This is a genomic window from Vibrio sp. Vb1980 (genome assembly GCF_033338615.1).
Taxonomy (GTDB): domain Bacteria; phylum Pseudomonadota; class Gammaproteobacteria; order Enterobacterales; family Vibrionaceae; genus Vibrio; species Vibrio alginolyticus.
In genome coordinates, this window is record NZ_JAWOSZ010000007.1 from 57672 (window position 1) to 173014 (window position 115343).

The window sequence follows — 115343 nt, forward strand, 5'->3', positions numbered from 1 at the left end:
TTACCACAACCTAAATCAATGTCTCAACATCAGCGTTATCGCGCTAATTTTTCTATTTCATTGGCAATGAATCTAAGTGTGCTCATTAACTCAAGCAAGAACGATGGTAATGGATGGGTAGTTTTGTCGAGTGATATCAAACAAATTGATGAAATAATTGATAATCTCAGCACTTCAATTTGATGCTACCATTGCAGTACGGCATACAACTGCAAATATTTTCTGACTAACTGCTGTTTGTTCGAACGCCGTAAAGGATGCCCAAACTTAATGTAACAAGGGCTAATACCGAATCGAGTGTCCAAAGATTGCGTGAGTTGCGACTCGCTGGTGTACAGTGTGATTCCTTGTTCTGTGTATTCGTTGATCTGATCGGGTAGTTCACCCATCCACCAATGAAGCAATTCTCGGCTCGTTTTGCTGCGACTTATCCAATGATCGCAAACCAAAAAGAGTAGGTCATTAGGCTGTAAGGCATAACCATATTCACTCTGCCATTCCGTAATTGATGAGAGTAAGTTTTCCCGGCAAGATTTTCCGGCACTGACCATATGGTGACTCAGAACCCAGACAGTGCCAATGTCGGATGAAATTCGATAGTGATGGGGAAGGTCTGGAGAATCCAACACTTCGATTGGCTTTATCACGCAGTTGTATCCAAAGTGACGAAAAGTATGTTCCATCCTTCTTGAAAACGCGAGACCAAGATGATGCTCACTCATGCCTTGGTTATGCACCGCAGGGTAATGCTTTTCACACAGCTTAAGACAGTCGTCTTGAAAATCATTAACACTTTGAATAACTAGGTCGAGTAGCAAAGAATATCCCTTAATAATTACAAAACGAACTGCAAAAGGTTAGCATAGTCTTTTGAGAATAGACTAATTTACTTCGGCAACTTCTTGATCTAAACACCAAATTTCTCACAAATGACCGTGTCTAATCTTTAATAGAGCAACACGAAAGAAGCAGAAGTTGAACAAAAATTTGAAAGGGAAAAAATGATAAAGCTAGAACGCGCACAAAAAGAGGCGTTGGCCACCGCCATTCAAGATTACATGCAAGACGAGCTAGATGTTGAAATTGGCCAGTTCGATAGTGAGTTTCTAATTGATTTTATTACAGAAAAACTAGGGCCAATTTATTATAACAAGGGTGTTGAAGATGCTAAGTTACTGGTTGAACGCAGAATGTTAGAAGTTTCCGAAGAGCTGTATGAGATAGAACAAGAAGTTAAGCTGTAAGTTTCAGTTTTACAAACGATTTAAAGTTCCTTCAAAAAATTCGAACAACTTGATAGATACGGTACCATTGGCTGGATGTAAATGATGGTAAATAATCTGTTTCATATGACGTAAATAGGTTAATGTAGTGTTTCTTGCTCAGCATTAACTTAGGAATATATCTAGGAACTTGAGATGGATACACTGGTAAAGAATTACAACCTTACTGCACGCGTGATGCATTGGTTATCAGCGCTGTGCATTATTGGTCTATTTGCAGTGGGTTTGTGGATGGTCGACCTTAGCTATTACAGCGAATGGTATCGAACTGCGCCGCATTACCATCGCTCTGTCGGTATTTTACTCGCTATTTTAACTTTGGCACGCATCGTATGGAAACATGTGACGGCGTCACCAAAGGTAGAAGGCAAACGTTACGAAGTGCTTGCTGCTAAAGCAGCGCATGGTGTCATGTACCTACTATTGATCACCATCTTTGTTTCAGGTTACCTCATTTCAACGTCTGATGGACGCGGCATCGAAGTGTTTAATTGGTTCACCGTGCCAGGAGCGGGAGAGTTATTCCCAGGCCAATCAGATATTGCAGGTGAGATTCACTTCTATGCAGCTTGGGCAGTCATCCTGATTGCAGGCTTACATGCTATTGCTGCACTAAAACACCACTTTATCGATAAAGACAACACATTAAGAAAAATGTTAGGAGCTTCAAAATGAAAAAGTCACTTTTCGCTACAGGATTAGCTATCGCTATGGCACTGCCATTTGGTGCGCAAGCTGCAGATTATGTCATCGATACCAAAGGTGCTCACGCTTCAATCAACTTTAAAGTTAGCCACTTGGGTTACAGTTTCATCAAAGGTCGTTTCAATACATTTTCTGGTGACTTTTCTTTTGATGAAAACAACATTGCTGACTCAAAAGTAAATGTTGTTGTTGATACAACCAGCCTAGATTCAAACCATGCTGAACGTGACAAACACATTCGTAGTGGTGACTTCATCGATGCTGGTAAATACAGTGAAGCAACCTTTACGAGCACAAAAGTGGTTGATAAAGGCAATGGCAAACTAGATGTAACTGGTGATCTAACGCTACACGGTGTTACTAAGCCTATTACTATTGAGGCTGAATTCGTTGGCGCTGGCAGTGACCCATGGGGCGGCGAGCGCGCTGGTTTTGTTGGCAACACTCGCCTAGAGCTTGCTGACTTTGACATCCCAGTAATGGGTGCTTCAAGCTACGTCGATATGGAACTTCATATCGAAGGTATTAAGAAGTAATTAGTTCCTTTTAGATACACTAAAAGCGCTCTTCACTTGAAGAGCGCTTTTTTATTATCTTAATCACATCACTAACATCGATAAACCAGTCAGTGATAGCGATTGAAAGCCAATAGACGTTGTAAATGTTTAGCGAATTACGCTGTTTCTAACTCACTTTTTTCCACTAAGTTTAAACGCTCACCAAAAATCGGGCGTAGTGCTTTTAATACTTCAGTACGAGTAACCACCCCGACCATCTGCCCATTTTCAAGCACAGGAAGCACTTGTGGCTTACTTACTTTGATACTTTTAGCGCGTTCTTCGAGAGACAAAGACGTCAAGCGAGTGGCAATACCCATACTGCTCGCTGGGTACAACTGCTCTTTATCGATACATAGGAATTCCACAACATCAACGAGGCGATCATCAGCGTCAATTGCGACCACATCTCTGCTCATGATGTCGACGACTTTTTGGTCTTTCACCGGAATGTAGTCCTCACACCATAGTTCTACCATCACATCGTGAGCAGAGAAGAAGCCAACTAATCGATTTTGTACGTCTACAACAGGTGCGCTAGTTACGTTGTTATCAAGTAACACATCCAGCGCGGCTGCAATTGGCGTTTCTGCACGAATGGTGACTGGTTTTGGGTTCATAATGTCTTTAACAAAAGAGGCATTTTTCATGGTGAAATCCTTAACTGACGACAGTGTTGTAGTTGTAGTGATAGAAGAAATATTCGCTGCTTTTAGTTCTGGTCGGCGAAAAATACACCAGTTTGAAAGGCCAACTAATACCGCTCCGCCGACGATGTTGCCAAGCGTGACAGGAATTAAGTTAGCGGTAATAAAGTGGCTAATGTTTAGGTCTGTGTATTGTGACGCGGGCACACCGACAGATGCCCAAAAAGATTCAGGTGCAAAATTCGCGATAACAATACCAAGTGGAACCATAAACATGTTCGCAACACAGTGCTCAAAACCGCTGCTGACAAACATTGCCACAGGCAAAATTGTCATTGCTGCTTTTGTCATTGCATTTGCAGAACTAAATGTCAGCCAAATCGCTAGGCAGACCAACAGGTTACAGAGAATACCGAGTGCAAACGCTTGAATGAGAGTGTGGTGAAGTTTGTGTTGTGCGATGTTAAGCGCATTTAATCCCCATTGACCGCCATCCATCTGATAAAGACCAGCAGCAGTAACCAGCGCAAGTAGGAACATCGCACCAATAAAGTTACCAACGTAAACTTTGCCCCAGATCGAAAGCATCTTACCGAACGATATTTGCTTATTGGCCCAAGAAATACTGGATAGGACGGAGCTGGTAAATAATTCACCACCGCAGATCACTATGAGGATCAATCCCATGCTAAATGCGAGTCCACCAGCTAGGCGGCTCAAGCCCCAACCAGCGCCCGTACTACCGGTGGTCACCGTGATGTAAAACAAGAATGCTAACCCGATGAACGCGCCGGCCATAATGGCGAGGCTTAATGTCATACTGCTGGTTTTGTTTGCCTTACTTAACGCAAATTTTTCCGCTTCAACCATCATCTCTTTTGGAGAAAAATACTGGTGATTTTGAGAACTGGTCACCGCCATATTGACTCCTTAATTTGTAATCGCATAAAAAATCCTTGGTTATTAACTCAAAAATGAAATTGTTGTTTTTATTAAGAGCCTCAATGACTTCGGTTTCAAAACCATTGAGGCTTGCGGTGTTCCCGAACCGCGTACTCAGAATAGGGAGAGCGGTTAGTAAGGTAAAATTGATAATATTTAGAAACCTCATCAAATTAATTGATAACTTTACGGGGCTAGGTAAAATGAACTCTATTGCTTATTGGGGCATGCTTTAACAATTGTGGGAATTGGGAAATACCCACTAATAATGGAGGACACTTTGCGCTACTCACTTAAGCAATTAGCGGTTTTCGACGCAGTTGCAGATACCGGCAGTGTAAGCCAAGCCGCAGAAAAATTGGCTTTGACACAATCAGCGACGAGCATGTCGCTTGCGCAATTAGAGAAGATGCTTGGCAGGCCGTTGTTTGAGAGGCAAGGCAAGCAAATGGCGTTAACCCATTGGGGGATGTGGTTACGACCAAAAGCAAAACGCTTGCTACAAGATGCATTGCAGATTGAAATGGGCTTCTATGAGCAACATTTATTGAGTGGTGAGATTCGTATGGGAGCGAGTCAAACCCCAGCAGAGCACTTAGTTCCCGACCTTATCAGTATCATTGATAATGACTTTCCAGAAATGCGTATTTCTCTCGGTGTACAAAGTACAAAAGGGGTGATTGATGGGGTATTAGATTACAAGTATGACTTAGGGATTATTGAAGGGCGCTGTGATGATAACCGTTTACACCAAGAAGTATGGTGTCGTGATCATCTTACTGTTGTCGCAGCTTCTCATCATCCTTTTGCGCGTAATCAGTCTGTTAGCCTTGCGCAGTTAGAGCAAGCGAAGTGGGTACTAAGAGAGCATGGCTCTGGCACACGAAAAACATTTGATAGTTCTATTCACCACCTTATTGAAGATTTGGATGTGTGGCGCGAGTACGAACACGTTCCGGTGTTACGTAGTTTAGTTGCTAATGGTCAGTACCTTACTTGCTTACCGTATTTAGATGTAGAGCGATATATAGAAGCAGGTCACCTTGTGGCATTAAATGTACCTGAGTTAAAAATGGAAAGGACGCTTTCATTTATATGGCGTTCAGATATGGCAGAAAACCCATTAGTCGACTGCATTAAAAGAGAGGGGCTGCGAATGATGAAAGGGAAGCCTTCAGTTCTTTAAAGGTTGATTAAATATGCCTACGAGATGAGTTGGTTTATTCCCTAAATCTGTTGATTTATCGGTTGCGTCAAACTTTTAATGTAAATTGTGAAAATAATAATATCTTATTGTGATCAATATCACCGATAAGCTGAGCTGATGTATCTAACATGTGTCCTTGATTTCAATGTATGAAGGCAGTTATTGAACCATATAGGTACGATAATAGCCGAGTAGGTATGACTACCATGACGACACTTTTAGCTATTTCTATTACTACTGGAATTTTATCTGGCGTATGGGGTTGGATCGCCATCTCTTTAGGTTTGCTTTCTTGGGCTGGTTTTTTAGGTTGCACGAGCTACTTTGCAGCGCCAACGAGCGGATTGAAAGGACTAGGCATCAGCTTAATCACCAATATGACAGGCGTATTCTGGGCAATGGTAATTATTCACGGTTCCACTTACGTGGGGTTGGAAATTATTGGCTATGTGATTACCGCTATTGTGGCATTCTTCATGTGTATTCAAGCTAAACAGGCTTGGCTCGCGTACATCCCTGGTACTTTTATTGGTTCATGCGCAACATTTGCGGCTGACGGAAACTGGCAACTTGTCATTCCATCGTTGTTGCTAGGTGGTGTGTTTGGCTATCTAATGAAAGCGACAGGGCTATGGTTGCATACGAAATCAACCGCTACTTCTTCTTCGCTTGCTGAGCAAGCACAGTAGTGAACCCCCGATCTTATTGGTATCCACTGTGTATTGAGTTTTATCCCTCTCAATACCCTTAATCAAAATTAATGATGTTTGATACAAGCACACCAAATTGGTGTGCTTTTTTTGTATTACAAGACAATACGCTGAGTGTGAAATACGCCTAACTCATGTATTGCCGTTGGCCATGGTAACAACGCGTTTAAGTGTCCAGCGCAGAAGAACAGGAATACACTCCATGCCTTTCTCTTCACAATGAGAAACAATAGCCAAAGCTAAGTCCGGTTTTGCATGTTTTTTCAAAACACGATTTACGACTTTTTTAGCAGGGATAGGGTGGTCATGAGGAACTTTGATGATGTCCTTAAAGAAAAGTTCAAAACCATTGTTGTACAGAAAGTGCTCGATGTCTCGGTCGGGTAACTCCGTAAGTCGATGCCTTTCCTGATCATGGTCGAGCTGTGCTCGCACTGCATGCGCGTACTTTTTCCCTGCTGGGTCGCCATCAGTAACGACATGCCAATCAATACCAAACTCTTTTGCTACTTTGATGAGTGATTTTAGACCTGATTGAGCAAACTCAACGATTTGAACCCCTTCGGCAGCCAAGTCATACCCGCATTGACGAGCCAGTTCATGAAAAAGCCAAACTTCGGTTTCGCCCTCAACAAGTAACCAGCACCGCGCAAATAATGCTCCTGAACGATGAAAACGAATATGGAAACCAATTCGGCGCAACTCGTCTCGACCAAACTTTGTTGAGTTTAAACTCTTAGCGATGGTTCTGTCTGATAACCGAATTAAACGTCGGATTGAATACAGTGGAACAGAACCAAGTAACGTGCCACTGTTGGTGGTTAATATCTTTTGCATTGGCAACAATTGCAATAAGGACCACGCTCTCGCTAGATGAGTTGGATGCAGTCGACCTTCTGGATCTTCAATGATCAGTATTGGTCTCGCACAGCGCCTTAAATCGGTGGGACCCTTAGCTTGAAGATAGGCATTGAGTAACCCCATTAAAAGCAAGCGGCTTTGTTTGTCATTGGTTTCTTTCAAGAACTGACTCAAGCCTTTATCAGAGGAAGGGCTTGTATAGAAAAGACCATCACGAGGTTTACGTGGGTTGCCTTTACTGACACTTCTGAACGCGAAATAGTGTTCAACAAGCGTTTGCATTGAGTCGAGGCTACTACGAATCTCACCTTTATTCACATGGCCAGGCATAGCCAATAAGCGTCGACAGGTGTTGTTGATTCGTTTTTCAATCCGAGCATTTTTACCATCGCCGTTGACATGGTTTAAATCTGGGAAGCGTCGGGAGTCACGTAGTCGGATTACAGGATGAAGTGTCATTAACTCAATAGCGAGTTTCTCTGAGTGGTGAAGTTTTTTGGGTTTGCCGTTATGATCCAAAAACGCGTACTTTGTATTAATGCCGTGCTCATCGCGAGACGCACTAATACGATAGTAAATGACTTGCTCACCATCTTCGTTGGTGCACCATGTAGGCTTTATGCGTCTGTAGCGTCCCGCTTTTACTTCGTTTTTATCCTGTGCTTTAAAACAAACAATGATCTGTAAGTGTTGTGTTTGTGGATGAGAAATTGAGTAGTCAACGTGAAAATCTTTCAGTTTGAATTGATACAATGAGCCATTGGCAGGTAGTGCGATGGAAAGGGCATCGAGCAATGATGATTTGCCCCACGTGTTTTCACCGATAAGCGTGGTGAGTTCGTCAAAAGAGAGTGAAAGGCGTTTGATGCCTCTAAACCCGGAGATTTCGATGCGTTCTAGTCTCATCTCAATCCTCCTTGCAATTATTTGAATTATCGAGAGTTATTTTGCTACTCCTAAGCATATATGAATTCGGAATTTTTGAGTTAAGCTCAGTTCACAAAATTACGAGAGCCTCTTACTGAATAGAGACCGTTACAAGCGAGGCTTGCTTTCAAAGCTGGGGGACAGCATCGTGATCACTTAAACATGAAATCCTAAATCGCAGTTTCATAAAATTCATGATTCTGTCATGATTCACTTCTTATTATTATAAGGAATGAAAAAAGAGAAGATGAAGATGAATAACAATCATAAGCCAGTGAGAATCAAACTGGCACACATCAATGACACACATTCCTACTTTGAACCAACGTCATTACAGTTAAAGCTTAAGATAAACAATGAACTCACGCTAGAACCCTATGTCAGTGCTGGCGGCTTTTCTCGTATCGCAACCAGAGTCGAGCAGTTAAGAGATGATGCTCAGCGCCAAGGTCATGGGATGTTGTTCCTCCATGCCGGAGATTGCTTCCAAGGCACGCTGTATTTCTCACTATTTAAAGGCAAAGCCAATGCCGACTTATTGAACGCATTAAAGATTGATGCAATGGCGTTAGGTAACCATGAATTAGATATGGGGAATGAGCCAGTTGCATTGTTTTGCCAACGTACTCAGTTCCCATTGCTTGCTGGCAACTGGGATTTATCCAATGAATCACTTAAAAAACCTCACCGTATCAGTGATTGCAAGGATGTATATAGTTACCAACCGGATACACAGAGCGCTCAATACATTGTTAAAGAATTCCATGGTGAGCGGGTCGCGATTTTCGGATTATCCATAGATAAAATGAGCGACATCGCAAACCCTGATGCAGACACGCCTTTTCACTCAGCAATTGAAACCGCCAAGGCGACCGTAAAACAAATCCATTCATCAGGTATAAAAAATATTATTCTTCTGAGCCACTTAGGTTATGAAGGTGATTTAGAGTTAGCTGAGCAAGTTGCAGGTATTGGAATAATTGTTGGTGGACACAGCCACCGGTTGCAAGGTGATTTTTCATCAATAGGGTTAGGACAAGACGATCCCTACGGTATCAAAATTAATGATACCTATGTGGTGCAAGCGGGTTTCCATGCTTTGACAATGGGGCACTGTGTCATTGAGTTTGATGAACACGGTAAAGCAACGATGTTGAGTGGACAAAATGAACTGTTGCTGGGTCGACGTATTTTTTGGGACTCGACGCTAAACCAACAGCTCGACCAAGGTGTATTCGAAACCGCGTGCGACTTCATCCATGGTCAACCGAATGTCGTGGTTTGTAAGAAACACCCGGAAACTCAAGCGATCCTGAGCGATAAATATATTCCTCAGGTCAGGCAGTTACAGTCACAAGTCATTGCTAGTGTTGACACCAAAAAGCGTCATGTGAGAATTCCCGATGAATTTGGTGAGAGTGAGTTGGCTTCCTCCGTTGCCCGATCATTTCTGCACTGTTTAAACAAACGTGGATATAACGTTCAATTTGCAATTCATAATGCGGGTGGCGTGCGAACCTCTTTGAACCCTGGCAACATTACAGTGGCAGACATTGCCGGACGGCTGTTGCCTTTTGCCGTTCCTATCGGCTTTTACGATGTAAAAGGCAGCGCTATTCGCCGTGCACTTGAAGGCGCGATAAATAATGCACTCAACAATGGCGTAGAAGGCACTGGATCTGGCAGTTATCCGTACACTTACAATTTAAACTTCGAGTACCACGCAGATGCCCCAAAAGGTGAAAGAGTTCAATCATTAGTGATTTTTGATGGTAAACAATGGGTAGGTGTTCAAGATGATGTTTGGTATCGAGGGACTTCTTCTGCCTATACGATGAAAGGGAAAGAGGGGTACGACGCATTGCAGGAGATGAAAGGAGAAGGGCGTGTGACCAGTTTGTCCATGGCTGATTGTTTTATTGAACTCCTGACCGATGAGCCAAACTGTTTGAATCAAAGTCACAAACTTTACACAAAGCGACGTCGATAATAGATACTGGTATTCATTTTGCTGCTCTCCACTTACTACATGGGTTGATGAGGATGGCAGTATGTGGAATAAAGATTGGGCAGATACGGCAGTCGTGGTTGCCTGGATCGCAATTTGGTCAACACTGGTCTACTTTGTGCCTCTAAGCGGCTTTTGAATTGCTAAGAATGTGGATGTTACAAAAGGGAGCAGTAATGCTCCTTTTTTGTATCTATCTTCCCCGTTAGGGCTCTAACCAATGAAGAGTTTGTCTTGAGCCATTTGCTGCTTTTTGTCTGTTTACTAAAGTTCAGGTGGTTGAATCCATTTCTTTCTTTTTATAGTGCTTCCTGATTTTTGATAAGAATTTTATTTCGATAAGACAAGGTTTTTTTGTTGGAAAGCCTGACGCTCGGCGTTATTATGTCGACGTTTGGGGAGTAGTTAGCGCAAGTTTATTTATCGTCATCTCGTTAAGCATCAGCTTATCCGGTAAGTAAAGGTGTTACGTGGTTTATTCACATCAACACTTCAACGAGACCAACGCATTCATTGACTAGCAGCACATAATCGTTATGTGGCTGTTGGTTGTTATTGTCTGCGGAAGGTCACCAAACGAAGTCCTTCCGCCATGGGAGGAAATATGTCTCTTATCGAAAATACCACCCAATTGAGCCAATCGGTGCCTCTTCAAGAATCATTAGCGATGTATGGTGCTTTTGGTTTATTTACCCTTGTTCTTGTTACGCTTGATATCTATCAAACACGTGGTGGCGTTATCACGATGAAAAAAGCCATCGTTTGGAGTGTTTTTTGGTTCTTGCTTGCCTTTGTTTTTGCAGGTTCTATTTATTTATTCTGGGACTTTTACGCGCCACATAGCGCTTATACGAACGACCAAGCAACGATTTCATTCTTAACTGGTTACTTACTAGAGAAGTCGTTAAGCGTTGATAACTTGTTTGTGTTTGCCATCATCTTTGCACAATACAGTGTGCCGGAGCACTTGCGTCCGAGAGCATTGCTTTGGGGGGTGATAGGTGCGCTAGTTTTACGCGCTGTCATGATTGCGGTTGGTGCTCAGTTACTTTCACAGTATCACTGGGTATTGTACTTATTTGCTGCTTTCCTTATTTGGACGGGTGTTAAGCTAGCTCGCGACAAAGGCGAAGCAGAAGAGGTTAATCCATATCCGGAGCAGTTGATTCGAAAGGTATTGCCAGTTACAGATGACTACCAAGGAAATCACTTAATCTTAAAGCAAGCTGGTAAGTGGGTGGCAACACCGATGCTGATCGTTGTTGGTGTCATTGCAGTAATGGACGTTATGTTTGCGTTGGATTCTATACCAGCTATATTCGCGGTAACACGAGAGCCATTTTTAGTCTTAGCCGCGAACGTATTTGCATTACTGGGTTTGCGATCGCTGTACTTTGTTCTTCAAGCAATGTTAGACAAGTTTGTATACTTAAAACCAGCATTATCAGTAATCATGATGTTTATCGGGGTAAAAATGCTATTGGTTGGAACAGAATATGAGATTCCTACAACATGGTCTCTCACATTTTTAGTTGTTGTGATGACATCGGCAGTGGTGGCATCACTTCTAAAAAATAAAGCGAAGCGTCAAACTAGCGTTAATATTACTAATCAAAAAATATAAAGTAAGCACAAAAATCAAAAGAAACAACGAAAAATATTGTTAAATATATGTTGTGAGTTAAGGGGCGATTATGCAGGTAATGTTCAGTTATTCAATGTAATTACAGTAATTGTGATTATTTATGCCGTTATTATTCATTTGTATTTTTGAGTTTTGTAATGAGTTTGTTTTATTAGAAATTCTAATTTGAATGGGTAAAATTTGTCATTTCTTAAACAATAAGAAACTGACTAATATACAACCAACTAAACAGACTACTGCTTTTAAAGAGAGGCAATCATGGCACAAGCAATGCAAATGACAAATGTAGCTTTACCAACCTCTATGGATAAGAAAACCTACGCGGTTAACTTCAAAGGACTGATTGCTCACTTACTGGACATTCTATTTGTAGATAACACTGCGCCACGCAGTTACTACGCAGAAGACTTGTCAGCACATATTCAAAAAGACATCGGTATGTACCGTTAATATTGAAATAGTGTAAGAAATACCGGCCTATGAGCCGGTATTTTTTTATTTGTAAAACATGCCTACTCAACCTACGCCCTAGAAAAGAAACACTCTAGAGGAGGTAGACATGAGAGTAGATTAAGTGTTGTATAGAAAAACGGGGCACCATTGGTGCCCCGTTTTGACATGACTGAAGTGCGATATTACTTCTTGCGGCAGTATTCTGCGATCACGTACATCGACTGACCACCATTTGCCTTACCCGAAACTAGCTTTGGATCATCGCCAAGGCTAATGCCACGAATCACTGTACCTTGTTTGATTACTTGGTTAGTGCCTTTTACTGGTAGGTCTTTAATTACTGTTACATCGTCACCTTTCTTAAGTTCAGTGCCGTTACAGTCAACAGTTTTATCGTCAGCAGACATCCCTTTCATTGCCCAGTTCATTTGCTCTTCTTCCATGTACATCATGTCAAGAGCATCTTGAGCCCAGCTTTCTGTGTTTAGGCGAGTGAGTTGGCGCCATGCAGTCACTTGTACAGCAGGAACCTGGCTCCACATACTTTCGTTTAGACAACGCCAGTGGTTAATGTCTTTTGGCTCATCGATCTCACCCAGACACTTATCACAAACCATGATGGCAGTATCAACCGTCACATTACCGTGAGGTGGGACAGCGTATGCAGTTAGTTGAGATTCAGAAGAACACAGTTCACATTTTGACTCGCAGCGCGCAAGCAGAGTAGCTTCAATAGACATAAGGACTCACCTTAGTAATGTTATTTTGTGGCGGTATTATCCACTTTATCCTGAGAAATAAAAGGGTGTTAGCGAATTAAAGATTAGATTTTACAATACTCCAACCTGATTAAGGTGAAGATGTAAAATATTCGCTAAATAAATAATACGGAAGTATAAAAGACACTATTAATTGTTTTGGTTTATGAATTGGTTGTGTCAATTTCTACAACGATTACAAACCTAAAAGAGGTAAATGTAGAGAGAGGGTGGCTAGAACATAGCCCTCTAATTTACAGAGGGCCTGTCGTTAACGTTCGACAATCTGGACAATTTGCTCTTTTGAAATACTCATTTCTTTACCATCCATGTCTTCATACTCGTACATACCCGTTTCCTCGTTCAGGTCTGGTTTACCGTAAGAGGTAATAATTTTCCCTTCATTTGTCGACATCAGATATTGGCTACTTCCGCATGCAGCAAGAAGTAATACAGTGGCAATAACAGTCAATACGCGCATAGAGTTTTCCTTTTAAACAAGTGAGTTAGGCAAAGACATCGTTTTAACTATAGCAGAGGAAATATGAGTGGGTTTGAATACAATTGAAATGAAAAAGCCCAGTAGAAACTGGGCTTTGGTAGGAAGGGCGTTGCGATTACTTCAAAACAGAAGTGTTAGTGACACCTGTTAGTGCGTCATCCATTAAGAAGTCAGTGTTTTCCATCTGCATCTCTACATGATGATCAATATCAGACAGAGTGCCATTTGGCGAAGCAAAAGTACTGTGCGATGCAGTAGCATTAAACTGTACAAAGCTCGCAGTTGCATTCACATCAGTGTCCGTACTGTTCACAGTCTTCAACCCTAGCTTATTAGCAAGCGGTTCAGTACCCGCGAATGGTGCATTTGGAACGCTGTTTGGTACTGTGCTATCGCCATCCACTTCTGTCATAAAGAATGGTGTCGTTAGCGAACCAGATGCCACTAAATCTGAAGCGTTTGTGAACGGATCGACAGTGTCTAGTGTAGTCTGTGCTGCATAGATAAATTGTGAGAAACCTGCTTCTAGCGCTGCTACTTGAGCTTCCGTTGCCGCAGCCTCAAATGCTTCGTAACATGTTTTATCTTCTAGATCCGCACATGATGCATCAGCGTAAGTCGCATAGTCTTTAGATGCTGCATAAGCGAGGTTATGTTTGATCTGAGGGCCGTAATTGTCTGAACCCAGTAACAAATTACCAATTTGTCCACCAGAGTTCTGTACTGATGCAGAACTAAAGGTGTACAGCGCATCCGCAGAAGGGCTGCCCAATGTATTGTTTGCTGCTGCGACGGCAGATGTAGCTACAATACCGCCAAGTGAATGACCTAGCATTTTGACTTTTGAACCCGTCATTGGGTTGAAGCCTTGCAGAGGACCTCCAGCTAAAAGACCGCCTTGAGCAGATACTACCAAGCTAGCGCGCAAACCTAACACATCCAGAACACTTTGACGTAGGTTGTCACGCGCAACGGCTAAGTTGGAAAGATTTAGATAAGCCAGTACATTCGCATTTGCGGAACGTTGTTCATCTAAGCTGCGCGTACCATGAATAGGTAAGTCAATAGCGATAACTGCCACACCTGCTTTTACCATATTGAACGCGAACGCGTACGCATTCTCTTTCGCTGAGGTGATGCCGTGTTGATAAATCACAACGTCTGCCGCGACGCCAGATTTAGGTGTGAAGACCAGTACTTCGACATCTTCAACCGATTTCACTACGGGAACAGGCGAGTAGCGAGTAATAATACGCTCACTATCAAGCTGGGTACCATCGGTAAGAGTAAGCTTAGCTCCAACAAGTTTTAGCTGCTCTGTAGGATCTGTAACAAGCTTTGTCACATCAACAGGATCATTTGCAAAAACGCCTGTTGATAGCTGCTGAACCATATTTGCTTGCTCGTTCGGATCCGCTAATGCTGCGCTTAGCTTCGCTAGGCTTGGCATCGCAGATACCATTGGTTGCATGTTCCAGCTTGCGCCTTTTTCCAAGTAATGAGGCAGTCTTACCACACCTTGTGTCACGCTTACATCGGCACCTGATTGCATGTAAAGGCCTTTAATTGCCGTTTTAGCTGCTTCTAGATCGCTAATGTATTTACTAAAGTCATCGTCAGAGTCTAGCGCAGTGCTAAAGTCTTGGGTTTCACCGAGCGTTATTGTGTAGGCCGTTGATAAGTCTACTGAACCTTCGTTTGAGTCATTTTTGTAAACGGTATTTAGTGTGTTTGCGCCAGTAGAAAAACCAGTAGCGGTTACTCCTTTGACTGCCGCTAACGTATCACCTACAGACTGGGTACTGAACCATGAGGAGTAAACGATGTCGTTAGGATTAACTTGAGCTAGACCAAAAATGCCTTCAACCGCCTGAGTGACTGCTTGAACAGAAGCAAGGTCGCCAGTTTCATAAACGATTTCTTTCGATTTACCAGTCGCATAACTTGCTGATGTACCAATTGGCTCACCATTCACGTCAGTAACATCTTGTGTAACCGCAAAAATGTACTCGCTTGACTCATCAAGTGCAGCCAAGAACTGGATGTATAGAGAGTTACCTTTTGCTTGAACTACGTAGTCCTGATTCTGAACGAGTACCTCTTCGATTGGGTTAGATTTACCGTCCCACTCGGTTAAGCGTTGGTTAATCTTGATGACTTTAACACCAGACGGCAACATGCCCGTTGCAAAACCATCGCCGTTGAAGTTAAGAACGATTGGCATAGACGTTGACCATCCATCCATCGTATTCATCGAGGCTCTAGGGTTGGTTAAAGCATCATCGCCATCAGTTGGCAGACCAAGCGTACCATCGCTTGTGTCCATTAATAAGTAAGACGGTGCCGGTACATCTGCGTTCGCTCCTTGAAGCGTAAAACTGATGGATGTTTCGCGATCAAGCAATGCTTGGACTTCATCTTCAAATTGAACTTTGTCGGAAGTACCAGAGCTGGAGGTATCATCACCACAACCAGCAAGAAGGATTGCAGAACAAAGCATTGATAATTTAAACGTGTGTTTCATTGGTTTACTCCGTAATCCCATTATTTGAAGGTGTAGTTCATCTGTACCGCGCTGATGTAAGCAGTACCTTCTGAGTCAAACTTAATCTCTTCACCCAGAGCATTTGTCTCAGTGAAAGAGCCTGATTTACTCTTAACAAGTGCAAAGCCTGCATCGAAAGTTAAATTCTCACTCATTGCGTAAGTTAGGCCCGCGCTGTACCAAAAACGGTCACTGTCAGGGATACTCAATGTCGCTTCACCTGCTTGTTCGTCGTACGCAAAGCCTGCACGGAATGTCCAGTCTGTATTAAGTATGTAAGTTGCACCAACGGAGTAGCGATTGTTGTCTTCATATTTCTCAGGTTTAAAGAAACATACTCCGTCATTACATTCGTTACTGGTCGCTTTTAGTTCTTTAAATGTGCTCCAGTCGGTTTGTTGCCAGCCGTAATGTACAGCCCATTGTTCATTCAGTTGATGGAAAGCCGATAATTCGATAATTGAAGGGAGAGAGATTTTTAAACGGCCATCAACTTTTGGTGATGAAGCTCGACCAGAGTCGTAACTACTAAACTCACCGTCATCAAAATCTAGATCAACCTTAGAGCGGTAGCCAAAGCCAAAACGGTTGTTTTCATTTAGCTCAAATAAAGCGCCGACATTCCAACCCCAAGCGAAAGTTTCACCTTCCATGCCGACAAGGTTATCGGACTTATTACCACCTAAAATACCGGCAAGTGCGCCTTTGTGGCGAGTCAGCTCTGCTTCAGCGTATACTAGGTTGATACCACCACCGACACTGAAAGACTCGTTGATACGGTAAGCGACATTAGGGTTGATGTTTACTGAAAGTAGGGAAGTGTCACCCGCCATATCACCTGCGGAAATATCATTTGGATAGTCAGTAGCAACACCGTATGTTGTGAACATACCGATACCCCAAGCCCAGTTATCATTGATAGGGCTGATGTAATAACCTGCTGGCACGATCTGTAAAGGGGCGACATCTTTCGCGTGTTCATTGTTTACAGTGTCGTACACATCGACTTCAGGGTCGATGATAGATAACGCGCCCGAAAATTGAGCTTCTTTGAAAAGTGTCATTGCTGCAGGGTTACGAGCAAGGACGCTGGCATTATCTGCGACAGCCCCTTCACCTGAAAATGCTCGACCAAGACCAGATGCCGAATGTTCAGCTACCTGGAAGCCCGCTGAGTGGGCATTACACGCAAACAATATTGAAATTGTAAGCAGAGAGCAGTGCTTCTTGTTCATCCTTGACCCTCCTAGGGTGTCATAATGCTGGACCGAAGTCCTTGTAATTGTTGTGTGGTACTTACACCAATTGTTAATACGCGAAATACAACGGTGATGTAAATGTAATGTTAATTGTATGTTTAATAACTTGTCAAAGTTTGAGCGTATTTTGCGTTTTAAATATGATGCATAGGTCAAACGATGGCTTGTAAGGGCATGTATTATCGTTATATTTTTGAAGAGAATGGTACGACCAGAATTGTTTTGCGAGCTTTATAGTTAAATAACGATCAAATCAAGAGATAGCTCGCTTTGCTGTTTCTTCACTTCACAGGCATAATTCGCGCTCGCTATGTAGTTATTCAATAGACGCAATAGGAACCGCATTGGAATTACTGAATGTTGAATTTTTAGGTCGTTCGCTAAGGCTCGAAGGATCGATGGCTGGGTGGCAGCAGTTATATTGGGATAATACGTTGGTGTCTCAAATCGATGTCAGTGACAATACCGCAGAGACTTGTCTACACCAGTTTAAGCTCTCTGCGGGTGAGGAAATCCTGAACTGTCATTTAGAGTGTTCTTTAACATGGCAACCGTTTGAATTGAGTTACAAGGTCACAATTAACGGTGAGCTCGTCAACGAAGGTTGTCGAAATGAAAAAGACATCGAGCGCCAAGTGCCAGAAGTTACGCCACCATCCGAAAAGCGTTTAAGTGTAATAGGCCTCGTATCTCTTGGGATGAAAGCACTTAAAAGTGCGAAAGTTATTAAAGTGGCGTTAGCGTCTGCAAGTCTCGCTGCATATTCTTGGCTATTTTCCATCGAGTTCGCGCTAGCGTTGATCGCTTGTTTGGTTTTCCATGAATATGGTCACATTAGAGCGATGAAGTATTTTGGAATGAAGACCAAAGGAATCTATTTGATTCCATTCCTAGGTGGTTTGGCGCTAAGTGACGAAAAGATAAACACGCGCTGGCAGGATGTGGTTATCTCAATCATGGGACCATTTTTCGGTTTAGTACTTAGTATTGTTTTTACTTTGCTTTATTGGATGACTGGTGAGGTGATCTTCGCTGGGCTTGCTGTGTTTAACGCCTTGCTAAACCTATTTAATCTGCTGCCTATTTTACCATTAGATGGTGGCCATGTGCTCAAAAGTATTACCTTCTCAATGAATACTTGGGTCGGGTTAGTTGGCAGTATTGCGACCGCTTTATTAGGCATTTTTATCAGTTACTATTTCGGTCTGACGTTGCTAGGGTTTTTATTGTTAATGGGAATGTTGGAAGTGGTGATGGAATGGAGAGCTCGACATCAAAGCCATTTATTGCCATTAACCCGTTATGGGCAGCTATTCTCACTGGCTTGGTACTTGGTCTCTGTCGGAGGTTTTGTTTCTATCATCTGGTATTTTGCCACTCTCGGAGATAGTTTGTTAAGTTTGCCGCTACAGATATTGGGCACTTGATTAGAATCATTAAAAGCTCCCTAGGGAGCTTTTTTATTTGGCAAGCTTAAGTATAGTAGACGATAGTAGCAATGAATTAGCCACATCTTGGTGCTTTCGCGTTATACGCAGGCAGCTTATTTATGGTTGCTTGTAAATCTTTAATGCGCGTACTGTGCGATGGGTGGGTTGAGAAGAATTCAGGTGGTTGAGAACCACCTGATGCAGCACTCATATTTTTCCATAAATCGACACTTTGACGTGGGTCGAAACCTGCTTTTGCCATGAATTCCAGCCCGACAATATCAGCCTCGGATTCCTGAGTACGACCGTATGGCAAGATAACACCGTATTGAACACCGACACCAAGTGCCGCCATCGTCATTTGTTGATACTGTTTGTACTCGGAAGCTCCAATGGCAACGTTTGCTAGAGACAACCCGGCATTTGCTAACTGACTTTGTGAGAGACGTTCATTACTGTGGTCAGCGAGGACGTGAGCGACTTCGTGACCAATGACTGTTGCCAACTGATCTTGGTTTTTCGCGACATCTAAAAGCCCGGTATACACGCCGATCTTCCCACCTGGTAGAGCAAACGCATTGACTTGTTCACTATCAAAAACAACGACTTCCCAGTCTTTAAATCCAGATTGAGCGGGAATGGTGTCAGTGATGTGTTTGGCAACGCATTGAACGTAGGCATTCGTTTTGCGGTCTTTGCTGATTGGGATATCTTTCTTCATTTGTTCGAAAGATTTAGCGCCAAGCGATGACATTTCCTGATCTGAAAACATCAGGATCTGGTTGCGACCCGTCGGTGATGCGCTACACGCTGTTAAACCCGCGATAGTTAAAAGAGCAGAGGCTTTCATCCATACCTTCATAACAGGCTCCATTTAATTTTTTGTTTTGAAGCAATAGTATATACCCAAATAGTAACATGATGCATGGATCAAGTTATTCATCTGATTAATAAAGAAGGTGAGATGTTACGTCTTGAAGTTATGCCCAAGTAGCGTCTATGCTAGCTTCCTAGCACATCGTTACAACCTAACAAACCAGTTTGTGAAACTAAGAGTAAAACAATGAGTATATGGAAAAAGCCCGTAAGCATAGAGATTCTGAATGCCACGTCAAAAAATACCCTGATCGAGCACCTACAAATTAAATATACAGATTTCACTGACGACTCCCTTACAGCAACCATGCCCGTATGCAGCTTTACTCATCAACCTTTAGGAATGCTTCACGGTGGTGCATCAGTCGTGCTCGCAGAAACATTAGGCTCATTAGCTGCAAACTTCTCTGTCGATGAGGGCAGCTACTGCGTCGGTTTAGATATTAACGCGAACCATGTGCGAGCCATGCGAAGTGGTCATGTGATTGGTACGGCAAAACCGCTTCATCTGGGTATTTCAACGCAAGTGTGGCAAATCGATATCACTGATGAGCGAGGCCGTTTAGTGTGTACCAGTCGCTTGACCATCGCTGTGAAACAACACAAAACAAAGTCGGTATAAACTAAGATGGTGATTGAGTTTTCATTAGGAAAAATCATTGCAACCCAGCGTGAAATAGTGATTAAGCTCTCCGGTAGTGCAATGGTAACCTTGCAAGCGCAAACCGATGCAATTCAGTTGCTGGGTAGAGGAGCGAACGTTGTTTTATCTCATGGAGCAGAGTGCAAATGGTCTATCAAGCTGGACAACGAGGAACAACTGGCCGAACTTTCGCGAGAAATTGGTATCGATATTCAATAATTTATAGTGTGATGTTTGCACTTTTTGGTAAAAATGAGGAAACTTAGCTTATCGACAACAAGATAAGAATTTCCTCTTTATGAGTAGCCCTCGTTTACGTGTTCAGTTCGAAACACTGTTTGAAAAATTTTCCGGTCACGATACGGACGTTCAGCTCGAAGACATCACCGAAGCGTTGTTTTGTACACGTCGTAATGCTCGTATTGTTCTAAATAAACTTGAAGAAGAGGGCTGGATTGAGTGGCATCCGGCAGCGGGTCGAGGAAAACTTTCGAAACTCGTTTTTAAACGTAATCGAAGCGACGTCAGCGAAAACCTCGCCAGGCGTTATCTCGATGAAGGGAAAATCGGTCAGGCTCTAGATGCGCTTGATAACGATGCGGCACGATTAACGCAGGTTATCCAAGGTTATTTAGGGCTTCAGCATCGACAGGGCGAGCAGGTCGTGCGTTTGCCTTATTATCGACCATTGTCGATGTTAAACCCGCAGAAACCGATGCGGCGTTCTGAACAACACATCGCCAGACAAATTTTTAGCGGACTCACTCGCCTTGATGAAAATGAACAACTTCAACCAGATTTAGCCCACACGTGGGAAGCAATTTCTGATACACATTGGCGTTTTTATCTTCGTCGTGGAGTACGCTTTCATAACGGTGAACCGTTAACAACCAGTTGTGTTCTTGAAAGTGTGCTTGCGTTAAATAGCTTGAACTTGTTTTCTCACATAAAGCGGGTGTCTTCGCCACAAGAGTGGACCGTTGATATTGAGCTCGTCCGTCCTGATCGCTACCTGCCTCTGGCTCTGAGTGAGTCGCAAGCAAAAATTTTGCTACCGAGTGCTTTGCGTTCTGAAAGCTTCGATAGACAACCGATAGGGACAGGGCCGTTCCAAGTTAAAATGAATGATGATAAGCGTCTTATTTTGACTGCTTTTGATGGCTACTTTGGTTTTCGCCCTTTACTTGACCAAGTGGAGGTGTGGGTAATCGATGAAGCCTATTCTTCAATGGTTTATCCAAGCCTGTCAAAGCCGAAGATGGATAAACAAGGTTCATCCGATGAAGTCGAGCTGGACCCTGGCTGTACATTCCTATTACTAAACAAAAACACTGGGATTGCAAAAGATCCACGTTGGGCAGAGTTCCTCTCGCAAACCCTCAACAGTCACCAGATTTACGCGCATGTTCCACAAGATAAAGTGATGGAACTGGGAGTATTGCAAGCCTTTGGCCTTAAGCCCGGTTGGATTGATCTCAGGCCAGCGGAAGCGGGCAGCGTACCACAGGCTAATAAGGTAATTTCCGTAGCGTATCAGAAAAAGCATCCGATGTTTCCAGTAGTTGCCAAGGCCATCAAGACACTCTTAAAACCGCACGGTATAGAGGTTGAGTTTATTCGTTATGATTCTCAACCGCCCGCACCGGAGGAAGTGGATATCTGGATGAAAGCTATGGGCATTGCAACGAACCGAAATGACGCGTTGGCGGGCTGGCTCCTGGATTACAGTGATATTGAGAAGTTCAGTTCAGGTTACGATTTTAGTGAATGGGCTAAACTCGTCGATCAATGGCGTGCCGGCATGCACACAGACTTTCCTGCGCGTGAGCTAGGACGACAATTAGTAAAAAGCTGTCAGGTGATTCCTATGTTTCACTGCTGGCTAGGCGTGAATAAAGACCACAGCGGTGCGTTACAAAATGCAAAGTGTAATGCCTTAGGTTGGTTTGATTTTAATAATGTATGGGTCAAACCGGATATAGAAAGTAACCATGGCGAAACCGAATAAAAAACAACCGACGAAAACCGTCGATATCTTTTGCTCTAAATGTAAAACTCAACTATTTAAGTACCGTAAAGGCGGGAAAGGCGCACTGGTTAAATGCTTCAAAGAGCGCATTGTTGACGATTTCACACAAACCCCATGTATTTGCCCCGCTTGCGGACAAGAGTTTGCAAGAGACACTTTAGTAAGAGGAACCCCCGCTTACAAAATGATTGGCGGCAAAGTGACGATGAAATAATAAAGGGCTAGAAAATGAGTATGAAACATGACTATTGCATGGTTTTAAGTACAACCAGTAATGAAAAAAATCGAGATCAGATCATTAAAGGTTTGCTAGATGCTCAATTAGCCGCGTGTATTCAAACGATGCCTATTGAAAGTCACTATGTGTGGAAAGGGGAGATTTGTACTGACAACGAATGGTTGCTGGTGATCAAAACTCGTCGAGAACTTTATGAATTGGTGGAAGAGAAAATAGAAAACCTGCACGAATACGAGGTAGCTCAAATCGTACAGGTTCCAATTGTTGATGGGTTTAACCCTTATTTAGAATGGTTGAGAGAATCGACGTTGAGCCGACATTAAGAATAACGACAACACTGCACCAACGGTATCGCACAACATATCTTTCTGGGCGTCCCATATGTCACCTTGCGAGCCCAGAAAGGCAATTCCCTCATCGCCACCAGCCAACTCCGCATACCACCATTCGATAATCTCATAGCCAGCAGCAAGTGACATGATAGCAAACAAAGCAAACCAGCAAGAGAACGCTTTGTTGAACCGTTTTTTGTTTATCAAGTATTCAGCGATCGGATATGCGTAAAGGCCAATTGAAAAGTGCGCAACGCGATCAAAATTATTTCGCTCTGAACCAATCATGTCGTTAAACCAGTCAAACGGCACTTCGGAGAACGTATATTTCGCACCGATAGTGTGCAAACAGAGCCAGATGAACATTAAAAAGTAAGCCGTATTACTGAACTGATAGCGAATCGAAATCGCCCAAATAGCAACAAGAATACCAATCGCCGGGATAATCTCCGCAAACCAAACTGCGCGTGAGTTAGGTTCCAACGCAGAAAATAAAAACACGATGGCATAAAAAATCGTTAATCCTAAGAGTGTCGAGGTACTTTTCATAGAGTTATTTGATCCTTCAATTTATCTTACAGTGGGACTCCATAGATTGTGTTAATGATTGCACTTAATTGAACGGTGTGCAATTGATATTTTAATGGGTTTTTTGATCACTGAAAATGTTGATTTATTGGCAAACTGCTCAACATTAAAACGTTTGCGCGTGCACTTTTCATTAAAGTTTGATTTACAACATGCCCATCCATAGAATCCATGATTCAGTCTAATAAAAAAGAAGTAAAGCCATGAAACTGGAAACTGTCGATTATCTTGCTGACGATGCTGCTCAACAGTTCGTTACCTCTCTACGCGAAACGGGGTTCGGTGTGTTGAAAAACCACCCGATTCCACAAGAGCTTGTAGAGTCAATTTACAAAAACTGGCATGAGTTTTTCTGTTCAGAACAAAAGAATGATTTTCACTTTAACGTAGACACCCAAGATGGCTACTTCCCACCTTCTGTGTCTGAAGTGGCGAAAGGGCACAAAGTGAAAGACATCAAAGAGTACTTTCATGTTTACCCTTGGGGTCAGATCCCAGAGCAGCTTAAAGCTGAAATCTTAGAGTACTACGAGCGTGCCAATGCGTTTGCTCAAGAGCTATTAGGCTGGGTTGAAGCGTACGCACCTAAGGACGTTCAAGAGAAGTTCTCTATCGCGTTGTCAGAAATGATCAATAACAGTGACAAAACATTACTACGCGTGCTTCACTACCCACCGATGACAGGCGAAGAAGAGCCAGGCGCTATTCGTGCTGCTGCGCATGAAGACATTAACCTGTTAACGGTTTTGCCTGCTGCTAATGAACCTGGACTGCAAGTAAAGAGTAAAGAGGGTGATTGGATCGATGTACCATGTGACTTCGGGAACTTAATCATCAACATTGGTGATATGCTTCAAGAAGCGTCAGGTGGTTATTTCCCTTCAACGACTCACCGTGTAATCAACCCTACGGGTGGCCGTCAAGAAAAGTCACGTATCTCATTACCGTTGTTCCTGCATCCAAAGCCGGAAGTGGTGTTATCTGAGCGCTACACTGCACATAGCTACCTTATGGAACGTTTACGTGAGCTAGGGGTTATTTAACCTTTACGTGATCTCCTTACAAAGGCCGATGGTGAATGACTATCGGCCTTTTTGCATTTATGCTACAAAGTGGAAACTATGTTTTTTGTGCCGTGAATGGGGCCCTAAACTCGTGTCAGAGAGGATGAATGGAAGGACAACGTACTGTCAATAGTATTGAGCCTCATGCAATAGAAAATCCGCTGCTTTGGCCAATGTTAGAAATTCTGAGAAAACAGCCCTCTAATTGGAAAGTGCACACCTTGGCAAGCTCGTTGGGTGAACAAGGTTATATTTCAAAGCTGGACGACTCTCCCGATAAGGATTTATTCAAAAGAAACTTCCTGATCATGAATGCATTATATCAACTGCAAGACACTCTGTATCCGGATAGCTGGCTTCAAGTCGAAGCCATGGATATTCAGCTCATGTCTTCGATGGAAGCTTTGAGGCATAAGATCGATATTCATGATCCTTTGCGTGAGTATTACTTAGATTGGCGCAATTACGAAGCGGACGAAGATGAAGTGCGTCGACTGTTGAATGAATTTTGGACAACTTATCAAAAGTTCATCGGTGGTTCGTCAGTAGCCAGCGTAGATAAGACAAAGGCACTGTCACTATTTGAACTTAACACTGACGCTACGCCTGCGGAAATTAGAAAACAATGGCGAAAACTCGCGCTTCGTTGGCATCCTGATCGAGAAAATGGCGATGCAGAAAGATTTAGAGTTCTTTGTGAAGCGTGGAATGTACTGAGAAACGAATGATTCGCTAAGAATAAAGATAAAGGAAGGCAGCTAACTATAGCTGCCTTTTGATTGAACTGTCTCTGTCAGCGTATCAAAACTAGCATGATGACTTAAACTGAGATTTTCGCATGCGGTTGAGGGCAGCCATAACGTCTAGTGTGCGTGGTTTGGCTAAGTCGCCTTGCTTAGGAAGAGCGGCATGCCACTCACCAGACAGCATTTCTTCAATCTCCTTCGCCGGATGATTACACCAACCTGGAAGTTGAGCAATTTGGAACCATAACCAGCCAATTGTGTTGACTTCATCGGCTGACTCTATCTGTTCCAAAGCGCTAAGATCAGTAAACTCTTTACCAAATCGAAGTGACTCTTTGCCTTTCGCATTCACACGGAACTTGCCGTCAGTGAGAATATTCATCAACGCAACGCGGTTCAGTGCTCGAGGTGGGAAGGTCTGTAAACGTTCTTCTGACTCGTTATGGCGTTGAGTAGGGTGCTGAGCGATAACTTCTTTCGCTTTTTCAGTCACATCAACGGCTTGGTAGTCGTGCATTTGAATGACGGTATCGGCAACGTCTAAGTAGTCGCCCGACCCACCCATAACGATAATGGTAGAGATATCAAGATCATCTCGTAATTGACCAATGCGGTCGACGAGAGGAGTAATTGGCTCATCACCTTTTGCCACCAATGCCTGCATACGCTCATCTCTAATCATGAAGTTGGTAGCAGAAGTATCTTCATCAATCAATAATGTGCTTGCACCCGCTTCAATAGACTCTTGAAGCCAAGCGGCTTGCGACGTTGAGCCTGATGCGTCTTGAGTAGAAAAGTCCGCCGTATCTTTACCCATCGGTAAATGGTTGATGTAGTTTGACAGGTTCAAGTGGTGTACGCATCGGCCATCTTCGGCACGAATCTTCATAGCCTTGTTATCGGCAACAATGTATTCGCGACCATCTCCTGGAATATGATCGTAAATTGAACGCTCTATTGCATTTAATAAGGTAGATTTACCGTGGAAGCCACCACCTACAATCAGTGTGATACCTTTTGGAATTCCTAATCCTGTGACATGGCCCTTGTTTGGCGCATGTAAAGTGACTTGTAGAGATTCAGGGGCTTTAAACTCAACGGCTTCTTTCATTGGAAGGTCGCAATTACCTGCAATTCGAGGAAGAATACTGCCGTTTGCGACAAACGCGACTAAGTTATTGGCCTCTAACTGTTCTCGTAGGGCATCTTGGTCTTCAACAACTTGGCAGTGCTTAATTAAAGCGGCTTTGTCGAGTTCACGCTCTAAAGTTGCTCGACGGATAAACTTAGGCAGGTGGAAAGTCAGTATGTTGTTGGCTTTTTTCCCCAATACTGAACGACCTTCGGCTGGTAAGTTAACTCGAAAACGCAGTTCAATACCTTCTTCAGTAAACAACACCGCGGTGCTATCCAGTACAGTTTGGCCTGTCAGTGAAATTGATACTGAGTTTTCTTGTTTAGCAAACTGTTCAAAACTACGCGCAATAAAATCACGTGCAGCTCTTTGAAATGCAGGAGACTCGTCTCTTAGCCACTCAAGACCAGTCAAAGACCATGCGCGAGTCGCACGAAAACGTGACGCCGATGCATAAGGGTCACCCTGTACATGATCGATAAACAAAGTGAAATCAGTGAAGTCGTATTGACCTTTGATTTGCTGATAAGCTCGGTAGTTCTGCTTTTCAATTTTCTTAAGCGTGGCAGTCAACTGATCCATGAAGATATTGGCCTTTTAATAGAAGCGGGCGGCGATTATAGAAACCACCGCCCTCATAGTAAAGAGAATGCTTAGGAAGAGTAGGCGTATTGCCCGCCAGAAAGGCGCTGATTAAACAAACTTTGCTCAAATTCATTACAAGGCATAGGTTTACCATAAAGAAAACCTTGTCCGATATCACAACCCTCACCAATAAGAAACTGCTCTTGTTGGTGGGATTCAATGCCCTCGATCACTACTTGGAGTTCCAGTTTTTTTGCAATGTGTATGATTGAACAAATGATCTCGCGATCATCATCTGACTTTTCCATTTGCTGGACGAAGCTTTTATCAATTTTGATGGCATCAAACGGATATTTCTTTAAATAGCTGAACGAGGCATATCCTGTACCAAAATCATCAAGTGACAATGTCACACCTAGTTTGTGCAACTTATTTAACGTTGTGCGTGCTACTATTTCATCGGCAATTAGAGCGCTCTCGGTTACTTCGAGTTCGAGAAAGTGTGCTGGCAAATGGAAAGTGTCGAGTAGGTGTTGCACTTGTTCTGCAAAATTTACGTTTTGTAATTGAATGGGAGAAACGTTGACGGCAATTTTGAAGTTATCGATTAACTCAGACCATTGTTTCGCTTTGTCTATCGCGGTACGCAGAACAAAAGAGCCAACTTCAAAGATAAGCCCGTTTTGTTCGGCCATATGTATCAATGCTTCGTTGGAAACGTCGCCAAGTATTGGATGTCTCCAGCGAAGCAAGGCTTCTGCGCCAATCCATTTACGTGTTTTGGAGTCTACTTGAGGTTGAAAGTACAACACTAAATCGTCGTTACGCACTGCTTGTAAAAGGTAACTTTCCAGTTCATTGTGACTATTGAGATCCGCCGAATGATTTTCTCTAAAATAACTAAAAGGTTCGCCGGATTCTTTACATAGAAGCATCGCGTAACATGCATGTTGAAGGATACGCTTAGCATTGCTGCAATCTTTGTAAGCTTGAACTATACCGATATACGTGTGCAAATGTATTTCTGTTTTGTTGAAGACAAATCCATCTACGCTAATTTTAGTGATATCATCTAATAGTTGATTTAACCGAGCTTCAATATCCTCTCCCCAAATCAATAAAACCATGTCATTCGAACTTGGTCTACCAGTGATAAATCCGCTAGCACCGTGTCTGGTTAATCTGGAGTGAAATTCTTTTAAAATGTTGTCAAAGACCTCGAACCCGTGCCTGGTCTGAATACTGCGAGCGTTACTAAAACCAATGTTGATGACCACAAGCGATTGCTGATCACTATCAAGGGACTGTAAGGTGTATTGGACAATGTTCTCAAGTGCAGAACGATTTAGAAATCCAGTTCCCTGATCATGTGTTTTTTGGTAGCTCACTTGTTTTTCCGCGGCTTTACGGCGATCAATTTCTTGTGTTAAGGAGTAACTTAACTGGGCTAAATCCGTGGTACGATTTTCAATTCGACTCTTTAGCTCGGTGTTAAGTCGCTGAAGTTTATGTTGTTGGTACACAACTGAAAGCTGTGCTTCGATTGAATCTTTGAAAGTTTCAAGCAACTGACGGTAACTATCGTTGTACTCGTTTCTCTCAGAGTCAAGCATACAGATTGTTCCAAATGACTCCCCATTTGGCCAGAATAGCGGTAAGCCGCAATAAGAAATCATGCCTAGTTTGATGTCTGGGTTATTTTGCCATTCTTCATCTTCAAGCGCATTGGGGATTACAAGCTCGCCTTTCTGTTCTATAACTTGCTCGCAATACAAACCGTTACCAAGCTGCTCTGCATCGCCAGTACGATAAGGATTACCTAGAGTTTCGCTAGATGTATTTACTTCTATGCGATCCGGATGGATACGCATAATTAATGTGGTGGGTACGTGTGTTATTTGAGCCAGTAAGTTGACGATTTCTTGCCAACTTCTTCGCATAGACTCAGGGATTTCGTAGTCTAATGTTTGCAATCTCCCCATATAGGTCATCCTTTACGTGGTTTCACTTCCTGTGAATTAAAAATGCAGACTGCTCTATTTTGTTCTCGCTTTTTAATTAAGTATAGGGTGGCTAGGGCTCGAAACAAAAAAAAGTCCTGAAAAGTGTTCAGGACTAGGAATAGTTGTCACATATCTCATCCTTGAAACAGGTAACAAGTATCAAGGCTTAAGCGACATTAACGATTCAATAGAAATGTCTTGCGAATAGTCGACATCTTCAAAGTTAAAGCCATTGAGCTTCATAAACTCATCTTTAAAACCTTGGTAATCACCAATCTCTTTAAAGTTTTCAGCATTCATCTGTTCTAAAAGAGCGTGGACTTCTTGTTGAACTTGCGGTTCAAGTTCCAAGTCATCTATTCGAATCAAGCGTTCGCCGTCAACTGGCACTTTCTCTTGATCGTATAACTTCGTAGTAAACAGTCGCTGCATTTGTTCAATACAGCGTTCGTGAGTACCTTTTTCCTTCATCACTCGATAAAGCGCTAACAGGTAAGGGCTTAGAGCAGGGATGAATACACTGGCTTTCGTCACCAACGCCTTACACACGGTTGCGTAAGCACCGCCGTCAAAGTTGGCGAGTTTGAGGTTTAATGAATGACTGGTTTGGTGTAAATCGATTTTCGCTCGACCTAACGTACCATCGAGATAAATTGGGTGCGTAATGTCAGGGCCCATGTAAGAAAAGGCGATGGTTTTGCAGCCGTTTGCGATAGAGTCGTTATTGATGAGTGTGTCAATCCAGCTTTCCCAGTCTTCGCCGCCCATTACTTTAATGGTGGCATTGGCTTCCTCTTCTGTTGCAGGCGTTAAGGTGGTTTCTATCCACTTATCGTTCTCCAGCATGATAGAAGCGCCAGTGACAGGTTCACCAATAGGTTTAATGACACTGCGCCAAAACTCATCAGATTCAGGTTTAGGTCGAACACCGGTTGCCAAGCTATAGATGACTAAGTCAACTTCACCCTCAAAGTACGTTTCAATGGCTTCAATCACTTGATTGCGCACCGAACCAGAGAATGCATCGCCAACAATATTTATTGCGGTACGCCCGGCTTGATTTGCTTCTTGCTTAAAAAAGACGTTGTTATACCAACCCGCACTCCCAACCCCTTTCTCTGAAGGGCCACGCTCAAATGAGACGCCAATGGTATCGGCGTTAGCGCCACCGAACGTTAGGGCTATTCGTGCCGCTAGGCCGAAACCAGAGGAGGCACCAATAATCAAAACCCGTTTTGGGCCTTTTTTGATCTGTGGGGCGTGCTTTACGTATTCAATTTGCTCTTTAATAGATGCATGACACCCTTTGGGGTGCGCAGAGCGAGCAACAACACCTTGAATTAACGGTTCTATTCGCATGTTGTTATCTATCCTCGATGAGTGGAATTGAAAATAGATTAACGTAAAGTTACGTAAAACTTATTGAGCTAGACCATTAAAATTAGAGATGTTTAATTAATTCTTGAGCAACGAAATCAGCGATCCAAGGTTGTGCATCTGGTTTTGGGTGAAGGCCATCATCCATCATCCATTCTGGTTTGGTGACAACATGCTCTAAGAAGAATGGCATCAAGGCAACTTGTTGATGCTGTGCAAGCTTAGGGTAGATATCGTAAAACATATCGCTATAGCGCTTACCATAATTAGGCGGAACCCGAATTTGCATCATGACAACGTCCGCACCAGAATCTTTTATCATGGTAATCATTTTTGAAAGATTCGACGTAATAAGTTTAGGAGGGAAACCTCTTAGGCCATCGTTGGCACCTAACTCAATAAGTACCATGTCAGGGCTATGCTGAGTTAGCAACTGAGGTAACCGTGCTAAGCCATTGCCAGTGGTATCGCCAGAAATGCTGGCATTGATAACTGTTACATCTTGACCATGTTCTGACAACGCATCAGGGAGTAAGCTAGGCCAACTCTCTTCGATCGGCATCTGATAGCCTGCACTCAAGCTATCACCCAAGACAAGTAGCTTTTCGCTCGCATGTGCAGTAGCGGAAAAACAAAAAAATAGAACTAAGGAAAGTATACGAATCATGCAAACACCTGTACTTAATGCACCTATTGTTCAAGCCAATTTGGTTTCTAAACAAGTCTCTACTAATCAAGAACAATTAACAATCCTCAAAGACGTAAATGTTGACATCCGAAAAGGAGAAAAAATCGCCATCGTCGGAACTTCCGGTGCAGGTAAGTCAACATTGATGACGTTGCTAGCTGGTCTTGATACGCCGACATCAGGCGAAATTACTTTATTAGGTCATGAATTATCAAAACTGGACGATGAAGCACGTGCGAAAATTCGGGCTGACTCTTTAGGTTTCGTTTTCCAAAGTTTCTTGTTAATCCCGAGTTTGAGTGCATTACGTAATGTCACGCTTCCTTGTCTTTTACGTGGTGAAGCCGAAGATGAAGCAAGAGCAGCGGAATTATTAGCTGCTGTTGGATTGGAAAAACGTGTCGATCATCTACCAAGCCAGTTATCTGGTGGTGAACAACAGCGAGTTGCGCTAGCGCGTGCATTTATGACACAGCCTGAGCTGTTGTTCGCAGACGAGCCTACCGGCAATCTTGACCATCAAACCGCAGACAAAGTGATTGAGCTGCTATTCGATCTTAATGAACAGCACGGGACAACTCTGATTTTAGTAACACACGATGGTCATCTAGCAAGCCGATGTGACCGTATTTATCGTATGGAGGCGGGTGAGCTTAAGGAGGAGATGTAATGTCTGCAGTATCATCAAGTGAAGCAACATCCACAGAGCAAAACAGTACAACACAGCACTCGTCGAATAAAAGTTTGATACGCTGGAGTTTCGGCGAAATAAGGCAGGGGAACCTTTGGCCTATTAGCGTTGCTCTTATTCTCGTGATTGCGAGTATCTTTGCGCTTTCTGCATTAGCAGAACGAATGGAGCAGGTGATCGTCAAGCAAGGGAAGGACGCATTAACGGCAGATGCGGTGTTTGTGTCTGCTAATCCCATTCCGGACACGTTGTTAGCCTCGACTGAAAGCCTTGAACGTTCGACGATGACACGCTTTGCCACTATGGCATTTAGCGATAATGGTATGCAGCTTATTTCTGTAACGGCGGTGGATGATAATTACCCTTTAATGGGAGAGCTCGTTCTTGAAAACAATCCAGCCGGTCGCGTTAAAGAGAACCAACTCTGGCTTGATGAGCGGATTATGACTCAACTAAGCGTAAAGTCAGGTGACAGTGTCACGATAGGCGATGCCGAGTTTACTGTATCAGGCGCAGTATTGATGGAACCAGGCTTGAGCTTTAATCCATTTCAGCAAATGCCTTCTGCATACATTCATCAAAGTGACGTAGATAAAACAGGAGCAATTCAAGTTGGGAGCCGAGTTCAATACCGTCTGTTTTTACAAGCCGATGATAAAACACTAAAGAGCTTACAAGATGATACGCGGCTTTCTCCGAGCGATCGCTGGCGCACGCAAGATACTGCCAGTCGTAGTAATGAGGTTTTTGAACGCACGACGCAGTATCTGTCTTTGACCGTAGCGATTGTCATCATTATGGCGGCGACAACATTGGTTCTTACTTGTCAAAATTACGTGAACAGCCGGACACAAACTATTGCGATGTTGAAAAGTCTTGGTGCGAGCCGCCGATGGATTGAAAAGTGGTTATTTATTCAAGTCACAATCCTTCTCATTAGTGCCAGTGTCGTCGGTCTATTGTTAGGGAGCGGGCTGGAATATTTATTACGTATTCCACTCAAAGACTTATTACCCGACCCACTCCCTGGTTACGGTGTCACACCATTTTTGGTGGCATTTATCTCAGCAGTCTTGATTACGGTGCCTGCTCTCGGTATACCACTTTTAGGCTTGATTAAAACTCCCGCGTTAGAAGTGCTACAGCAGGGTAAAGCGCAACGTTCTTGGAAGCGAATGTTACTTGTTCTAGTGCCCGTTATTCCATTACTTTTACTGTATGCTGATAACACCTTAGTTTGGATCGTGCTCACTGGTATAGCGGTACTGTTTGTGGTACTCGCAGCAGTTAGCGTCATACTCACAAAACTGTTTGCACGTGTTTCAACCCATCCTGCAATGAAGCTTGCGTTGAGTCGTATCAACCGGACGCCAGTAACCAGCGGTCTACAGTTTGGTGCTTTGGCATTATCTTTGATGTTGCTGTCAATCATTTGGCTAGTGCGCAGCGATATTCTCGCTGATTGGGAGAGAACCTTACCTGCAGACGCGCCAAATGTGTTCGCTTTGAACATTGGTGATTATGAGCTCGATAACTACCTAGAAACCCTAGATAAAAATGGAGTTACGCGGTCACAAGCTTATCCAATAATTCGTGGACGACTAACAGAGATCAACGGTCAAAACGTCAAAGAGGTTGAGTACGAAGGAGAAGGTTCTGACGCGATACGTCGAGAGCTAAACCTGACATGGGGAGATAGCCTACCAGAATATAATGATGTGCTTTCGGGTGAATGGACAAACAAAGGGAGTGTATCTGTAGAAGCTGATGTAGCAAATGACTTAGGCATCAAACTCGGTGATACGCTGCGCTTTGTAATAAACAGCCAGAATTACGATGCAGTAGTAGATACCATCCGTTATGTCGAATGGCGTGACATGAAGCCTAACTTTTATTTTATTTTCTCATCTGACGTGATGGCTAATTTACCTGGTTCTTACCTCATCAGTTATAGGATTGAAGAAGGAAATGAAGCGTTGTTGACGTCAATGTCACGTGCTCACCCAACGGTCTCTGTTTTAGATATCCGAACTATGGGCGAGAAAATTCAGGCTTTGATTCAGCAAATCGTATCAGCAATCACCATCCTTGCTCTTTTAGGCGTTGTTGCTGGTCTGCTGCTCATCTTTACGCTACTGAGGTTAAGCTTGTCCCAACGTCAACAAGAGATTCGTTTGTATCGCACATTAGGTTCAAGTAAGAAACGGATCAACACAACCCTGTGGGCCGAGTACGGAATTATGGCGTTGATTGCTAGTGGTGTTGCGGTATTCGCTGCGGAAATTTGTGTGGCCGCAGTCATGACATATGGGTTCGATCTCAATGCACAAATTCACCCCGAATTGTGGATAGCTTTACCGCTTGCAACATTTGTTACGTTGGCACTTGTAGTGATGAGTTTGTTGAAAAGATTGTTAACGCCAGTAAACACTTAATCGCAGCGAGTGTTATCAAGTTTGGAACACTCCATGACACTTTTATTTTAGTTATCCACAAAAACAGTGGATAACTTTTGGGATAACTAAATGGTGTAAAAAGTGGGGTGTTTCTGCAGGCTTTGCGCCATGGGTCTTACAGTGAAATTCTTATTCACATAGACACAAAAAAGTGTCTTCTTAACCATGTCGTCAAGTACTTTTTCGCAAATTTTTTCTACTTTAATGCACTTTACAGGCGCTGTTGGATATTTCGCAAACCCATGAACTTTTTGTGATTTTAATCAAGTCCAAACACGAGTAGAATCCACCGTTAGTAAAGAATTTTCCTTATAAAATTTTTAGTGAAGCAATGAAGTCTGAGTTTCCAAGTTATAAAGATAAGCATATCGCTGTTGTTGGTGGCGGTGTAGCAGGTGCAACAGCAGCAATTCATTTTGCGGAGCTGGGTTTTAAAGTTTCCGTAATAGAGAAGGGCGTATCACTAGTAAATGGTCCACCCATTTGTCATTTGCATGCTGGTGGTAATTTATATCGAGAGATTTCCGAGCAACAATGCTTAGACTTGTTAGCACAATCTATTGATACTGTTCGCCTGTATCCGCTTTCACTGAATATTCGTCCGACAATCATCGCGGTTCCTCATTCCGATGGTGGAGACCCATCCACACTAATTCCGCGATTAGAGGTTGTGAAAAGTGCTTATCAGACGCTCGTTGATAAAGATGAGAATAATAAAGTGCTCGGCGAGCCAAGCGAATACTACAAACTGTATTCAAAAGCGGAGCTAGAAGCTCTCGCGCAACGTACTCAACCAAGTCATCCTACAAACTTCGATGAGTGGTGCATTCCTTTTGCTCAACATGCTGATCTTGAAGCGCTAAAGTATCCTGTTGTCGCAGTTCAAGAATATGGTTGGAGTGTTTTTCGCCTCGCTGCAATTGCCAACTTAACACTAGATACGCTTCCTAATGCTTCAGTCTTCACACAAGCAACGTTCAAGCAAGCCGATTGGATGGGGGAACACTGGCAACTTGGCTATGAACGTGAAGGTATCGATTACCTTATGACATGCGACTACTTGGTTAACGCGTGTGGCTTTGAAACAGGTTCAATTGACAACACAGTTGGTGCCAAGCGTGACAGGTTGGTGGAGTTTAAAGCCGCTTACGTTACGAGGTGGGCAGACTGTCAACAACAATGGCCAGAAGTTATTTTTCATGGCCCGCGTGGAACCGATAAAGGAATGGCTCAATTGACGCCTTATGGCGATGGTTACTTTCAACTTCATGGTATGACAAAAGGAATCACGCTGTTTGAAGATGGTTTAGTGGAGAGCACGAACTCATCTGCTCAACCTGAACTGCCTATGCCTTTACTCTCGAAGATCCGTAACGGCTGGAGAGAAGAAGTGTTAGAAGAGCGAACGAACAACGCCATCAAACACATGGCGCAGTTTATTCCCGACTATCACTCTGCTGTAAAAGGAGGAAAAGCATTATTTGGCGCTCAGCAAATTCCCGGAACAGATCCAGTACTCAGAGCGGCAGATGTGACTTTTGAAGATAACCACTACGCGAGAATAGAGGTGGTAAAAGCGTCATCGACACTACTCGCAGCGCAAAAAATGCTTCAATTCTGGTTTGACATCGATCCTAACCAAAATGTGGAAACACAGCATCCGGTCGCTGTAAAGTGGTCTGAACAAGAGGTCGAGCAGTACGCGATTAAACTCACTCAAGAGCGAGGCTATCCACAAGCTTTAGCAGTGCGTTATGGTATGCCTGCATAATCGGCTGTGTTTGGGCTCAGTGGTTGTATTAATACCCAAAAAACTGAGCCCATTGGCACCATACTTCTTGCAAGCCTAGTCTATCTCCTTTCACAAAATTGACTTTTTGTCCGGGTTTCGCCTGTGCCAGTCTAGGTAAGTCAATACGAGCTACGCAGCCAAATTTAGGATACCCGCCAATAGTCTGGTGATCGTTGAGCAGCACAATAGGGTTACCATCGCTAGGTACTTGAATTGAACCTAATGCAATTCCCTCTGATAGGACGCCTTCGTAAGGTGGACGAATGTTATTGCCCTCAAGACGGTAGCCCATGCGATTCGAATTGGGGGAGATGATGAATGCTTTGTTGTAAAATGCTTGGCGAGCGTCTTCATCAAAGTCCTCGTTCTGATAGCCTTCAATCACTCTCAACTTAATGGGTAAGTTGTAATCTGGCTTAAAGCGAAACGTCATTTGCCTTGGTTTACGTTTCGGTAAGTTATGAGGGACAAAGGGAAGAATATCGCCAGCTTTCAAAGCGCCACCATTTGAATCATAACCACCTAGAGATTCTCGCAAGACGGTCGATGCGCTTCCTAAGTGCTGAGCAACATTGAACCCACCTTTAACCGCTAGGTAGGAGCGAAGTCCATTCCTTGCGACTCCGAACTGAAGCTTCTGTCCTTTTTTCAACGTAAAGTCAGACCAATTTGAAATAGGTTCACCATCTATTTTTGCATTTAAATCACCGCCACATATAGCAAGGTGGCAGTTATGCAATGCAATAAAACAAGCGTTACCCAGAGTAATTTCAATCGCAACGCAATTGACTACGTTACCAAGCAAATGGTTGGCCCAACTGTAAGCATAGTCGTCGACCGGGCCACCTTGAGTCACACCGACATGCGCTAAGCCAAAACGACCAAAGTCTTGAACTAAAGAGAGCGGTCCTGGCTTTTCCACCAGTAATCCACCGTAACTCATAGTACGCCTCCTAAATCGATAAACTCTTGTTTTGAAATAGCATTAAAGGTGACCTTGTCGCCCACTTCAAACGGTATAAAAGGAGGAGAGTCGGAGAAGAGCGCAAGCGGGCTTTTACCAATAATGTTCCATCCGCCAGGACTATCTGATGGATAGACGGCCGTTTTAGAGTCTGCGATTCCTACACTTCCGGCCGGCACTTGAGTTCTTGGTGTGGCAAGCCTTGCCATGTGCAATTGAGTATCAACGTCAGAGAGAAATGCAAAGCCTGGAGCAAATCCAATTGCAGAAACCGCGTACTCGGTTTTCGTATGCAGGGTAATAAGATCGTCTAATGACAGACCTCGCTTTTGAAAACGAGATAGATCTAACGCGGTTTCTTCAGAGTAATATACAGGGATAGTAATGTGATTCGGCTGGGAAAGCTTAAGTGATTGAGTATCAAACTGGCTCACGATTTGTTGCAGCTCATTGACTAAGTTCTTTTCGTTGATTCGAAAAGGTAAGTAATCAATGAGAATAGTTTGATAGGAGGGGACAACGTTCATAACAATTGAAGCGAAAGTTTCTCTTATGCTGCGAGCAAGCTCTCCGACTGCATTTTCAGAAATACTCTCATCAAACTTAATGAAAATACTGCACTCGGAGATCAAAGAGATATTAAATTTCTCTTTATGCATTAATTTCCTCCAGCGTATAGGCTTTGGCGGATCTTTTGGATCAGCGCGATCGACTCTTCATTGTCACCATGAACACAAATTGTGTCGGCTTCCAATAATATGTAACCGCCTGAAGCGGTTTTGACACGCCCAGAGTCAGCTAAGGTCCGGACTTGCTCAAGTATCGCGTGCTCGCTTTTTAACACGGCATTGGGCTGTGTTCTAGGAGTCAGTAAGCCGTCATCTTGGTATAAACGATCTGCAAATGCTTCAAATAGCAAGGGAACATCATAATCGTCTGCGATTTCTAAGTATTTTTCGTTTTCCTGTGAAGCTAGGATCATTAACGGTACTTTGAACAGTGCTGCCGCCTTTACTATCGCTCTAAATATCGCATCACTTTTCATCATGTCGTTGTATAGAGCACCATGAGGCTTTATGTAACTGATGTCTGTGTATTGCGCCCGGCATAATGCTTGTAAAGCACCAACCTGATATATAACCATGTTCGTAATTTCATCACCCGTCATGCTTATGCTTCGTCTGCCAAAGCCTTGTAGGTCGGCGTAACCTGGGTGTGCGCCAATATCAACATCGTTGTCATTCGCTAGGGTGATAGTGTCGTGCATGACATTAGGGTCGGAGGCATGAAAACCACACGCGATGTTCGCCATATCAACATGGGGCATCACTTCTTCATCTGCGCCCATACTCCAAGAGCCAAAGCTCTCGCCCATATCACAGTTCAATGTAAGTTGCTGTTTATTCAATGTCATACGTTTTATTTCTACACAAGCAATGGGTTTACGATGCAGGAAAATGCATCTAGGTTCAGTGACTCACTTCATTCTTCTATCATGAAAACGAGGCTTTTTGAGCAGATAGGTGACGAAAAAGATCACGTTAGTCCATAAAGATGTTGCCGTTATTTGAGTTGATCCGAATTTTAAGGTATTTCGTTTCTTTTCCATCCAATTTTTGAGAATTTAAGGTTATTTTGCATTAGCATCGTGTTAATCTTGTCGCCCTTCATGGGTGATAGATTGCATAATGGTTCTTCTGTCATTTTTGTGGTTGTCTGCGACAGGAATATATATGTCATTACGAGCGAAGCTTATTTGGCCTCTTCTGGTCTTTTTAACGGCTATCTTTGTTATCTCAAAAGGTTACACCTCGTATACTGTATACCAATCGTCTAAGCATGAACTGGTCGAGCAGACAAGAAAGTTGATTAACAACGTTTCTTTCTCAATTAAAGATGCGCTGACGACAAAGGACAAGCAAAAAGCTCAAACTATTCTCGCCAACTTTTTAAACCAGCCAAATGTAACTCGGGTCAAACTTTATGACCAAGATGACCAACCATTCGCTGTTATGGAGATAAGTGGGGCACTGGCACCCGTTCCAAGTCAAACCGAAAGAAGTAGGTTGCACGCTCTAGGCTATGCCTTATCAACCAAATTTCTTTATGTTCTAGAGCCGATTATCCATGATGGCTATGTCATTGGTAGCATGAGAGTTACGCTTTCTCATCGCCCAATTGTAGAAGCCATACAATCTTTACTTCAAGATGGCGCTTTACTTCTTCTGTTTCTGATCGCTGGTGGCACTGTTTTTTACATAAGTATCGAGAGGCTTGTTCTCAGGCCCGTGATGGAACTCAACCGCGTAATAGAGAATGTGACACACGGACGAAACACGGAAAATCAAGCTCGCTATTACGCCAAGGATGAAATTGGAGACCTCGCGCGCTCTTTCAATCAAATGATGAATAGGTTAACAGTACGTGAGAAGCAGCGGCAACATTCGCTAGACACACTAGAACAAAAGCGCGCATTTTCAGAAGAGGTTATCGAATCTGTTCAGCATGCATTAGTTATTACCGACAATTCCGGACGTGTTATTCATTGTAATACGGCGACCCAGCAAATATTTCAAAAAAAATTAGATGAACTTAAATATGCCAATATTCGTGATCTAATTAAAACCAAAACACCGAATGAGCTGAGTCAGATCCTGAGTCGAGGCCTAGAGTGCGATGATATTCACCTCAAAAATGCAGATAACGAACAGCAGTTGAGCCTAACCAGTCGTCGCCTCTCGACACATGAATACTTACTGTTTTCGATTCAAGATATCACCGAAATTGAAGAAGCCATAAACCGGCAACGTGTTGCGGGGCGTGTTTTTGAAAGCAGCCAAGATGGTCTCATTGTTCTTAATCATCGCGGTGTCATTACGATGGCAAACCCTGCCGTCACTAAGTTAGTCGGCTTAGAGGTGGATCAGCTTATTGGGAAATCATTCATCCAAACGCTAAAGTGGCGCAAGTTACAGGAAATGATGCCTAGTATCATCGAGTCGATAGAAAATTATGGCGTTTGGCAAGGTGAAGTTATCGAGAAGAACCATATTGGTCAGTTTGTACCGATGTTTGCTCGAGTCAATCGTATCGTTAAGTGTGAAGACTATGGTTTCTATGATCTGGTTATTGTTCTTACCGACCTTTCCGGCGCAAAAGAGATGGAACGATTGGAGCATTTAGCTCATCACGATGCTTTAACGGGGTTAGCCAATCGATCTAAGTTCCATTTAGAGTTGGAACAACTAGTACAACGCTCTGGATACTTGCGTGACGAATTTGCAGTTTTTACCTCGATCTGGATGGATTTAAAGAAGTTAACGATACCTACGGTCATGATGCAGGTGATGAAGTTTTGAAAAAAGTTTCCGAGCGTCTAACATCTGCGACGAGACATAGTGATTTAATCGCAAGACTTTCTGGTGATGAATTTGTCATGTTGGTAAATCCCGCCAATCAAAAAGTGGTCACCCGAATAGCAGAACAGTTGCTCGAGAGCATATGTGCTCCAATTGAGTACAAAGGTCACTTACTCAAAGTTGGCGTTAGTATCGGCGTAAAATTAGTCGGCGTAAATGAGCGCGATGCTACTCGAGTTTTAAAAAGTGCGGATACGGCAATGTATCAAGCAAAAAAAGCCGGAAAAGGCCAAGCAATATTAATGGGATGCGAATTACAAGAGACAGTTTAAATCGTAACGTCAAAGCTTTAAACTAACCCAATTCGCGTCAGAAGGAATAATAAAATGAAAGTACTCGTTACGGGTGGTATGGGCTATATCGGTAGTCATACGTGTATTCAAATGATCGAAGTTGGCATGACGCCAGTGATTCTAGACAACCTGTACAACAGTAAATCTACGGTATTAGATCGAATTGAAAAGGTATGTGGTGTAAAGCCAACCTTCATTAAAGCCGATATCAGAGATAAATTGGCGATGGTAGAAGCACTAAAGTCGCACAATATTGAAGCTGTTATCCATTTTGCAGGTTTAAAGGCCGTCGGTGAGTCTGTAGCAAAACCTTTAGAGTATTACGACAACAACGTTAATGGCACTTTAGTATTGGTTGATGCAATGCGTGAAGCCGGAGTTAAATCGTTGGTATTTAGTTCATCAGCGACTGTATATGGTGATCCTGCATCTGTACCCATCACAGAGGACTTTCCAACTAGCGCAACTAATCCATATGGGCGCAGCAAATTAATGGTAGAAGAGTGTTTAACCGACTTCCAAAATGCGAACCCTGACTGGAGCATTACACTTCTTCGTTACTTTAACCCGGTAGGTTCACATCCAACAGGCGAGCTAGGTGAAGATCCTCAAGGTATTCCAAACAACTTAATGCCGTTTGTTTCTCAAGTTGCGGTAGGGCGCAGAGAGTTCCTTTCTGTGTTTGGTAGTGATTATCCGACCAAAGATGGCACAGGCGTACGTGATTATATTCATGTAATGGACTTATCCGATGGTCACGTTGCTGCATTAGAAAAAGTAGGTAGCAAAGCTGGCCTTCATATCTATAACCTCGGTACTGGTAACGGCTACAGTGTACTGGACATGGTGAAAGCATTTGAAGCCGCAAGTGGTAAAGATGTCCCATACCAACTTGTTGAGCGTCGTCCAGGTGATATTGCAGAGTGTTGGGCGGATCCATCAAAAGCGATGAATGAGTTAGGTTGGAAAGCAACTCGCACTCTAGAAGAAATGACTGGCGATACATGGCGCTGGCAGTCTACTAACCCTCAAGGTTATCCAGATGCCTAATCTTTAATTTACATAATAGTAACAAAAAGGCGCGTGATTGCGTCTTTTTTGATCCAAATCGGAAAAAATCGTAAATTACTGGTTAAAAGGTAGCAAGTATATATAGAGCTGTTAAACTATGCCCGACTCTTAATTTGGGTTATAAATTTTCTCATAGCTATTGGGGTAGTTCATGGAACTCGGTCTGATCATCACTTTCATCATTGCAGCAGCAGTAATGGTGAAAAAAGAGATGGCAAAACAGTAAACTTTCATTTTTCATACTTTTCTTTACATTTTTGAAATGAAAGCCATAAAAAAAGCCAGCATTACGCTGGCTTTTGTGTTTTTAAGGTTTAGAACTCGTATTTAACACTAATGTTATAATTACGCTCAGCTTGCGTTTTGTCTCGACTTAACTCAGTCTTACCGCGAACATCGTTCCAAAGATGGTATTCTTCATTCGTTAGATTCATAACACCAGCACGAATGGTTATATCTTTCATTGGTTTGTAGTACGCCGTTAAGTCAACGACTGTCGCAGACGGCAAAGCAACTTGGTCTTTGATTCCGCCTTTATCACCATCAGAGTTGATATCACTGTTCGATTTCTTAGCCGTGTAGTTTACTTTTAGGCTTGTCCCCCAAAGTGCATTTGGTGAATCGTAATTTACAGCAGCTACGGCATTCCATGGGTTTACACTGTTCAAAGGATTACCATCACCATCTTCACCTTCTGTGTATGCTGCAACAAAGCGAGTTGTCACGCCTGATGGAAGACCAGCAATGGCATGCCAATCAAGACGGTTAGAGAGCTCAACCCCTTTAATGTTTGCTTCACTAATATTGATATTTGTGAATTCAGTTAAACCACCATTGTTTGATGACGTTTGCTCAATAAAGTCACTATAATCACTGTAGTAGAACGCTACTTCAGTTGCCGACGCTGCAGTGTTATGACGGTAACCAAGCTCATAAGACAAACTCTTTTCAGATCCCAAATTTGGGTTAGGGCGGTTGGTATAGCCATGAGCCGGATTATCGTAGGTGTAGTAAAGCTCGTCGAACGATGGCGCTCGGAACCCTTGGCTCACTTGCGCGAAGATCGTGCCTGGTTGCGATATAGAGTAAGTTGCTCCTAAACGACCAGTTAATGCAGAGTCGCTAAACTTCTCGAATGACTCTTCAGAAGTATTTGAAGGATTAGTAGAGAAGTAATCGTAACGCACACCTGGAGTCAGAATTAGCTTGTCATTAAGAAGCGAAATTTCATCTTGCAAGAATAAACCAAAGCTTTCTTCTTTTGCATCCGGTGTGTAAACGTAAACAGTATCTGGCGTGCCAGGATCGGAATTAAACTCGCGATTGGTATTACTGATGTCACTATGTTTGTACGATATTCCGTAAACAATATAGTGATTTTGAATCTCTTTATCTAACTGAGTTTCGAATTCAAATTTGTCTTCAGTATATTCGTAATCTTTTTTCTGTTGGTTGTCACCACTAGGCGGTACGTAAGGTGGGTAACCAGGGCTAGCTTCGATAAAGCGATTAGAGACGCCGTTTTCTTCTTTACCAATCCATGTAAGCTTGGACGTGATCGTATCCGAGATAGCTGCATCTGCAAACCAAATGTGCTTGAGCCCAATGCGATTTTGCTTGGTTGTGTCTTCAGCGTTGAAGTTTTTGTAACTTTTATGTGCGATCTCTGAGTCAGTCTCGTTGTAAATAACTTCTCCCAAAAACTCCAAGCGATGAGCGTCATTCAATTGAGATTGAAGTTTTACCAATAGATCGTTTTTGTAATAATCTTGGTTGTCCACAGAATAGTTATCGTAAGGCGCCTTAGAGAAATTTTGTAGCTCTGCACCATCACGGCGTGTAAAGGCTACAAGTGCTTCTGTACTACCGAAACGCTTTGCTAAAGCTACATGCTCACTAAAAGAGTTATCTTCCGATGAATAAGAGAGTTTAGCTTGACCACCAAAGTCTTTGCCATCTTTGAGGAAATCCTTCGGATCTTTTGTTTCGAATGCGACAACACCGCCAATTGCATCACTACCATGTAGGCTAGAAGCTGCTCCTTTAACAATTTCGACACTCTTTAGCATATCGGGGTCGACAGTAACGGCACTAGAATTGATAAACGAATATGGTCCACCGCTGAATACACCTGGTTGAGATGCACCGTCTACTAAGATTTTAACTCGTTTACCTTCCATCCCGCGAATGTTAATACTTTGGACGCCTTGGCGTTGAGTGCCATTAACAGTAACACCTGGCGTATACTCGAATAGATCATTCAAGTCCTTTACCATGTTTTCTTCGATGTCTTTCTCTGATACAACAGCAACAGAAGCAGCAACAGTGTTTATGGTTTGGTTGGTACGGGTGGCCGACACAACGACTTCTTCAAACTTAGAAGCTTCTTCCGCATAAGCAGTATGGGAAAGGGCAACTAAAATGGAGGCTGACAAAATTGATTTTTTATACATTGGCTTCAATACCTTAGATCCATAATAGGTAACAACACGCGGATATTAATGGATCTAAATGGTAATTACTATCATTACCATTGTCATTTATTGATTTGTATTGAATCTTCTTCTTAGGCTATTAGCATTCCTAGTCTTTAGTTATCAATATGTTATATAATTTGTCGTTAGTTCTTGATAAGTTCATCCAAATACAACGAATGTGACAAATGTCACATTAAGAGAGGCCATGTGCAGAGTCCAATTACGTTAGAAGCACTCCATATTCTAGATGCTATTGATCGAAGAGGGAGTTTTGCTGCTGCTGCGAATGAGTTAGACAGAGCCCCGTCATCGCTGAGCTATCAAATCCAGAAACTCGAGCAAGATTTAGACATTATTATCTTCGATCGCTCTGGTCACAAAGCCCATTTTACTGAAGCAGGTAAGCTTATTCTTGAAAGAGGAAGAGCCATTTTACAAGCCAGTGAAAAGTTAGTGAACGATGCAACGTTATTGGCGAATGGTTGGGAACTGGATATTACCATTGCCTTTGATGGCATTATTCCTATATCCAATTTTTTCCCGATGGTTGATGCGTTGGCCGAGGTCAGCTCAACTCGAGTCAGGCTGCAAGAGGAGATTCTGGCTGGTAGCTGGGAGTCTTTGAATACGGGGAGAGCTGATTTACTGATTTGCCCATCACTGGATACGCTTCCTCAAGAAGTTAAGTCAGAAAAAATTGGTAAAATGAGTATGTATTGGGTAGCTTCCGCTGATCACTATGTTCACAAGCGTAGTGGTAAGTTTGATGAAGCAGCGCGAGAAAAGTATCGGATTATTGCTATTGCAGATACCGCACGTGAGCAACCCGCGCTCTCAATTAATATCATTCAAAAACAACCTCGCTTGACCGTCACCAACTTTACGGCAAAAGTAGAAGCGCTCACTGCAGGTTTAGGCATTGGTACATTACCAAGCCAAATTGCACAACCTCTTATTGATAGTGGTGTATTGAAACGAATCGAAGGCACTGAAGAACAGCCGATGGATATTATTTTGGCATGGCGCCGGAACACTATGGGTGAGGCAAAATCCTGGTGTATTCAGTACTTAAAAAAGAATTGGAAACTAAAGTAACAACGTAACTTTTACTTCTTAGATTCCCATTGATTATCGAATGTAAGAAGTAAAAGTCATCGCTAATGCTGCGCTTTTCAATTTAAAGGGAGCACCATATCTGCCGTACCGTCTGCAAACTGGACATCGATCTCAAACCCCAAGTTCTGAGCCAACATCAACATTCCTCTGTTTGTTGGCATGGTCATTCCAGACATTTGCTTTGTGCCTTTAATTTTGCAATAGCTGATTATTTTCTGCATCAGCACTTTGCCTAAACCTTTTCCTTTCAAATCTGAACGAACCAAAATAGCAAACTCAGCGTCACTATTGTCTGGTGTAATCAATGCGCGGGCTACCCCTATGATAGACGGTCCGTCAGTATTAAACGCTACCGCAACAAACGCCATTTCGCGGTCGTAGTCGATTTGAGTAAAGTTTGCCAAAGCCTCATGGTTGAACTCTCCAACTTCAGAAAAGAAACGCTTATAGAGATCTTCTTTCGATACGCTATTAATGAATTGAGCATGCAGCGGCTCATCCTCAGGCAAGATAGGGCGAAGCAGGATAGGTTGGCCATCTCGAAGCGTTACAGTTTCGACAAACTCTGCCGGGAAAGGGCGAATCGCTAGCCGTTTTTGGGCGTCTCCTTCGTATTTACACAGTGTGACATCTGCATCAAGGATGGTTAAATCGCTTCCGGACACTAGCACTGGATGGATATCCAGTTTTTGTATTTCTGGTAACTCAACTGCCATTTGGGAGATACGAACCAAGAACTTCGACAACTCAGTAATATCGAGCGCATCTTTGTGTTTCTGCAGGCGAATCTTTCCAGACTTTAGGGCAACAACGACAAGGTAGCGCGCAAGCGTCATGTTCAAAGGAGGAAGTGCAGCGACGGCATCTTGGGCGATATTCCACTCAGAGCCGCCTTGACCAAGCAAGATCACTGGTCCAAAGACTTTATCTACTGCAATACTAACCCGTAGCTCTTCAGCGCTGCCGAGCTTTGCCATCCCTTGTACCAACAGCCCATGTACATTGGCGGAAGGGTAACTGAGCTTTACGGTATCTAAAATGGATAGCGCTGCGTTGGAAACTTCTCGACTGTTTCTTAAATTTAGAGCGACACCGTGAACATCCGATTTATGAGGAATGTCTGGAGAACGTAATTTAACCGCAACAGGGTATCCAATATTTTCTGCCATATGAACAGCTTCAATGTCGTCAGATGCAATCCACGTAGGCAAAACGTTAAACCCGAACAGCTTAAATAATGGGCTGGTTTGATGCGTATCCAAGGTAACTGTGTTTTTATCCAGTAGTCGTTCGTTTACCCATTCTTTTGCTGAACTCACACTTCCAGAATGTAATGGCTCTGCCGTCGTTGGCGTTTCCATTAGTTGTTTCTGGTTTCGTCTGTATTCGACCAAGTGCATGTATGCTACAACCGAACTTTCAGGTGTTCTATAGGTTGGAATGCCTGCTTGAGTAAAGGCCAGTCGCGCTTCTCTCGACGTTTGTTCTCCTGACCAGTTGGTCAAGATATTAAAATGCTTATGCCGAGGGTGAGATTTGATGGCATTAATAACGACTTGAGCAGTTTCAAGAGGATCAGAAACAGCAGAAGGACTATGCATAATCAATATCGCATCTGCACAGTCGTTATTCATCAGCGCGTTAATGGTATCAATATAGCGTTTTTGGGTTGCGTCACCAGACAGATCAATTGGATTTCGAGCACGCCAGTTGGATGGAAGTACTGCTTGTAATTGCTCAATGGAAGCGTCATCAAGCGTTGCGAGTTGGCCACCACGTTCAATCAAAGTATCAACGGACATAACAGCAGGGCCGCCGCCATTGGTGATGATCGCTAAACGCTCTCCACGAAGTGGCACAGAATGCGTGAGTGTTTCTACCGCGGCAAAAAGCTCATGCGTATTGCTGACTCGTAACATACCAGTTCTGCGAATAGCAGAATCGTAAATTACGTCAAGTGTATCTCCGTCTTGCTGATCAAAAGTATTCATCTCTTTAGAGCGGCCCGCTTTTAGCACCAATATACGTCGGTTACGTGAAGCGGCGCGCGCAGCAGACATAAATCGGCGAGCGTCTTGGATATTATCAACATAAAGCAGAATAGCTTCAGTGTTTCCATCCATACTCAAATAGTCGAGCAAATCTGCAAAATCGATATCTTGTCCGCGCCCAATCGAAATGAACGAAGAAAAACCAATGTTCTTATCATTTGCCCAGTCTAAAACCGTGGTACAAACCGCCGCGGATTGTGAGATGAAAGCAATTTTTCCGGGTTTAGCTGCAACAGGGGAAAACGTGCAGTTAAAATTGTGCCAAGGAAGGATGATACCTAAGCTGTTTGGGCCTAAGACTCGAATGTTCAATGATGAGATATCTAAAGGATTAGGGTCATCAGAGATAACAATCGCAAACGGTGTGCCTCTCTCATCTAGCTCTTTAAGCAATTGCTCGTTACGTGAAACGTTCGTACACAAAATTGCAATATCTGGCGTATAGGGCAGGGAAGCTACATCAGGGTAAGCGATCACGCCAGATACGGCTTTATATCGCGGCGTTACTGGCATAATCGCGCCACCAAATCCACTTTGTAGAAGGTTGCGCATCACAACATGTCCTGCTCGCAATGCTTTTTGAGATGCCCCAATAACGGCCACAGAGTTGGGTTTAAAGAGTTTATGTAGTTTATTCATGCTGACTCCTGGCCGTTTGTAAGTCACGTTGGCTTCTCGGTTTCATATCAATCATAAACGAATAATTTACTGATAAAACATCTTCAGACCAGACATTGCAGAAAATGTGTACGATGCTTATGGAGTTTGTGTTATTCATCACATCAAAATCACAGATTATTGTATTTGATGCTTGATAAACGGCCCTGCTATCGGCATGATTTATCGTAATATTTATCCAGAGCATTTGTTACTTCATGAAAAAAATCGCAATCATCGGCTTGTCAGTTCTGCTTTCTGCTTGTGCATCTGAAACTTACATCACGGATGTGACCTCAGAAAGTTACCGAGAGGACTACAAATCAGATCGTATCTCTAAACCAATTATGGCGTCTGAAAACGCTGTAGTAGAAAAAGACGTACAACCAACTGTTGTGAAAATGACGGCAAAGCCTGAAGAAAAGAAAGTAGTCAAGCTAACGCCAAAAGAGCAGGCGAAGCCAGTTAAGATCGTACCACCAAGTAAAAAGCAAGCTGGCATTCAACGATTCGGCTATACCATTCAAGTCGCAGCCGTGGGTAGCCAAGCTAAAGTCGATCAGTTTGCAAATAAGCTGCCACAGAACGGTCAGCCAATTTGGGAAAACTACAAAGTTGTAAACGGTACTAAGTGGTTCTCAGTTTTATACGGAGACTACGCAACAAGCGCAGAAGCCAAGCAAGCGATTTCGACTTTGCCAGCTCAATTTCAGCAGTTAAGACCATTTGTTAAAAGCATTGATGCAATCAAAAACTCAGCTTACCCAACGCTTAACAAATTAAATTAACACATCAAATAAGGGAGCGAATAGCTCCCTTATTTATTTGCTCAAATCCTATTCGAACAACATTCCTCACATTAAAATTACTGTACGTCACACTTCAAAGGTTTATCATAATAAATAGTATCTTTTGTAGGTCACGGAAAGATGGATTCATGATTAAAAATATTCTTTTACTATGCGGCGGTGGCTCTTCTGAGCACGAGATTTCATTATTGTCTGCAAACTTTGTCGAACAACAACTAAATCTTATTGAAGACGTTCACGTTACACGCGTAGAAATAAAAAACGAAGGTTGGATGACCAACCAAGGTGAGTTGGTTTACTTGGATCTCAATACCAAGCAGTTGTGCTCAAGTGAATCTAATCAAACCATTGATTTCATCGTGCCTTGTATACATGGTTTTCCTGGCGAAACAGGCGACATTCAATCTCTGTTTGAAATCGCAGGTATTCCTTATCTTGGCTGCGGGCCAGAAGCGAGTAGCAATAGTTTCAATAAAATCACATCTAAGCTTTGGTACGACGCTATTGGCATACCCAATACGCCATACTTATTCTTAACGCGAAACGATGAAGAAGCTCACGTTCAAGCTCATAAAGCCTTTGAAAAGTGGGGAAAAGTTTTTGTTAAAGCCGCTCGCCAAGGTTCTTCCGTTGGCTGTTACAGTGTCATAGAAAAAGACAAGCTTTCTAATGCAGTAAATGATGCTTTTGGGTTTTCTGACCAAGTGTTGGTTGAGAAAGCAGTAAAACCTCGAGAACTTGAAGTTGCTGCATATGAGATGAATGGCCAACTACATATCACTAAGCCAGGCGAGGTCATCGCGCCTGATGGTGCTTTTTACTCGTACGATGAAAAGTACAGCAGTTCAAGTCACTCGCTCACAGAAGTTGAGGCGAAGAATCTAACTCAAATACAATTAGATTCCATCCAACACGCGTCAGAGACGGTATTTAAACAAATGAATCTTCGTCATTTATCTCGTATCGACTTTTTCCTAACGGAAGATGATGAGATTTACTTAAACGAAGTAAACACATTTCCAGGAATGACTCCGATCTCAATGTTCCCTAAAATGCTTCAAAACAACGGGCACAAATTTCATGAGTTCTTGGAAGATTGTATAAACAGTGCAAAGTGATTAACGTTATCGAGACGCGTTTTATGATACAAGTTGTTTTCTAGAGCAAGGATTATTCAAGCCGTATTTGAATATTGCTCAGTAGCAATTATGATTATATCAACGCATTAAACAGATGACTCAGTGGTATGGCGATTTCAAATTATAGAGGTTTTAACCTGCAGTCAGTCGGATCAGATGGCAGTGTTTGGAAGGTTAAAATCAAGAACCACGTTTTACAGGGCAGTTTGACGGCGGTAAAGAAAAGCATTGATTGGTGGTGTGACACCGCATCGATTATTGATCCCAAAGAGTTTGCTTCACTCGGACAAAGAGTGCAGCAAACTGGTGTTGCAAAATCAGAGGTCTTTAACGGCTATACTATTCAAAACGATACAGGCCAACCTAACTCTTGGTACTGTATGTTTAATGGTAAACTGATTAAGGGCAGTAAAGCCGCTATTCAACGCCATATCGAAGCTTATTTGGTTGCAAAGCAAAAAGCGATGCAAGCTCAACAACAAAAGAAACAATAGAATGACTCTGGTATATTCAACAGAAACCGGTCGAATTAAACCGGAAGAAGAAAAAGTATCTCGCCCTAAAGGCGATGGTGTTGTTCGGATTCAGCGCCAAACGAAAGGCCGTAAAGGTAAAGGCGTATGCATTGTTACAGGTTTAGACTTGGATGATGCACCTTTAAAGTTATTAGCGGCAGAACTCAAAAAAGTCTGTGGCTGTGGTGGCTCTGTAAAAGATGGCAATATCGAGATTCAAGGTGATGCTAGAGACAAGATCAAGGCACATCTTGAAAAGAAAGGCATGACAGTCAAGTTAGCCGGTGGCTAATTTAATATTTCCAGTAAACAAAAATGGCGTCTAAAGAAATAGACGCCATTTTTTATAAGTTGCTAATTGAAGAGCAAGCAATCGTAGATTGATAGATCGATATTAGCTATTTTATGGTAAATAACCATTATGTTTAATGCTCACAGTAAGGCCCTTAAATTTAAAATCTGCAGGGGAATAGGAGCATACTCAGACAACATTTAGCGTACAGCAATACGCAATTTAACATAATATAAATAATACGAACTTAAGAGTTAGAAGATTAGCATTGGTGAAGTCAGTTTAGTTACACCGTATTTGGCTGTTGCTGCTTTGCAAGCCTCATCAGCTGTCTTGTATGGACCGTGAACTTCGATTTCACCACAGCGACAACTTGATAATAACCAGTCATCTTGGGTTACGTTCAACACTGTACACGTTGGCTCTGCATCTTGCTCATTCAATATGAGTCAACATGGATACGCGTTTGCTTAACCCAAACGTGTAAGTACTAGATTATCTTTATAGGAACAAGGAATCTAACAGGTGTAAACTCGCTACTTTTCAATCTATACCTAGATCTTTCTTCATATGTTCACTCAACTCGTTAGTGGTTCTTACATTAATCTTATGTTTGCAATGATGGATTCTCAACTCTTCACCAAATAATTTTACTAGTGATTTGGTATACAAAGTACTAATATTATTTATAATTCTATACAATGTATCTTTCTGATAAACAGATCTTTTCGAATTTTGTATTGCAGTCTTCATATTTAAATATCCTCACACGTTTAACTTTATAATTTAAAGAATCAATTTCAACTTTTATTATTACTTTTTCCGATATGGAATGAGTCATTATCAATGATGCACAATCAACAATTAAATCACCCGAATCCAACTTAGTAATTTCGCGAGACAATTTTTTTTATTTTTAAATCTTTATTTCTATATTTAATCCGATTGAGTTAATTCCTTCAGGATATCGGTTTAACTTAATATCCAATATGGTTTTATTAAGATAGTAGTCTGCCATTATTTCATGGCGGCTTTTAAATATCATTGTCCCCCTCCGATGATGCAAGTTATACTTTCCCACCAGTTAAAAGACAACGTGACTCAGAGTTGCAAAAAGGTAACAATCATGGAATTGATGAACAATGAGCTGATCTGCTTTGCAGCCATTTGTAAACACCTCTCTCTTACAGAGGCATCAAAAGAACTTGGAAAGTCTAAAGCTCAAGTCAGCAGGCAGCTAGCAGCATTAGAAAAACAACTTGGCGTAACACTCGTCCACAGAACAACAAGGAAACTCGTTTTAACTGATCATGGCGAAAGCATTAGAGAGCTTGCTATCAAGACGTTAGAGAGTTTGCACGAGTTAAATTACAGAGCTAGCTCGTTGAGTGAATGCATTGATGGAAAGTTTAAAATCACAATGCCCAACTCTATAGCCTCTTCTATTTTTGGTTCTGTTCTTAAAGACTTAAAAGAACGATATCCAAAAGTTGATTTTGAAATATCGTCAAGTAACAATGTAGAAAATTTATTAGAAAGCAATGTAGATTTAGCGATTAGGCTTAATAATGTTATTGATGACACTCTTATTGCACATAAAATTGGTGATTATAGTGATGTTTTGATATCTAGGATAAGTAATACTAACAACAAAACACTATTAATCTACAAACATCATTCGAATAAGGAATCAATTAAAAATCAATATACTGATGTTATCGAAGTTGATAACACCTCTATTTTAATAAACTTTGTTTCTGAGGGAGTTGGGGTTGGTGTCATTCCAAACTATCTTGTTAAAAGTAATTATATAGACAAAAACATCCGAATATCGCAAACTTTTGATATAGAACGTTCCATGTATATTGCCTACCCTTATCAAAACCCTTTGCCAAGAAAGCTAGCTGAGATATCTACTTTTATTAGGTCTGAGTTATCACAAGTATTGAAGAGTGAGTCATTTTAGGGCGGTTGTTCAGATTTAGAATTTTGCGTTGTCTACTCAACTAGGCCTAACGCTAATCTTTGTAACATATTGTTTCGGCGGTATTTATTAACACCCCCATCTTTATGCTTGCTATCACAATGTGAGATGCTCTGCCGTCTTGTTATCAAGGTTTTGCGTGGAATAAATCACGTGGGGTAAACGATAGATTGACTTACATTAAAGTTTTCATCAAAAGCAACTTTATATAAAATTGATTTCATACCAATCTATGTGTATCTTCTACCCATATCCCCACAATAACCAAGGAGAATGCCATGGATAAGCTACTCGCGTCTGCATTAGAAATTAAGCAGCGAACTATGGTGACTGGCTTTTTTGCTAGAAATGGATTCAAAATCGCTATGACCGATTTTGATGATGTCACTTTTGAGCGAGAAGGCGTGCAAGTTAACGTACATTTTGATCTGCAGTCAAACGCGGAGTCTGCATCTGTTTTATCTCATGAGGCATCAATCATTCCTGGCTAAAAACTTTTATTATCACCGATACACCAAGCCGAACATAAACGTTCGGCTTGTTAGTGACAAAAAATGATGAGTGCGAACAAGAGTTGTCGATCACTCGTCTAAATAGACGATTAATAAATCAGCTTCAACTTCGTTCACAACCTTTGGTATCGATGAAAAAAAGCGACTCAATAAGTTGTGATGATGACCACAGACAACTAAATCTATCCCCTCTTTTTTGACGATTCCCGATAGTTTTATATGAAGATCGCCGATTACTACCATGGTCTCGTTTACTGGGTATAAGCATTTATCAGCGAGCTCTTGCAGCCTTCTTTCCAATTCTTGCTCTTCCTTCGCTTCCATGACTATGCGATCAACATCTACGTGAACAAATGAGAGTTTGCTGCTTGAGTTATCTGCTTGCATTATTGCTTTTTCGATAACGGCTTGGCTAGATTTAGATAAGTCGACAGCAACCAAAACGTGCTTGTAACCCATCATTCCTCCCTTGGTTAGTTTTTGTTCTCATATTAAGTCTAGTCCACATAGAGCGAACACAACATCAAAACTACTGCTACTCATCCAAAGATCAACGATGTTTTCCCAATTTCTTCTCTAATTATCGGACTATTTAACAGGAAGGACGTCAGGAAACGTTACGTTGTAATAGGCGTTACTGCTCTTGATTTCTACTACTCTTGAGGTTTCATATTACCCACTTCAACGTCGCCTAGTTTAGTAAAACTACTTTAGGTTAAGCGTGTTCAATATGTAACGCTCCGCTCAAATCCAGGAGACGTATTTCGGCTAAAAAAGCAGCTCAATAAGATGAACTTCGATTCATCTATTACATATGTCTGCGAGTGCTTACTGTTCTTATATCGCTTATTTAATAAGTCTAGTTTAATTACCGTTATAAGTTACGGTGTATCTTTTTTTCTTTTTTCAGCATAATCCTCTACCTGGGAACGAAGCCCTCACGCACTTTGTAATTAAATTACAAGATTAATCGCAACCAATATGGTCGGCAGATTAAATGCCCGAGGTAAAGAATTGATATTATTGAGTTTAATTTATGAGTTCTTTAAAAAACGCCTAATTACCTGTGCTACGAAAACTAAGGTTAACAAGATTGGGTAAAATTTTACTAACTCGCTATTTAGTCTTAAAGGCAATTGAACAAGATTAAAATCATATAGGTTTAGTAAATTGTAGTTACAGCGTAACTAGGGTGGTGTTTGGGAATGTAAAGGAATTGAAAATAGAAAGGCAAAAAAAACAGGGCGTATGCCCTGTCCATGAATTGATTAGTTTTGTTGCTGTTGTTTTTCTGCGTACTCAGAACGAATCCGTTCGGCAACAATTTTGATAGCTTCTGCAGTACTTGTGCCCTTCGCCATCAATTCTTGAATTCTCTCTACAGCTTGTTGTTGCTCTTGGTGAGATAGAGGGGGTAAATCGTCAAACATAAAAAGCTCCTCATTTTGAGGAGCTGACTATAACGATTCAATTAATAGGTAGCAAGGAAATTAATGGATGCACCCATAGCGTTCTCGTTTGTGTACTGAGCTGCGATATCCAATTCGAACAACTTAAGTGGAGACAACCCGATACCAGCAGTAATGGTTCCTTCGTCCTTACTTCGAGCTAAGTTCTTCATATACCCTGCTCGTAATGCCATTTGACGCAAAATATCAAATTCAATACCAGCTCGAATCATTTGCGTATTATCATCAAAGGATGAAAAACGTTTTTCTTCGTTAAGATCGTAGTCAACACTCATCGTAAAGTAATCGGCAACAATCCCTGCCCCAACGGTGTATACAGGACGCATGCTATATTCGTATGATTTTATCGTATCGCTGCCATATTGGAATGATTTTGTTTTAACGTCTCTTCCGATCAAATTTTTCGCTGAAATACCGAGACGATATGGGCCAAAGAACCAAAGTGCGCCTGCGTCTAAGTTAAACATCGTTTCCGCGGTCTCATTTTCACGTAAGTCTTTAGTATCAAAATTCTGAAAACTCGTGGCGTATGAGTATGTGTATATACGCTGAAGTTTAGGAGTAACACCAAAAGAAAGGTGTTGGTTCATGAAATTAGTGTATTTAGCAAGTGAAATACCAGCTTCAGCCACGCCAATAGAAACACCTTGTACATAGCTATCATCTAATGGATTAGTACCTGAGGTATCAACATTTGGTTGTACGAATGATTCAGTGTATAGCTTACCGTATGCAGTTGCAGATAAGAATTTGTTGGGGATACCAATGGCAACGACACCACCAAGATCAAAGTCTGTCTTTTTCCCATCGATAGCATCCATCGATTTTTTGATTTCATCGACGTCTGTCAATTTGCTGATGCGTTCGATTTCATCAACTAGATCATATTGATCATCGTAGCTGCCACCAAAACTTGGCACGATCATTCCTGCATCGTCATTTCGGCGATAAATCGCAGTAAGAGCGGGGTTGAAAAAAGGCGCAGTTAGATAAGTTGCTGATACGGTACCAACGCCCCCCATTGCATCACTACGAGCCTCTATCGCATAAGTAGCAGCAGAAGCAGCATTAGCGAAAAGAATAGTAGCAACAGAAGTGGCAAGAATTTTATATTTGTTTTTCATACTACACTTATGATTTTAGTTCGTCCTGAACCTTTATCGGCACAAGTAGTATTTCTTTAACTATTCTTCCTGGGAAAGATCATAGGTTCGGCTAATAGTTTGAGCCTGCTCAACAATTATATCGCCCTGCCAACGGCGACTATTGATACTTACCGCCAATACGTATCTATCGTTTGGGACACCCGCTAGCTCCAATGAATTTGGATAGTTAGACTCGTAAGTCTTTTTCCACATTTGCTCGTACTGGCCATCAATGTAGTCATACAAACCGACTTCAAGTTGCGGTAATGGACAATGGGGATTACGAAGTGCGCTCTTTTCTACTTTCCAATTCTCTTTAGATGTCCAACGAACATATTGAGAAGAGTTTGAATCTCCAAGTATTACCCAAGTTCGATACTCTTGTTTATCAGTAGAAACAACGGTTAAGTGATATAAACCAGCTTCAAGTTTACCTGTTAAGTTATAGCGTTTCGAGTAGCTACGCTCGTTGGCAAGTTCTGTCCCGCTCGGCTGTTGTTCATAGCTGAATGAACTGTCCGCGGATATAGAATCATCCACCCATCGATTAAATGAAATATTTTCGATGTCAGTTGTAGCTCTTAGCTTGATTACCAATCTAAATGTATCTCGCCCAGGGCTTTGAATAGTCTGACGAATAACGTTCACACCACTTATCCAATCAGGCAGCGTTACACCAGTGAGAGCCTTGCCACAGTTTTTAGATAGTGACTGACCAAGAAGATCATTAAGGTGAGGAGTCAAATCTTTACTTGGTTCCGTTTGCCAGAGTTCAACAAGAGAGTTGAACATACCCGCAAGATCATCTTCAAGTAAGTGTTGATGTGCCTGTGTTAAAGGCGTGTTAGTTTGAAACCAGTCCATTGCATGGACTGGTTTCACTAACGCTAATGAGAGAACTACAGGGAGTAGTATTTTCATTACGACTTATGCTTTCATCTTGTAGCCAACACCACGAAGTGTTTCAATTTCCAGTCCTGGCAGTTTTTGACGAAGCTGTAGTACATGTGTATCAACCGTACGTGTTGTCGGGAAGTGATTGTAACCCCAAACGTGGTCAAGTAGCTCATCACGAGTAAACACGCGACCTAAGTTTGACGCCAAAAAAAGCAGCAAATCAAACTCTGTTCGAGTAAGCGTAATTAGCTCGTCTTTATAAGTCACTTCACGAGTCGAGCGGTCAATCTCTAAGTCTTTTGTAATCACTTTATCAGCGTTGCTTTGTTCTGCTGAATCCGGTGCTCGTAGCTGTGCACGGATTCTCGCAAAAAGCTCCGCCTCAGCAAAAGGCTTTGTTAAGTAGTCGTTCGCGCCGGAATCAAGGCCTGCAACTTTATCTTTTACGGTAACAAGTGCCGTTAACAAGATAACTGGTACGTCTTTAATCTGTTTCCATTCTGGGAGACATTGTACAGAGTCACCATCAGGGAGTTGGCGATCGAGAATTACCAAGTCAGCTTTTTTCCATTGTGGCTCTACGTCTGCAATACGCTCCACATGTAAACACTCATATCCTGCTTGTTCCAGGCTTACTAACAGGCCGTCAGCCAAGTTTTTATCGTCCTCAACGAGAAGCAGAGTCTGTTTCACAAGGTATCTCCAATATAAAAGTTGTAGGTGGTCCCATTAAGGACATTTTTCCGCCCATGCGGCCTACCATAGATTCAACGATTGTTAATCCAAGTCCTAACCCGCTCTTACTTACGAACGGTTTCTTCAAATTTGCCCAATCTTTAGCCGTTAGGCCTCCTGCATCTCGGACTTGGAATACTATTTTTTCTTCACTAGTTGAGACATCCAATTCAACCGGTGCGACACCGTACTTAAGCGCATTACGAAGCAAGTTATCGATACAAGTTCCTAACCAGTACACATTAACTTTAGCAGCCACATCTTCATTGATGTTAAAAAGCACGGCACTATCAAATTCTTCTTCGATCTTAAATTCTAACCAATCTGCAACGGATGGTACCCAGTCTGTTGCAAGCATTTGGTTATCAGATTGCAAATAATCTTTACTCGCTTCTGCCAATTGACGCAGGCGGCGCGTATCTTCACACAATCTGCGGAATTCGTCATACACACTTTCAGGCAAATGCTCGAACTCTCGACGAAAGCCCTCAACCGTTAGTGACAGAGATGCAATCGGTGTTCTGAGCTCATGCGTTAAAATTTGCAACACGAGCATTCTACTACGTAGTTCTTCTCGCTTGCTATTCCAACGGTACACCGCCCAACCAATCACCAAAAGAATATTGGCGATTACCAGTATGATCATACTGATCCGCAAAACTTGCGAGTGATCTTCTACATCCCAACAAATATTACCTCGTTTAACAAAGCAACTTTTGCTTTGAGACGCTAGAGCGTATGACAGACCCGCATTCGCTACGTTCTCTTGCCAGATATCTTTCTCGAAAACAAAGTAACGGTCACCACGTCTTAACCAAAGTTCGTTACCTTCAATAAACATGCTCGCGCCTGCAATCAAAGCATTAATGGCGTCGTCATCCATGTTTTTCAAGCTTTCTAGCAACTCATCCCCTTCCTCGTTATCACGCTCTTTTATATGCATGTACTGAGATAGTTTGGGTTTGAGTTCTGGATACTTATCCACATAACGTGCCGCATACGTCCCACCACCAGGGTGAATGAGACCACTACGCGAGAACCAACGAGGTGTCAGCTGCGTCCCTTTACAAATCGCCCTTGTAAATACTAAAGGCTCAGTAATTAAAGGACTTAATGGTAATTTGCCACGACAAGTATTCGCCAAGCTGTAAAGCTGTTGGATATCTTTTAACGGATAGTCAGACGTTTGCGGCAGAAGCGAATCTGGCGCAAGTAACTTGGTAGGATAATTTGATTGCAGAATACGAATATCGTACGACTTAAGAGCTACTTCATAGTTAAATAGCTCTGTAAACGTATCTATTCTTTCTGGTAGTGAATCGGAAAATGCAGGTGCCGAAAAAAGCGGCAATACAGTTGCAAAACCGAGCAAAAACTTTTTAATCAAACTGTTACCGTCACTTGTTACATTAGCCAAAACTATACATCAATCTACAAGCAATTGACATCTGCTAACAGAAGGATTTGCATTACTATAACATTGAAACGGAACAAAAAAGGGCCAGCGATTGCTGACCCTGTATAGTTTTAAATCAAGAATGGTTAAAGTGCTTTAAAAATAGACTCAACACTTTCTTTCGCATCACCAAATAGCATTGATGTATTTTCTTTGAAGAACAGTGGGTTCTGTACTCCTGCGTAACCCGTATTCATTGAGCGCTTGAATACCACTACGTTTTTCGCGTTCCATACCTCCAATACGGGCATACCAGCGATTGGGCTGTTCGGATCTTCCAGTGCGGCTGGGTTGACCGTATCGTTAGCACCGATAACCAATACGGTATCGGTTTCTGCAAAGTCATCATTGATTTCATCCATTTCAAGAACGATATCATACGGTACTTTTGCTTCAGCGAGTAACACATTCATATGCCCCGGTAGACGACCCGCTACTGGGTGAATCCCAAAGCGAACTTCAATACCTTGTGAACGAAGTACATCAGTAATTTCATGAACAGGGTATTGTGCCTGAGCTACTGCCATGCCATATCCTGGAGTGATGATTACTGATTTTGAGTTCTTCAACATCTCTGCAACTTCTTCAGCCGTTGTTTCACGATATTCGCCCTGCTCTTCGTCACCTGAAATCACTATCTCTTGACCAAAACCACCGGCAATAACACTGATAAACGAACGGTTCATTGCTTTACACATGATGTAAGAAAGAATCGCACCTGATGAACCTACCAAAGCACCTGTTACAATCAATAGATCATTTGCTAGCATGAAACCTGCTGCCGCTGCTGCCCAACCTGAGTATGAGTTCAACATAGAGACAACAACTGGCATATCAGCACCACCGATTGAAGCGACTAAATGGTAGCCGAATGCGAACGCGATCAAAGTCATCACAATAAGAGCGAACATGCTGCCATCTGCTTTTACGAAGTAGATCATAAGAAGCGTAGAAATAACAACCGCTGCGAGGTTCATTTTGTGCTTATGAGGCAGGTTAAGTGGCGACGAAGAAATCACACCACGCAGCTTACCAAATGCGACAATTGAACCGGTGAAAGTTACGGCACCGATGAACACACCCAAGAATACTTCTACAAGGTGGATAACATGCTCAGCATGTGTTGCTGCTTCTGGCGCATCTAGGTAACTGTTGTAGCCAACTAAAACCGCAGCTAAACCTACAAAGCTGTGTAGAATCGCAACCAGTTCTGGCATCTCGGTCATTTCTACTTTCTTCGCATAGAAAATACCGATCGCACCACCTATCGCCATCGCGATAATGATCCAACCAAAACCTTGCGCATCTGGGCTAAAGATCGTCGCTATTAGCGCGATCGTCATACCAGCGATACCGTAGTAGTTACCATTACGAGCAGACTCTTGCTTTGAAAGCCCCGCCAAACTCATGATGAAAAATAATGCAGCAACAATGTAAGCTGCTTGTACTAATCCTGCAGACATTGTGACTCCTATTTATCTTTGCGGAACATTTCAAGCATACGCTTGGTGACGGTGAAACCACCGAAGATATTGATACTCGCGATCAATACGGCAATAAAAGATAGGAATGAAACGACGCCATTACCTTGTCCAATTTGCAGTAATGCACCAACGACAATAATGCCAGAGATAGCATTCGTTACTGACATTAGTGGAGTATGAAGTGCATGGGTAACATTCCATACTACGTAGTATCCGACAACACACGCTAGAACAAATACAGTAAAGTGAGAAAGAAACGCTGCCGGAGCAACCGATGCTACCCATGCAAAGGCTCCAACAGCCGCTGCCACACCAATAATTTTCTTCGTTGGAGACGTAGGTTCTTCTACTTTAGGCTCTGGCTTTACAGGCTGTTCTTGTTTCACTTGCGGCTGAGCTGAAACCTGAATTGGTGGCGCTGGCCAAGTAACTTCACCTGCTTTCACCACGGTAACGCCACGGATAACAACATCTTCAAAATCAATATTGATGTTGCCATCTTTCTCTTTACAAAGCAGTTTTAGAAGGTTGACAAGGTTTGTCGCGTAAAGCTGAGAAGATTGTGTTGGCAAACGACCAACCATGTCAGTGTAACCAACAATTTTTACGCCGTTATCCGTCATGATAACTTGGTCTTTCACTGTATATTCACAGTTACCGCCATTAGCAGCTGCCAAGTCGACAATTACACTGCCCGCTTTCATGCTGTCGACCATTTCTTTGGTGATCAACTTCGGCGCAGGTTTACCAGGGATGAGCGCGGTCGTAATAATGATGTCAACATCTTTAGCTTGCTCTGCGTATAACTCTGCCGCTTTTTTGTTGAAGTCATCAGACATTTCTTTTGCGTAGCCATCCCCAGAGCCTGACTCTTCTTGAAAGTCAACGGTTAGGAACTCAGCGCCCATCGATTCAACTTGCTCTTTTACTTCTGGGCGGACGTCAAACGCACGGACAATGGCACCTAAGCTACCTGCAGCACCGATAGCCGCCAAGCCAGCGACGCCAGCACCCGCAACCAATACTTTCGCTGGAGGTACTTTACCGGCAGCCGTAATTTGACCTGTAAAGAAACGACCAAACTCATGAGCTGCCTCAACCACTGCACGATAACCAGCGATATTAGCCATCGAAGATAGCGCGTCTAAGGCTTGTGCACGTGAGATACGAGGAACGGAATCCATGGCAAGAACGTTAATGTTCTTACTGGAAAGTTGTTCCATCAACTCAGCATTTTGAGCCGGCCAAATAAAGCTAACCAGTGTTGCTCCATCTTGCAGTAACGCAATTTCGTCAATGCCTTGCTCATCATCCACAATTGGCGCATTAACTTTTAAAATAAGGCCAGATGCCCAAACTTCTTCACTAGAAACGATTTTCGCACCAGCTGCTTCATAAGCGGCATCATCGAAACTCGCTAGCACCCCCGCTTGGGATTCAATCGCGACATCGAATCCCAATTTTATTAACTGCTCAACCGACTTCGGCGATGCAGCCACTCGCGATTCACCCGCGAGTATCTCTTTAGGTACACCGATTTGCAAAACGCATACTCCTTGTATACATATCAATAAATTAGTCCCAAAACAGAGCGTCGCTCTACTCTAATTCTTTTTTATTTCTATCTGTTTACCACGCAAGACAATTGCAAACGAAAGATGATGTTTGGGGACACCCATTTGCACAATAACACCTTGACTAACAGCCCTGTTATTATTCTGTTTGTATCGAACGCGTCTCATTACTTCAAGTGTTTTGTAATTTAAATACTAAATTTCATTACATATAACGCTAAGTAATGAATGATTGTCGCTCTGTGCACGAAAAATAACAACGCAACACCGTACTAGACTGAGGTCTAACCAGGTAACGATTAAATACTGACTTAACAGAGATTTAAGCGTTAAAAAGAAAGAGCCACTAGCATATACACTAACGGCTCTTTTTAAGATGACTGGAATCAAATTGCAGTAAATTGCTAGTCGAAGATTTTATCGCCCATTTGATCAATAAACATTTGAGATTTCTTCAACATAAGGTCATTGGCATCTTGCTCTGAGCCAAGCAAATCGGAGCGAATAAACCGATGTGTTTTCACTTCATCATTGTCATGCTTTTCTATTCGACCAGCGATGCGATATTGTCCGCCCTCTGAAAGGCTCTCTGGGTAAATAAGGAAACCTTTATATTCAACTGGTTCGATATTTTTGGCTTCAACCGTTTTCTCACTACCACCAAACAAACGCGAAAAAAATCCCACGATTCCTCCTTGGGTCAGCTCACTAGTCAACTGAGCGACTCTTACTTAATATTAACGTTAAGGATCGGTTTTTCATACCAATCCAACTCTTTGTCATCATCATAACTAGTATGGGAAAAAATTACAGGCACATCATACTCTCGGTTCTTACGCCTGTCTTCTTTCACCATTTCTGCGGCGTTTTTCACCGCTATATCCGCGCTTTGCTTAAACTGGCCTAATTTTTGTTCAGGAAGTGAAGACAAAAAATCAATATCATGACGGATATAGACAGGCTTGAGCTGGATAAGCGCAAGGCAAGCAATATCGGCTAACTGTTCGTTGTCATACTGTTCTAAAAATTCGGGCAAACTGAGAACCTGGCCTACTAAGGTTTCCATGTAATTGTGCACATCTGAGCTTATCTGCATCTGTAAATCTCCTTTTTCCTATGAAATGAGTATAGCAACGACTTGTTTATAACAACTTATTGATTGCTCTTAATTTAATCAATCTCTCTCTTTTTGCCGTAATGTCTTCCAAAATACTTGGGAAAAGGAACAAATAGACGTATTCTTGCTAGTTCTCAAAGTTCGAAATTCAATAACGGATAAATATCCATATTGATAAAACGATTTACCTAACCAATTATATAGTCAACTATTTTCAGGCAGTTTGTAATAGATGTCCTCATCGTCAATGACTTCATCAGGCTTCAGATTCTTATTCCCTTTTTTGCTACTGGGCATAGTGAGTTCGGGCATGGACAGCATTATTCAGATGACCCAGGCAAACTGGGGCATTGCCGCAAACTTGCCATACATACTATTAGGTTGTGCGCTACTCCTTTGTTATTCATTTAAGCAAGGCAGAGAGTCCATGGTGTGCTTGGCAATGTTGCTAGCCTATTTCGTGATACAGCACCGCCTACAAGTCCCGCTTCAAAGTGGTACCGCTTTACTTGAGCTAACCATTTTAGCCACGTTACTTCCTGTCTCGTTTCTTACGGTATTTTTGTTTAGTAAAGAAGGTTTTGACTCTAGAGCCATGTTGACTTACATCTTGATGTTAGCAATGTTCGTTCTTTGGTCTTATCTAACGCTAGCATATTACGTTGAAGGAGGGTTTGAACAATGGACAAGCGGTATTTTATTTATTGTACCTACGGTCTCTAAACTGCCTTTAATTCTTGTTTTATATTGCGTGGGTATTGTCTGTTTTCTTGGAATCCTTGTTTTAAAGAAGAATGAAATTATCCATGCGATGACCTACTCTGCCATGGTATTGGCGTCTGCGACGTTCATTTTCTTTGATGTGCAGTACATATCAAGCACCATGTTTACGCTAACAGGGCTGCTTATCATTATTTATGCCGCTTCCGCTAGCCATCAACTGGCTTTCACCGATAGCCTAACGCTGATTCCGAGCAGACGTGCACTTGATCTCGATCTAAAACACATGGGTAAGAAGTTCACGATCGCAATGCTTGATGTTGACCATTTTAAAAAGTTTAACGACACCTACGGTCACGATACTGGTGATGACGTTCTAAAAATGGTCGCTTCGCGCCTCACTAAAACCCCAGGCGGCGCAAAAGTTTATCGATTTGGCGGAGAAGAATTTACCATCGTTTTTAAAGGCAAATACGCTGACGAATGTAAGAACTTTTTGGAAGAAGCTCGCAAATCGATTGCAGAATACGAGATGATATTACGCGATGAAGAATCTCGCCCTGAGAACCATAAACAAGGACAAAAACGTCGTGGTAGCAACAGTTTGAAAAAAAAGTCGGTTTTTGTTACCGCAAGTTTCGGAGTTGCTGATAGCCGGAATGGGCAAGCTCCTCTGGACGTCATTAAATCAGCGGACGAAGCACTTTACAAAGCGAAAAAGGCCGGACGTAACTGCATAAAGCTTCGTTAGACCCTCACCAATCGTGAAAGTTAACAAGCTTGTCTGGGTTTACAACAAAACCGAACTTCCCCATCAGCATAATAACTGCACTCATCGTTGCCACTATCCCGATGTTATCTATCTAATCAAAGGTATAAGGTATACGCCCGATTGCGACATTCCGTTCGCACTGTTTGCCTATCTTACTTTGAGTGAGCTTTAAAATAACCACCAAAAAGTGACAACGCAACAAAAAGAGCGGCATTCATAAGGTTTTGTTTTTAAAAAGAATTAACTATAGTATGTGTGTTTCTTCCCAAAGACTTCGAGGTATATAGCGCTTTATCAACGGTTGCATACAAGTCTGATTGCACTTCTTTCCCTGTCGGTTGAAAAACAAAAACACCCTGTGACACCGTCACTCTATTTGACACACTAGAATACTCATGTGGGTAATCGAGAAAATACATAGCCTCTTGTATACGCTCGGCTTCTCTTTCTGCTGTTTGAGTGTCGGTACACCCTAGCAACACGACAAACTCTTCTCCACCATATCGACCTACATATTCCCCAGAGCGACAAAACGTCGCCTTTAGTTGATTCGCAATCGCTTGCAAGCAACGATCGCCTTCAATATGACCGTAATTATCATTAAACGGTTTAAAAAAATCGACGTCCAATAGAATCAAAGCCATTGGCATGTTGTGACGGCCATGCCATGCAACCATCGATTCCAACTTATGGTCGATATAACGGCGGTTATAGAGTTTGGTTAGGCCATCTTCATTCGCTTGTTGAGTCAAAAGTTGATTAACTTGCTCTAATTGAGCTGTCGCTTGTTTAAGCTCTCGTCTCATATGAGCAATACGCTGCATTGCGATAAGTTTAGAGTTCAGTACCAGTTTATCTACCGGCTTAATTAAATAATCATCACCGCCCGCATCTATGGCTTTAGCAATCATTTCTGGCTCTTCGTGACTACTCAAGAAAATAATTGGGATCCAATCCGGAAACGTTTCTCTTATATGAAGAGAGACTTCAAAACCGTTCATATCTGGCATTGATATATCGAGCAACACCAGTTCCGGATCAAAACTCTCGTAGGTATTTAACGCCTCTAGTCCACTACCTACGGCTTTTACAATATGTCCAAGTTGCTTTAGACGAATAGCCAACTGCATCCTGTCTAGCTGAACATCGTCAACCAGAAGGATTCGCATCGATGTCCCTGTCGGTTGCATAACGCGTTCCATTTTTAATTATGTCTTTATTAAACATATACCATACTCATAGAGTTGTTGCATTCGACTCATAATTAAGTGCTATATTTTTGTTTGAATATCACGGAATCCATTGCATAAAGCAGTTAGACTGGACGTTACCCTATCTAATCATGGCCTGTGAGCAGAAGTTCAACAAACTCATTCACTTTGGTCATCTTGTGGATTAATGGGTATAGCTATTTGATGCATTTGGTATTAATATTCCCGCCTTTTTGTAATGAGAGACACACCATGTCAGAAGCAACTAACAGCGAAAGCAAAAAAATCGATCTAGCCAGCATTTCTCCAGAGCTACGTAAAGTTATCGAATTTGACGAAGTTCCAGAGCAAATGTTCGAAATGGTTACCTCTATCCATGAAGTGTCTGAAGAAGCGGTACGTGAATCATGGGACGAAATGCCAGCAAGTGCACAGAACATTCTAGACAACTTTGAACAGTTTCATGCTCTAGTTTCTGTAGGCCAAGCATTCGCTGGTATTAATGTGATGGAAGAGTTTCCGACTCTTAATCTGCCAGAAAACATGACAGATGAAGATAAAGAAGAATACCGTGCTCAACTACTTGATAATGTGCTTCACAACTGTGTGAAAGACATGGTTAAGCAACTTAAGAAAGCACGTCGTGACCCACTTCTTAAGCGTGAATTCAAAGAAGTATTCGCGAAGTAATTCCGACATTCTTCTAGTAACAAAGGCCGCACTTTGCGGCCTTTTTTGATCATGAAGCGTAAATCAGTCTAAACGGTTAATGAGGCGCTAGTGCCATATCTTTTTGTGTCACACTGACACCTTTAATTTGTGCAAAAACACGGCTACCAACTTTTAGGTTGAGATCATCAAGGGCCCACGGTGTGATCGTTGCCCACAAATAACATTTCTCGTCTAGCTTGAGTGATACATTAATACTCTGCTTGTCATCGGCTGCGTTAAACGCCTCGATGGAATCGACAATAGCAGGCAAAATATTTCGAATCGACGTCGCCCTGGGTTGCTCGAGCGTGATAGAAACGTCGTTGGCACGCACTTGCAAGCGTATTGGCGTGTCTGGTGTTCCGTCGATCTTTTGCACCCACAGGAATACATTAGGTGCAAGGCTGATACAAGTCAGTGCATAACGTGCATGATGTTCAGCAATCCGGCCTTCAAATAAGCTGCTTTGATCTGAGAAAGATTGCCATGGACGCATAGCATGAGAAGCCCACACTTCCTCAAGCTTACCTGAACTCGAAATTTTACCTTGGTCAATAATTGCAAGGTGCTGAGCAAGCCTTAAAATTTCCTGGAGACTGTGTGTGACATAGATAATAGGGATATTTACCTTCTCCGACAACTCCTCAAGAAAAGGCATTACCTCACGCTTTCTTGGCATATCGAGTGAGGCAAGTGGCTCATCCATCAAAAGCAAATTGGGTTTAGATAGCAATGCGCGCGCAATCGCAACACGTTGCTTTTCACCACCAGAAAGTGATACCGGAAAGCGCTTTAGTAACGGTTTGATAGACAAGAGTTCGGTGACTGCATCAAAATACTCGTCATCTTTTTCTTTAACGCCATATAACAAATTGCCTTGAACCGAATAGTGAGGAAACAGACGTGAATCCTGAAACACATAACCAATACCACGCTTGTGCGTTGGTAGGTTGATTCCCTGTTCACTGTCAAACAAAACATGCTCACCAACCGCAACATACCCTTGCCTTGGAGTGACCAATCCGCTGATGATGTTAATCAACGTCGTTTTACCTGCACCAGATCGTCCAAACAAGGCACTAATTCCATTACAGGGTAACTTAAGTTTGATGTCGAAGTCAGTCTCACCAAGCATTTGTTTAAATTGGACTTTAATCGTCATTGCTTCGCACCCAATCTGCTTGCCGCTTTACGATTTAGCCATTCAGAGATCATTAATGTAGACAAGGCTAACGCGATAGAAATGATACACAGACGAGCCGCCTGCATTTCTGCACCTGGCGTTTCAATAAAGTTGTACATTGCCAGCGGAATCGTTTGGGTCTCACCCGGAATGTTAGAGACGAAACTGATCGTCGCCCCGAATTCGCCAAGACTACGAGCAAATGACAGCATCGTGCCCGTAATAATTCCGGGAATGGTCAGTGGTAACGTGATGGTGAGAAACACTTTTAAAGGAGAAGCGCCTAACGTAGAGGCTGCGTGCTCCAATTTAGGGTCGACGCTATCTAAGCTTAAGCGTACTGAACGAACCATCAAAGGCAAAGCCACGACAATACAAGCGACTACTGCCCCTTTCCAATTAAAGCTAAATACTACCCCTAAGTTTTCATAGAGCCACTTTCCAAGGACCCCTTGTCGTCCTAAAGAAATCAACAATAAATAGCCGATTACCACTGGCGGCAATACCAGTGGTAAATGAATTAAGCTATCGAGAATCGATTTACCAAAGAACGTTTTTCGAGAAAGTAGCCAAGCAAGAAAAACGCCGAGAGGAATCAGCCAAAGTACTGCGTACGCGCCTACTTTGAGGCTTAACATTAAGGCTTGGTATTCCAGTTCTGTCACGCTTCGTTCCTATAATTGAAGGCCGGTTTATTGCTGAAAGCCATATTGAGCAAAAACGCGTGCGGCTTCGTCCGATTTTAGGTATTGGAAGAACTGCTCCGACTCAGTAGAATCATTCACAATTGCAGCCGGGTACACAATAGCCGCATGCGTATCACTCGCAAATTCGCCGACAATTTTGACTTTATCAGTTAACTGAGCATCGGTTTTGTAGACCACACCTAAAGGCGCTTCTCCACGTTCAACCAACGCCAAAGCTAAGCGCACATTCTTTGCTGGTGCGACGTGAGTTTGAACCGCTTTCCATACACCCAGTGTAGTCAATGACTCTTTCGCGTACATACCAGCAGGTACTGACGTCGGATTGCCTAAAGCAAGACGATTTCCATGCAATGCCTTCTCCCATGCCTTTGCATCAGAAAAGTTAAATGAGGTTAATTCTGAAGACTGGGGAGCAATCAACACTAAGCTATTGCGCACTAGATTTGTGACATTGTCACGATAAATGACGTCTTTATCGACCAAATAATCCATCCATTTCGCGTTCGCAGAAATGAATACATCCGCTGGTGCGCCATTGATAATTTGTCGAGCGATAGAAGAAGAACCACCATAAACGGGAGTGATAGAAACGTCATACTTTTCTTCAAAGTTTTGCGCGATCTCGTTAATCGCATTCGTCATAGAAGAGGCTGCATACACTTTTAGGTTCGTTGCTGCGTTTGCTGAAAATGAAATGCTTAATACTGCCGCAAGGCAAGCATGCTGTTTCCATGCTTTCATAGAGATACTCCAATACAAGGCAAGCGAAAGAACAGGTTATTTGAATATAAAGTTCAATCAGTTAATGGGCTATTTAAACAAAAAATCAAGGCGCATATGTTGTTCTATCGCATCTGCGATGCGATTAATGCCTTGCTCCTTTAACTCTTCAAAGTCTTGTTGTTTGATTTGGGTTCCGTTTACCCATTCTAATACCAGGCTTAAGACATCTGCCTCGTCAAAGAACCCGTGAAGGTAGGTTCCCATGATTTGGCCACACTCGCTGAGCGCCCCCTCCGCTTCACCGGAACTGAATGTAAGAGGTTGCAGGCCCCGTACTTCACTTCGCCCTACGTGGATTTCATAACCCTTTACATTGGCTGTTTTGCCGTTAAGAGAAAGCTGTGCTTGTGTGTTTGTAAGCTGTTTGCTGTTAGTTAGCGTCGTAGTGATATCAAGCAAGCCAAGTCCTTCGCTTTGACCTGGTTGGCCTTCGACGCCGTTTGGATCATCAATCAAGTTTCCAAGCATCTGGTAGCCGCCACAGATACCAATCACTTTTCCACCAAGACGAATATGACGCAAGATATCTTTATCCCACCCCTGGCTTCTTAGATAATCCAGATCGTCTCTCACCGATTTGGTCCCAGGCAAAATAACCAGGTCGGCTTTATCTATTTTTTCGCCTTTACCTACATAACGTAGATTGATGTCTGGATTCAATCGCAGCACATCAAAATCAGTATGATTACTAATCCGGGTTAAAACAGGCACAACAACATTCAGTTTTACCTCAGAGTGCAACTCTTGCTGCGCAGTGATCGCGTCTTCTGCTTCTAAATTCAAACCATGAAGAAAAGGAAGTACACCAAGTACAGGTTTACCTGTTTTTTCTTCTAGCCAATCGAGGCCCGATTGCAATAAACGAATATCACCTCGAAAACGGTTGATAACAAATCCTTTTACTCGCGCTTGTTCAGATTCAGAAAGTAACGCAAGTGTTCCGTACAAATGTGCAAACACTCCACCACGATCAATATCAGCAACAATGATCACTGGTACATCAGCGGCCTCAGCAAAACCCATGTTTGCAATATCGCCTTCTCGTAAATTGATTTCAGCAGGACTCCCCGCGCCCTCGATAATGATCGAATCAAATTCTTGAGTCAGACGAGAGAAGGAATCTAACACCGTGTCCATCGCCACTTTCTTGTAATCATGAAAGCCAGCCGCATCCATATTGGAAATCGCCTTACCCTGCAAAATGATCTGAGCACCTGTATCACTGTTAGGTTTAATTAAAACCGGATTCATATGTACGGTTGGCTCAATATTACACGCCTGTGCCTGAACGGCCTGTGCTCGACCTATTTCACCGCCACCTTTGGTTACCGCACTATTTAGTGCCATGTTTTGTGGCTTAAATGGGGCAACATTTATCCCTTTTCGTGCTAATACACGGCATAAACCTGCCACAAGGACACTTTTTCCGGCATCCGAAGTGGTGCCTTGAACCATTAAAGATGGGATCGCTGATTTCATGAACATTTGTAAGGAATAGAGGAAGATGAACAATCATAACGTCATCGTCCCCACTTACTCAAGCAAATGAATAGAATATGAATGTTGAAATCATCATTGGTTCAAACAAGCCCTGTTTTAATGACCCCATCAAAACAAACCGATGAGGATGTAACATGAAAAAGAATACAATTATCGCAACAATCGCCGCCTTAGCTATTGCTCCTTCTATCGCGTTCGCGAAAGATAACGCTCAAAGCCAATCAAACTTGCAGTTTAACGGTCCTGTCACTGTGGAAAAATTGGATGCCTTGCTAAACGACTCCAATATGTTTACTGAAAAAGATGTGGTCGTTGAAGGTAACTTATTGCGTCAAGTTCGCGCGGATAAGTTTATCTTTAGCGATGGTTCCGGTGAAGTGATGGTCGAACTCGATGATGATATTCAGCTAAATACTCCGATTGATCACAAGACTAAAGTCCGCTTGTTTGGCGAATTTGAAGGCGGGAACAAACCAGAGATAGAAGTCGAACAACTCGTGGTCATGTAAAACAAAACCCCGATTGCTGTGCATATCAACATGATGTAGCGACGATTACAGCTAAATAGTGACGGCAAGCATTTAAAATGATAGCTTTATCAATCTTGGTCTGCTTTTTGCAGACCATTTTTTTGTTCATTTTAATCATCTTGCCCGGAGACACCATGCTAGGTAAAGCTCTAAAGGTTGCAGCCTTTGGTTTGTGTGCTATTTTGCCACTTTCCGCACATGCAAATAATTTCAACTACAACACGATGGAATTTCGCATGGGCACTAGCCCTGGTACATTTGGTGGCGAGTTCAATACCTACTTTACAGAGAATACCCATTTCATTGCTCGCGCAGACAGTGAATTCAGCGGAGACTGGGACATTGCTGGTGGTATAGGCTTTAATGGGCCAGCAGGCCAATTTGCAGATATTTATGGCCAAATGTTGGTACACAACATTAAAGAGAACGGCAGTGATAAAGTCGGCGACGAATGGCGCACGGAAGTGAATATTGGCACTCGTATTTGGTTTATGCAAAATGTTGAGCTACATGGCCGTATCGGCCAAATCATAGATAATGACGATTCGAACACCATTTACAATCTGGGCGCACGATTCCACTCTACTCAGCAACTATCGCTTGGTGCAGATTTCAAAAATAATGGTGTCTATGGCCAGCAAATTGTAATGTCTGCTCGTTTTGCATTTTAGTGGACATGACTATGACTACCAGGGCATCACAAGCAAGCATATGATTCAATAAAAATGGCCTCCAATTTTGGAGGCCATTTTTTGTTAATCACGAATTATTAGCTTGTAGCAGAAACTAGCTGTAATACATCAGTTTTTAGCGGTTTTTTTAGGTTTATCTTGCACATATTTTTTCGATACATCTACAACGGCGATATCTCTAAAAAAGCTTCGACCAAGCAAAATTGGAAACGTCATATGTCCGCGATCCGCTAACGTAAACTCTGTCTTTTCTTTGTGATCCCCAACGGTAATGTAGGCTTTTACCACCGCTCGTTTATCCACCTCTTCTGACGAAGACTGCTTAACTTTAGCCCAGCGCTCAACGGGTACTTTAAATTCTTTGGTGTCTTTGTCACCTAAATCTATCTTAAATTTAACCCAGTCTTTACCATCACGCTCAAACGGAACAATGTCAGTCGCACTAATTGATGATGTTGTCGCACCTGTATCGACTCTAGCCTTGAAAGTCTGGTCAATTTCAGGAACATAAACCCATTCTTCAGAACCAAGAATTAACATGCCATCGGGTGTTTTTGTGACCTTGACTGGCTTCTTAGGCTTTGGTTCCGGCTTTTTCTCAGGTTTCGCTTCTGGTTTGGGCTCCACCTCTGGCTTTGGATCTACATCAGGTTTCACTTCTGGCTCGACTTTAACGGGCTCTTCGACCTTTGGCGACTCTGGCTCAACAGGTTCCTGCGTCGTTTGAGTTGACGTACAAGCAATTAAACTGCCGCTCATCATAAGCGGCAGAATCAGTTTCCAGTTTTTCATCCACACTCCAATTAAGCTTGAGATACTTTCTTAATTGCGTCCGCTACGTATGGAATATGAGTTTCGGTAAGTCCGGCAATGTTAATTCGACCATCGCCAACACCATAAATGCCATAATCTTCACGCAGTTGCGCCATTTGGTTTCCACTAAAGCCTAGCACAGTAAACATGCCTTTGTGACCCTCAATGAAATCAAATTGATCTGTATTATGGTTGTTTCTCAACTCGTTACACAAACTTTGACGAAGGCTAACCAAACGATGTTGCATTTCACTCAATTCTTGCTTCCAAACGGAAGTGAGCTTGTCATCTTGCAGAATGGTCTTGACTAAAGCTGCACCATGGTCGGGTGGCATCGTGTAAGTCGAGCGAGCTAGAGTGAGGAGTTTACCTTTTGCATTGGTTACATCATGCATGTTCTTACCAACCACAATCGCTGCACCAGTTCGTTCACGGTACAAACCAAAGTTCTTCGAACATGAAGTAGTAATCAACATCTCTTCAACGTTATCTGCCATAAAACGAAGACCTTTTGCGTCTTCTTCTAGGCCATCACCGAAGCCTTGGTAGGCAATGTCCACAAATGGGATGAAACCGTTCTTCTGCGACAATTCTGTAATGGCTTGCCAAGCAGAGAAGTCAATATCCGCACCAGTTGGATTGTGGCAACAACCATGAAGAAGTACCACATCTGAAGGCCCAGCTTTCGCAAGATCATCCATCATTTTTGCGGTGTCTACTTGTTTCGTTTCCGAAGAGAAATAGTGGTAGAACTTAACTTTAAGGCCTGCTGCTTCCATTACTGGCTTGTGGTTTACGTAACTTGGGTTGGAAATCCAAACCGTCGTATCTGGCTGTGCGATCTTCATCAGATCACCGAGCATACGCAGCGCACCACTTGCACCTGGCGTTTGAATTGCTGCAACACGATCCATTGCAGACGTTCCCGTCAGCAGCAAATCGATCATGCTTTTATTAAATTCTTCGCAACCCGCAAGACCAACATAAGACTTGGTTTTTTGAGTTTCAACAACGACATCCTGCGCCATTTGAATGGCTTTCATAATCGGCGTTTCGCCTGCGCTGTTTTTGTATACGCCAATGCCAAGGTCAACCTTGTTTGGACGTTCATCGTTACGGTATGCAACGGATAGAGATAAAATAGGATCTAATACGGGAGTTGGGAGATTAGAAAACATGAAAGTCATAACCCTTTGAAATTCAAGTACCGAACCTCACGTTAACACCATCGCAAAAAATGACGAAATGATTTTTCACTTATTTCATCAATTAGAGAACAAAATTCTGGATTGCGGTGAGTTTTGTGCGCTCTATCGTTCAGAAAAAGAACGATTCACTCCTCGTCGTACCAATCCACTCTACCGTTTTTTCTAAACTCTCTTGGTGTCATGGTCGACCACGCTTTAAAACGTGTACTAAAGTTAGCGCTGGTCGGATATCCGACTATTTCTCCAATATGCTGAATTGGCCATTCTGTTGAACGAAGTAACCTAGCAGCATATTCCATGCGCATACGCGTTAAATGTGCCATTGGGCTTCGACCAAACTGCTTTTGAGTCAGTCGATGCAAATGAGGCTCCGAACATGGATATAGAGCCGCTACCTGCTCAACGCTCCAATCCTTATGGAGCTGACGTTGGACAAGGTCAAATACACGCCGAAGCCTCAATTGGCTGCGTGATATCGACTCTGAGGGCGGCATGTTTAACATCAGCTCTAACTGAGCCACACTATGCTCACCTACCGCACCACCATAATCGATTGGAAGGTGAATGCTGCGTAGTAGTGTTTGGATACATGCATACATCACTTCAGGTGTAGATGAAAGCTGATAGCGAACATCGCATTCTAATATCGGCCACTCTCTATCAGTAGCAAGAAAAAGCCACGCGATCTGCCAAGGTTCTTCTTCTATACCAAAACCGTTTTCAACACCTGCGGGTACTGTAATCAACGAGCCCGGTTCCAAATCGTATCGATAAGTCCCACTCTCTAGCCACCCTTTACCACGCACCGTATAGAGCAGCATGTGTTTCTTTTGGTTTTTACGATAAACAGAGAAGAAGTCACGACAAGTGGCAATGCCGCACTGCACAATGCCTCTCTCCTCAAGTGCTAATACTCGACTGTGATCAATAAACTCTTGATAAGTTTTTTCTGAAATCGCGTAGCGTTCTTGTTTATCTTCCATGATTTATTGGCTCACATGTGCGTTAGTAGAGAGTTTTACAAAGGTTTTGGATTCCTTTGAAAAATACACCGCCAAATCATGAGGATAAACTACTCGCATTAATCTTTAAGGAGAAATGCGATGCTCTTAACACGCGAATACATCGATAAAGCATTTTGGCAAAAGCTGATTACGATTGGCCTACCTGTTTCACTTCAGTCCATGCTTTTTGCTTTGCTCGGCGTCGTGGATATTTTCATGGTAAGCCTACTCGGAGAATCTGCAACGGCAGCAGTTGGAGTTGGAAATCGTATCTTTTTCTTCAACCTAGCGGTTGTCTCTGGCCTGTGCGGTGCAGTTACCGTACTTGCTTCTCAATACTACGGCTCAGGAAACCTAGCCGGAATTCGCAGAACGTTGGCGCAATCTTGGTTTATTTCCATTTTGGTGACGCTGCCGTTTATCGTTCTTTATGCGATTTTTGATGAAGAGATCGTCTCTTTTATGTCAGACGATCCTGAATACGTCACTTATGCACGTGATTATCTTGTGGTTACGGGCTTTAGCCTCATTGCTACGGCGATAGTAGTACCGATTGAAGCGGTATTGCGCTCCGTGGGCCAAACCAAACTGGCAACCAACGTTAGTATCTCCGCCATTGTCGTTAACGTCGCGCTTAATTATGTTTTGATTTTTGGTTTATTTGGTTTCCCTCAATGGGGCGTATTTGGTGCAGCCGTAGGTAGTTTTGTTTCTCGATTTTTCCAAACCGCCGTCTTGATTTATTTTTTCTACAAACGATATGCTTACCTAATTCCGACTAAGTTCGATTGGGTACAAGGCCGCTTAAAACAGTATCGAAAAAAGTACTTTAAGGTTTCTTTACCCATGTTGGTCCACGATGCGCTTTGGACTGGTGGATTGATCGTTTACAGCATCATCTATGGTCAATTGGGCGTTTCAGAACTGGCGATCATCTCATTCTTATCACCGATTGAAGGGGTACTGATTTCAACCTTTATGGGATTTGCGGTCGCTGCATCCGTTCTTCTTGGGAATGATATTGGTGCAAAACATTATGACCGAGTCGAGAAAACGGCGTGGTGGTATGTGTTAACCAGCGCAATCTTAGCCACCTTGCTGTTTTTCCTAGTGTGGTTGAGCTCGCCCATGATTCATCACCTATTGGTACTGAGCCCGTTAACCGATGCAGACATGGCACTTAACGTATGTTTAGTCATGGCGCTAGGTATGATTTTGAGGGTGTTTAACATGGTTGGGATTGGCGGCGTACTAAAGAGTGGCGCTGATATTCGCTATAGCATTTTCATCGACACGTTCGGTCAGTGGGCTATTGGCATCCCCCTTACTTATTACACAGGCATGGTGTTAGGGCTGCCTTTGCATTTTGTCTTGATGTCTCTGCTCGCGGAAGAGTTAGTGAAAGGCGTACTGACGACTTACCGTATTCAATCTAAACGTTGGATAAATAATATGGTTGAAGATGACCAATCGGTGACAGCGTAACCAAAAAGACATTAACGAACTCACACCAAAAGGGCTCACCCGTTATGCACGCGTGAGCCCTTTTTATGTGCGGAGAATGCTTGATTAGATGTCCGTAAAGCGATGAATGATTTGGTTTGAACTGCCACGCCATTCGAGATTGAGGTCTTTCTTGTCTTGTTCAAACTTACCATCAATCAAAACATCGATGTATTGCACCACTTCCCTTTGCGCGTTATTCAGTTCCGTCAGCGTGTAGCCAGTCCAAACCCAAATGTCTTTACCTGGGCACTCCTCTCTCACCCTTTTCACTATCTTCAAAATATGAGGCACATTAGCAGGGTGAAGCGGATCTCCACCCGACAACGACAAGCCACGGCGTTTGATACGCGTGTCGTTTAAGTCAGCGATGATTTTGTCTTCCGCTTCTTGCGTGAAAAGTACACCAGAATCCAAACGTTGCGTCGACTGGTTATAACACCCTCGGCACTGATGCACACAACCCGACACAAACAGCGTGCAGCGCGTACCCGGTCCGTTAACAACGTCAATTGGATAGTATTGGTGGTAATTCATAATGCGTCTCTGTGTTATCGCGAAAGAGAAAATCAACCTGTTTAAAGTTGATTTTCAAAGTGTTAAAACGAGTGGTAGTAAACCTTACAGGTGTTTAACTCGGCGCTTCACTTCTTCTTGCTTACCGAAGTTAAACGGGCGTGCATCTGGGCTGCCTAGGTAGCCACAAACTCGACGTGTTACTGATACTTTAGTTGAGTCATGGTTACCACAGCTTGGGCAAGTGAAGCCTTTACTTGTACAGTCAAACTCGCCGTTGTAGCCACACTCGTAGCACTCATCAATTGGCGTGTTTGTACCGTAGTAAGGCACTCGGGTGTAACTGTAGTCCCATACGTTTTCTAGTGCTTCAACGTTACGTTGCATGTTCGGGAACTCGCCGTAACAGATAAAGCCGCCGCTTGAGATTTCTGGGTAAGGCATCTCAAAGTCGATCTTGTCGTATGGGTTCACCTTCTTCTCAACATCTAGGTGGAAGCTGTTGGTGTAGTAACCTTTGTCTGTTACGCCTTCAATTACGCCGAACTCTTTCGCATCGATGCGGCAGAAACGGCTACATAGGTTTTCACTTGGCGTTGCATATAAGCTGAAGCCATAACCTGTTTCGTCAGCCCATTGATTCACAGCATCTTTTAGATGCTTGATGATCGCGACCGCTTTTTCACGCAAAACAGCGTCATCATAAACGTGCGCTTCTGTACCGAATAGCGCGTTAATTGTCTCGTGTACACCGATGTAACCAAGAGAAATAGACGCACGACCGTTCTTGAAGATATCTGCGATTGAGTCGTCTGCTTTCAAGCGAACACCACATGCGCCTTCCATGTATAGGATTGGGGCCACACGTGCTTTCACGTTTTCAAGGCGAGAGATACGTGTCTCTAGTGCTTTACGAGCAAGACGTAGGCGGTCATTTAGAAGCTCGTAGAATTTCTCTTCGCTTCCGTTTGCACGGATAGCGATACGAGGAAGGTTCAAGCTCACGACGCCAAGGTTGTTACGACCTTCGTGAATCAGCTCACCGTTTTCTTCGTAAGTACCAAGGAAGCTACGGCAACCCATTGGCGTTTTGAATGAACCGGTTACTTCCACTACTTTGTCGTAGTTAAGAATGTCTGGGTACATACGCTTAGACGCACACTCAAGCGCAAGTTGCTTGATGTCGTAGTTTGGATCTTCTGATTTGTGGTTCAAACCATCTTTGATGCCGAATACAAGTTTAGGGAATACCGCTGTTTTACGGTTCTTGCCTAGACCTGCAATACGATTCTTCAGAATCGATTTCTGGATAAGGCGTGATGCCCAGCTTGTACCAAGACCAAAACCAAACGTAACGAATGGTGTTTGACCGTTATGTAATATATACATCTATTCTCTCTAATATTTTAAACACACTACGAACTTGACTCCTTATATGTCAGTAACTTAAGGTGTAACAATACAAAAAAATGAGGATTGATACGCTCTCATGAAATTAAAGAACATCAGGTATGAAACACGTAAGCAGATTACCGTCGTTAATTCACGCGTAATCGAAACAACTTCTCATCATCTCTTCAGAGTTGACGATGACACTGAAATTGAGGAGTTCAGAGTCTACGAAGAGGAGATAGTTCGTCTAGCAGACACCACTAATAAAAAAAAGAACTTAAGTGCTAACTCAATCAATACGTACCGAATGCATGTGATTAAATTCATAGATTATCTCCATGAGGCTGGAGTTATGGGGTCTGATACTGCCCTCATACTGCATCGTGCACATAAGTTCGTTATGAGCTACCCAGCGTACATCCAAAAAGAATTGCCTCACAACGCTACTCATGAGATTGAGACGATAAGAGAGCTTATGGAGGGCTACCGCCCAAAACTTGGAAATAATTCAATTAACGTGCATTTAAACGCAATTGAGCACTATATCAAGATCTCCGAGCGTCATGGTAGATCAGCGCATACCAGACTCTGCCGTGCTATGGGAGTTTCACCATCAGAGTCCGAATATCAACCACTGTTTGAGCAGGTTTGGAATTCCACCGAGATAACTCAGGCACAAAAATTATATTGGCAGAATCATACCGCTATTGGGGCAATTCTGGGTGCGCACAATATACGTGGAGAAACGAATCAAGTATTTTCACGCCGTCCTTCCGATGATTCACCAGTTCGAGATAAGGTCGCCATAACACAGGAACAGATTGAACAGTTCCTCAATCAGGAATCCCTGTCAGATCGTGACCGTACCCTATTCGCTCTACTATTCGCGAGTGGGTTAAGAATCAGCGAGGCACTGCTGTTGCAGTTGGGACATATTGATTTCACACAGCGTAGGATTTTCCTGCCCCCAAAGATATCAAAACGAGGTCTAACCTCGGAGGAGAATAAATTGTGCTCAGGTTGGAAAGGTCGCAAAACCCGACACCATGAGGTGAACCTGTTTGGTGTGGCAGAAGAAATATTTTGGAAGTCACTCGATAAACTTCTGTTGACCATAACCACGGACTATAGTCACGATTTTTTGTTCACGTTTGACAAGGGCAAGAACAAGGGGCGACCATTTATCCTAACTCAGCGTGCCGATAAAAAACGTGGCCACTCAAATATCGTTACACGTTTCAAAAAAGCGCTAAGGGAGGTAGGTATCTCTGAGGATTTACTTCATGGGCCACATTTTGCTCGGCATGCACTAGTTTTCTACCTGCATTACGAGTGCCCTCGCTTAACTGAGGGTGGAGAGTTGCTATTTGGTTATAAAGCGGAGGACGTCAGTCGTCTGATAGGCCATGTCAGTTTCACAAGTACCGTAAATTACAAACGAGATAACTCAGAGAAGCTGAGTCAGGAGCATAAGTTATCTCGTGATATCACACGCCTAAACCTAACTGATCAACAAGCCATTCTATTGAAAGAAAAAAATAAACACCTAGCTGAAGCTAGAAGGATCGAAGGTATGTTAATGAGACTGGAGGCGCACAAACAATGATCTTTAACACAACTAACACCCTTTATTACCCTTCTGGTAAAGGCGATGCTGATACGCGTTGCACTGAAATTGCAATACAGCTAAAGGCGCAGGTCTCAGCATTCTTTTCTAGCGTAGGTGTTGACAAAAAGTTCTCTGTTCCAGAGATGGACGTGTTGAATCGTGGTTCAAACATTAGCATAGGCAAGGCTGACGTACGATGTGTCATATGTGAAATAGCAGAAAATATCTCGGATACAAAAACACTGCTTACTATCGCATCTCAAGCAGCTAGTGCTTCCAACTTTGCCACCAGAAAGAACAATGCAAGAAGACCTAACCATAAAGGTTATCATGGAGCGGTGAAGTTCATTAGGCAAACAGAGGAATTATTTGCTTCAGTAGGTATTAAGCCCGAGCAGATCAGTAAAAATGTTTACCAAACGGTAATCCTTTATTCCAGATTAATCCTGATCAAGTTGTGGAGAGAGGGATTGGTGGTGTTACCAGTCACTGCCGACCTTGAACTAGGTTCAAACAAGTTTGAAGAGTTTGCTCAGTTCAAATCAACTGGGCACCCCTCCAGACCTCCCATGTTTGGAGCGTCTGACTCGTACTGTAAGTCTCTGCAAAGTGAGTTTACACAACTAATTTGCGACATTCAGAATGCGCCACCATTAGAAGTACTCATCATAGAGCGTGACGGTGGGCAATGTTACGATAAAATGTCCAGTATCATCTATTGCAGCACTCTACATTCACCTGAAGACGTTAGCGTAAGCTCTTACGATGACGTAACTAAACTACTCTGTCTGTATGATATGTATGACATAAAGCGACCTGCTGATGCCATGCTGCTCAAAGAGCTGTCAAATGAAGTTGTTCCATTTAAGGCTCTGAAAAGCAGGCTAAAAGAGTTCAAGTTATATGCGACCAAACAAGGCTATCATAAAAAAGATACATTATCTGGTCACACACGCGCTCTAACCGTTGCCTACAAATCTGAGCTTCTTCAACTTCAAGCAGGCGGTAATTTCAATTATCAAGAGGTTGTGTATGAGCAAGACGAGGAATCTCTTTTCATGTTCTTCGCTGATAATGAATTCGCAGCCACACAAGAATTTTACAAGCGCGGTTTGATTGAAAGGCCCGACTTTTCTAGCTGGGATGACTATAAAGATAGCCACCTTAGCTCTCTTTCAAAAGCCGCTTTCTCCAACGCTCAGTGGGGCTGGAATGTAATTTACCAGTACTTGGGTTATGTATCTTGCTGGTGCGAATTATTCCCTGAGCAAGCAGAAACCGAGAATATTTATACTCCGACGACGTTTAAAGAGTTGGATAGAGAAACATTTGTCATTCGCTCACATTCTAATCAAGATATAGATACAGATCAGTGGCCTCGTACTCTCGGTGAGTTTTTGCTGCGCAAGTCCGTTTCAGTTGCTACATGGGTAAAAGCAGCTCTGAACTCTGTTGAAAATAATTATGCCTTTAACACAGAACATGTTAGCTCAACAGGCAAAACTCTATTGCCACACGAGTTCACCAACGCATGGCATAAATCTGAACGAGGGATAAAGCTCGGCACACTGAGCGAGTCTGTAAAAAAGGTATTTACACGAGATGAATACGCAGTCGTTTTGCAGGTCGCCTACGCTTTAGAAAAGTACGGTGCATACCTGCAAGAGCGGGTACTAGAAGGTTATGATTATGAACTGCTCGGTTTTAGGCCTGCTACTTCATACCATACTGATAACCAATACAGACTGATTGAAATAGGCGCAAAAATCGCAACTCCTGTTGGAATATTGAAATATCAACTACATAACTCTCCGCTAAACGGTGATGTAGTTGAGAACAAGCCAATTGCTAATGTATTCCACTGGGCAGTACCGTTGGAACATTACCATGACGTGATACGTGTGGGAGAGAACAATAGCAAAGCATTTAAACGAGCAATTTACTCTCATGATTGTGCAGGGTTTTCTCCAATAGTTTGGTACGTCGATGATGAACTCAAGCACTCCTATGTTCGAATGGATAAACCTTCGAAGATCATTGAGAACCCATTCTCGATGACTAATTTTGGAACCATAGAGACGAAGGTTACACAGTTAGTTGCACCATTGCTTGGGCCAATCAGGGGCATTATCGTCGCACTTGAACAGGGAATACGGCACAAACATATCCGCTACCTAGACAAACGTTATTTTGATCAGTTTGTAGAGGCGGGAAATGTGGACGGTATCGTTCAACTATTAGTCAGCACTGATAAAAGTCTACGTAAGCCATGGAAAGCGAGTTCTCACATCGACGTCATAACGATGCTCCGAGCAGAAAGGGACTTCCAAAATTTGAGATCAGATGTTGACCACCTCATTCCTTATAATGATACGGGTCTAGAAATCGATGTCCTATTTCGCAACGCATCAGGACAGCCGTTTTCAGAAACAGTGTGGGCTGATATTTGGAAGATATTCCTAGGCATTTCACAGAGTGTTATCAATTATTCTTTCAATGATGTGATAGAAGAATGTGAGTTTGTAAAAATGGTGCCTTTATCAGCTAAGGACTCTATGACATCACAGACAGCAGAGAGAATAATCACAGCTGATAGTGAGTTCGTTCTACGAGCTAGGGTTTCAGGCAAGAATCAAAAACTTGGGTTTGATGCTGAGGGGCATCGCGTAAAGTTATTGGCGCTACTATCTCCCCACTCGACTCGAACCACCTACGTCAGTCACAGAGTTGGCTACATACCCGTAGAGACTGTGAGTAAGAATATCGGTCACATGAAAGTGACTACAACCATCTATTACAACAAAGAGACAGAGGAAGATCGAGCACGCAAGGTCGGAGAATACCGCAGAGCTAACCTGATGTTAGTACGTGGTAACAAAAGTACTGATGAAATCACACCTATGCACACCAATGATGTTTCACAGGCTCAAGTTAAGGAATCGTTCAAACAACGTCCCAACGAAACAATGTGTATTTACGGTTTCACATCGATTCCAATTATCACCGTTGACGATGAGGGCAATGAAATCATTAATCCCACTGGCATGGATCTTGTTGCCTCCACCCCTATATCCATGATCGCATTTTCATCAACCCATATCTGTGTGCACAACATGGAATGCCCTTCAGAAATTATTGCTGAAAATGGTGGTTATCAGCGATGCGGTGTTTGTCGAATTAAAATCTGTCATATAGATAACCTGATTTCTATTTCACGCATGGTTCAGCGACTAGAGTTGGATTTGAAGAGTAACGTAACGTCCCTAATTAACCTAAACCGAAATAAGATTGGTGATGAGACTGTGCAGAAAGTTGAAGTCGCCCAACTCAAACGCGAACAATCTGTTTTGCAGAGTGAACTATTGGGTTGGCAAGCAGCTCTGCGTATTGTTGAACAAACGAGGATAAGGTTGTTGAACAAGAAGGATGCTAATAAATTTGTTGTTCCTGCACCACGCCTGCTATCAGAAACAATATCATGTGAGACGTTCAAAATGTCTTTGCCTGAGTTGTTACTCAACCACATGACTAGTGTGAGTGACGTACCTTCACTGAATAGCCCTGAAATTCAAAAAACTGTAGCCAGAATTGAGAGGAAAATCTTAAACGATTCTAAGAACGCTAGTGATGACATCATGAGGGAGGTTGAAGCCTGTTTCGTAAATGATTCTTTAGACCCTCGACATATCATGTCCCCGATCATGAGCATGTTGGACGCGAATATTATTACTAAACAGCAAATTCTGGAGGTGATTGAGAGTGACTTATCGGGCACTCCACCTCTAACGAGAAGCCCTTTACAAAACAATGTAATAAAGGCGTTATCTAATGGTTAAGAATAAAAGGACAGAATCCCTTAACGGGCGAATCGAGTTGGTTACTAAAACTCTAGATACATACATCGCAACTCCTAGCCTCAAGGCAGGTATTTCGAATATGGATCAGTTGGCAAAAAAATTGGAACGGGATACAGGGATTGGTTATTCCACTCTACTTAAAAGCGAGAACAAGGGGGGATACTACCGAGGATACCTTGAGACTGCCTTGTTAAAAATTGCGCCCAGTACGAGCAAACTGGACTCCTTAGCTCAACCTCAACCTAAAAACTGGGTACATCTAAAGGCTAGGTATGAGTCAAGAATTGGGCTTCTCAACGACGAGATAAAGAAGCTGCAAATTAACCTAAAACAGGCTGAACTTGCAATTTCTGATGCATCTAACTCACAACTGACACTGCACGATGCAACTGAGTTCAGACAAGCTGACATTAATGTCGAGAAACTATGCCGAGCGCTTGCTCGAATTCTTGATCACGAGGATGTGGGGTTAGACCTGATGCCAGATGGGCGTATTGAGTATTTTGGTGAAACCCTAGTGAGTTCTGAACAGGCTCAGCCATACCTAGCATGGCTAGAGCGCACTACACCCGCTCCACTGAAGGAATAGAGATAAACATGGAAATAGAACCTGTTAAATTGACACCTGAGCAGGAAAGCCTGCGGGGTACTGCCAAATCTGCTTTATATGTCGAATGCTATAAGCAGGTTATTAGTCAGATGCGCCAAAAAGGGATCAAGTTTCCGCGAGACGAACGTGGCACGAATGAACTAGGAATCAATGCTAGTGAATTGGCTAGATGGTGCGCGTTCAAGGATCGTGCAACACTGTACAAAAACTCGCTGATTAAGGAAGCACTTCCGAAAGATATACGCAACATTGGGGTTGAGAACTCTCAACCAAGATCAATAACGTACAAAAAGCGTGACGAATTAGTTGCGAGTCAGGCTAGCGATATAAACGAACAGGGTGCTCTAATCGTGACTCTCAATGCTCGAATACAAACACTGGAGCAACAGTTGAAAGAGAAAGAGGCAAAGCTCCATAGGTTGGAGCTGACCTTGGCCGCCTCAGAGCGATCTGTTGACGAACATATGAGGAATCACGCAGATCAGGTCAAGAATTCTATCCTAAGCGGAGGAAGAACATTTGATCGAGTTTAGATTGCTAGTTACAAGTGTGCGTAACTTACTAAATGCCTACATTGTTTATGGCAATTGCACTAAAAGAAACAAACGATTGTCTGTGTTCATTAGGAAAGAGCACACTTACAAGGAGCCGTGTGTAGCTGAGGTGTGGGTGTTTTCATGTGCAAGCCAAAAAGCGCTGATTAATTATCGCCCACAATATTCCGCAACGTCAGGTCGGTTAGTTTTAGACGCGTTTAATGATATCGAGAGTGATCTTAGGCTTTACGAGCGTGCATTACGTCAGTATGAGTTGCCGACCCTTACTAAAAAGCTATTCTTCACGCATCCAGAATTCCGAGGTATCGGATGTGGAGAGTCTCGTATTAGTAAAGCTATCGAAAGAGCTGGCTCGGCAAGGCAATTCCTGAATGTGCTAAGGAACGGCAATCTACCTGCCCTAGTCGATGCATTTGACAGCACTGAACGTGGGCTGGCGTTTCTAACAGCCTATCAGACGGTGCAGGCTGAATTTGAGTCTATTGAATTCATTGAAAAAGCTGGTTATGACAGACGCACTGCCCATAGACTGATGAGGTTATTGGGTCGCTCCGCAAAAAGTTTGTTAACCAGTAATCCTTATGCCCCTATCCGCATGGGAAGTCGCTTTAACAATGCATGGGGCGTTGCTGAACGACTAAGAAATACGAAGGAGATGAGTATTCCTGACGACTCTCCTGTCAGGTTGATTGGCGCAATTGACTACGTGGTGTATCGCGCACTCAAGCAAAATCACACGGCTATCAGTGAAGAAAAGTTTAGGGTGGCACTGTCATCGTTGATTGGTGAAAATTTGGTTGATGTTGCGATTGATACGGGTCTTTCGCTAATTGCCCTGTGCAGAACGAGTAGAGGTGACTATCAGGGTGTCGGCCTAGCGAACCTTGAGAGTATCGTCGAGAAATCAATGGCAACAAAAATAGTGTCTTCTAAGGACGCTAAGTCATCCAATGGACGAATCATCACCTTGATAAATGAGTTTGATGAATACTCATTTAAAATGAACGGGTTCAATCTTACCGAAGAACAGAAAAAGCTCGCCTTCAACGCGTTGACCAATGACCTTTCAATCGCTCAAGGGGAAGGAGGTACTGGTAAAAGTACCGCTATGGCATGTGTTAAGTACGTCTGTAACCGCCTAGACCGACCTGCATATTTTGTAGCGGTTGCGGGTATAGCAAAAAAACACGTCAATGACGAGCTTGAACGAATGTGTGTCATCCGAAAGTCATACACTAGCCTATTCGGTGATGGAGAGGACGAGATCTGTTGTTACACTGTCCGAGGACTAATTCGTCAAGTCGAACTAACCGTTGAACGTCCCAATATCAAGAATGCGATACAACTAAACGACAACCCGCTGATTGTGTTTGACGAATCCTCAATGCTTGATCTATCACTGGTAGTAGAGTTTGTATCCCTGTTTGACAAGCACTCTATGAAATACAGCATTTCAATGGTAGGAGACATTGCTCAAATCGCTCCTGTTGGCTTTGGTGTGGTTTGGCAGCACCTCGTAAGCCTAGGGAAACTAAAACCTGATACAGTGCCGTACAGCGAACTTAGAAGTGTCCACAGACAGGGAGCAGGCAATCCGATTAGAGATGTGGCGACGCTAGTACGAAACGTCGGCCACAATATGAAAGCTGAGTGGGATGACAGAACATGTGGATTTTCAAACGATCCACTGAGTGCCCTAACCGACCTGAGTTCATTTTCGGGTCAAGCTGGCGTCTACTACCTACAAGTTAATGATTCTCAGATAATTTCAAATGCGTATTCACTATCCAAAAAGTTGGGATTAGATAGATCACAGGTAATTACACCTTATTCCAATGCAGATAACCCCCTATCTACCATCAGCATTAACGACCACTTCATAACAAATGAACGAAACTGTAGTGGTTCTGAACCTTTATGGGGTTTTGCCAAGGGGGAGCGTGTTATTGTCACAAAGAACTTTGCACCACTTGACCTGTACAACGGTGATTTGGCAATTGTCACTGGTATTATCTACGAGCAAGAAGAGGCAGGTGAAGACATACAAAAGAAATTAGTCTGCAAGTTTGCTGAAAAGACAGTCTATATCGATGAAAGTGCATGTTTTGACACTGGGTTAGTACATTCTTACGGTATCACAATTCATAAAACTCAAGGCTCAGAGTTTGCCTACACTATCGTTCTCTTGCCTAGGTCTACCTCCACATCATTTGTGGAGAACAGCATGATTTATACTGCACTAACACGCTCAAAAACTGCCTCCATTTTTATTGGAGATATGAGAACATTATCAAAGGCAATCAACAGCAAACCCGCATACATGAGAATTTGTTCGGGGGTCAACCTTGACGCAGAGCTATCACAGTATGTTTCATCAGCCGCATAGCTAGACACATGTGATGACAGCCCCGCAGGGATAAGGGCGGAAAGAAAATCATGGGGTTGCGCTCCCCTGAAATCCGCCCGAGACCCAGCGAAGCTGGTTACAGAGTATAACTGGCAGGGATACGCGCTTGTGCCTCCTGCTAGACCCTAACATATCTAGAAGCACACTACTGTTAATACGCTAGTTAAGTGACGACGTTTCATCTACTACGGCCACTGAATTGGTAGTCGGCTATTACGCCCTAAAACGTGTATACACAAAAAGAGGCAACTGGTTCGCACCTCTGTGGCTTACAGTTCTACCATCATCTGGATTAGTCAGGGTGCAGTCTGGCACTTTGTAAATCACGGTTTAATCAGATCTAAAAGAATATTCTAACTGAGTGATGCCCCAAAATCATTTAAAGCTATCCCTCATCACACCTTGCTAACTCGTTACTTGCCCGAATTTTTATAATGAACCAATATGCTATTAGTTGGTTATCCGCTTAATTATTTTATCACTTTATTTGATGACAATTTACACCACGTGTTCAAGGTATTGATTATGGAATTACAGACAAGGCTAGTTTTTATCGATACAAGCGCTTTTGAAAAGAAAAACTATCAATTTGGGCAACACGCTCTTGGTCGTCTTCAAGAGCTAATTGAGGATGAGAAAATCCACTTGCTCATTACTGATGTGACAAGGAAAGAGATCGACTCCCATCTCAAACGCAAATCTGAAGAAGCAGCTTCTATGATAAAGAAGATGCAAAGAGATGCGATGTTCCTAAGAAACACCCCCGACCTTGATTGTCATGGCATCTTCACCAAGGTTAAAGATGATGATATTTATGCTGTTATCAGTGAAAAATTTGATGATTTCGTCGAAAACGGCTACGTCGAAACAATTGATGTAAGCACTGTTAACCCTCAAGTTGTATTTGATGCTTACTTCAACAACCTTCCTCCTTTTGGCAAAGAATCAAAAAAGCACGAGTTTCCTGATGCATTTGCGCTAGAAGCTATTAAACAGGTGAGCTTGGCTAGAGGATATTCAGCCTATATCGTTAGTGACGACGGCGATATGAAATCATTCTGTGAGAAAGAAGATAACTTCATTCATCTTGAAAACGTCGATGACCTAATTGACTTGATTGTTCGAAGCGACAAAGCGTACGAAGAACCAGCCAAATTTGCTGATGAAATATTCGAACAACTCCTAGAACAAATCAAAGCGGATGCCCTGCAAGCTCTCGAAGATGGCGAGTTCAACTATGAAAACGCAGATCCTTTCGATGAGATTATCAATTCTATAGAAATCAACTCGGTGAATGTTGGGAAGAAAAACTTACAGAATGTCGATGCCGAGTGGGCTGAATACGAAGTAGAATTTGAGGTGGTTGTTACGGCAGATTACCGATTCTCAGATTATGACCGTTCACCTTGGGATCCTGAAGACAAGCAATATGTATTCGTCTTGAGTAATGAGTCAACAGTAAAACACAAAGAAACATACACTGCCCACATAACACTTGCCTATACCGATGGATTAAAAGCTAACGCATACATTGAAGAGTTTTACTTCCAAGATACATATTTTGAGCTGACTGATGATGACTCCGAAGTCATTAGCTTCAAAGAACTAGATATCAACGGTGAATGACATGAAGCTATATGTAATAGGTAATGGCTTTGATGTTCATCATGGCCTTGACACTAGGTATACATCTTTTGGGCTTTATCTCAAAAATAACTACTGGGAAACTTATGAGCTATTGCTCGACTATTACGGGTTTGCTGACTTAGACCCAGATTTTCCAACAACAATGTCAGACCCTTTATGGTCTGAATTTGAAACGAGTATGTCACTGCTTGATAAAGATTCAGTTTTGGAAGCAAACATGGATGCAATGCCAAACTATTCTTCAGATGACTTTCGAGACAGAGACCGATACACGCTTGAAATTGAGATGGAGCGAATACTTGGCCTTCTAACCACTGAACTCTATAAAGCATTCAAAGAGTTCATTTTGGCTGTACAGTTTCCTCAGTTTGATCACAGCCGATCAGTAAACATTGATAGAGACGCTGTTTACCTCACATTCAACTACACAGATACGCTTTCTCAATACTACGCAATCCCCGATGAGAATGTGCTATTCATTCACGGGAAAGCCGATGAACATATTGATGAGTTAATTCTCGGTCATGGTGTTGATCCTGAAAATTTCAAAGAGAAACCAGCCGAACCACCATCAGGATTGAGTGATGAAGATTTAGAACGTTGGATGGAATATCAATCTGATCAATATGACTACTCATTCGAGCGTGGTAAGGATGCGATCAATCAGTATTTCTCAGCAACTTTCAAGGGAACAGACCAGATCATAAAAAACAATGAAGACTTCTTTGCAAAGCTCGGCAATATTGATGAAGTATATGTTCTCGGTCACTCATTAGCTGACGTAGATTTACCCTACTTCAAGAAGTTGGAGCAATCAGTCAGACCTGATGCTAAATGGGTTGTGACTTTTTATGACCCTGATGATGAGAAAGTACACGGTGACACTCTAACAGGACTTGGAATAGCCAACGTTGCAGTTGTCAGAATGGAACAGATCTAAGCAAAAGCCTGAAATATCATTAGCGATTGCGGTGGATTCTAACATTTTTTTACTAAATTTTGCTTATGCGAAGAATTCAATTTTGAACATCAACTCTAACTCGAAATTGTCCAGAGGTGTGCCAGCGCCGATCACGGCAAACACACCTTTGCCCCACTCCGTGTTTGCAACTAGGAAGAACTACTTCAAAGTTAGTAGCTCTAACGCCCTATTATATTAAGCAACTAAATTGATATCAGTCACATCCAATCTGAGATCATGCATAGTAAAATGAAGAGTCTCCTATTCGAGGTATATGCATGTTTAAGAGCGTAAAATCTATAAAAAACTTCGGTATTTTAAAGGATGTCAACACTAATGCTGGTCAACCTTTCTTTCAATTTAACTTATTCTATGGCTTTAATTATTCCGGAAAAACCACGCTTTCACGTGTTTTCCGAGCAATGCAGCTAGGTGAAATACCAGAAGGCTTCACTGGTGCATCTTTTGAAGTCGATTGTCACGAAGCAAGGTCTATCAAGAGTAACAACTTACAAAAAGTAGAAAACCTACGTGTTTTCAATTCAGATTACATCGCTGACAACGTTAATTTTGATGAATCAAGCGTAAGCCCTGTTTTGATCGTAGGTGAACGTAACATCGAACTAGAAACAGAACTTAAAGGATTGGAAGAGGCTATTCCTGCAAAGGAAGCTAAGCGAGATCAAAACACAGAATTCGCAGTAAGCAAAGAAAAAGAGAAAAATAATCGTTTAACTGAAGTAGGTCGAAACGTTGCGGTATTGAGTATTCTAGGTAGGTCTACATTCAACGCTTCAAGCGTAAGATCCATGCTTGCATCTTCTGAAGCTAGTCATGATCTAACACCAGAACAAATGAGCGCTTACATTGATACAGCAAGAGCCAGTGCTGTATCAAGCGTGCCTAAAGTTAAACTTAGCACCCCAGAAATGAAAGGTATTTTGGGTGACATTGAATCAATCATGGCGACTTCAGTAACACAGATAACTATTGCTGAGTTGGATGCAGATAAAAGCCTCAGAAGTTGGGTTGAAGAAGGGATAGAGCGTAACGCTGGACACACCACCTGCCAGTTCTGTCACAACACGATTAGTCAGGCAAGACTTGATGAGTTAAATGCTTATTTTTCGAAAGCGTACAAAGACCTTAGTCAAAGGATTGATGTTGCTATCGCTTCGGTTCAATCACAAGCATTCACATCAAGTATTCCAGATACCAGTCAACTTTACCCAGATCTACAGAAAGGTTTTGACAAATTAAGAAGCCAAATCCAGCCAATCGATGATTCTGTCGAAGAACTAAAAGCGTCACTGGTTAAGTTACTTACTGACAAGAAAGAGCACATGGCAGAGGTACTTCCATTTAATGCATCAGACTATCCTTTACCGCTAGTTACAGACTTGATGGAGCAGTTCAACGCACCAATAACAGCGCACAATGAGCGGGCTGCTAACCATTCCACTGAGCAGCGTCAGGCTATTGAAGCAATCAAACGTCACTATGTGTACCAAGAAACACAGAACTACGACCACTCGCAAGCACAGCTTGATATACAAGCGTTTAAAGATGCTGCTGTCATCGCACAAAACGAGATCAACGCTAATCAGGCACGTATTGATGCGATAAAGGCTGAACTTAATAACACTCAACAGGGAGCGCATAGTCTAAACGACAACTTGCGACAGTACTTCGGTAAGACTGATATAGAGATTAAGCCTGTAAATGGCACGTATAAGTTCATGCGTGAAGATAGAGAGGCAAAGCACTTATCTGATGGTGAACGTACTGCAATAGCATTTGCGTACTTCATTACACAATTAGAAGATGATTCCTTAAATGGCATCAAACCTATCGTGTATTTGGATGACCCGATCTGTAGCCTTGATTCAAACCACATTTATAACGTTCTTGGCATTATCAAAAGTAAGCTAGGTCATGAGCACGTAGAACAGCTTTTCATTTCTACGCATAACTTTGAGTTCTTCAACTTAGTAAAAACGTGGTTGTCCTATTTCAGTAGGACTAAGACGGGCACAGCAAAGCGAGCACAGTTCTTCTTAGTTAATCGTACAGGCGACCAATCTAAGATTGACCCATTGCCTAAGCTACTTAAAGACCACAGATCCGAGTATGCTTACTTGATCAGCAAGGTTAAAGAAGCTGTAGAACGACCAGAGAATTGTGACTCTATTGCAGTGCAGTCGTATGTGAGGAAGATACTGGAAGTGTACTTTTCGTTCCGTTTCAATTTGACTGAGTTCAGGGGTAACGGCAAAGACCAGATTGCACCTAATCTACTGAAAGACATTGAAGATGCGGAAGTTAAAGCAAATACGTTGTATGAGTACATGAATGAAAAATGCCATGCTAAGTCAATGGAACTAGGCGTTCAGTTCCCCGAAGCTGTGCAGCCGCAATTAACTAACGCATGGGAGATCATTACAAACGCCATAGAAACGAACGACAAGCCACACTATGACGCATATTATGCCTAACTCTAGAGAATCGCGTCATTTGTGTTCTTGTTAACAGTGAGATAAACGCATATCTCCTTCTCTGAACAAACGATTATCGCCTGATATAGTTAAAAATGGAGATGTGCGATATCTAGATATTATGGTAATTGATTCTCCCCTTTGACGCTCAATAGTCACGTTAACAAGCGTTTGTCCAAAGCTCGACAAACACACCTTTGCCCCAAACTGTGTTAGAACAGGTACTCATAAAAATTCTACAAGCACCTATTTGACTTAATTTCTTTGACTCATTTAATATAAAATAAAACGCATATTGCTATGGCAGCTATTCAGGTTCATACCACAATGGGTGCAACCAACATCAAAAAAGGAGGTTATCTTATGAGTAAAATTATTGTTGAAGTTGTGGAAAACCCTAATAAAGAGCATGGCTGTTGGGGAATTCAGGTAAGTCACGACGGTGGAGATTTGTTCTTCGATACTGGTTACATTTATGAAGGGAAAGGTGCAGCGCATAGGGCATTTTGTAAATTGTTAGATAACTTACCTCAGAAAGAGTCTTAGCCTGTTTCTGTTAAATATATTTGAGTGAACATAGGCTGATTGGGGTGGCAGCGGGAGGTTCAATACCTCTGGTGTCAGTTTTCCTCGTAGCCCTCGTAATCCTTGTGTGTATCAGAAGTTTCAGTCTATCAGTGCAAACTAACAATCAAGTGGAGGAATCGCCTATGAATAAAGTGAAAACAACAGCAATATTCTCAACCCTAGAAACAATATGGGCTATTGGGGTGAGCTGCACGGCAGGAGCCCTGTCACCCTATGTTTACTTACGTTTAAGAGAACTTAACTGCATTGGGATCAAATAAGTGTCTATCAAAAGTATTCTCAATGAAGCTATTGGGAAATTGGAACAAAGTAGTCACGATCGTCTTGTTGACTGTACATTGAGTGCTTCGATTATCAGTGATCATGAGCAATGTTGGTGCTCAAGTGGTCGTTTGTTCATAGATTGCCATAAAGATCGCAAACTAAAGCGAGAGCTTAACGAGCATGAGATTAGAAAGAAAGTAAGCGAGATATTCGATAGCAAGAAATACTGCTGTGCTCAATTTGATAAAGAAAACTGTGAATTACCAATCAAAAGAGCTCATACAATTCAAAAGGGAAATGTCCTTTCTAGTCTTGCTGAGAATGGTCATGTGGGGACGTTTTATCGAAATCTAAATGGTATAGAGAACACAAATAGGTTGAAAGCTGGTATCGAAAGAAAAGCATCAATCTTTTATGGCTTTTGTAGCTTTCATGATACCGAATTGTTTAAATGTATTGAGCTAAATGAGTTTTCTAAAACTAAAGAAAATTGTTGGGCTAGTTCATATCGTGCGGTGTGCCATGAGTACTACCAAAAGAAAGCCGCTATTGATGTTACTCACTGGCAAATAAAGCACTTGGACAGTGGGCTAGATGTTTATCATCAAGTCTTTCTTCAAGAGAGGCTGTATATTCACCAACTTAACGTTGAAAAAGGGTTCAGTGACATCTCGATAATTAAAGGTGCTTACGAGACTATCAAAAAAGACAGTCAATACGAAGGGCTAGTTTCTTACGTAATTGAGTATGATGCCCCTCTCACAATTGCAGTGTGCGCCAGCATTTCACCATACTTTGATCTTAATGGAATAAAAATTCAAAATACAGGCAACGCAAACGAAAGTTTTCAGCATTTTTCTCTTTCTACGGTGACATTAAACGGTAAAGCGGCTTACGTCGTAAGCCATTTAAAGCAACATGAGGTTATCGGTAAGTACTTGGAAGAAGTATTCTCAATGCCTCTCGCCAATATAAACGATTGGTTAACAACCTGTATATTTGCATACACCGAAAATAATTACTTTCGTTTATCTTGGTGGGGTTCGTTAGACGAAACAACGAAAACAAAGATATATGGTTTGTTTTTATCAGAAAACTACACGAAGACCATAAATTATGACGACTTAGTTAGTCGGTCTATACCTAGCGATCTTGTTTCAGTAGAGCGGATCTAATAATGTTTTGGGTTTTAATTTAACGTGAAGTCTTTTTTCGAAAACAGCAATTTTCTTGATCAAATGGTACTACGCCCGTTGTCCCATATTCGCCCCTATTGGGAATTAAGTTGGTACTCAGCGAGTGAAGAGTACAAACCTGAGTCAGATAGCTTTGCTTATGAACTTAATATGCTGATTGAAGAAATGGGAGAATGCTGTATCCCCGATCACTATCATGACAATGAGGATATTGTTGTCAAAAAAACTAGGGATTTTGAAAACTCTCATATCTACAAGCAGGGTCGGATTTGGATCGGCAGAAGCTATCAAATTTTATTGCAAGATGGTGGTTTCCATGATGAAAATGCGAGGAACCTAGTTTTAGCAGCGGCGGGGCGTGTAGAAGCTGCAAGACGTTTTGGTCAAGACCATTTTGATGATATGGAAGAAGCTCATCAGAGAATATTAGCGATTATTATGGCTTTAATTCTCTATCACCGTTACACGTAGTTGAGCAGCGAATATGATAGGCATTTTGCCTATCATATTGGGCTTTATCGCTATACCTGAGGTAATCCATTAAATGCTAAATTAGCAAAGTCGCTGACGCGTTTTGTCCAGAGATGTGCCAAAGCCGTTCACTGCAAGAACATCCTTACCCTGTTATGAGTTAGATGGCTCATCTACGGAGTTTTTATCTAACTGCTGCTCTAAGATGTTTTTTATTTTTGAAAGCTCTACGTACCCTACGTCGCCACAAAAACCGTTCATCTCTGTTTTTACTAGATGCAATAATATTTGCACCTGCTCATCTGTTAGTTTCAGTTCCATGTTGACTCCTCGCTGTACCAATAGTGTTGCGCATAAATTTAACAATTCTCGATTTCGTATAATAGTGAAATGTTTTAACCTAGCTCAGAGTTGTCCATTTCTGAGTTGGCGGTAGTCTTATTGGTTTACATAAAAGCATTTAATACAGCAACTTAGCACCTACGTTCACAAATAACACTCTAAAGGTCAGTCTCTACAACGATATGTCTATATCAATGAAGTAATCCATGTACGATCTTACCTACATTTACGAAAACACTACAGCGTTCAGCGAACCATAGATGGACTGAAATTAGCATGCACTATCACTTGATGATCAGAGTTTGCATTAAAGTAGCATGCAGATCAGAATTTGTAGTACTTGTTGGATATAGGGAATGGAATTAGATTTAAATAGCAAACGCGTAAATGTACATTCCGATTTAGTGGTTACAAAAATCATTTAATACAAACACTTAGAATTTTCGTTCACGAAAACACTATAGTTTGCCCTCTAGGGCATATTCCCAGCGAACATCGGACAAACTGAAATTAGCATTAAAGCGGCATCCTGATCGGGATTTGCATTAAACCAGATCAGGATTTGCATTAAACCAGATCAGGATTTGCATTTTACTGAGCTGAGGGAACTGAATTAGATATATCAAATGCATAAATGTCCAATGGTGTACTAGATCGAACAGAAGCTGCACATTGTGTCCAATTACAGGTTATGGCATATTGTACGACCTGTAAGTCGTCTTCTCGGAAGTGTCAGAGCGTGTATGAGTCACTACATCTTAAATCAAATCCTTTGGGCCAACTATCTCATTGCCTTAACTTAAGGAGATGCCATTGAGAATTCTATACCTCGATCTACATGCGCTCCTGTATTCAATTGACTACTTGAACAAACATGAAGATGTGTTTGATTCGTTTAAGTCGCAAAAACCATTTTGCTCAACAAACACCTTTCTACTAAATGTTGAACCCGATAGGTTAGGAGCCCAAAAACTAGCCGCCGCCGCATTCGAAGCTGGCCTTCTCCTATATCCAACTGGCAATAATTACACTAGAGATTTGCTTGTTAAGCACAATGTATTCCCTGATCTCCAATTAGCACCATATGTGGATGTAACGTCGAATGTGAGACCGGATGATCATGATCCAGTCAGAAGCATGTTTGCCCACGCTAATGCACTGGAAGCTGAGTGGTTTGTATGCGGAGATATTGCATCTGATGAACGATTTAAGTCATTTCCGAATCGTTATCTAGTGAGTCAGTTTGATGAAGGAGTCAGTAATGAGCTGATATCACAGATACTTGCTACTAAGGCTTGTTGACATACGTTTAGAGTACTTGTGTTAACAGATGAACAAGAAATGAAATGCCGAATGCTGGGAATCGCCAAACTCCCAGCTCAGCCCCTTGCGATGCGGCAACATCTTTAGGGTTAGTGACACGGTTATTGTAGCCCTTTAATATTAGGTATATTTCTATTACCTATCAAGTACTTCTTGAGCTTTGTCTTGCTGCGCTTTTGTATTTTCGAGATTATCAGACAATGTTTTAACGTTTTGATGAGTTGCTATCCGTTCTGCAATGATGTAATCCATGTACGATCTTACCTACGTTCACAAAAACACTCCCTCCTTCAGCGAACCATGGACGAACTGAAATTAGCATTGCCTGTAGAACTTAGGGAACGGAATTAGATATATATCAAACACGCAAATGTCCAGAGACGGACCTACACGATAAGTCCAAGCATATTTTTGCCCTATTACGTACTGACACCATTTCAGGATTCGGAACTCTATAGAGTGAACCTATGTATGATCTGATTCGAACTTCCACGCCATAGTAATTCAGGATCGTACTTATCTTGCTCAAACTTACCATCAATTAGAACATCTATATGCTCTACTATGGATCTTTGATCTGAAGACAGTTCATCTATGGTATAACCAGTCCACATCCAAATATCTTTATCAGGACATTCCTCTTTCACTCTAACCACCAGTTTATATATGCTCGCTGTGTTTGCAGGGTGTAGAGGGTCACCACCTGATAGTGATAATCCGCGCCTCTTAATGCGCGTATCTTTAAGGTCTTTGATTATCTGGTCTTCCATCTCTTGGGTAAATGGGTGACCAGAATTAGGATTTAACGTTGATTTGTTGTAGCAGCCTCGGCAGTTATGTTCGCACCCTGCAACAAACAGGGTGCAACGTGTACCTTCACCATTAACAACATCAACTTGCTGATATTTATGGTAATTCATTAGTCTCTACATGTGTTTAACACGTCGAATAACTTCTTCTTGCTTACCCGAGTTGAATGGTCGAGCGTCAGGAGAACCCAAGTATCCACAAACACGACGTGTAACTGATACTTTTTTAGGATCATGGTTTCCACATTTCGGACAAGTGAAGCCTTTGCTCGTACACTCGAACTCACCTGCAAAACCACACTCGTAACACTCATCAATTGGAGTGTTTGTGCCGTAATAAGGAACTCGGTCGTAGCTGTAGTCCCATACATTCTCTAGAGCTTCGATATTGCGCTGCATGTTAGGGAACTCGCCGTAACAGATGAAGCCACCACTCGCTAGTTCAGGGTATGGCATCTCGAAATCGATCTTGTCGTATGGATTAACTTTCTTCTGCACATCAAGGTGGAAGCTGTTCGTGTAGTAACCTTTGTCCGTAACGCTATCTAGTACACCGAACTCTTTAGTATCTAGTGAGCAGAATCGAGTACACAAGTTTTCAGAAGGCGTGCTGTATAAGCTGTAGCCCCAGCCACTTTGCTCTTTCCAGTCATCAACTTTGTTCTTCAGGAACTTAACGATCTCGATACCTTTCTGGCGCAGAACTTCGTTATCGAAGACATGCTCACCATCTTTGGCATATAGTGCGTTGATAGTCTCGTGAATACCGATATAGCCCATCGAGATAGAGGCACGGCCATTCTTGAAGATGTCTAGTACTTCATCATCTGGGTTTAGGCGAACACCTAGAGCACCTTCGGTGTATAGAATCGGTGCAACGCGAGCTTTCACACCACGAAGTCGATCAATACGTGTCTCTAGTGCACGGCGAACAAGTTCAGTACGCTCTTCCAAGATTTCGTAGAACTTAGCCTCGTCACCATTAGCCTCGATAGCGATACGTGGTAGGTTAAGGCTCACTACGCCAAGGTTATTACGTCCTTCATGAACTTCATTGCCATTCTCATCTACGTAACGACCTAGGAAACTACGACAGCCCATTGGGGCCTTAAATGAGCCAGTAACTTCTACAACTTTGTCGTAGTTCAGAATGTCTGGATACATGCGTTTTGAAGCACACTCTAGAGCAAGTTCCTTAATATCGTAGTTTGGATCTTCTTTCTTAAGGTTGATGCCATCTTTGATTGTGAACAACAGTTTAGGGAAAACCGCAGTCTTCTTGTTTTTACCTAATCCCTTTATTCTATTCTGGAAAATAGACTTTTGAATGAGTTTAGATTCCCAGCTTGTCCCTAGACCAAGGTTCACACTCAAGAACGGGGTCTGCCCATTACTTGAGAAAAGCGTATTGATCTCGTACTCAAGAGATTGGAATGCATCATAGACCTCTTTCTCTGTAAGTTTACGCGCATAAGCCTCAGGGTTCGGCACATCCCACTCTTTTGCCGTAGCAAGGTGCTTCTCATGACTTACTGTAACGTAAGGTGCTAGTACCTCATCTAGTCGGTTCAATGTAGTGCCACCATAAGTATGGCTAGCTACTTGCGCTACTATTTGGGCAGTAACAGCTGTAGCTGTTTGGATTGACTTAGGTGTGTCGATTTCTGCATTACCCATGCGGAAACCGTTCTTCAGCATGTTCTCTAGATCTACAATCATGCAGTTGAACATCGGGAAGAATGGAGAGTAATCCAGATCATGATAATGGATTTCACCATTCTCATGTGCTTGAACGATGTCACGCGGTAGCATGTGGTGCTTTGCGTAGTGCTTAGAGATGATACCAGCAAGAAGATCTCGCTGTGTCGGAATAACCTTGCTGTCCTTATTTGCATTTTCATTCAGTAGGTCAGCGTTGCTTTGCTCTACCAAACCAGAAATTTCAGCACTTAATGCACTTGCTTTTTCACGTTGTATATCACGGTCATGGCGATACTCAATGTAAGCACGAGCCACATCTTCATCGACATGCATTAGTTCTTTTTCTACTAGAGACTGGATCTCACAAATCTCAATCTCGGTTCTGCCATTCATCTTCTCGCATACGTTAGCGGCAACAATATCGCCAAGTTCGCGCTTAGGGCAGTTGATGCTTTCTGCTGCTGATTGAACAGCATTCTTAATTAGTTGAGCGTTAAAGGTTGCTTTTGCACCGTCACGTTTAACCACAACTGCTGATTCGTGTTGCTTCATAATCATGTTCATTTCTCCTTATAGTTTTAGTTTTTAAGCTGCAATTTGAAAGGCTTGTTTTTGAAGGTTTTGCTTTTTCGCAAACTCACGAGAGCACTCTCGTGAAAAAATAACCAATTCAGCTAGGTGAAATGAATTCTGTATTGCCATTGAACCCGCTAGTTTAGAGGCTTGTAGTGCAAGTGAGAAGTATCCTTGAGAGAAGTAGTACGCACACACACATAGAAGTTTCATAAAGTTCTTTACTACATAATGCCCATTCGCCGTGTGTAGCGTGTTTACCTCGTACTCTAGAGATTGGAACGCGTCGTAACACTCTTTCTCAGTGCGTGCTTTTGCGAACTCTTCTGGCTCAGCAATGTTCCACTCTTTTGCGATCTCTAGGTGTTTCTCGTAGCTTGTGATTACGTACGGTTCTAGAACCTCATCAATACGGTTGATGGTTGTACCGCCGTAAATGTGGCTCGCGACTTGAGCAATGATTTGCGCGGTTACCGCTGTTGCAGTCGAAATTGATTTTGGCGTATCAATCTCAGCGTTACCCATTTTAAAACCATGCGTCAGCATGCCTTTAAGATCGATAAGCATACAGTTAAACATTGGGAAGAACGGTGCGTAGTCTAAATCGTGGTAGTGAATGTCACCCACTTCGTGCGCTTGAACCACATCGCGAGGAAGAATGTGCGTCTTCGCATAGTGTTTCGCTACGATACCAGCCAACAAGTCACGTTGAGTCGGAATTACTTTGCCGTCTTTGTTCGCGTTCTCGTTGATTAGATCCAGATTACTTTCTTCAATCAAACCTTCGATTTCGCGAGTTAGTGAACTTTGCTTCTCACGAGCGATGTCGCGATCGTGGCGATATTCAATGTAAGAACGCGCTAGGGCTTTGTAAGGACCTTGCATGAGTTCATTTTCGACTAAGTCTTGAATCTCATGGATGTGAACTTCATCGTGTTCTCTTAACTGTAACTCGACAGCAAGAGCCACATTAAGAGCATAAATAGCGACATCTTTATCTTTGTTTTCCGCTGCTGCTTCAACTGCTGCTTGGATACGATCCCTGTTGAACGGAGCTCTTGATCCGTCGCGTTTGATTACGATTGGTTTCACCTTGTTCTCCTTACCCGAGCATACTCACAGAGTTATCCACAAACACACTATATGGGGTTATTTTTTATTCTAGCAACACAATATATTGTGGCGTATTTAACGAGAAGCACCACTCGAAAACATTGATTTTGATCAATAAAGATTGGCTAGCGAACAAGAAGAAATCGATCTTATTGGCGTTGATCTCAGTTGCGAAGAAAACCATGAAAATTGCAAAATTGGTACTAAATCTACTTGCTATTTTTGGAGGTCTTGTAGGATAAAGGATGGAAAGGAATACGCTAAAAGATAGGAGTGCAACAGGCCAAAATGCGATCACTTTTTGTTACGTTAATATTACTTTTTAGTTCTCTTTCATTTGCTCAAAACTCCATCAATCTAACCAGTTGGAACATAGAATGGTTATCTATAGATGGTGGAAAAGTGTCGAGAACACCACAAGATTTTGAAAAACTGACCCACTATGTGGATAAAACACAAGCCGACATTCTTGCTTTTCAAGAAGTCGAAAGCGTCGCTGCAATGCAAAAAGCTGTTGGCAATGACTTCACTATCTATCTTTCCGATCGTTCAAACGCCTCCAACCGACACCTTCAGTTTAACGACACCAACCAATACACAGGCTTTGCCGTGCGCAATGGCGTAAGCGTATTAGACAAGCCAGACTTCTCTATCACACGAGGCAACAGCAAGCTGCGCTTCGCGAGCTACCTTGTTTTAAATCCAAACCAAGAAAACGAGACTCACCTACTCTCTGTACATCTGAAAGCGGGTTGCAGTGGCGCGTATCGTAATAACCGCGATTGTAAGATAGTGAAACAACAAGGACAGGCACTAGCTAAGTGGATAAAGGCGCGCGAGGACAACAAACAACATTATGTCGTGCTTGGCGACTTTAACCACAACTTGGGTTATCAAGGAGATTGGTTGTGGGACGTGATATCGGACAATACTAGTGCAAAGCTAGTTACTAAAGAGACTAAAGCGGAATGTAAAGTGCGTTCTAATCGTAATCCGAATAAAACCCACCAATTCCGCTCGGTGATAGACCACATTATTGTGAGTGGTGATTTAAAGGCGTCGTCTGGTGTTCAAACCGTTTTCAAAACACAAGATGTACTCGACTATAAACTGAGTGACCATTGCCCGGTTTCTACGACACTCACTTTTTAGCGTTTAAGTACTATTTTTAACGTTGAAGTACTTTCTTTATTGACGAACCACTCTTTTAGCGGTGAATGACCCAGCCAACATTGCCACTATAAAGAGCAGAACTTGTGTGTTGCCAGTGAAAAGGCTGGCAACCGCAGGACCAGGACACACACCCAGTAACCCCCAACCAATACCAAACAGTACAGCACCACCGACTAACTTTTTGTCTATCGCTTTAGAAGTTGGGCATACAATCTCATCACCAAACACAGATTCGCTTCTTGGCTTTATTAATAAAAGATAAGCTGGAACGAACACCGCAAGTGCTCCGCCCATAACGAAAGCTAAGCTTGGGTCCCATGAACCGGTAATATCAAGAAAGCCAATCACTTTTGCCGGTTCAGCCATACCAGAGACCACCATACCAATACCAAAGAGCACACCAGAAAATGCAACAACGGACATTTGCTTAATACTTTTCATTACATGAGTTTTCATAACGGCACTATTCCTCACGATACTAGCAAGACGGTTAACATGGCTGTGGCCATAAAAGTACACGTCGCGACCACAGAACGGATTGAGGAACGCCCTATCCCACAAATGCCATGACCACTAGTACAACCATTGCCGATACGCGTACCGACACCGACTAACAAGCCAGCAACGATAACTAAAACAACAGAGCCGCTGTACTGTTCTGGTACATGCCCGCCAAGAACATAAACAGCAAACACGCCACCTAATACCATCGCAATTAAAAAAACAATTCGCCAAACGCGGTCTGCGCTCTCAACGGCACCGTTTAAGATCCCACTGATCCCAGCAGTCTTGCCAGTAAATAGCATCAGTGTTATCGCTGATACGCCAACTATTATGCCGCCCAACAGCGACATCCAAGGAACTTCAAACATAGCAACCGCCAAACTAATTACTTACAGAAAACTTGCTTAAATGCCTCAACCAGCGGACCAACTCTTTCATCAGAAATTGAATAAAATACCTGCTGAGAAACTTTTCTAGCTTTAATAATGTCGTGCTTTCTCAATACGGTGAGATGTTGTGAAAAAGCAGATTGGCTTAATGATGAACCTTCAAACAGTTCACCGACCCCTTTCTCGCCTTCAATCAGCTTACACATCACGATTAGGCGCTCTGGATGAGCCATAATTTTAAGCAGCTCACTCGCTTCGGTCGCACTTTGTAGCATACTGTCGCCCATTCTTATGCCTCTTCATTACTACATTACATTTCATTAGATATTACTAATTAATATTATTAAGTCAATGCTAATGTAGATTAAATAACATTAGACTCAGCTAATTTATTTAAGTAAGGTGTAGGCGTTTTCGATCATTCAGCAGGAGAAATCCATGAGCAAAATCGTGATTATTGGTGGGGTTGCTGGAGGTGCATCTGCAGCAGCTCGCGCTCGTCGTCTTAGTGAAGACGCAGAAATCATTATGTTTGAACGCGGTCCATTTGTGTCATTTGCAAACTGTGGCTTGCCCTATCACATTGGTGGCGATATCCAAGAGCGCAGCAAACTGCTTCTTCAAACGCCTGAGAGCTTTTTAGCGCGTTTCAATGTTGATGTCCGTGTGATGAACGAAGTGGTTTCTATTAACCGTCAAGACAAAACGGTTACGGTTAACAATTTGCTTGATGGCTCGGAATACCAAGAGAGCTACGACTTTCTTCTACTCAGCCCTGGCGCAGGTCCAGTTGTGCCGCCTATTCCGAGTATTGATAACCCGTTAACGCACTCGCTGCGCAATATTCCAGATATGGATCGCATCATTAAAACGATCGAAACCAACAAAGTTGAACACGCTACGGTCGTTGGTGGTGGTTTTATCGGTTTGGAAATGATGGAAGCCTTCCACCAGCTAGGCATAAAAACCACATTAGTTGAAATGGCGGATCAAGTGATGACGCCAGTTGACCGTGAAATGGCTGGCTTCGCACATGCTGAAATTCGTGAGAAAGGCATCGACCTTAAACTTGGCGTCGCACTTGAGTCGGTGAAATTCGTACCTAACGAGCACGTGGCAAGTTTCGACTCTGGTGAGAGCGAAAAACACCAACATCTAGAAGGTGAATTGGAATTAACACTAAACAATGGTGAAAGACTCACCACCGATATTTTGATTATGGCAATTGGTGTTCGCCCCGAGACCAAATTAGCAAAAGAAGCTGGCTTAGAAATCGGCGCTCTTGGTGGTATTTATATCAATGAATACATGCAAACCAGCGATCCTTCGATCTACGCTGTCGGCGACGCGGTAGAAGAGAAAGACTTTGTGACTGGCGAGCAAACTCTAGTGCCACTTGCGGGCCCGGCAAACCGTCAAGGCCGAATGGCAGCAGACAACATGCTTGGCCGCCAAGAAACTTACCAAGGTACGCAAGGCACGGCGATCTGTAAGATTTTTGATTTAGCCGTCGCTTCTACTGGTAAAAACGAGAAACAGCTGAAACGTGAAAACATCGCTTATGAAAAAGTGTATGTGCATACAGCAAGTCACGCGAGTTACTACCCAGGTGCAGAAACCGTGTCATTCAAAATGCTGTTTGATCCAGTAACAGGTAAAATATTAGGTGCGCAAGCAGTAGGTAAAGACGGTGTTGATAAACGTATCGACGTAATGGCAGTTGCTCAGCGTGCTGGTATGACGGTAGAGCAACTGCAACACCTCGAGCTAACTTACGCGCCACCTTATGGCTCTGCTAAAGATGTAATTAACCAAGCGGCGTTTGTGGCAAATAACATCATCAAAGGTGACGCGATTGCGATTCATTATGATGAAATGGATTCACTGACAGAAGACCAACTGTTACTTGATGTTCGTAATCCTGGTGAATTGGAGTCCGTTGGTTATCTTGAAGGTGCAATTAATATTCCTGTCGATCAACTACGTCGTCGCATGCACGAACTTCCTAAAGACAAAGAGATCGTGATTTACTGTCAAGTTGGGTTACGTGGTAACGTAGCATACCGTCAGCTGGTCAACAATGGTTACAAAGCCCGCAACTTGATTGGTGGATACAGAACTCTCAAATTTGCTCGCTTATAACTTGATAATAAAAAGAGAAAACCACGTGCTTGGTTTTCTCTTTTTTTGCAGGAAAGAAAGCGTAGATCATTCACCTTCAATTGCCAAACGGACTGCTGCTTGAGCATGGATAGAAGTGGTATCGAGTAGTGTAACATCGGTGTGACTTTGGTTTACAAGTAAGGCAATTTCAGTACACCCGAGAATCACAGCTTCAGCTCCCTGCTCTTTTAGTTTTTCAATAATTTGCAAGTATATCGTCCTTGACTCCTCTTTGATTTCACCTTGGCATAACTCTTTATAAATAATGTTATGTACTTTAGAGCGGTCGTCTTGATCGGGAATTATGACATCAAGCCCATAACGGTCGGAAAGCCTTCCTTTATAAAAGTCTTGCTCCATTGTGAATTGAGTACCAAGGAGTCCGACCTTTTGAACCCCTTTCTCACGAAGTAACTCAGCAGTCGCGTCTGCGATATGTAGTATGGGGATATTAATACTGGCTTCAATTTGAGGCGCAACTTTGTGCATTGTGTTAGTACAAATAAGAATGAAGTCAGCGCCCCCTTTTTCTATTGAAGATGCAGCATCAGATAGAATGCTTGCCGTTTCTTCCCATTTACCTTGATGTTGAAGTTTCTCTATCTCCGAAAAATTCACGCTATACATACAAATTTTTGCGGAATTTAGGCCGCCTAACGCCTCTTTGACTCCTTCGTTGATCAATTTGTAATAACTAAGCGTCGACTCCCAGCTCATACCACCTAGAAGACCGATAGTTTTCATATAACTCTCCAATCGTTATACACCACCGTGCCAGGGGTGTTTTTACAAAAAAAAATCAGCCACTTAAATAAGCAGCATTCAAGCGTCTTCACTATTGAGCATTGGGTAACACGAAAATAAAATCATTCCCACAAGGACCGCTACGCGATTCTCATATATCCTCGCAATATCGTTACTGCATTTCCAGAAAGCTTAACGTGCTCAGTGCTTAACAACTCTGTATGGACGACCCCACTTCTCTTGGAGGCTTGGAAGCCTTTCAGTTGCTTTTTGTTGAGCTCTTTAGCCCAGTAAACACATAAAGCGCAATGTGCAGAGCCTGTAACTGGGTCCTCATTAACACCTACCCAAGGCGCGAAGTATCGAGAGACAAAATCGGCGTCAGTGCTTGATTGAGCAGTGATGACGACGCCACGGCCTTTTTGTTTAAGCAGCGCACCAAAATCAGGGTCGAGCTGTTCAAGCACAAATTCATTATTAATGACGATCAACTGCTTATTATCAAACTGACCGTAGGCGGCTACATTGGCGGCATCTAGCCCCAAGCCATGAAGTAAGTCTTTGTTAATACTCGCTCTCATATCTAAAGTTGGAGCAGGAAACACCAAATGAATTTCTTCATGATCGAGTTGTGCAGTTAAAACCCCGGATAGCGTAACGAACTCAATCGTATCTCCAGTATTATATAACCCCTGCTCTTTCAGAACGTGCGCCGTTGCAAGTGTGCCGTGTCCACACAAAGCAACTTCCGTCCTCGGTGTAAACCAACGAAGTTGCATTGTACTGAGTGACAGAAATGCCGTTTCAGATAACGACATCTCGGCCGCGATGGCCAACATCGTTTCCTCATCAAGGCTTGACTCTGTGATACAAACACCCGCGGGATTACCTTTGAAAACCTCTGATGTAAACGAGTCAACCTGAAAAATTTTAACTTCCACGAAATATCCTTAAGTTCTATCAAACACGTAATTCTGTATCACGTGATTTTTAATATCTGTTTGAGCGAAAAAACCTATGAAATTTTCTACCAACCTTATAGGTCTTGTTGGAAGCGCTAACAAACAGGAGAATGTAGTTAATTATGCAAAACGTAAAAAGCCATCATCAATGTGACTCAATTGGATATCTTATCGGAGTTTTCGGCGTTTCTTTAGTTCTAATATGGATTGGTATTTATAAATTCACACCTACAGAGGCCAAGCTTATACAACCGCTCGTTGAAAATCATTTTCTGATGAGTTGGTTGTATGATGTGATGTCAGTTCAAACCGTATCAAACATCATTGGCGCAACAGAAATCATTGTCGCTATTGGATTAATCGTTGGCCTTAAAAACACACGAGTCGCTTATTTTTCTGGCATAGCCGCCGCAATTATTTTTCTTGCGACACTCAGCTTTCTAATTACGACACCGAATACATGGAAAGTGTCTGATGGGGTTTTGGTGACAAACTTCTTTTTAGTAAAAGATATTCTATTTTTAGCCATTGCGATTAGCGTCATCGAACGAAACAACCCAAACAGAGAATAACTCTAAATAGTTCGAAATCTTGTTTTTCCAGAACGTAGCCTGAAAGGTGCAAACGACTTACAAGTCGAATGGTTCTGTCAATAACTCTAAACAAAGACTCTTAAATTTAGAATGTTTAAGAGTCTTTGCCTTCTAATGATGCGAAACAACATCCTAGCGTAAAGTGAAAAGAAAAGCCTTTTACTCTACTGCTAAGGTTTATTGATACTTTGCCGAAGTAATGAACTCACCGAATGTCTCGCACCATACAACAACCGTATTGTATTCAGAAATTGAAGTGCTTTGAGGAACCTCAACAACGAAGTTATCGAACGTTTTGACATCACCAATTAAGCTCATTTCAGATTTAAGGTCATTAAACTCTTGTTCCGTTTCGACAAACTTAGGAGATAGATAGAGTTTATAGTCTGGTCCGGGAGCGAGTTTTCCTACCAACGTAATGACTTCAGAACTCAAATGAATTTCTCCCTCTCCCCAATGAAAAGCATCGCTACCTTTGAGTTCCCTCTTAAACGCTGCGCTGTATTCTGCGCCTTGCTTACTCTTAGCAACTTGCTCATCGGTCGGCGCAGGTGGTGCAATAAGGATCGGTAAAGTATAGATACCTATCGCAATGCCAATAGAAACTGCCACTAAGTGACTGATTGTTAATTTAATTATATTTTTCAAGGTCATAAGCATCTTCTTATTAGTTTTACTACTTGAATTTAGATTCAAATCGGCCTTATCTGTCTATTATCGAGCAGCATAATGTCATTAACATTATACACAAGCTATGCGCACTAAATGCAGACTGAGCGCAATTAAAAACGGCTGATAATTAATATCAGCCGTTTGCTTATCGGAAATGTCGTTGTGCCGGTTTGGTCACTATTCCGCTTCCACCAAAGCGATCTTATCGGATATCGATTTTTCCAATTTTATCGCAATAAACTTAGAGGTTGGCGTAAACGTTCTATCCCCATAACTGTCCAAAGGAACTAATGGGTTTGTTTCTGGATAGTAAGCCGCCGCCTGACCTGCTGGTACATCGTAGGCAACAAGCGTAAATCCGCTTACGCGACGCTCTACGCCATCTTCCCATAATGACACCATGTCCACTTTGTCGCCCGGTTCAAAACCGAGTTTACGAATATCCGCTTCATTGATAAACAGCACTTCGCGCATACCAAATACTCCACGATAACGGTCATTCAAGCCGTAAAGTGTCGTATTGTATTGGTCGTGTGAGCGCATGGTTTGCAAAATCAAATCTGGCTTTTGGCCTTTTTCGAGTATCGCTTCGCTGATCAACTGCTTCGGCAACTCGCTAGAGCTGAACTGCGCTTTGCCGCTTGGTGTGTTCCATCGACGCTCAGCAGCTGGGTTTACCAAGTGGAATCCACCCGGGTGTTTAAGCTTATGGTTAAAGTCGGTAAAGCCCGGAATCGTGTCGGCAATCAAATCGCGAATACGGTCGTAATCTTCAATCGCCCACAACCAATCAATTGGTTTTGCCCCCAGTGTCGCATTGGCAATACCGGCAATAATCGCTGGTTCTGAACGCAAATGCTCCGAACGCGGTTTTAGCTGACCAAATGAGATATGTACCATGCTGAAGGTATCTTCAACCGTCACGCCTTGTGGGCCAGTCGCTTGCAGATCAATCTCAGTACGGCCTAAGCATGGAAGGATAAGCGCATCTTTACCTGTGACAAGGTGAGAACGATTTAACTTCGTCGAAATATGTACGGTTAAATTACAGTTTCGCATCGCGTTGTGCGTACGTTCTGTGTCTGGCGTTGCTTGTGCAAAGTTACCGCCCAAACCGATAAATACTTTCGCTTGCCCTTCTTCCATCGCTTTAATGGCTTGCACAGTGTTGTGGCCTTCACCACGCGGGACGTCAAAGTTAAATCGACTTTCAATGCGATCCAACAACAGATCTGAAGGTTTTTCATCAATGCCCATCGTACGGTCGCCCTGAACGTTACTGTGACCACGCACTGGTGAAAGCCCCGCTCCCGACTTACCAACGTTACCTCGTAACATTTGCACGTTTGCGACTTCTTTAATGGTTGGCACAGAGTGACGATGCTGAGTCAACCCCATCGCCCAACACATGATCACACGTTCTGCACGTCGATACATGCTCGCCACCATCTCGATTTCACTTAAATCAAGACCCGATTGTTCAGCGATGTGTTCCCAAGAGGTTGCGTCCACTTCAGCCAAATACTCATCAATACCTATCGTGTGTTGCTTGATGAACTCACGGTCAAATACCGCTTTGCCACCGTTTTGCAATGCCTCGCGTTCCCATTGCAACAAGAATTTCGCGATGCCACGAAACACTGCCATGTCTCCACCTAAAGCAGGACGCAGGTACGCCGTGTTGGTAGGCTCTGAGCCGTTACTCAACATCTCAATCGGCATTTGTGGGTTTTGGAAACGCTCTAATCCGCGCTCTTTCAGCGGGTTTAGACAGATAACCTGTGCACCACGTTTTACCGCTTCGCGCAGAGGTTCAAGCATTCGTGGGTGATTCGTGCCCGGGTTTTGACCAATCACGAAAATCGCGTCGGCTTCCTCAAAATCATCAAAGATCACTGTGCCTTTACCAACACCAATAGTGTCTTTCATCCCGATTGCACTGGCTTCGTGACACATGTTGGAACAATCTGGGAAGTTGTTGGTACCGAATGCGCGCACAAATAGCTGATACAAAAACGCCGCTTCGTTGCTTGCACGACCAGAGGTATAAAACTCAGCTTGGTGTGGTGAATCCAATTGATTGAGATGTTTCGCGACAAGTGCAAAAGCCTCATCCCAAGAGACTGGCACGTAGTGATCGGATTCAGCATCGTATCGCATTGGGTGCGTGATACGGCCTTGGTATTCCAACCAGTAATCGGTTTGCGTTGAGAGAGAAGATACGCTGTGATTGGCAAAAAACTCAGGATCAACCAGACGATTGGTCGCCTCCCAGTTTACCGCTTTCGCGCCATTCTCACAAAAATTGACTTTACCACTATCTGGCGACTCGCCCCATGCACATCCCGGGCAGTCGAAACCGCCATTTTGGTTGGTTTTGAGCATAGTGCGAATGTTTTTAACTGCATTTTCACTGCCCCACCAACTTCTGGTTACGGCTTTCAGTGCACCCCAACCACCAGCTGGACCTTTGTATGTTTTTATTTGTTCTTTTTGGCTCACGACTTTACTCCTCGCAGATATACCAGCAAGCAGGGTGCCCGTGAAAACAAGCGCGTTATTTATTGAGATAATGCGGAAGTATTGAAGGGCTTAGTTTCTAATCCATGTATTTTTTAATCCAAATAAGTAACCACTCAACATACTCTCGCTTGTCCGAGCGTTTACTTATCTAGATTCTTGATATCGGATACCCGCCTACTGTTTCTAAGACTGGTAGATTCAATTTGCATTGTTGCGTCTTGATCTAAATCAAAGATTAAGTCGATATTCAATATGCGTCCAATTGATAATCCTGACCGAGCGATAAACAAAATCTATGACGAATTTTTCCACTGACGGTCATCACATTTTTAATCAATACAATTTATGAGGTTAATCGTTTTTCTATTCGATTCCGCCTAGTTCGCTTAACGAACTCAATAAAATCGCTACTCTTGATAATAGATAATATCTATCACACTATAGATACTTTAAATTTGACCCTAATTAATATCAGGAATAGCCTTGATTCAGATCAATTTTGAGTGTGGTTTTATTCTTGACTTGGTTTTGGTTTTTCATTCCCCAGTTAAAACGCTCCAGCGCTTAAAAAGTACGGTAGTGCTGTGCCCTTTTTAGGGAGTTCCCCCGTACATGTGACTCACAACGCAAGGTTAACAAGCCATTATGGATATCAAACAACTTAAATATCTCATCGCACTTGAACAGACCAAACACTTTGGTCAAGCCGCCGCATTGTGCCACATTACGCAGCCTACTTTGTCCATGAGAATCCGAAGCTTAGAGGAAGAACTCGACCTCGAATTAATCCAGAGAAGTCAACGATTTGAAGGATTTACTGAAGCCGGAGAGCGCATTTTAGCTTGGGCAAAAACCGTCTTAGCAGCTCATGATGGATTGCAAGCCGAAGCCGCCAACTGCCGTGGTCAGTTGGTAGGCTCTCTTCGGCTTGGAATGGTGCCACTCGCCAGCCAAAACCCTATGCAATTGCTCAAACCATTAGCTCAACAGTTCCCTGAGTTACGCTTTCAAATACTCTCCATGACGACCGAACAGATCATAGACCAACTCAATCGCAATCAACTTGATTTGGGGATGTGTTATGTCGATCAAGTCAACACCGCTTACTTCGATGTTATCGAACTAGATTCAACCAAACTTGGCGTTTTATTCGATGAGCGTCATTTTGATTTTGCCGAATCTGAAGTGTTGTGGGAGTCACTCAATAACATTCCGCTAGGGCTGCTTTCGAAGGGCATGCACTATCGCCACTCCATTGATCTTAGCTTTGTGAGTAAAGGGCTGGTTCCGCAAACCGTCATTGAAAGTAACTCCACCTTTCACTTGATCCAAGCAGTAGCCAGTGGCCTTTGTTGCGCCATTATGCCGCTGAATTGTGGATTGGAAGAGTTGAACGATACGCTTCGCATTATCCCTATCGAAGAAGCCGCCGTTCACGCCCCGCTAGGTTTGTTAAAGCGAAAACAAGAACCCTTCTCCGCGCTAACCGATCAGTGCTTCGCAGAAGCAAAAAACATATTCAATCGATAACAAGAATCCACACGTCAATTTTTGGCATACATAACGGCTTATGAGGTGATTTCATGAGATGTACTACTCAATCTTATTTAGAACTGTCCGATTTCAATCAAGCACCACCTCAACCAAGTGCGTTCAATTACCGAGAATTGATTGATGGCCGCCCAGTGCAACAAATGTCGCTGGCGAGTGAATCCGCCTTAGTTATCAGCTATAACGGCATTAGCCAAGCGGTCATGATGGTGACGCCAGGCCATCTGGAAGACTTCGTGAAAGGATTTAGCCTAAGCACAGGCATCGTCCACGATTTCAAAGAGATTAAAGACATTGAAATTGGTGGCGATCACGAATCTCACTATGCGGAAGTGGAAATCAGCAACCGCGCTTTCTGGGCGTTAAAAACACAGCGCCGAAATCTTGCCGGCACAACCGGATGCGGCATTTGTGGTGTAGAGGCTCTGGAACAAGCTTTGCCTGATTTGGCACCGCTAACACCGTCTCTTCCTCCGCGCTCCGATGTATTCGAAGGGCTGCGAGACAAAGTCGCACTGCATCAAGAAGCCGCACGTGAATCTGGCGCGTTACACGCCGCTTTATTTGCAGATTTACAAGGCAACATCAAGTTGTGCCGAGAGGACATCGGCCGTCACAACGCGCTAGATAAGTTGATTGGCGCATTGACCAACAATCACATCGAGCCTCAAAGTGGCTTCGCAATCATGACAAGCCGTTGCAGCTTGGAGTTGATCCACAAAGCCGTTCGCGCGCGTATCCCCACTCTGGTTTGCTTATCTGCGCCTACAGCGTTAACTGTCGAATGGGCAAGAAGAAACCATTTGAACCTAATTCACTTGCCAAAACACGGCTCGCCGCGTCTATACAGCCCCGCGCCTTAACACGTCAACCTAATCGAATTCCTAATATTTCTAACGGAGACCTCTGGGTCTCTGTTGTTTGCTTCTCGTTCCCAATTGATACTTAGCGACAAGACACTATTCTCTCCAACCAAACGTGCTCACCCCTTGTCAGCACTAAGCTTGCGTATATTAACCTGCTTGCATTTGAACGCTTTCCAACCCGATAAGAACCCTGTCAAAAACCCATAAATTAGTAAGGATTTTGTGTGACTCTTTTCACGCTTTTCCGCCTTCCTAGGCATTTCTAGGAATTTTTCCTAGCCGATCTAGGCAACCATCTCATGTGCCTTACAAAACCACTCTCTAGAATTCCGCTCAGTCAAAGGTAACAAGAGCGCATAACGGCCGCCGTTGTGTTTCTAAAACAATTACAAGAGAGTTCATCATGTTAAAATTCCTCGAACAAGTGCGGAAGCCGACCCTCGATCTTCCTGTCGAAGTTAGAAGAAAGATGTGGTTTAAACCGTTCATCCAATCTTACTTGGTCGTATTCATCGGCTACCTAACCATGTACTTGATTCGTAAGAACTTCAATGTCGCGCAAAACGACATGATCTCAACTTACGGTTTGAGCATGACAGACCTAGGTCTTATTGGCCTTGGCTTCTCCATCACATACGGCATCGGTAAAACCGTTGTGTCTTACTACGCTGACGGTAAGAACACCAAGCAATTCCTCCCTTTTATGCTGATCCTTTCAGGTCTTGCAATGCTTGGTTTCAGCTTCAGCATGGGCGGCGGTAGTGCAAGCCTGTTCTTGATGGTGGCTTTCTACGCTCTAAGTGGTTTCTTCCAAAGTACTGGTGGCCCTTCTAGTTACTCAACCATTACAAAATGGACACCTCGTAACAAACGCGGCTCTTACTTAGGCTTGTGGAACATGTCACACAACGTTGGTGGTGCGGGCGCAGCGGGTGTTGCTCTTTTCGGTGCCAACTACCTATTCGACGGCCACGTAATCGGCATGTTCGTGTTCCCTTCTATCATCGCGATCATCGTTGGCTTCATCGGTATGCGCTTTGGTAGCGACTCTCCAGAAGCTTACGGTCTAGGTAAAGTAGAAGAACTTTTCGATGAAGCAGTGAGTGAAGAAGACACCGCCGCAGAAGAAAACCAGATGACCAAAAAAGAAATATTTGTTGAATACGTTCTTAAAAACAAAGTTATCTGGCTACTTTGCTTTGCCAACATCTTCCTTTACATCGTGCGTATTGGTATCGACCAATGGTCAACGGTATACGCGTACCAAGAGCTTGGTCTGTCAAAAGAAACGGCAATCTCTGGCTTTACTCTGTTCGAAGTCGGTGCGCTTGTGGGTACTTTGATGTGGGGTTACTTATCTGACTTAGCAAACGGTCGCCGCGCATTGGTTGCTTGTGTGTCTCTTGGTTTGATCATCGTATCGCTTGAGTTCTACCAACACGCCACTAGCGAGTTCATGTACTTGGCCTCACTATTTGTATTGGGCTTCTTGGTGTTTGGTCCGCAACTTCTTATCGGTGTTGCCGCGGTTGGTTTTGTCCCTAAAAAAGCAATCAGTGTGGCTGACGGCGTAAAAGGTACATTCGCTTACCTAATCGGTGACAGCTTCGCGAAACTTGGTCTCGGTATGATTGCAGACGGTACACCTATCTTCGGCTTAACAGGTTGGAAAGGTACCTTCGCAGCCCTAGATACCTCCGCCATGATTTGTATTGTTTTGCTTGCTTTCGTCGCTATCGCGGAAGAGAAGAAGATTCGACACGCGAAGAAGCTTCAACTTGCACAAAACCAAGCCTAGCTTCTCTGCGCGCTTTACTTCGGTAAAGCGCGCAAGATCATTAAAAAGCATGGCTCAATTCAGTATCATTAAAGATTTTTCTATTAGCTCCTGTTGGAGCTTATTGTTGTTAGTCGTCTGCTCTATTTGGTTGTAATAATGATTCATGTTGCTCTAGTTGATGATCACGTCATCGTGCGTTCAGGTTTCGCACAATTATTAAATTTAGAAAGTGATATTACCGTTGTTGGTGAATTCGGCTCTGTCGCCGAAGCGCGAAAAGGCTTGCCTGCGGTACACCCTCATGTCGTCATCCTAGATATCTCCATGCCAGATGAAAGCGGCTTAAACTTTCTTAGCGAAATACCAACTGGCATTGCCTGCGTGATGCTTAGCGTGCATGACTCCCCTGCGATGGTGGAAAAATCACTAAAGCTAGGTGCAAAAGGCTATCTTAGTAAACGCTGTAGCCCAGACGAACTTATTCAAGCCGTGAGAACCAGTGCTTCTGGCGGCTGTTACCTCACATCAGATATTGCACTTAAACTTGCAACGCCTAGCGACAACACCACCTCTCTATGCCAACTGACAAAACGTGAAAACGAGGTATGTCAGCTACTTGCGACCGGGTTGGATGTAAAGTCTGTCGCGGCAGAGCTTGGCTTGAGCCACAAGACGGTGCATGTGCATCGTGCGAATGCCATCGACAAACTCGGCGTGAAAAACAACGTTGAGCTCGCCAAACTATTTTCTCAAGAGTCCTTTTAATGCGAGCCTATTCTGTCACAACGATTTGTGGT

The 115343-nt window shown here is 42.8% G+C and carries 100 protein-coding genes and 3 pseudogenes (1 of these 103 only partly in view); 53 read left to right on the top strand and 50 right to left on the bottom strand.

Annotation, left to right across the window (positions count from 1 at the left end):
• Positions 1-185 precede the first annotated feature (185 nt).
• On the bottom strand, positions 186-818 hold the full coding sequence (locus R7F64_RS12845) for a hypothetical protein (RefSeq protein ID WP_005376385.1): 633 nt from the start codon (positions 816-818) through the stop codon (positions 186-188).
• A gap of 183 nt (positions 819-1001) precedes the next feature.
• On the opposite strand from R7F64_RS12845, the gene R7F64_RS12850 reads away from it, so the two are divergent.
• The 3 genes from R7F64_RS12850 to R7F64_RS12860 all read left to right on the top strand — a co-directional run bounded on the left by R7F64_RS12850 (position 1002) and on the right by R7F64_RS12860 (position 2524).
• Entirely contained in the window at positions 1002-1244 is a 243-nt protein-coding gene (locus R7F64_RS12850; protein ID WP_005390155.1) for a DUF2164 domain-containing protein, read from the top strand.
• Between the two features lie 174 nt (positions 1245-1418).
• The gene (locus tag R7F64_RS12855; protein WP_025767789.1) at positions 1419-1958 is read left to right on the top strand and encodes a cytochrome b; all 540 of its coding nucleotides are present in this window, start codon (positions 1419-1421) and stop codon (positions 1956-1958) included.
• On the top strand, positions 1955-2524 hold the full coding sequence (locus tag R7F64_RS12860; protein ID WP_017634178.1) for a YceI family protein: 570 nt from the start codon (positions 1955-1957) through the stop codon (positions 2522-2524). The genes R7F64_RS12855 and R7F64_RS12860 overlap by 4 nt, the downstream gene beginning before the upstream one ends.
• 137 nt (positions 2525-2661) lie before the next feature.
• Here the strand turns inward: R7F64_RS12860 and focA are convergent, their stop codons facing one another.
• Positions 2662-4113 carry a formate transporter FocA gene (focA, locus tag R7F64_RS12865; RefSeq protein WP_025767788.1) on the bottom strand — a complete coding sequence of 484 codons (1452 nt, stop codon included), beginning with the start codon at positions 4111-4113 and terminating at the stop codon, positions 2662-2664.
• Positions 4114-4414: 301 nt separating this feature from the next.
• Here focA and R7F64_RS12870 point away from each other — a divergent pair, with 301 nt between their 5' ends.
• Together R7F64_RS12870 and R7F64_RS12875 are read left to right on the top strand one after the other, a co-directional pair.
• Positions 4415-5320: a LysR substrate-binding domain-containing protein gene (locus R7F64_RS12870; RefSeq protein WP_005376369.1), complete on the top strand. Its 906-nt coding sequence runs from the start codon at positions 4415-4417 to the stop codon at positions 5318-5320.
• Between the two features lie 227 nt (positions 5321-5547).
• The gene (locus R7F64_RS12875) at positions 5548-6030 is read left to right on the top strand and encodes a DUF1097 domain-containing protein (protein ID WP_017634175.1); all 483 of its coding nucleotides are present in this window, start codon (positions 5548-5550) and stop codon (positions 6028-6030) included.
• Between the two features lie 153 nt (positions 6031-6183).
• On the opposite strand, the gene R7F64_RS12880 is transcribed toward R7F64_RS12875, so the two are convergent.
• A complete protein-coding gene (locus R7F64_RS12880) occupies positions 6184-7818 on the bottom strand; it encodes an ATP-dependent endonuclease (protein ID WP_017634174.1) in 1635 nt (544 codons plus the stop codon).
• Positions 7819-8086: 268 nt separating this feature from the next.
• Between R7F64_RS12880 and R7F64_RS12885 the strand changes: the two genes are divergently transcribed.
• The 3 genes from R7F64_RS12885 to R7F64_RS12895 all read left to right on the top strand — a co-directional run bounded on the left by R7F64_RS12885 (position 8087) and on the right by R7F64_RS12895 (position 11942).
• Complete coding sequence (locus R7F64_RS12885; RefSeq protein WP_025767787.1) at positions 8087-9829, top strand: bifunctional metallophosphatase/5'-nucleotidase; 1743 nt, start codon at positions 8087-8089, stop codon at positions 9827-9829.
• A 622-nt stretch (positions 9830-10451) separates the two neighbouring features.
• Positions 10452-11471, top strand: a complete 1020-nt coding sequence (locus R7F64_RS12890) for a TerC family protein (RefSeq protein ID WP_318071758.1) — start codon at positions 10452-10454, stop codon at positions 11469-11471.
• A gap of 279 nt (positions 11472-11750) precedes the next feature.
• The gene (locus R7F64_RS12895; RefSeq protein ID WP_005376351.1) at positions 11751-11942 is read left to right on the top strand and encodes a hypothetical protein; all 192 of its coding nucleotides are present in this window, start codon (positions 11751-11753) and stop codon (positions 11940-11942) included.
• A gap of 185 nt (positions 11943-12127) precedes the next feature.
• Here the strand turns inward: R7F64_RS12895 and R7F64_RS12900 are convergent, their stop codons facing one another.
• From R7F64_RS12900 to R7F64_RS12915, 4 genes are all read right to left on the bottom strand, one after another.
• Positions 12128-12685: a PhnA domain-containing protein gene (locus R7F64_RS12900; protein ID WP_005376350.1), complete on the bottom strand. Its 558-nt coding sequence runs from the start codon at positions 12683-12685 to the stop codon at positions 12128-12130.
• A gap of 289 nt (positions 12686-12974) precedes the next feature.
• The gene (locus R7F64_RS12905; RefSeq protein ID WP_005376349.1) at positions 12975-13184 is read right to left on the bottom strand and encodes a YgdI/YgdR family lipoprotein; all 210 of its coding nucleotides are present in this window, start codon (positions 13182-13184) and stop codon (positions 12975-12977) included.
• Between the two features lie 136 nt (positions 13185-13320).
• A complete protein-coding gene (locus R7F64_RS12910; protein WP_318071759.1) occupies positions 13321-15729 on the bottom strand; it encodes a VolA/Pla-1 family phospholipase in 2409 nt (802 codons plus the stop codon).
• A 20-nt stretch (positions 15730-15749) separates the two neighbouring features.
• Complete coding sequence (locus R7F64_RS12915; RefSeq protein WP_017821929.1) at positions 15750-16985, bottom strand: outer membrane protein transport protein; 1236 nt, start codon at positions 16983-16985, stop codon at positions 15750-15752.
• 422 nt (positions 16986-17407) lie between these two features.
• Between R7F64_RS12915 and R7F64_RS12920 the strand changes: the two genes are divergently transcribed.
• Complete coding sequence (locus R7F64_RS12920) at positions 17408-18436, top strand: site-2 protease family protein (RefSeq protein ID WP_054575995.1); 1029 nt, start codon at positions 17408-17410, stop codon at positions 18434-18436.
• 76 nt (positions 18437-18512) lie between these two features.
• Here R7F64_RS12920 and R7F64_RS12925 read toward each other — a convergent pair whose 3' ends face one another.
• A complete protein-coding gene (locus R7F64_RS12925) occupies positions 18513-19301 on the bottom strand; it encodes a M48 family metallopeptidase (protein WP_017634168.1) in 789 nt (262 codons plus the stop codon).
• A gap of 201 nt (positions 19302-19502) precedes the next feature.
• Between R7F64_RS12925 and R7F64_RS12930 the strand changes: the two genes are divergently transcribed.
• The 5 genes from R7F64_RS12930 (at position 19503) to cutA (ending at position 22548) form a co-directional block, all read left to right on the top strand.
• Positions 19503-19937, top strand: a complete 435-nt coding sequence (locus R7F64_RS12930; RefSeq protein WP_005376340.1) for a hotdog fold thioesterase — start codon at positions 19503-19505, stop codon at positions 19935-19937.
• Positions 19938-19943: 6 nt separating this feature from the next.
• On the top strand, positions 19944-20177 hold the full coding sequence (locus tag R7F64_RS12935) for a DUF3389 domain-containing protein (RefSeq protein WP_005376338.1): 234 nt from the start codon (positions 19944-19946) through the stop codon (positions 20175-20177).
• A gap of 79 nt (positions 20178-20256) precedes the next feature.
• A complete protein-coding gene (locus R7F64_RS12940) occupies positions 20257-21966 on the top strand; it encodes an SgrR family transcriptional regulator (protein WP_047101146.1) in 1710 nt (569 codons plus the stop codon).
• A complete protein-coding gene (locus tag R7F64_RS12945) occupies positions 21950-22201 on the top strand; it encodes a hypothetical protein (protein ID WP_005376334.1) in 252 nt (83 codons plus the stop codon). Before R7F64_RS12940 ends, R7F64_RS12945 begins: the two co-directional genes overlap by 17 nt.
• A 14-nt stretch (positions 22202-22215) precedes the next feature.
• Positions 22216-22548, top strand: coding sequence for a divalent-cation tolerance protein CutA (cutA, locus tag R7F64_RS12950; protein WP_005376332.1), 333 nt, complete (start codon positions 22216-22218; stop codon positions 22546-22548).
• Here the strand turns inward: cutA and R7F64_RS12955 are convergent.
• Complete coding sequence (locus R7F64_RS12955) at positions 22510-23106, bottom strand: DUF2238 domain-containing protein (protein WP_005376330.1); 597 nt, start codon at positions 23104-23106, stop codon at positions 22510-22512. The two genes, cutA and R7F64_RS12955, sit on opposite strands and share 39 nt — an antisense overlap.
• 242 nt (positions 23107-23348) lie before the next feature.
• On the opposite strand from R7F64_RS12955, the gene R7F64_RS12960 reads away from it, so the two are divergent.
• Both R7F64_RS12960 and R7F64_RS12965 read left to right on the top strand, forming a co-directional pair.
• Complete coding sequence (locus R7F64_RS12960; RefSeq protein ID WP_005386285.1) at positions 23349-24188, top strand: isopenicillin N synthase family dioxygenase; 840 nt, start codon at positions 23349-23351, stop codon at positions 24186-24188.
• 128 nt (positions 24189-24316) lie between these two features.
• Positions 24317-24937: a DNA-J related domain-containing protein gene (locus R7F64_RS12965; RefSeq protein ID WP_005376328.1), complete on the top strand. Its 621-nt coding sequence runs from the start codon at positions 24317-24319 to the stop codon at positions 24935-24937.
• A 79-nt stretch (positions 24938-25016) separates the two neighbouring features.
• On the opposite strand, the gene R7F64_RS12970 is transcribed toward R7F64_RS12965, so the two are convergent.
• The 4 genes from R7F64_RS12970 to tesA form a co-directional block, all read right to left on the bottom strand.
• Positions 25017-26672, bottom strand: coding sequence for an ABC-ATPase domain-containing protein (locus R7F64_RS12970; RefSeq protein WP_017821933.1), 1656 nt, complete (start codon positions 26670-26672; stop codon positions 25017-25019).
• A 71-nt stretch (positions 26673-26743) separates the two neighbouring features.
• Complete coding sequence (locus tag R7F64_RS12975; protein ID WP_017821934.1) at positions 26744-28657, bottom strand: sensor domain-containing phosphodiesterase; 1914 nt, start codon at positions 28655-28657, stop codon at positions 26744-26746.
• Between the two features lie 180 nt (positions 28658-28837).
• A complete protein-coding gene (gene fabV / locus R7F64_RS12980; protein WP_064354774.1) occupies positions 28838-30037 on the bottom strand; it encodes an enoyl-ACP reductase FabV in 1200 nt (399 codons plus the stop codon).
• 82 nt (positions 30038-30119) lie between these two features.
• Complete coding sequence (gene tesA, locus R7F64_RS12985) at positions 30120-30722, bottom strand: multifunctional acyl-CoA thioesterase I/protease I/lysophospholipase L1 (RefSeq protein ID WP_005376324.1); 603 nt, start codon at positions 30720-30722, stop codon at positions 30120-30122.
• Here tesA and R7F64_RS12990 point away from each other — a divergent pair.
• The 3 genes from R7F64_RS12990 (at position 30721) to R7F64_RS13000 (ending at position 35661) form a co-directional block, all read left to right on the top strand.
• Positions 30721-31413: an ABC transporter ATP-binding protein gene (locus R7F64_RS12990; protein WP_047101137.1), complete on the top strand. Its 693-nt coding sequence runs from the start codon at positions 30721-30723 to the stop codon at positions 31411-31413. The two genes, tesA and R7F64_RS12990, sit on opposite strands and share 2 nt — an antisense overlap.
• Positions 31413-33869 (top strand): ABC transporter permease, encoded by a 2457-nt coding sequence (locus R7F64_RS12995; RefSeq protein ID WP_318071760.1) that lies wholly within the window; start codon positions 31413-31415, stop codon positions 33867-33869. Before R7F64_RS12990 ends, R7F64_RS12995 begins: the two co-directional genes overlap by 1 nt.
• A 352-nt stretch (positions 33870-34221) precedes the next feature.
• Positions 34222-35661 carry an FAD-dependent oxidoreductase gene (locus tag R7F64_RS13000; RefSeq protein WP_206949005.1) on the top strand — a complete coding sequence of 480 codons (1440 nt, stop codon included), beginning with the start codon at positions 34222-34224 and terminating at the stop codon, positions 35659-35661.
• A 28-nt stretch (positions 35662-35689) separates the two neighbouring features.
• Here R7F64_RS13000 and R7F64_RS13005 read toward each other — a convergent pair whose 3' ends face one another.
• From R7F64_RS13005 to R7F64_RS13015, 3 genes are read right to left on the bottom strand one after another with little or no spacing between them, the layout of a single operon-like run.
• Positions 35690-36625: a biotin-dependent carboxyltransferase family protein gene (locus tag R7F64_RS13005; protein ID WP_005376316.1), complete on the bottom strand. Its 936-nt coding sequence runs from the start codon at positions 36623-36625 to the stop codon at positions 35690-35692.
• The gene (locus R7F64_RS13010) at positions 36622-37305 is read right to left on the bottom strand and encodes a 5-oxoprolinase subunit B family protein (RefSeq protein ID WP_005386313.1); all 684 of its coding nucleotides are present in this window, start codon (positions 37303-37305) and stop codon (positions 36622-36624) included. The genes R7F64_RS13005 and R7F64_RS13010 overlap by 4 nt, the downstream gene beginning before the upstream one ends.
• Positions 37305-38060 carry a 5-oxoprolinase subunit PxpA gene (locus tag R7F64_RS13015; protein WP_318071761.1) on the bottom strand — a complete coding sequence of 252 codons (756 nt, stop codon included), beginning with the start codon at positions 38058-38060 and terminating at the stop codon, positions 37305-37307. Before R7F64_RS13015 ends, R7F64_RS13010 begins: the two co-directional genes overlap by 1 nt.
• Positions 38061-38379: 319 nt before the next feature.
• Here R7F64_RS13015 and R7F64_RS13020 point away from each other — a divergent pair.
• Positions 38380-40337 (top strand): annotated as a pseudogene (locus tag R7F64_RS13020) (diguanylate cyclase domain-containing protein).
• Between the two features lie 54 nt (positions 40338-40391).
• Positions 40392-41408 (top strand): UDP-glucose 4-epimerase GalE, encoded by a 1017-nt coding sequence (gene galE / locus R7F64_RS13025; protein ID WP_318071762.1) that lies wholly within the window; start codon positions 40392-40394, stop codon positions 41406-41408.
• A gap of 335 nt (positions 41409-41743) precedes the next feature.
• On the opposite strand, the gene R7F64_RS13030 is transcribed toward galE, so the two are convergent.
• Positions 41744-43882 carry a TonB-dependent hemoglobin/transferrin/lactoferrin family receptor gene (locus R7F64_RS13030; protein ID WP_033907072.1) on the bottom strand — a complete coding sequence of 713 codons (2139 nt, stop codon included), beginning with the start codon at positions 43880-43882 and terminating at the stop codon, positions 41744-41746.
• Positions 43883-44113: 231 nt separating this feature from the next.
• On the opposite strand from R7F64_RS13030, the gene R7F64_RS13035 reads away from it, so the two are divergent.
• Positions 44114-45001 carry a LysR family transcriptional regulator gene (locus R7F64_RS13035; protein WP_017634152.1) on the top strand — a complete coding sequence of 296 codons (888 nt, stop codon included), beginning with the start codon at positions 44114-44116 and terminating at the stop codon, positions 44999-45001.
• Positions 45002-45078: 77 nt separating this feature from the next.
• Here the strand turns inward: R7F64_RS13035 and R7F64_RS13040 are convergent, their stop codons facing one another.
• On the bottom strand, positions 45079-47712 hold the full coding sequence (locus R7F64_RS13040) for a bifunctional acetate--CoA ligase family protein/GNAT family N-acetyltransferase (protein ID WP_318071764.1): 2634 nt from the start codon (positions 47710-47712) through the stop codon (positions 45079-45081).
• 236 nt (positions 47713-47948) lie between these two features.
• Here R7F64_RS13040 and R7F64_RS13045 point away from each other — a divergent pair, with 236 nt between their 5' ends.
• The 4 genes from R7F64_RS13045 to yciH all read left to right on the top strand — a co-directional run bounded on the left by R7F64_RS13045 (position 47949) and on the right by yciH (position 50485).
• Complete coding sequence (locus R7F64_RS13045; protein ID WP_005390018.1) at positions 47949-48518, top strand: SPOR domain-containing protein; 570 nt, start codon at positions 47949-47951, stop codon at positions 48516-48518.
• Positions 48519-48667: 149 nt separating this feature from the next.
• Positions 48668-49657: a D-alanine--D-alanine ligase gene (locus R7F64_RS13050; protein ID WP_053349883.1), complete on the top strand. Its 990-nt coding sequence runs from the start codon at positions 48668-48670 to the stop codon at positions 49655-49657.
• A 128-nt stretch (positions 49658-49785) separates the two neighbouring features.
• Positions 49786-50172: a DUF3319 domain-containing protein gene (locus tag R7F64_RS13055; protein ID WP_005376294.1), complete on the top strand. Its 387-nt coding sequence runs from the start codon at positions 49786-49788 to the stop codon at positions 50170-50172.
• 1 nt (position 50173) lies between these two features.
• On the top strand, positions 50174-50485 hold the full coding sequence (gene yciH, locus R7F64_RS13060; protein WP_005376292.1) for a stress response translation initiation inhibitor YciH: 312 nt from the start codon (positions 50174-50176) through the stop codon (positions 50483-50485).
• A 254-nt stretch (positions 50486-50739) separates the two neighbouring features.
• Here the strand turns inward: yciH and R7F64_RS13065 are convergent, their stop codons facing one another.
• Complete coding sequence (locus tag R7F64_RS13065) at positions 50740-50928, bottom strand: hypothetical protein (protein ID WP_318057743.1); 189 nt, start codon at positions 50926-50928, stop codon at positions 50740-50742.
• A 683-nt stretch (positions 50929-51611) separates the two neighbouring features.
• On the opposite strand from R7F64_RS13065, the gene R7F64_RS13070 reads away from it, so the two are divergent.
• Positions 51612-52451, top strand: a complete 840-nt coding sequence (locus R7F64_RS13070) for a LysR family transcriptional regulator (RefSeq protein WP_262606022.1) — start codon at positions 51612-51614, stop codon at positions 52449-52451.
• Positions 52452-52747: 296 nt separating this feature from the next.
• Positions 52748-52960: a hypothetical protein gene (locus tag R7F64_RS13075; RefSeq protein ID WP_005376260.1), complete on the top strand. Its 213-nt coding sequence runs from the start codon at positions 52748-52750 to the stop codon at positions 52958-52960.
• A gap of 90 nt (positions 52961-53050) precedes the next feature.
• Here the strand turns inward: R7F64_RS13075 and R7F64_RS13080 are convergent, their stop codons facing one another.
• The 10 genes from R7F64_RS13080 to R7F64_RS13125 all read right to left on the bottom strand — a co-directional run bounded on the left by R7F64_RS13080 (position 53051) and on the right by R7F64_RS13125 (position 62837).
• A complete protein-coding gene (locus R7F64_RS13080) occupies positions 53051-53440 on the bottom strand; it encodes a universal stress protein (RefSeq protein WP_042520919.1) in 390 nt (129 codons plus the stop codon).
• Positions 53441-54249: 809 nt separating this feature from the next.
• Positions 54250-54411 carry a YoaH family protein gene (locus tag R7F64_RS13085; RefSeq protein WP_005376257.1) on the bottom strand — a complete coding sequence of 54 codons (162 nt, stop codon included), beginning with the start codon at positions 54409-54411 and terminating at the stop codon, positions 54250-54252.
• Between the two features lie 41 nt (positions 54412-54452).
• Complete coding sequence (locus tag R7F64_RS13090) at positions 54453-55574, bottom strand: conjugal transfer protein TraF (RefSeq protein WP_053349901.1); 1122 nt, start codon at positions 55572-55574, stop codon at positions 54453-54455.
• 60 nt (positions 55575-55634) lie between these two features.
• Positions 55635-56516, bottom strand: coding sequence for a DUF2861 family protein (locus tag R7F64_RS13095; protein WP_017820158.1), 882 nt, complete (start codon positions 56514-56516; stop codon positions 55635-55637).
• A gap of 6 nt (positions 56517-56522) precedes the next feature.
• Positions 56523-57185, bottom strand: coding sequence for a response regulator transcription factor VxrB (gene vxrB / locus R7F64_RS13100; protein ID WP_005376251.1), 663 nt, complete (start codon positions 57183-57185; stop codon positions 56523-56525).
• Positions 57160-58614 (bottom strand): sensor histidine kinase VxrA, encoded by a 1455-nt coding sequence (gene vxrA / locus R7F64_RS13105; protein WP_262606059.1) that lies wholly within the window; start codon positions 58612-58614, stop codon positions 57160-57162. The genes vxrB and vxrA overlap by 26 nt, the downstream gene beginning before the upstream one ends.
• Positions 58615-58769: 155 nt before the next feature.
• On the bottom strand, positions 58770-60146 hold the full coding sequence (gene pntB, locus R7F64_RS13110) for a Re/Si-specific NAD(P)(+) transhydrogenase subunit beta (protein ID WP_005376248.1): 1377 nt from the start codon (positions 60144-60146) through the stop codon (positions 58770-58772).
• Between the two features lie 8 nt (positions 60147-60154).
• Positions 60155-61711, bottom strand: coding sequence for a Re/Si-specific NAD(P)(+) transhydrogenase subunit alpha (locus tag R7F64_RS13115; protein ID WP_054579595.1), 1557 nt, complete (start codon positions 61709-61711; stop codon positions 60155-60157).
• A 434-nt stretch (positions 61712-62145) separates the two neighbouring features.
• A complete protein-coding gene (locus R7F64_RS13120) occupies positions 62146-62427 on the bottom strand; it encodes an HlyU family transcriptional regulator (protein ID WP_005376244.1) in 282 nt (93 codons plus the stop codon).
• 41 nt (positions 62428-62468) lie between these two features.
• The gene (locus R7F64_RS13125) at positions 62469-62837 is read right to left on the bottom strand and encodes a late competence development ComFB family protein (protein ID WP_053303639.1); all 369 of its coding nucleotides are present in this window, start codon (positions 62835-62837) and stop codon (positions 62469-62471) included.
• 253 nt (positions 62838-63090) lie between these two features.
• Between R7F64_RS13125 and R7F64_RS13130 the strand changes: the two genes are divergently transcribed.
• Entirely contained in the window at positions 63091-64329 is a 1239-nt protein-coding gene (locus R7F64_RS13130) for a GGDEF domain-containing protein (protein WP_318071766.1), read from the top strand.
• Between the two features lie 251 nt (positions 64330-64580).
• On the opposite strand, the gene R7F64_RS13135 is transcribed toward R7F64_RS13130, so the two are convergent.
• Complete coding sequence (locus R7F64_RS13135; protein ID WP_064369249.1) at positions 64581-65540, bottom strand: diguanylate cyclase; 960 nt, start codon at positions 65538-65540, stop codon at positions 64581-64583.
• Positions 65541-65813: 273 nt separating this feature from the next.
• Here R7F64_RS13135 and R7F64_RS13140 point away from each other — a divergent pair, with 273 nt between their 5' ends.
• The gene (locus R7F64_RS13140) at positions 65814-66251 is read left to right on the top strand and encodes a DUF3069 domain-containing protein (protein ID WP_005376232.1); all 438 of its coding nucleotides are present in this window, start codon (positions 65814-65816) and stop codon (positions 66249-66251) included.
• A 76-nt stretch (positions 66252-66327) separates the two neighbouring features.
• On the opposite strand, the gene modC is transcribed toward R7F64_RS13140, so the two are convergent.
• The 4 genes from modC to R7F64_RS13160 all read right to left on the bottom strand — a co-directional run bounded on the left by modC (position 66328) and on the right by R7F64_RS13160 (position 70424).
• A complete protein-coding gene (gene modC, locus R7F64_RS13145; RefSeq protein ID WP_318071767.1) occupies positions 66328-67434 on the bottom strand; it encodes a molybdenum ABC transporter ATP-binding protein ModC in 1107 nt (368 codons plus the stop codon).
• Positions 67431-68120, bottom strand: a complete 690-nt coding sequence (gene modB, locus R7F64_RS13150) for a molybdate ABC transporter permease subunit (RefSeq protein ID WP_054575444.1) — start codon at positions 68118-68120, stop codon at positions 67431-67433. The genes modC and modB overlap by 4 nt, the downstream gene beginning before the upstream one ends.
• Before the next feature lie 27 nt (positions 68121-68147).
• The gene (gene modA, locus R7F64_RS13155; protein ID WP_318071768.1) at positions 68148-68903 is read right to left on the bottom strand and encodes a molybdate ABC transporter substrate-binding protein; all 756 of its coding nucleotides are present in this window, start codon (positions 68901-68903) and stop codon (positions 68148-68150) included.
• A 69-nt stretch (positions 68904-68972) separates the two neighbouring features.
• A complete protein-coding gene (locus R7F64_RS13160) occupies positions 68973-70424 on the bottom strand; it encodes a cobyric acid synthase (protein ID WP_318071769.1) in 1452 nt (483 codons plus the stop codon).
• A gap of 155 nt (positions 70425-70579) precedes the next feature.
• Here R7F64_RS13160 and R7F64_RS13165 point away from each other — a divergent pair, with 155 nt between their 5' ends.
• Both R7F64_RS13165 and R7F64_RS13170 read left to right on the top strand, forming a co-directional pair.
• A complete protein-coding gene (locus R7F64_RS13165) occupies positions 70580-70954 on the top strand; it encodes a NirD/YgiW/YdeI family stress tolerance protein (RefSeq protein ID WP_318071770.1) in 375 nt (124 codons plus the stop codon).
• 155 nt (positions 70955-71109) lie between these two features.
• Positions 71110-71646 carry a hypothetical protein gene (locus R7F64_RS13170; protein WP_017634623.1) on the top strand — a complete coding sequence of 179 codons (537 nt, stop codon included), beginning with the start codon at positions 71110-71112 and terminating at the stop codon, positions 71644-71646.
• 129 nt (positions 71647-71775) lie between these two features.
• Here R7F64_RS13170 and R7F64_RS13175 read toward each other — a convergent pair whose 3' ends face one another.
• The 3 genes from R7F64_RS13175 to R7F64_RS13185 all read right to left on the bottom strand — a co-directional run bounded on the left by R7F64_RS13175 (position 71776) and on the right by R7F64_RS13185 (position 74671).
• On the bottom strand, positions 71776-72459 hold the full coding sequence (locus R7F64_RS13175; protein ID WP_005388032.1) for an ATP-dependent zinc protease: 684 nt from the start codon (positions 72457-72459) through the stop codon (positions 71776-71778).
• Positions 72460-72470: 11 nt separating this feature from the next.
• On the bottom strand, positions 72471-73658 hold the full coding sequence (locus tag R7F64_RS13180; protein WP_053303643.1) for an aromatic amino acid transaminase: 1188 nt from the start codon (positions 73656-73658) through the stop codon (positions 72471-72473).
• 155 nt (positions 73659-73813) lie between these two features.
• Positions 73814-74671 (bottom strand): AraC family transcriptional regulator, encoded by an 858-nt coding sequence (locus R7F64_RS13185; protein ID WP_054575975.1) that lies wholly within the window; start codon positions 74669-74671, stop codon positions 73814-73816.
• Between the two features lie 120 nt (positions 74672-74791).
• On the opposite strand from R7F64_RS13185, the gene R7F64_RS13190 reads away from it, so the two are divergent.
• Positions 74792-76177 carry an MATE family efflux transporter gene (locus tag R7F64_RS13190; RefSeq protein ID WP_318071771.1) on the top strand — a complete coding sequence of 462 codons (1386 nt, stop codon included), beginning with the start codon at positions 74792-74794 and terminating at the stop codon, positions 76175-76177.
• Between the two features lie 84 nt (positions 76178-76261).
• Here R7F64_RS13190 and nrdG (R7F64_RS13195) read toward each other — a convergent pair whose 3' ends face one another.
• Together nrdG (R7F64_RS13195) and nrdD (R7F64_RS13200) are read right to left on the bottom strand one after the other, a co-directional pair.
• A complete protein-coding gene (gene nrdG / locus R7F64_RS13195; RefSeq protein ID WP_017634628.1) occupies positions 76262-76732 on the bottom strand; it encodes an anaerobic ribonucleoside-triphosphate reductase-activating protein in 471 nt (156 codons plus the stop codon).
• Positions 76733-76816: 84 nt separating this feature from the next.
• Positions 76817-78085 (bottom strand): annotated as a pseudogene (nrdD, locus tag R7F64_RS13200) (anaerobic ribonucleoside-triphosphate reductase); the annotation flags it as partial.
• A 115-nt stretch (positions 78086-78200) separates the two neighbouring features.
• Here nrdD (R7F64_RS13200) and R7F64_RS13205 point away from each other — a divergent pair.
• From R7F64_RS13205 to R7F64_RS13255, 11 genes are all read left to right on the top strand, one after another.
• The gene (locus tag R7F64_RS13205; RefSeq protein WP_273992586.1) at positions 78201-79709 is read left to right on the top strand and encodes a tyrosine-type recombinase/integrase; all 1509 of its coding nucleotides are present in this window, start codon (positions 78201-78203) and stop codon (positions 79707-79709) included.
• Entirely contained in the window at positions 79706-83548 is a 3843-nt protein-coding gene (locus R7F64_RS13210; protein ID WP_273992585.1) for a hypothetical protein, read from the top strand. Before R7F64_RS13205 ends, R7F64_RS13210 begins: the two co-directional genes overlap by 4 nt.
• The gene (locus R7F64_RS13215; protein ID WP_038136717.1) at positions 83541-84158 is read left to right on the top strand and encodes a hypothetical protein; all 618 of its coding nucleotides are present in this window, start codon (positions 83541-83543) and stop codon (positions 84156-84158) included. The genes R7F64_RS13210 and R7F64_RS13215 overlap by 8 nt, the downstream gene beginning before the upstream one ends.
• 8 nt (positions 84159-84166) lie before the next feature.
• Complete coding sequence (locus tag R7F64_RS13220; RefSeq protein WP_273992584.1) at positions 84167-84712, top strand: hypothetical protein; 546 nt, start codon at positions 84167-84169, stop codon at positions 84710-84712.
• A gap of 82 nt (positions 84713-84794) precedes the next feature.
• Positions 84795-87122: an AAA family ATPase gene (locus R7F64_RS13225; RefSeq protein WP_318071772.1), complete on the top strand. Its 2328-nt coding sequence runs from the start codon at positions 84795-84797 to the stop codon at positions 87120-87122.
• Positions 87123-87668: 546 nt separating this feature from the next.
• The gene (locus R7F64_RS13230; protein ID WP_318071773.1) at positions 87669-88769 is read left to right on the top strand and encodes a PIN domain-containing protein; all 1101 of its coding nucleotides are present in this window, start codon (positions 87669-87671) and stop codon (positions 88767-88769) included.
• A 1-nt stretch (position 88770) separates the two neighbouring features.
• Entirely contained in the window at positions 88771-89730 is a 960-nt protein-coding gene (locus R7F64_RS13235) for a bacteriophage abortive infection AbiH family protein (protein WP_029837340.1), read from the top strand.
• Positions 89731-90029: 299 nt separating this feature from the next.
• Positions 90030-92246, top strand: coding sequence for an AAA family ATPase (locus R7F64_RS13240; RefSeq protein WP_273992582.1), 2217 nt, complete (start codon positions 90030-90032; stop codon positions 92244-92246).
• 363 nt (positions 92247-92609) lie between these two features.
• Positions 92610-92792 (top strand): hypothetical protein, encoded by a 183-nt coding sequence (locus tag R7F64_RS13245; protein ID WP_156137150.1) that lies wholly within the window; start codon positions 92610-92612, stop codon positions 92790-92792.
• A 302-nt stretch (positions 92793-93094) separates the two neighbouring features.
• Positions 93095-94273 (top strand): hypothetical protein, encoded by a 1179-nt coding sequence (locus tag R7F64_RS13250; RefSeq protein ID WP_273992581.1) that lies wholly within the window; start codon positions 93095-93097, stop codon positions 94271-94273.
• 24 nt (positions 94274-94297) lie between these two features.
• Complete coding sequence (locus R7F64_RS13255) at positions 94298-94765, top strand: hypothetical protein (protein ID WP_179002025.1); 468 nt, start codon at positions 94298-94300, stop codon at positions 94763-94765.
• 153 nt (positions 94766-94918) lie between these two features.
• On the opposite strand, the gene R7F64_RS13260 is transcribed toward R7F64_RS13255, so the two are convergent.
• Positions 94919-95086, bottom strand: a complete 168-nt coding sequence (locus R7F64_RS13260; protein ID WP_175423150.1) for a hypothetical protein — start codon at positions 95084-95086, stop codon at positions 94919-94921.
• 834 nt (positions 95087-95920) lie between these two features.
• On the opposite strand from R7F64_RS13260, the gene R7F64_RS13265 reads away from it, so the two are divergent.
• Positions 95921-96409 carry a hypothetical protein gene (locus R7F64_RS13265; protein ID WP_025625948.1) on the top strand — a complete coding sequence of 163 codons (489 nt, stop codon included), beginning with the start codon at positions 95921-95923 and terminating at the stop codon, positions 96407-96409.
• Between the two features lie 473 nt (positions 96410-96882).
• Here the strand turns inward: R7F64_RS13265 and nrdG (R7F64_RS13270) are convergent, their stop codons facing one another.
• The 3 genes and pseudogenes from nrdG (R7F64_RS13270) to nrdD (R7F64_RS13280) all read right to left on the bottom strand — a co-directional run.
• Positions 96883-97350, bottom strand: a complete 468-nt coding sequence (nrdG, locus tag R7F64_RS13270) for an anaerobic ribonucleoside-triphosphate reductase-activating protein (protein WP_029796034.1) — start codon at positions 97348-97350, stop codon at positions 96883-96885.
• A gap of 6 nt (positions 97351-97356) precedes the next feature.
• Entirely contained in the window at positions 97357-99498 is a 2142-nt protein-coding gene (gene nrdD / locus R7F64_RS13275) for an anaerobic ribonucleoside-triphosphate reductase (protein WP_412034467.1), read from the bottom strand.
• 249 nt (positions 99499-99747) lie between these two features.
• Positions 99748-100605 (bottom strand): annotated as a pseudogene (gene nrdD, locus R7F64_RS13280) (anaerobic ribonucleoside-triphosphate reductase); the annotation flags it as partial.
• Positions 100606-100914: 309 nt separating this feature from the next.
• Here nrdD (R7F64_RS13280) and R7F64_RS13285 point away from each other — a divergent pair.
• Positions 100915-101778: an endonuclease/exonuclease/phosphatase family protein gene (locus R7F64_RS13285; protein ID WP_033907051.1), complete on the top strand. Its 864-nt coding sequence runs from the start codon at positions 100915-100917 to the stop codon at positions 101776-101778.
• Positions 101779-101814: 36 nt separating this feature from the next.
• Here the strand turns inward: R7F64_RS13285 and R7F64_RS13290 are convergent, their stop codons facing one another.
• The 3 genes from R7F64_RS13290 to R7F64_RS13300 are packed head-to-tail and all read right to left on the bottom strand — an operon-like array spanning position 101815 to position 102979.
• On the bottom strand, positions 101815-102255 hold the full coding sequence (locus R7F64_RS13290) for a YeeE/YedE family protein (protein ID WP_318071774.1): 441 nt from the start codon (positions 102253-102255) through the stop codon (positions 101815-101817).
• Positions 102256-102269: 14 nt separating this feature from the next.
• The gene (locus R7F64_RS13295; RefSeq protein ID WP_412034468.1) at positions 102270-102683 is read right to left on the bottom strand and encodes a YeeE/YedE family protein; all 414 of its coding nucleotides are present in this window, start codon (positions 102681-102683) and stop codon (positions 102270-102272) included.
• A 5-nt stretch (positions 102684-102688) separates the two neighbouring features.
• A complete protein-coding gene (locus R7F64_RS13300) occupies positions 102689-102979 on the bottom strand; it encodes an ArsR/SmtB family transcription factor (protein ID WP_005376206.1) in 291 nt (96 codons plus the stop codon).
• Positions 102980-103130: 151 nt separating this feature from the next.
• On the opposite strand from R7F64_RS13300, the gene R7F64_RS13305 reads away from it, so the two are divergent.
• Positions 103131-104834, top strand: coding sequence for an FAD-dependent oxidoreductase (locus tag R7F64_RS13305; protein WP_318071776.1), 1704 nt, complete (start codon positions 103131-103133; stop codon positions 104832-104834).
• 66 nt (positions 104835-104900) lie between these two features.
• Here R7F64_RS13305 and R7F64_RS13310 read toward each other — a convergent pair whose 3' ends face one another.
• Together R7F64_RS13310 and R7F64_RS13315 are read right to left on the bottom strand one after the other, a co-directional pair.
• Positions 104901-105599: an aspartate/glutamate racemase family protein gene (locus tag R7F64_RS13310; RefSeq protein ID WP_054575437.1), complete on the bottom strand. Its 699-nt coding sequence runs from the start codon at positions 105597-105599 to the stop codon at positions 104901-104903.
• A 140-nt stretch (positions 105600-105739) separates the two neighbouring features.
• Positions 105740-106540 (bottom strand): PhzF family phenazine biosynthesis protein, encoded by an 801-nt coding sequence (locus R7F64_RS13315; RefSeq protein WP_054575971.1) that lies wholly within the window; start codon positions 106538-106540, stop codon positions 105740-105742.
• Between the two features lie 143 nt (positions 106541-106683).
• On the opposite strand from R7F64_RS13315, the gene R7F64_RS13320 reads away from it, so the two are divergent.
• Positions 106684-107133 (top strand): YkgB family protein, encoded by a 450-nt coding sequence (locus tag R7F64_RS13320; protein WP_318057748.1) that lies wholly within the window; start codon positions 106684-106686, stop codon positions 107131-107133.
• Positions 107134-107331: 198 nt separating this feature from the next.
• Here the strand turns inward: R7F64_RS13320 and R7F64_RS13325 are convergent, their stop codons facing one another.
• Positions 107332-107808 carry a DM13 domain-containing protein gene (locus R7F64_RS13325; protein ID WP_318071777.1) on the bottom strand — a complete coding sequence of 159 codons (477 nt, stop codon included), beginning with the start codon at positions 107806-107808 and terminating at the stop codon, positions 107332-107334.
• A gap of 195 nt (positions 107809-108003) precedes the next feature.
• Entirely contained in the window at positions 108004-110328 is a 2325-nt protein-coding gene (locus R7F64_RS13330) for an FdhF/YdeP family oxidoreductase (RefSeq protein WP_318071778.1), read from the bottom strand.
• 666 nt (positions 110329-110994) lie between these two features.
• Here R7F64_RS13330 and R7F64_RS13335 point away from each other — a divergent pair.
• The 5 genes from R7F64_RS13335 to uhpB form a co-directional block, all read left to right on the top strand.
• On the top strand, positions 110995-111879 hold the full coding sequence (locus R7F64_RS13335) for a LysR family transcriptional regulator (protein ID WP_017820178.1): 885 nt from the start codon (positions 110995-110997) through the stop codon (positions 111877-111879).
• 53 nt (positions 111880-111932) lie between these two features.
• On the top strand, positions 111933-112763 hold the full coding sequence (gene fdhD, locus R7F64_RS13340) for a formate dehydrogenase accessory sulfurtransferase FdhD (protein WP_318071779.1): 831 nt from the start codon (positions 111933-111935) through the stop codon (positions 112761-112763).
• A 406-nt stretch (positions 112764-113169) separates the two neighbouring features.
• Positions 113170-114564, top strand: coding sequence for a hexose-6-phosphate:phosphate antiporter (gene uhpT, locus R7F64_RS13345; RefSeq protein WP_021707729.1), 1395 nt, complete (start codon positions 113170-113172; stop codon positions 114562-114564).
• A 138-nt stretch (positions 114565-114702) separates the two neighbouring features.
• Entirely contained in the window at positions 114703-115311 is a 609-nt protein-coding gene (uhpA, locus tag R7F64_RS13350) for a transcriptional regulator UhpA (protein WP_005376090.1), read from the top strand.
• Positions 115311-115343 carry the 5' end (the start) of a signal transduction histidine-protein kinase/phosphatase UhpB gene (gene uhpB / locus R7F64_RS13355; protein WP_318071780.1) on the top strand. Its footprint extends 1470 nt past the window's final position, so the window shows 33 of its 1503 coding nt (coding positions 1-33); the start codon lies at positions 115311-115313; the stop codon falls past the right edge of the window. Before uhpA ends, uhpB begins: the two co-directional genes overlap by 1 nt.

What these genes read in the sequence shown, in the direction of transcription:
- R7F64_RS12850 (WP_005390155.1), top strand. Translation starts at nt 1,002, where the DNA reads ATGATAAAGCTAGAACGCGCACAAAAAGAGGCGTTGGCCACCGCCATT.
- R7F64_RS12855 (WP_025767789.1), top strand. Translation starts at nt 1,419, where the DNA reads ATGGATACACTGGTAAAGAATTACAACCTTACTGCACGCGTGATGCAT.
- R7F64_RS12860 (WP_017634178.1), top strand. Translation starts at nt 1,955, where the DNA reads ATGAAAAAGTCACTTTTCGCTACAGGATTAGCTATCGCTATGGCACTG.
- focA (WP_025767788.1), bottom strand. Translation starts at nt 4,113, where the DNA reads ATGGCGGTGACCAGTTCTCAAAATCACCAGTATTTTTCTCCAAAAGAG.
- R7F64_RS12875 (WP_017634175.1), top strand. Translation starts at nt 5,548, where the DNA reads ATGACGACACTTTTAGCTATTTCTATTACTACTGGAATTTTATCTGGC.
- R7F64_RS12880 (WP_017634174.1), bottom strand. Translation starts at nt 7,818, where the DNA reads ATGAGACTAGAACGCATCGAAATCTCCGGGTTTAGAGGCATCAAACGC.
- R7F64_RS12885 (WP_025767787.1), top strand. Translation starts at nt 8,087, where the DNA reads ATGAAGATGAATAACAATCATAAGCCAGTGAGAATCAAACTGGCACAC.
- R7F64_RS12890 (WP_318071758.1), top strand. Translation starts at nt 10,452, where the DNA reads ATGTCTCTTATCGAAAATACCACCCAATTGAGCCAATCGGTGCCTCTT.
- R7F64_RS12895 (WP_005376351.1), top strand. Translation starts at nt 11,751, where the DNA reads ATGGCACAAGCAATGCAAATGACAAATGTAGCTTTACCAACCTCTATG.
- R7F64_RS12900 (WP_005376350.1), bottom strand. Translation starts at nt 12,685, where the DNA reads ATGTCTATTGAAGCTACTCTGCTTGCGCGCTGCGAGTCAAAATGTGAA.
- R7F64_RS12905 (WP_005376349.1), bottom strand. Translation starts at nt 13,184, where the DNA reads ATGCGCGTATTGACTGTTATTGCCACTGTATTACTTCTTGCTGCATGC.
- R7F64_RS12910 (WP_318071759.1), bottom strand. Translation starts at nt 15,729, where the DNA reads ATGAAACACACGTTTAAATTATCAATGCTTTGTTCTGCAATCCTTCTT.
- R7F64_RS12915 (WP_017821929.1), bottom strand. Translation starts at nt 16,985, where the DNA reads ATGAACAAGAAGCACTGCTCTCTGCTTACAATTTCAATATTGTTTGCG.
- R7F64_RS12920 (WP_054575995.1), top strand. Translation starts at nt 17,408, where the DNA reads ATGGCTGGGTGGCAGCAGTTATATTGGGATAATACGTTGGTGTCTCAA.
- R7F64_RS12925 (WP_017634168.1), bottom strand. Translation starts at nt 19,301, where the DNA reads ATGAAGGTATGGATGAAAGCCTCTGCTCTTTTAACTATCGCGGGTTTA.
- R7F64_RS12930 (WP_005376340.1), top strand. Translation starts at nt 19,503, where the DNA reads ATGAGTATATGGAAAAAGCCCGTAAGCATAGAGATTCTGAATGCCACG.
- R7F64_RS12935 (WP_005376338.1), top strand. Translation starts at nt 19,944, where the DNA reads ATGGTGATTGAGTTTTCATTAGGAAAAATCATTGCAACCCAGCGTGAA.
- R7F64_RS12940 (WP_047101146.1), top strand. Translation starts at nt 20,257, where the DNA reads ATGAGTAGCCCTCGTTTACGTGTTCAGTTCGAAACACTGTTTGAAAAA.
- R7F64_RS12945 (WP_005376334.1), top strand. Translation starts at nt 21,950, where the DNA reads ATGGCGAAACCGAATAAAAAACAACCGACGAAAACCGTCGATATCTTT.
- cutA (WP_005376332.1), top strand. Translation starts at nt 22,216, where the DNA reads ATGAGTATGAAACATGACTATTGCATGGTTTTAAGTACAACCAGTAAT.
- R7F64_RS12955 (WP_005376330.1), bottom strand. Translation starts at nt 23,106, where the DNA reads ATGAAAAGTACCTCGACACTCTTAGGATTAACGATTTTTTATGCCATC.
- R7F64_RS12960 (WP_005386285.1), top strand. Translation starts at nt 23,349, where the DNA reads ATGAAACTGGAAACTGTCGATTATCTTGCTGACGATGCTGCTCAACAG.
- R7F64_RS12965 (WP_005376328.1), top strand. Translation starts at nt 24,317, where the DNA reads ATGGAAGGACAACGTACTGTCAATAGTATTGAGCCTCATGCAATAGAA.
- R7F64_RS12970 (WP_017821933.1), bottom strand. Translation starts at nt 26,672, where the DNA reads ATGGATCAGTTGACTGCCACGCTTAAGAAAATTGAAAAGCAGAACTAC.
- R7F64_RS12975 (WP_017821934.1), bottom strand. Translation starts at nt 28,657, where the DNA reads ATGGGGAGATTGCAAACATTAGACTACGAAATCCCTGAGTCTATGCGA.
- fabV (WP_064354774.1), bottom strand. Translation starts at nt 30,037, where the DNA reads ATGCGAATAGAACCGTTAATTCAAGGTGTTGTTGCTCGCTCTGCGCAC.
- R7F64_RS12990 (WP_047101137.1), top strand. Translation starts at nt 30,721, where the DNA reads ATGCAAACACCTGTACTTAATGCACCTATTGTTCAAGCCAATTTGGTT.
- tesA (WP_005376324.1), bottom strand. Translation starts at nt 30,722, where the DNA reads ATGATTCGTATACTTTCCTTAGTTCTATTTTTTTGTTTTTCCGCTACT.
- R7F64_RS12995 (WP_318071760.1), top strand. Translation starts at nt 31,413, where the DNA reads ATGTCTGCAGTATCATCAAGTGAAGCAACATCCACAGAGCAAAACAGT.
- R7F64_RS13000 (WP_206949005.1), top strand. Translation starts at nt 34,222, where the DNA reads ATGAAGTCTGAGTTTCCAAGTTATAAAGATAAGCATATCGCTGTTGTT.
- R7F64_RS13005 (WP_005376316.1), bottom strand. Translation starts at nt 36,625, where the DNA reads ATGAGTTACGGTGGATTACTGGTGGAAAAGCCAGGACCGCTCTCTTTA.
- R7F64_RS13010 (WP_005386313.1), bottom strand. Translation starts at nt 37,305, where the DNA reads ATGCATAAAGAGAAATTTAATATCTCTTTGATCTCCGAGTGCAGTATT.
- R7F64_RS13015 (WP_318071761.1), bottom strand. Translation starts at nt 38,060, where the DNA reads ATGACATTGAATAAACAGCAACTTACATTGAACTGTGATATGGGCGAG.
- galE (WP_318071762.1), top strand. Translation starts at nt 40,392, where the DNA reads ATGAAAGTACTCGTTACGGGTGGTATGGGCTATATCGGTAGTCATACG.
- R7F64_RS13030 (WP_033907072.1), bottom strand. Translation starts at nt 43,882, where the DNA reads ATGTATAAAAAATCAATTTTGTCAGCCTCCATTTTAGTTGCCCTTTCC.
- R7F64_RS13040 (WP_318071764.1), bottom strand. Translation starts at nt 47,712, where the DNA reads ATGAATAAACTACATAAACTCTTTAAACCCAACTCTGTGGCCGTTATT.
- R7F64_RS13045 (WP_005390018.1), top strand. Translation starts at nt 47,949, where the DNA reads ATGAAAAAAATCGCAATCATCGGCTTGTCAGTTCTGCTTTCTGCTTGT.
- R7F64_RS13050 (WP_053349883.1), top strand. Translation starts at nt 48,668, where the DNA reads ATGATTAAAAATATTCTTTTACTATGCGGCGGTGGCTCTTCTGAGCAC.
- R7F64_RS13055 (WP_005376294.1), top strand. Translation starts at nt 49,786, where the DNA reads ATGGCGATTTCAAATTATAGAGGTTTTAACCTGCAGTCAGTCGGATCA.
- yciH (WP_005376292.1), top strand. Translation starts at nt 50,174, where the DNA reads ATGACTCTGGTATATTCAACAGAAACCGGTCGAATTAAACCGGAAGAA.
- R7F64_RS13070 (WP_262606022.1), top strand. Translation starts at nt 51,612, where the DNA reads ATGGAATTGATGAACAATGAGCTGATCTGCTTTGCAGCCATTTGTAAA.
- R7F64_RS13075 (WP_005376260.1), top strand. Translation starts at nt 52,748, where the DNA reads ATGGATAAGCTACTCGCGTCTGCATTAGAAATTAAGCAGCGAACTATG.
- R7F64_RS13080 (WP_042520919.1), bottom strand. Translation starts at nt 53,440, where the DNA reads ATGGGTTACAAGCACGTTTTGGTTGCTGTCGACTTATCTAAATCTAGC.
- R7F64_RS13085 (WP_005376257.1), bottom strand. Translation starts at nt 54,411, where the DNA reads ATGTTTGACGATTTACCCCCTCTATCTCACCAAGAGCAACAACAAGCT.
- R7F64_RS13090 (WP_053349901.1), bottom strand. Translation starts at nt 55,574, where the DNA reads ATGAAAAACAAATATAAAATTCTTGCCACTTCTGTTGCTACTATTCTT.
- R7F64_RS13095 (WP_017820158.1), bottom strand. Translation starts at nt 56,516, where the DNA reads ATGAAAATACTACTCCCTGTAGTTCTCTCATTAGCGTTAGTGAAACCA.
- pntB (WP_005376248.1), bottom strand. Translation starts at nt 60,146, where the DNA reads ATGTCTGCAGGATTAGTACAAGCAGCTTACATTGTTGCTGCATTATTT.
- R7F64_RS13125 (WP_053303639.1), bottom strand. Translation starts at nt 62,837, where the DNA reads ATGCAGATAAGCTCAGATGTGCACAATTACATGGAAACCTTAGTAGGC.
- R7F64_RS13130 (WP_318071766.1), top strand. Translation starts at nt 63,091, where the DNA reads ATGTCCTCATCGTCAATGACTTCATCAGGCTTCAGATTCTTATTCCCT.
- R7F64_RS13135 (WP_064369249.1), bottom strand. Translation starts at nt 65,540, where the DNA reads ATGCAACCGACAGGGACATCGATGCGAATCCTTCTGGTTGACGATGTT.
- R7F64_RS13140 (WP_005376232.1), top strand. Translation starts at nt 65,814, where the DNA reads ATGTCAGAAGCAACTAACAGCGAAAGCAAAAAAATCGATCTAGCCAGC.
- modC (WP_318071767.1), bottom strand. Translation starts at nt 67,434, where the DNA reads ATGACGATTAAAGTCCAATTTAAACAAATGCTTGGTGAGACTGACTTC.
- modA (WP_318071768.1), bottom strand. Translation starts at nt 68,903, where the DNA reads ATGAAAGCATGGAAACAGCATGCTTGCCTTGCGGCAGTATTAAGCATT.
- R7F64_RS13160 (WP_318071769.1), bottom strand. Translation starts at nt 70,424, where the DNA reads ATGAAATCAGCGATCCCATCTTTAATGGTTCAAGGCACCACTTCGGAT.
- R7F64_RS13165 (WP_318071770.1), top strand. Translation starts at nt 70,580, where the DNA reads ATGAAAAAGAATACAATTATCGCAACAATCGCCGCCTTAGCTATTGCT.
- R7F64_RS13170 (WP_017634623.1), top strand. Translation starts at nt 71,110, where the DNA reads ATGCTAGGTAAAGCTCTAAAGGTTGCAGCCTTTGGTTTGTGTGCTATT.
- R7F64_RS13175 (WP_005388032.1), bottom strand. Translation starts at nt 72,459, where the DNA reads ATGAAAAACTGGAAACTGATTCTGCCGCTTATGATGAGCGGCAGTTTA.
- R7F64_RS13180 (WP_053303643.1), bottom strand. Translation starts at nt 73,658, where the DNA reads ATGTTTTCTAATCTCCCAACTCCCGTATTAGATCCTATTTTATCTCTA.
- R7F64_RS13185 (WP_054575975.1), bottom strand. Translation starts at nt 74,671, where the DNA reads ATGGAAGATAAACAAGAACGCTACGCGATTTCAGAAAAAACTTATCAA.
- R7F64_RS13190 (WP_318071771.1), top strand. Translation starts at nt 74,792, where the DNA reads ATGCTCTTAACACGCGAATACATCGATAAAGCATTTTGGCAAAAGCTG.
- nrdG (WP_017634628.1), bottom strand. Translation starts at nt 76,732, where the DNA reads ATGAATTACCACCAATACTATCCAATTGACGTTGTTAACGGACCGGGT.
- R7F64_RS13205 (WP_273992586.1), top strand. Translation starts at nt 78,201, where the DNA reads ATGAAATTAAAGAACATCAGGTATGAAACACGTAAGCAGATTACCGTC.
- R7F64_RS13210 (WP_273992585.1), top strand. Translation starts at nt 79,706, where the DNA reads ATGATCTTTAACACAACTAACACCCTTTATTACCCTTCTGGTAAAGGC.
- R7F64_RS13215 (WP_038136717.1), top strand. Translation starts at nt 83,541, where the DNA reads ATGGTTAAGAATAAAAGGACAGAATCCCTTAACGGGCGAATCGAGTTG.
- R7F64_RS13220 (WP_273992584.1), top strand. Translation starts at nt 84,167, where the DNA reads ATGGAAATAGAACCTGTTAAATTGACACCTGAGCAGGAAAGCCTGCGG.
- R7F64_RS13230 (WP_318071773.1), top strand. Translation starts at nt 87,669, where the DNA reads ATGGAATTACAGACAAGGCTAGTTTTTATCGATACAAGCGCTTTTGAA.
- R7F64_RS13235 (WP_029837340.1), top strand. Translation starts at nt 88,771, where the DNA reads ATGAAGCTATATGTAATAGGTAATGGCTTTGATGTTCATCATGGCCTT.
- R7F64_RS13240 (WP_273992582.1), top strand. Translation starts at nt 90,030, where the DNA reads ATGTTTAAGAGCGTAAAATCTATAAAAAACTTCGGTATTTTAAAGGAT.
- R7F64_RS13245 (WP_156137150.1), top strand. Translation starts at nt 92,610, where the DNA reads ATGAGTAAAATTATTGTTGAAGTTGTGGAAAACCCTAATAAAGAGCAT.
- R7F64_RS13260 (WP_175423150.1), bottom strand. Translation starts at nt 95,086, where the DNA reads ATGGAACTGAAACTAACAGATGAGCAGGTGCAAATATTATTGCATCTA.
- nrdG (WP_029796034.1), bottom strand. Translation starts at nt 97,350, where the DNA reads ATGAATTACCATAAATATCAGCAAGTTGATGTTGTTAATGGTGAAGGT.
- nrdD (WP_412034467.1), bottom strand. Translation starts at nt 99,498, where the DNA reads ATGATTATGAAGCAACACGAATCAGCAGTTGTGGTTAAACGTGACGGT.
- R7F64_RS13285 (WP_033907051.1), top strand. Translation starts at nt 100,915, where the DNA reads ATGCGATCACTTTTTGTTACGTTAATATTACTTTTTAGTTCTCTTTCA.
- R7F64_RS13290 (WP_318071774.1), bottom strand. Translation starts at nt 102,255, where the DNA reads ATGAAAACTCATGTAATGAAAAGTATTAAGCAAATGTCCGTTGTTGCA.
- R7F64_RS13300 (WP_005376206.1), bottom strand. Translation starts at nt 102,979, where the DNA reads ATGGGCGACAGTATGCTACAAAGTGCGACCGAAGCGAGTGAGCTGCTT.
- R7F64_RS13305 (WP_318071776.1), top strand. Translation starts at nt 103,131, where the DNA reads ATGAGCAAAATCGTGATTATTGGTGGGGTTGCTGGAGGTGCATCTGCA.
- R7F64_RS13310 (WP_054575437.1), bottom strand. Translation starts at nt 105,599, where the DNA reads ATGAAAACTATCGGTCTTCTAGGTGGTATGAGCTGGGAGTCGACGCTT.
- R7F64_RS13320 (WP_318057748.1), top strand. Translation starts at nt 106,684, where the DNA reads ATGCAAAACGTAAAAAGCCATCATCAATGTGACTCAATTGGATATCTT.
- R7F64_RS13325 (WP_318071777.1), bottom strand. Translation starts at nt 107,808, where the DNA reads ATGACCTTGAAAAATATAATTAAATTAACAATCAGTCACTTAGTGGCA.
- R7F64_RS13335 (WP_017820178.1), top strand. Translation starts at nt 110,995, where the DNA reads ATGGATATCAAACAACTTAAATATCTCATCGCACTTGAACAGACCAAA.
- fdhD (WP_318071779.1), top strand. Translation starts at nt 111,933, where the DNA reads ATGAGATGTACTACTCAATCTTATTTAGAACTGTCCGATTTCAATCAA.
- uhpT (WP_021707729.1), top strand. Translation starts at nt 113,170, where the DNA reads ATGTTAAAATTCCTCGAACAAGTGCGGAAGCCGACCCTCGATCTTCCT.
- uhpA (WP_005376090.1), top strand. Translation starts at nt 114,703, where the DNA reads ATGATTCATGTTGCTCTAGTTGATGATCACGTCATCGTGCGTTCAGGT.